Below are 114,615 nucleotides of genomic sequence, written 5' to 3' on the forward strand. Positions count from 1 at the left end.
ATACGGGCACCGTCCCGACGCCTTGCAGATCCCGCCGGGTGCGCCCATCACCTCCAGCCGGCCGGTGGCCCCTACCGCGCAGCGGCTCGTCGGTGTCCTGTTTGACGTACGCGCGGTCCCGGTATTCGAGGACCCACAGCCGATGCCGCTCAGGTGCAGCTGCCGGACCAAGGACAGGCGGACAGGTCCGGCGCCGACGACGCCACGGGGGTGCCGATCCAGGTGTGGCCTACCGGCATTCACCGCGTCACCGAGCGCTGGCCCCCGGCACCGTGGCCGGGCTTGCAGGCGAAGCTGTCGGCCTGCTCCGGATCCCCGCCGGTGTAGCGGGCGACCAGTGGATACGGGCAGAGTGGGCGCGTCCGGTCGGGTGCCCAGTCGGCCGGGACGTCGTTGTTGACGCCGCCGGGGTTGCCGGCACCGCGCGCGGAGGCGACGATCCGGTCGGGCGCGTGACCGTACTCGACCCAGCGAATCAGTGTCTCGAGGCCGGCGTACTGATCGGTGGCAGGGCCGCCTGACACGTGACCCATGCCGGGAACTTCGAAGTACCGCACGAAATCGTCGGCCCTGCCGCGATGGGCAGCATCGAGGTCCTCGTACCAGCGTGCTGTGTCATCGGCCGAGAACACGGCGTCGGAAGCGCCGTGGACGACGATCATCTTGGCGCCGCGATCGCGGAGTTCGTGGAGGCGTGTGGGGCTGGGCGGAGTCATGAAGGACATTGCACTCTCGCGATAGCGATCGTTGCTCGCGTAGATGTCGGATGCTCGGGAGTCGACGTCGTAGCCGAGCGCGTAGCCCCGCAGGTTCGTCAGGATCGCGGGATCGGCCGGTGGCGTTGAGAATATGAAACCGACTGCGCTCGGGTCTCGCGACACCGACGCATTGAACTCCCAGTTTGCCCAGCCGGGTTGTACAAGGCCCGGGTCGAACGGGAACGAGCTGTACAGGTCATCGCCCCCGGTGGTGCGGGCGCCGGCGAAGATGTGGTCCACCACTTGCTTCTGCTTGCGGCTAAGGCAGCTCCCGTCGCGCCCGTTCGTGCACGTCGCCACATGGCGGTCGAGGTCGAACACGTGCTGGCAGTGTGTGATGTCCTGGACCATCCCGTCGACCAGCCGATCGAGACCGTCGCAGCGGCTGAGGATAGCGTCAGCGATGACCTGGCGCTCTTGGACGGACAGTGCCGTCTCGAGGTCAGTAACATCCGTCGCTACTTTTGCGTACTGCTGGGCGCCCCACATCTGCGAGACAGCCGCCTTGGGCAGGTTGAACCCGGGGGCGACGGCAAGGAACCCGTCGTACGCGTCGGCGTAGCGAGAGGCGGCGACCATGGTGTGGCGCCCGCCGTTCGAACCCCCGGCCATGTATGAGCGGTCTGGGCCGCGGCCGTACGCAGCCCTGATAAGGCGCTTGGCCATCGGGGTCAGGGAGCCGACCGCTTGGTAGCCGTAGTCGAGACGCGCCTGCGGATCGAGCCCGAACAGCGGGTTCTGCGCCGCCGTGTGCCCGGCGTTGGAACTCAGAACCGCGAACCCCAACTGGAGCCCCGCACGCGGCTGGCCGGCGATCGTGCCGAGAGCTGGCGCGACGCTGCCATCAAGGCCACCGTTCGCCTGGTGAAGGAAGCGTCCGCTCCAGTCGGTCGGTAGCCGCATCTCGAACCCGATTGCGTAGGACTGGCCGTCGACCGGGCTGACACGTTGGTTCAACGTACCGGCGACGCGGCAGTGCTCCCCTATAGGGGCGCCCCCGTAGGTAACCGTTCCCGCCGGGATCGTCGCGGCACTGGTGATCGTGGAGCCAGGGAACGTAAAGCTGGTCAGCGATGCGCAGTTGACGATCTTCCCGGGGCGGGCCGGCTTCAGCGACACGCCCTCGACCGGTGCTCCTGTGGCCGACGATCCGCTGCTCATGCCGGTGATCGCGAGGCAGGCAGCGGCCGTAACAGCAAGCGCGCGGCGACTTCTACGAGGCCTTCTCATCGGGTGCCTCCACGTTTTTGGGCCGTCGATGCCCCAGGCCTTGTCGATCCACGCCTGCCTGTGCATCAACTCGCCGATCCAGATGCTCCGGCCGTTATATGGGCCGGTGCCGAAACCTTTCAGGCTTGAGCTTCGCGGCCCCAGCCGGGTTGTTCGGGTTCACCGGAGAGACTAGTGAGCAGCCATGTTGCGCACAACAGTAACTGTCGTATGAATTGTGCCTAATGAATACCCGGGCTTTGCGTTCTGGCGCAGCAGCCACTCATCGGTGTGGACGGGGGGCGCGGAAGCCGCGAGGTGCGCAGGGTGCGGGCTGGGAAGGGGGCTTTGCATGAGCCTTGCTGGCTCATGCCGTTGGCCGTGAGGAGTTCGCCGCCGTGGTGTTGAAGAAGATCGCCGTCCGTGCGGTCGTTCTGATCCGCGGTGGTGTGGAGCGGCAGGGGCACCCCGGTTTGTGTCCTCACGCTGAACTGTCCTTTTGCTGCCTGGGGAGACTGCGGCATGCTGCCTGATCCGGCGGCTGAGCAGGCGCCCACGCGTCCGCTGCTTCACTCGCCACCTCGACGAGGAGTACGAACGTGAACTTCAGACGGGGCCCAGGTCGGCCGTGACGAGGCCGCCGCTTCCCAGCCGACCTGGGTGCTGTCGCCGTGAAGGTGCAGACGGATATGGCGGCTTGACGCGCAGTACGGGGGGCCTGCCGACTCCTCCCTCGTGACCATTCACTCCCGGTGCCGTCAACGACAACTCCGTCGGGCCGTGTTACCTGACGTCGATACGTCGGCGGACAGTGCACAGTCCTGGCCCCACCGTCACGTCGTCACTCCCTGGTAGGACGACCGCTGCGGTGCAAGCGGGTGGGACGTCGACAGTGAGATGCAGGTCGTCGTCCTCCATGCGCCACTCGACGGTGATTGTGCCGCGTGGGCTCTCGAAGGTGCCCCGCGCCCAGGACACCGAGGAGTGGACGACCGGAGCGACGACGAAGCGATCCCAGGCCACTGAATCGTCGGCCTCGCGCAATCCCAGGGTGTGGGTGTGCAGGAAGTTGATCACCGCGCCCTTGCTGTAGTGGTTGAGTGATTCGTGCGCGTCCCCGTTCTCGTCGACGCCGTCCCACTCCTCCCAGATCGTGGTCGCTCCTCGGTCGAGCATGCCGAGCCACGACGGCGAAGTGCGTTGGAGCAGCACCTCGTAAGCGAGGTCGGCGTGGCCGGTGTCGGCGAGGACCGGGAGCAGGTCGGCGGTGGAGAGGAAGCCGGTGCCCAGGTGGGTGCCGGCCTTGAGGATCAGCTCCGTCAGGCGTGCGGACGCCGCGTCACGCAGGTCATCGGGTGCCAGGCCGTACGCGAGCGCGCGGACGTAGCTGGCCTGGGAGTCGACGGACGTGTGGCCGGTGTCGTCGAGGAACTCCGTGCGCCAGGCGTCCTTGATCCGTCCGGCGAGCCGACGGTAGCGGGTGGCCTCCTCGCCGTGCCTCAGAACGGCAGCGATCTCGGCGAGCTTGGCGGTGGAGCGGTACAGGAAGGCGGTGCCCACCTCGCCCTTGTCGGCCTTCATCCAGTCTTCCGGCGCTCCCGGCACCGTCTCGGTGACCGAGCCGTCCTCCGTTCGGGGCTTGGGCTCGCACCACTCCCCCCAGTGGAAGGAGCCGTCCCAGAGGAACTCCTCGTGTGGCAGGGGTTCGGCGGACCGGGTGATCCGGGACGGGTGTCGGGCCGAGCGGGCGGTGGTGAGGGCCCATTCCACCCAGCGGACCATCGCGTCCCAGTTCTCGGCGAGCACCTGCCGGTCGCCGTAGGTCCTGTACAGCAGCCACGGCACCAGGACGACGGCGTCGCCCCAGCCGGCCGAGCCGGTCATCATGTCAAGACGCTGGTCGGTGCCGAGCTTGATGCGCCGTCCGTCCGGAGAGAAGTTGGCGATCCGCCCGTCGTCGAGTTGGTCGTCGCGAACCGAGCGCAGCCACTTGCGGCTGAAGCCGTGGATGTCGTAGAGGCGTGCGGCGGTGGGCGCGAAGACCTGATAGTCGCCGGTCCAGCCGATACGTTCCCGGGTCGGACAGTCGGTGGGCACGTCGACGGCGTTGCCTCTGAAGCTCCAACGGGCCACGGCGTAAAGGCGGTTGAGATCCTCGTTGCTGCAGGCGAAGGCGCCCGTCGGTCGCAGGTCGGTGTGGACCACTCGCATGGCGAGGCTCGTCGCGTCCAGCGGGGCCTCGCCGCGCTGCAGACGGGCGTAGCGGAATCCGTGCACCGTGTGGCGGGGTTCGAAGACCTCGCCCGCGGCACCGGAGGACACGACCTCGTCGTGCTGTCTGAAGACGGTCACCGGGTCGCCGGGGCGCTGGCAGTCGAGGTGCGTGGTGGTCAGGTCGCCGGTGGCCGGGTCGAGATGCTCGCCGTAGTCGATCACCGTACGGGTGCCGGCCGGGCCGAGGTCGGTGAGCGTGACCCAACCGGAGGCGTTCTGGCCGAAGTCGGCGATCCAGGCGCCGCTTCGCAGCCGGGTCAGTGAGACGCAGGGAAGGTCTTCGATGCTGCGTACGGGCGGAGCGGGGGACCAGTCGACAGGCGGTGCGGTCACCGCGTCGACAAGGACGGGTCGCTGTTCGCTGTCCGGAGCGGCCGGGGTCCGGAAGTCGGTGATCTGGCCGTCCATCAGGTCGGCGCGGACGACAGAACAGGCCGAGGAGGTCCAGTGCTGGTCCGTACGTACGACCTGGTGCGTGCCGTCGGCGAGCTCCAGGTGCAACTCCATGCGGGCGGCGAGAAGTTCACCCCAGCCGGCCGGTTTGCGGAAAGCGCCGACCTGGCCGCGATACCAGCCGTCGGACAGCACGATCTCGATGGTGTTGGTGCCAGGACGGACGGACGAGGTGACGTCGGCGGCTTGCGCGTACAAGGTCAGGTCGTAGGAGGTCGATCCCGGCGTGAGTTCCGCACCGCCCGCTCGCTCGCCGTTCACGAAGACCTCGTAGACCCCGAGTGCCGTGGCGTACAGGCGGGCGCGGACGGCTCCCGGAGTGCGGAACGTGGTGCGCAGGGAGCGAGCCGGACGCGTGCCGGGCGGGAGCTGCGCGCTCTGCGGGTCCTCCTCCGGGGTAATCCAGGACGCGGTCCAGTCGGCGTCGAGGAGACCGGCCTCGAAGGTGTGCCAGTCGCTCCAGGCGGAGTCGTCGGCGCAGGCGCGGTTGCGGACGCGCCAGCGCACCCGTTCACCGCTGCCCAGTTCGCGCACCGGCCAGTCGACGAGGAGGTGGCCGACGGTCAGGACGCTGCGCACCGGCTGTTCGCCGATCCGCACCTGAAGCTCGTATGTGTCGTCCGCGGCCACGGCGCTGAGCGGCGGCTTCCAGGAGAGCCGGGGGCGGCTCCCGGACACCGGAAACCGGTCGCCGCCGAAGTCGATCGCGAGGTCGTAGGGAACGTCGGGAACGCGGGTGGTGGCGGTAGCGGCGGGGGTGTGAGCGGCCATCCGGTGGGTGTCCTTCGCTGTACGGGTCCGAGACCGGTGCACTGGCCCCGCCGCCCGCGCTCTACGCGGGCGACGGGAGTGTTCACAGGCCCGAGAGAACTCAGATCAGTGGCCGTTGGCCGGCTGTGTGTAGGTGGTTCCATCGATGGTCGTGGAGAGCGTGCCGACCGCCTGGAAGTCGTTCCGGAGCATGACCGACGGGCCGACGGTGAAGCCCTCGGGGCCGGTGCGCTTGGTGCCCGTATGCCGGCCGGACAGGGTCAGGTCCTCGGTCCAGGTGAGGCAGGCGAGGGCCAGGGGGGTGCCGGGCGAGCAGCCGAGGGCCGCGTTGGAGCCGCGCTCCACCTGCTCCGTGCCGTTGATGACGTTTGCGCCGTCGTCACTGTAGTCGCTGTACTGGACGGCGATGGTGAGGGTCTGGGTGTCCGCCTCGTTGTTGGTGACCCTCACGGTCGCCGAGCCCTGGTTCTTGCCGCGCAGCGTGTATGTGCCGGTCGGCACCGGCTTGATCGTCTGCTGCGCCGGCGCGTTCGGGTCGTAGGGCACGCCCCATGTCGTGTCGGAGACCGGAGCGAGGGCCACGGGAACGCTGGGCTTGAAGTCCGGGAAGCGGGCGATCATCAAACGGCTGTTGCGGCCGCCGGGTTCGATGGAGTCCGCGCAGCGGTGCGGTGCCGGGTTGGCTCCGCAGGCGAGGTTCTCGGTGTAGACGACGGCGGTGCTGTCGGCGAGCCATGCCGGGTCGGCGGCAGCGTTCCAGTCGGGGTCGGAGCCTGCGTTGATCTGGAAGCCCCGGCCGGTCGCGGGATTGACGAGCCAGGGCGAGAAGTAGCGGCGATTGCCTTCGTTTCGGATGCCCGCCACATAAGGGGCGGTGCCCGCCTGAGCGGTGAGCGGCGGGATGCCAGGCATACCGGAGAGGAAGTCGAGGCGCCCGGAGCCGTTGACCTCCTCGGCGAGCAACCACCTACCGTTGGGGGACATCGCCATGGGATCGGTGTAGTGCGCCTGCCGGGTCAGCGGCTTGGAGGCGCCAGTGGCCAGGTCGGTGGCCCAGGCGTCCATGCTGTCGGCGTTCAGGCTCTGGATGCCGAGGGTCGCCCGGCCGTCGGCGGTCCAGCCGCGCGGTTCGCCCACCATGCCGGCCTGGTTGAGGCGCAGTTGGTTATTGGGCTCGACGACCAGGGGCTGGAAGGCGGGATCCGGGTTTACCAACGCCGAGACCTTGGTGAGGTGGTAGCGCTGGTTCTGCTGGTCGTACTCGAGCCGCCCGACGTACGGGATGGCGGTGAGAGCCTGGAAGTCGACGACGTTCCAGGTCATGTGCACACCGTCGGGGCTCAGCCGCCACTCACGGCCGTTGTTCATGCCGTTGGGGCGGGTCTCGAACAGGGGCCTGTCGTTCCAGTAGATGGGGGTGATACGGGTTCTGGCCGGGGTACAGCGCGGGTCGGTGACCGCGTACTTGGTTCCGTCGACGCCGCATTCCAGGATGCCGTTGCCCACCAGGACGCGTCGGCGGTCGGGGAGTTCGTTGGCGGGCGGGTAGTCGAACTGGTCAGTCGCGATCTCCGAGCCGTACGACGCCCCGCAGGTGATGCACTTCCACGCCTCACCGTTGGGAAAGGTAGAGCCGTCGGTGCGGACCACCGCGATCTGCTCGCCGCGATAGATGCTGGCCGGGCCCGATTCTGGCGCACCGGCATAAGTGAGGCCGAGGAACACGTACTTCGGGTCCCGCGCCGAGCCGGGTGTTCCGATGCCACCCCAGTCGGCCGAGACGCAGCCGGTCGGATGGGTGCACACCCCGTCCTGCGGAACGGTCGGCGGGACTGGTAATTCCTTGATGTCGACGCGCGGTTGATTCACCTGGGCCGAGTCCGCGGCCGTCTGGGCGGCGGCCGGGACCTGAGCGCTGGACAGGGCCGCGGCGAGCGCCAGTACAGCGGCAGCGGCGCCTCTCGCGAGGGTGGGACGCACACTCCGGGCTCTCATGATCATTGCAGCTTCCTCACCGGTCGTTGCCTGGTCACTTGAGTGCTCCCGCCGAGAGACCGCTGATGATGTGGCGTTGCGCGATCGCGTAGAAGACGACGATCGGCAGCACCGCGATGAGCGAGGCGGCGAGCAGGATCTGCTGTTGCGGGGAGTCCGCGGAGACGAAGTTGGTGAGCCCGCGCTGTACGGGCATCAGTGAGCTGTCGTTGAACAGCACCAGGCCCATGAGGTACTCGTTCCAGACCCCCATGGCCTGGATGACGGCGACCGCGATCAGGCCCGGCTTGGCGAGGGGGAGGATGATCCGCCAGAAGGTGCCGAACAGGGAGGCGCCGTCGATCGCGGCGGCCTCCTCCAGCTCCTTGGGCTGGCTGGCGAAGAACCCTCGCATGATCAGGATGGAGATCGGCAGTCCGCCGGCGATGAGCACGAGGATGTAGCCGATGCGGGTGTTGGCGAGTCCGAGCGTGATCAGCAGCTTGTACTGGGCGATGAACGAGGCCGGCAGCGGAATGATCATGATGACGAGGATGGCCCCCACGACTGCGCCTCGGCCGGGGAACTCGATGCGAGCCAGGGCGTATCCGGCGAGGCTCGCGATGATCAGGATCCCGAGGACGGCGGCCGAGGTGTACAGGAGGCTGTTGGGCAGGTACTGGCTGAATCCGCCCTCGTTCCAGGCGGTGGCGAAATTGCCCCATTCGAACGGCTGCGGAATCGGGTTCGTCCCCTTGTACAACTGCTTCGCGCTCTGCAGGGATCCGCTCAGCACCCACAGCACCGGAACCAGAGCCTCGAGCGCGCCCGCGACCAGCAGGGCGTACAGGGCCACACGGGGCAGGCGGCTGCCGCGGCGTCGTGGGCTCGGTGCGGTTTTCGACACCGACGGCGTATCGGATCCCCGTGCCGGGTCGAGAAGCGTGTTCACGGTCAACGTCCCTTCTCCGTCCTGGAGTCGGTGCTTCCGCCGAGCTTGCGGGAGACCCACAGCTGGACGCAGGCGAGGGCTACCAGGCACAGTCCGAAGATGACGGACATCGCGGCCGCACGGCCGTACTCGTAGTACTGGAAGGCCTGTTGGTAGATGTGCAGAGTGGGCACCTCGGTATGCCCGGCGGGGCCGCCATTGGTCAGCACCTGGACCGTGCCGAAGATCTGCAGGCCGGCCAGCAGGGTCAGCACGCTGACGATGCCGGTGACATGCGACATACCGGGCCAGGTGACGTAGCGGAACTGGGCCCAGCCCCGGGCCCCGTCCAGTGACGAGGCCTCGTACAGCTCCTTGGGCACGTCCTGCCGGCCGGCCAGGAAGAGGATGAAGCCGAATCCCCAGTGGTACCAGACGAACACGGCGGCGACCGCGATGACGGCGGTCTTGGGGTCACCCAGCCAGTTGTGCTGAAGACCGTCGAGGCCGACGGCCTTCAGCGTCTGGTTGACGATCCCGATGTTCGGGTCGAGGAACCACGAGAACATCACACCCACCACCACCGTGGAGAACACGCCGGGCAGGTAGAAGACGGTGCGGAAGAACGCGGACCCGCGGCGGGCGCGGTGCACGGCCAGCGCCATGACCATCGACACCGCGTTGGCCACGACCAGGCCGATCGCGCCGTAGAAGACGGCGTTCTTCATCGAGCCCCAGAACCCGCTGTCGTGCAGCACATAGCGGTAGTTGTCGAGCCCGACGTACGGCGTGTCCAGGCTCACCCCGTCCCAGGACTGGAAGCTCAGCAGGATGCCCTGCACGAACGGAACCACCGTGAACAAGGCGATCATCGCCAGCGCGGGCGCCAGGAAGAGCCAGGCCGCCAGCGTCCGGTTGCGGCGCCTCACTACGCGCTCTTCTGCGCCGCGTCGAGGTCGCCGAGGACCTGGTCGACCGAGCGTTCCCTGAGCACGAGGGCCTGAGTGCCCTTCTGCAGCGCGGTGTTGACCTGCTCCAGAATCTGGTTCTGGACGAGCTGCATGTCGGAGATCTTCGCGGCGATGCCGGCGAGCTGCGCGGGGATGTTCTTGTCGGACACGGCACGCGCGGAGGGGATCAGCGGGACTCCCTCGGCCCAGGTCTGCTGCTGCTGCGCGGCGGTCAGCCACTGGAGGAACTTCAGTGCCTTGGCCGCGTTCTTGCTGCGGGGGTTGACCGCGGCACCCTTGGCGGCGCCGCCGACCAGGCGCGGGGTCTGGGTGCCGTCATCGGCCTTGGGGAGCGGGAAGGAGCGGAAGTCGGTGAAGTCCGGAGCGGTCGCACGGGCCACTCCGACGGCCGAGGTGCCGTCGAAGATGGCCGCGACGCCCTGGGTGTTGAAGAAGGCCTTCTCCACGGTGGGGTTGTCGGTGGCGCCGCTCGGCAGCGAGCCGGTGGCGATCACTCCGGCGTCCCGCAGGTCGACCACGAGCTGCAGAGTCTTGCGCCAGCCCTCGCTCTTCCAGCTGTTCTTGCCCAAGAAGGTGGCGTTCAGCTCGTCGTCGGACATGTAGTTGGACGCGTACGACTGGACCACCTGGTTGGACAGGCTCGTCGCGAACCAGAAGGGGCCCTTCCCGGACTTCTTGATCTTCCGCAGCTGATCTATGAACTCGCTCATGGCGGCGGGCGCCTTGTCCGGGTCGAGGCCGACCGCCTTGTACATCGCCGCGTTGACGAAGATCCCCAGGGCCGGGGTCTCCCAGTGGGCGCTGTAGATCCCCGGCTTCACGCCCTGCGGGTTGTCCGCCCCGAACGTCGTCGTCTTGAGCGTGGCGGGCCGGAAGCTGTCGCCCCAGCCGCCCTTCATCTCGTCGCTCAGGTCCATGGCCCAGCCGGCCTTGTAGTAGGGCGCCATGGAGTGGCCGTCCACCGCCGAGTACATGTCCGGCATGTCGCGGGACTGGGAGCTCGACTGGAGCTTGGTCAGGAAGTCGGTGGGGCCGACGTCGTCGATCCTGATCTTCACACCGGTCTGCTTCGTGTACTGCTCGGCCAGCTTCTTCAGCGTCGCGGCCTGGCCGCGGGACTGGTTCATGAACACGATCTCCGAGCCACCGCCCGAGGTGCCCGAGCCGCCGGAGCCGCAGGCCGCCAGCGTGGTGGCGGCGACCGTGGTCCCGACCGCTCCCAGGAGGAAGCCGCGTCGGGAAAGGCCTGTGGTGGCGGCCGAACCTGTCGAACCCGCCGTGTGGAATCGCGTCATCTCGGGGTCTGCCCCTTTGGGTCTGTAGCGAGGACGTGGCGCGAGGAGCCGCCGGTCGCAAGAAGACCGAAACATGGGCTCTCAGCGCTCGAAATTAGTTTCTGCTAGTCACGCTGGCGCTGAACGCTAAGTGGGCGAAACGCTGTCGTCAACCCTTCTTGCACGGTTGATTCGGCTGCACATCCAAGGTGATCGACCTGCCAGAGTTCCGAAAATAATTTCGGTGCTACTGTGCTGCACAGCGCGGGCCGCTGACCCGCCCGCCCTGCTTGGGAGAGCTATGGCATCCGATCCCCAACGCGTGACCCTTGCGAAGGTCGCCGAGTCCGCCGGCGTGTCGGTGGCTACCGTCTCCAAGGTCATCAACGGTCGCCCCGACGTGGCCCAGCAGACCCGCGACAAGGTCCTGGAGCTCTTGCGCCGCTACAACTACGGCGGCAACCGCGACGACCTGCGTGCGTACCCGACCGTGGAGCTCTTCTTCGGCTTCGAGCAGCTCAGCATCTACCACACCGAGATCATCCAGAGCGTGGCGGACGCCGGGGCGCGCGAGGGCGTCGCCGTGGTGGTCAGCAGACGCGGTGACCACGATCCGGCGGCCGACCCCGCCGCCTGGGCCCGCGGCCTGGTCGCCGCCGGCCGGCGCGCGGTCGTCACGGTCACGGCGAACACCCTGTCGCGCCCGATCCTGGAAGCACTGGACCGCGTCAAGCTGCCGGTGGTGCTGCTGGACCCGGAGGCACTGCCCGACGGCTCGATCGTCAGCGTCGGCGCGACCAACTTCGCCGGCGGCCACGCCGCCGCCACGCATCTGCTCTCTCTCGGCCACCGCAGGATCGCCTACCTCGGCGGCACCGAGCACGCCTGGTCCAACCAGGCCCGGCTGCACGGCTTCCGCAGCGCCATGGAGGCGGCCGGCGCATCGGTTCCGGGCGAACTCATCCGCCATGCGGGGACGTTCCATGCCGCCGAGGGCATCGAGCACGGGGGGCGACTCCTTGACGTGAGCGCGACGCCCACCGCGGTGTTCGCCTCCTCCGACGAACTGGCCGCCGGGGTCATCGAAGCTGCTCGGCGGTGCGGCCTTCGCGTACCGGAGGACCTGAGCGTCGTCGGCTTCGACAACACGCCGCTGGCCCGGATGACCTCCCCACCGCTGACCACGATCCACGGCCCGGTCCGCGAGATGGGGGCCGTCGCCCTGCGCACCGCACTTCAGCTGGCCGCCGGCGAGAAGATCGACTCTCACCACGTCGAACTGGCCACGCAGTTGGTCGTACGAGAATCCACCCGGCCCCCGCGCGACTGACACGGGGAACTCACCCACCTCGCGAGGCGCGGTGTCGTCGGCTGCCCGCACCCCGCTCGTCGCGCACCACAAGCACACCACCCGATCAGAAGGAAACCCATGTCCCAGCTGCCTCAGCGGGTCCTGTTCGGCGCCGCGTACTACCACGAGTACCGGCCCCCCTACGGCACCGAAGGGGCCGAAGAGCAGCTCAAGAACGACCTCGACCTGATGGACGAGGCGCACTTCACCGTCATACGGGTCGGTGAGTCGGTGTGGTCGACCTGGGAACCGGAGAACGACGTCTTCGATCTTGACTGGCTCCAGCCGGTTCTCGACGGCGCCCACGAACGGGGTATCTCCGTCGTCCTGGGCACGCCGACGTACGCCGTTCCACCATGGCTGGCCCGCCAGTACCCGGAGATCGCGGGCGAACGGCGCACCGGCGAGCGCATCTCATGGGGCGCTCGCCAGGAGGTCGACTACACCCACCCCGCCTTCCGCTTCCACGCCGAGCGGGTGATCCGCCGTATCCTCGCCCGCTACGCCCTACATCCGGCGGTGATCGGCTTTCAGGTGGACAACGAGCCCGGCCTGGAACTGTTCTACAACCACGGCGTCTTCCAGCGCTTCACCGACCACCTTCGCCACAAGTACGGCGACGTGGAGACCCTCAACCGCGAGTGGGGCCTGGTCTACTGGTCGCACCGCCTGTCCACCTGGGCCGACTTGTGGACCCCGGACGGCAACACCCAACCGCAGTACGACGTCGCCTGGCGCGAGTTCCAGGCCAGACAGACCACTGAGTTCGTCGCCTGGCAGGCCGGCATCGTCCGCGAGTTCTCCCGCCCCGAACAGTTCGTCACCACCTGTGTCTCGTATCCCCGCCCGGGGGTGGAGGACCACGAGCTGAACGAGTCGCTGGACATCGCGGCCGGCAACCCCTACTACGGCATGCAGGACGCCCTGCTGCTGCCCGGCGAGCGCGGCCGGGTGCCCGGTAGGGCGACCGGCGCCTGGGCCGTCTCCCAGATCGGGGACCGGATGTACTCCTCCCGCCAGGCGCCGTTCCTCGTCACGGAGACCAACGCCGGCAGTATCGGCGGCCCCGAGGAGAACTTCCCCGCTTACGACGGCCAGTGGCGGCAGGCGGCGTGGTCACTGGTCGCGCGTGGGGCGCGGATGATCGAGTACTGGCACTGGCACACCCTGCACTTCGGGGCCGAGACCTATGTGGGTGGCATCCTCCCGCACAGCGGCAGGCCCGGCCGTGCCTACGATGAACTGGCCCGTCTGGGAGCCGAGTTCGAAGCCGCCGGTCCCTTGGTCGCCGGTCTCGAACCGGACGCCGACCTCTCCCTGGTCTACTCCACGCCGAGCAAGTGGCTGATGCAGAAGTACCCGCCACTGGCCGATCGTGAGGGTGGCCCCGATGCGAATGCCTACCACGGGATCTTCGACCCCTTCTACCGTGGCGCCTTCGAGGCGGGCCGCCAGGTCCGGATCGTGCACGCCCGTCAGTTGCACGATCCGAGCGGCGCGCGCCCCGGCCCGAGCCCCGAGGAGGCGGCACGCCGCCACCCCGTCCTCGTCGTCCCGGCCCTGTACCTGGCGGCCGACACCACACTGGACTGGCTCGCGGCCTATGCGCAGGCGGGCGGCCACCTGGTGCTCGGGCCGCGTACCGGCTACGCCGACCACGAGGCCCGAGCACGCCGGGAACCCGCCCCGGGGCGGCTCGTCGAGGCCGCCGGAGCGAGCTACGAGGAGTTCAGCAACCTGACGGGCGACCTCCCGCTGCGAGCCGCACCGGGCAGCCCCCTGCACCTGCCGGAACAGGCGACGGCCACCCGATGGGTCGACGGGCTCACCGCACAGGACGCCGAGGTGCTCGCCACTTACGACCATCCGCACTTCGGCCGCTGGCCGGCCATCACCACTCGCCGCCACGGCGCGGGCCGAGTCACCTGCGTCGGCACGGTGCCCGGCGAGGGTCTCGCCCAGGCGTTGGCCCGCTGGCTTGCACCTGCGCCGCGCAGCGGCTGGCGGGATCTGCCGGTGTCGGTCACGGCCGCCACCGCGACCTCGCCGGACGGGCGCCGTGTCCACGTCATTCACAACTGGAGCTGGGATCCCGCGACCGTAACGGCGCCGGTCGCGCTCACCGACGTACTCGACGACACCGCCGCACCGGCGGGCACGCCCTTGTGCCTGGGCGCGTGGGACGTACGGGTTTTCGTCGGCGCCGACGAGGACTCCGCCCCGGCCTGAGGACACAGCACCACGTAACCAACCGTCCATCACCGCACCACGAAGGGTCCGCCCGCCTTGGCCACGACACTTTCCTCATCCTCCGCCCATCCCCGCCGCACTTCCCCGAACCCGCTGCTGAGGGTCTCCGGCACCCGGCTGGAGACGTACGACGGCACCCCGGTCCGGCTCCGGGGCGCCGGCCTCGGCGGCTGGATGAACATGGAGAACTTCATCACCGGCTACCCGGGCAATGAGGCCGCGATGCGCTCAGCGGTACGGGAGGTGCTCGGCGAGCGCCGCTACGAACTTTTCTTCGACCGGCTGCTGACAGTCTTCTTCGACGAGGCCGACGCCGCGCTGCTCGCCGCCAAGGGAGTCAACTGCCTGCGCCTGCCGGTGAACTACCGCCACTTCGAGGACGATTCCCGCCCCTTCGAGATCCGTGAGAAGGGCTTCGCACTGCTCGACCGCGTGGTCGATACGTGCGCACGCCACGGCATCTACACGATCATCGACCTGCACTCCCTGCCCGGTTACCAGAACCACCAGTGGCATTCGGACAACCCCACACACCTGGCGTTCTTCTGGGACCACCCGCACTTCCAGGACCGGGTGGTGCGGCTGTGGGAGGTCATCGCGGACCGCTACAAGGACAATCCGTGGGTGGCAGGCTACAACCCGATCAACGAACCCGCCGACGACTCCGGGCAGGTGCTGCCCGCCTTCTACGACCGCCTCGCGAGCGCGATCCGCGCGGTCGACCCGCATCACATCCTCTTCCTCGACGGCAACCACTACTCCACCGACTTCGACATATTCGGCGAGCCCATCCAGAACGCCGTCTACACCTGCCACGACTACGCACGCGCCGGCTTCGCCCGCAGCGGCGGCTACCCAGGCGAAACGGACGGCGTCTGGATCGGCAAGGAACAGGTCGAGGAGGCCTTCCTGCGCCGTACCGCGTACATGCGCAAGACCAACACCCCTATCTGGGTCGGCGAGTTCGGGCCCGTCTACACCGGGGACCCGGCGCGGGACGAGCAGTGCGCACAGTTGCTCGCCGACCAGTTGGAGATCTACCGGCGCCACGAGGTGAGCTGGTCCATCTGGACTTACAAGGACGTCGGTCTGCAAGGACTCGTCCACATCGGGCCGGACAGCGCTTACCAGCGGCACTTCGGCGAGTTCATGGCGAAGAAGCACCGTCTGGGCGCGGAGGCCTGGGGCTCCCCGCAGGGCGAGATCCGCGAGCTGGCCAAGCCGCTCGAACGCCTGGTGAACAGCGAGTTTCCCGGTTTCTCCCCCGAGCCCTTCGGCACCCGTCAGTGGTTGGACGTCCTCCTGCGACACGTCCTGCTGGGGCAGCCCCTGGTCCAGGAGTACGCCGAGCTCTTCCGCGGCCTTGGCGACGACGACGTGCTCGCCCTGGCTGACGCCTTCGCGCTGGAGCAGTGCACACGAAGGGACTGGCTACTCGATTCGCTAGCAAATGGGTGACAGGGAGCTCTCTGTGGGCCCGGTATCCGGGCTGGGCGCCGCCGAGGTTTCAAGAAGCCCTTTCCTTCGATGGTCTGTGCTTGGCTACCGCGAGGTAGCGGGTGCGGCGGAGTCGAGGGACGGTCGACCTGCCCGTTGCCGCGGAGTTGGCCACCGCCCGGAAGGTCATCGCCGAACTCGCACCGACCGGCGACGAAGGCGATCTTGATTCGCACGAGCAGGCCACTGCCTACCAGGCCATCGTCAACGCCTTCAAGCAGCACCCCGGCCGGGCGTTCCGGGTCCGTGAACTGCACGAATTCCTCGGCATGCTCACCGATGACCCGGCCATGTACGTCACCCGCAGCCGTCTCGGACGCCTCACCCGGCAAGGCTTCCTCGCCCAACCCGGCCGAGGCCGCTACCAGAAACAGACTTAATGCCCTTTTAGCGGCGCTCACCGAAGCAGTACGGACCGCGTCCATGAAGGCGTGTCTGATCCTGGACGGGACGCTGCTGTGCCGATCGACAGGATTGCCGCCGATCGTCCCTTCTGTTGAGTCGGCACGGAGCGCGATGCCGGTGTTGCCATCGGTCCGTTTCTCCGTGCCGCTGAGGCGCAGGCCCGCCGGGCGATGGAGCGCGGCGCGCGGTTCCTGGCCCACCACACCGTCACCGGCATCGAGTCCTCGGGTGACCGGGTCACCGGCGTCGTCACCGACCACGGCACCTTCGCGGCGGACATCGTCGTCTCCTGCGCCGGTTTCTGGGGGCCGAAGATCGGCCGGATGGCCGGCGTGAGCGTCCCGCTGGTCCCGGTGGCCCACCAGTACGTCAAGACCACGCCCGTGCCGGCGCTCGCCGGGCAGAACACGGAAGCGCTGGAGGCATCCCGGCCGATCCTGCGCCACCAGGACCGCGACCTCTACTTCCGCGAGCACGTGGACCGCATCGGCATCGGCTCCTACGCGCACCGGCCGATGCCGGTCCGCGTGGACGACGTCGAACACCCCCGCGACTCGGCGGAGATGCCCTCCAAACTCGCCTTCACCGAGGACGACTTCACCGCCGCCTGGGCCGACTGCCGTCAGCTGCTCCCCTCGCTGAACGAGGCAAAGGTGGAGGAGGGATTCAACGGCATCTTCTCCTTCACCACCGACGGCATGCCGCTCATGGGCGAGGCCCCGTCGCTGAAGGGCTTCTGGGTCGCCGAGGCGGTCTGGGTCACCCACTCCGCCGGCGTGGCCCGCGCGATGGCCGAGTGGCTGATCGAGGGCACTCCGCCAATTATGTACGCGGGCTTTGCGGGGGGCCTGCGCTGCGAGCAACTTCGTGACGGTGACCCCGGCGATCAGGACCTGAAACGCACTATCACATCCTGGATGTACGAGGCGATGAGAGGTCCGTCGGCGGTGAGTGCATGCCCCGGCCATGGGGGAGGCCATGGGTGAAGACCGCCTTCTGGCTGTGTCCGCACCGGGCTGTGCGCGGCCTCCGCGCCTGAGGAGTTCGAACTTGATGGGGACGGGCAGGGACACGCGAGGTCCGAGACTCTGCCTGCGTCCGAACTGGTCCTGGAAGTGGCCGAGTCGTGCCCGATCGAGGCCATCGGGATCAGGGAGGTGGCGAGCGGGAAGCTGGGTCTTCCCGCCAGCCGAGTATTCAGCGGTAATGGTGAAGGCTCACTGCAGTACTAGAAACCGGGGAAGACCCGACGCAGGTCGTCGAGGGTGAGGGAGGCGCTCGCCAGAGACACCTCGCTCGGAGTGTGCTCGGGCGCGTGGCGCCCGGTGGTGAGGCGTAGCCACCACTCGGCCGGCGCGTTCAGGACGGCGTCGGGTTGGTCGGGCTGGTCGGTGAGCGCGACCGCGTCCCCCACCTCCAGTCCGAAGGTGCGCTCGGGTCCGGTGGTGTGGACGGCTATGCGGACCGGGCGGGCGTCCAGGGCGTCGGCCTTGCCGAGGAAGTTCAGGAATGTGCCAGCCTGGTCGAGGAGCAGTCCAGTCACCACGGAGAGCAGTGACGCCTCGCGGTCGAAAGCGACCTCTACGTCCCAGGTGTGGTGGGCGAACTCCGTGAGCCGCACGCCGGCCACCGTGGCGACATCGACCGCCACAGGAAGGAAACCGAGGTCGACCTTCAGTTCCTTGCGCGTCCGCGTGTCGAGGCCTTCATAGCGGCTGACCAGCGCTTCGTTGGCCGCGATGAAGCCTTCGGCCCGCTGGGCGGGTGACATGTCGTCCCAGCGCGCCCATACGGTCTTGTTGAAGTCCTCGCCGGGCGCGCCGGTGGCGTGGAGCGCGCCCTCCAGGACCGCCAGGCTGATCTCGGCGCCGCTGCCCAGATGGCTGAGCACCTGTGACACGTCCCACCCGGACGCCCCAGAGGGCCGGGAGAGGTCGCTGGAGGTGAGGCCGTGCACAACGGCCGTCAGATGGTCGTGTCCGCGGCGCAGGGTGGCGATGGTCCGGTCGGCTTGGTCGGTCATGTGCGTTCTCCGTAGAGGTACGAGGATTGGAGGCGGAAGGGAAAGGAAGCGTGGGCGGGACGCGGGCGAATGCGCCTGCGGGTTTGCTCCAGCTCTCGGTCAGGGGATCAGGACGATCTTGCCGTGGGTGTGTCCCTGTTCCAGTTCCGCGTAGGCGTCGGTGACGCGGTCGAGCGGGTATGTGGCGGTGACCGGGATCTCGACGGCACCCGAGGCGACCAGTTCGACCAGCTCCACGAGGATCTCGCGGGCGGTCGCGTTGTGACGGCCGTCGGTCCGGGCGCCGATCTCGGCGGCGCGTTGCATGGCGACGGTGGTCTGGATGCGGTCCGGCTTGATGCCGAGGTCGATGGCGAGGTCGAGGTACTCGGGGCCGTGGAGGTCGATGAACGCGTCGATTCCGCCGACGCCCGCTGCCTGTTCGAGGCGCTCGCGAAGGCCGTCTCCGTAGGGCACAGGGATAACGCCGTGCTTGTCGAGCCATGCGCTGCTGGCCGGTGAGGCGATGCCGAGCACGCGCACGCCCTGGCTGGTGAGCAACTGCACGAGGAAGGAGCCGACCCCGCCCGTGGCGGCGGACACCGCGACCGTCTCTCCGGGCCGGGCGGCGACGGCGCGGGCGGCCGCGTAGGCCGTGGCGCCGACCATGTGCAGGGAGCCTGCTGCCTCCCAGCTCACCTGTGGCGGCTTGGCCACCAGTCGCTCCGCTGGGACGGCAAGGTGCGTCGCGTGCGCGCCCGCTGCCGGAGTCCAGCCCAACACCTCGTCACCTACGGCGAATTGGCCGACCTCGGCACCGACGGACACGACGATGCCGGCGAGGTCGCTGCCCTGGCCGGAGGGGAAGTCGACCGGGAACAGATCTCGGATCACCCCGGAGCGGAGCATCGTGTCGAAGGGGTTGATGCCGGCGGCCCGTATCTTGACGACGACTTCCCGCGGCCCGGGGTCGGGAGTCGGGACGTCGGTGATGTGCAGCACATCACGATCGCCGTACTGGTCGAAGCGAACGGCTCGTGCCTGGTCGTCCATGTCTCCTCCGTGATAATTCAAATTTGAACGCCTTGTGCGAAGGTATGCTGAAGTTCCAATTTGAACAACTGGCGGGGTGGTGACATGGATCACGTGCGGTGGCTGAATGATGAGGAGAAGCGCGCCTGGAGCGCCTTCACCAACGCGCACGCGCTGCTGTACCGGCGGCTGGAGCAGCGGCTCAAGAGGGACTTCGGCATGTCGGGCCTCCAGTACGAGATCCTCGCCCGGCTCAGTGAGGCTCCGAATCGGGAGTTGCGGATGGCCGAACTGGCCGGTGCGCTGGTCAACTCCAAGAGCGGGCTGACTTATCAGATCGGGCAGCTGGAGAAGTCCGGGCTGGTGCGCCGGCGGTCCTGCCCGAGCGACGAACGCGCGGTCTACGCGGTACTCGACGACGCGGGTATGGCACTGCTGGAGCGGGCGGCGCCCGGGCATGTGGAGATGGTGCGGGAGCTGCTCTTCGACGCGCTCAGCCCCGAGCAGGTGCGGGCGCTGGCCGACGGGCTCGGCGAGGCGAGCCGTCGCATGTCCGGGGCTGCGGGCGGAGTGGATCCTGCCGTGGCCTACGCGGGTGACTGTGCGGGCAATGCCGCCGAGGCAGCTGCTGGCGCCGGTTCGTGAATGCCGGTCGCGGCCGTCGCCGAACGCTGGGCGGACTCAGCGGGCTGTGGTCGCTCGGCTCGGTCCCCGTGTCGCCCCGTCAGATATGCGGCGAGGGCCAGGAGCGCGGCGATGGCGATGAGTCCGCACACGGCGCTCTAGCCCACGGCGGCATGGGCACGCGCGCCGACCCATGACCCTGCGCTGCCGCCAAGGAATGCGCAGGTCATGTAGCCGCTGCCGAAGGTGTTGGCCAGCAGGATGCCGCCGATCAGCCCGGCCTGCAGGGTACCGATCATGCTGCCACGACGGTCCGGCTCGACCATGCCCGAGGCCATGGGCAGTAGCAGTTGCGGGACCACGGTCGCCATGCCGACCACGCTGCCGGACGTGAGCAGGAGGCCGGGGCCAGACCCGCGGCCAGGAGGGCGATGCCTGTCACGGCGAGCAGCCCGGTGATCAGCGGGCGGTGAGGCAGCCGGTCACCGAGCGGTACCAGCAGGAAGAGCCCGACCGCGTAGCCGAGTTGTGTCACTGTCGCCACGACCGCCGCCGTGGCCGGGGCGATGTTGAAGCCCTGCGGGAAATAGACGTTCGCGACGCTGACGCCGCAGGCCAGGGCCATGAGCAGTGGCAGCCTGCGGCCCATGCCCATCGGCGCCGCCTCGCGGGGATCCTTCCGGGACATCAATCGCACATCTCCCACCGAACAACTGGATGGTTCTAACGGAACGACACCCATGGCGAGCCGTCGGGGACCAGTTCGGCGCTGATGCGCGGGCGGAGGCGCACGGTGATCGTGTCTTCCTCTCGCCATTGCCACTCAAGGGTGCGTGTGCGGGATTGCCGGTGGGATGCATCTGGAGTCAGGCCCTTCCTCCCGGCAAGGCAACTTCCCGCGCACATCACTCAGTTGAGTACCGATGGTTCCCTCGAAAGCCGCTGCGGTGCCCGGCTGTTCCCAGCCGGGCACCGCGAAGGCGTACGCATCGGGCGTTACGCCGACCCGGGCGTGGCGCGACAAGGGCCCGGGGTGTCTGAGTGCGGGTCAGGCTTTGGTCGGCAGCTGTGGAGCGACGTCGGCCGTCCGCTCTTGCTCGGGCTGGTGTTGGGGTTTTCCTGTGTGCAGGACCATGTTGACCTTGGCTATATCGAGGACGTTCTCCCAGCGGGCGACGACCAGGGTGGCGACCGCGTTGCCGGCGAGGTTGGTCAGGGCGCGGCACTCGGACATGAACTTGTCGATGCCGAAGATGAGCATGATGCCGGCGGCGGGCACTGTGCCGACGGTGGAGAGGGTGGCGGCGAGGGCGATGAACCCGGCGCCGGTGATGCCGCCCGATCCCTTGGAGGTGAGGATCATGACGGCGAGAAGGCCGAACTGCTGGCCGATGCTCAAAGGCGTGTCAGTGGCCTGGGCAATGTAGACGGCGGCCAGGGACAGGTAGATGGAGCTGCCGTCAAGGTTGAAGGAGTAGCCGGTGGGGACGGTCAGACCGACGATGTCGCGGCGGATTCCAAGCCTTTCGAGCTTTTCCATCAGACGGGGCAGGGCGCTTTCCGAGGACGAGGTGCCCAGGACGAGGACAAACTCCTCGCGGAGATAGCGCAGCAGCCGGAAGATGCTGATCCTGAGCACGGCGGTGACCGCGCCGAGGATGACGATCACGAAGAACGCGGATGTGCCGTAGAAGAGGCCTATGAGCCGGCCGAGGCTGGTCAGGGTGGAGATGCCGTACTTGCCGATGGTGAAGGCCATGGCGCCGAAGGCACCCACGGGCGCGGCCAGCATGACGTAGTGCAGGATCTTGAAGATGACGGCACTGAGACGCTGGATGCCGTCGACGAGAGGCTCGCCGACGGGGCCGACCGCCTTCAGGGCGATGCCGAACAGGACCGAGAAGAAGATGACCTGGAGGATGTTGCCCTCGGCGAAGGCGCCGACGGCGCTGGTGGGAACCAGGTCGGTCAGGAAGTGCCACCAGGACTGGTCCGCGCCGTCTTTGACGTACTGTCCGGCGTCTCCCTCCAGGTGGAGGTCACCGGGGTGGGCGTGGACGCCGGCGCCGGGCTGGAAGACGTTGACGGCGAGGAGGCCGAGGAGCAGGGCGACGAGCGTGCCGCCCTGGAAGTACAGCAGGGCTTTCAGACCGACTCGGCCGACCCGGCCGAGGCTGTCGACGCCGCCGATGCCAGCCACGATGGTCACGAAGACGATCGGCGTGATCAGCATCTTGATCGCGGCGACGAAGGTGGTGCCCACCGGTTCCAGAGCGACGCCGACCGAGGGCCACAGCCAGCCGGTGAGAATGCCGGTGACGATGGCGGTCAGGACCCAGAAATAGAGCTGCCGGTACCAGGGTTTTCTGGTTGCCTCGGGCCGGGGTGGTGCGGGGACTTCGGGTGCTGCCATGGCGTTACTCCTCGTTGAGAAACGGGGGGCGCAACCGGGACGCGGGTCGGTCCTCGACGTGGAGGAGAACCGGTGGGGACGCGGCTCGGGAGAGGGAGGGAGGCCGCATGCGGCCTGTGCCGAAGGGGGCAGCGTCGTCCACGCCGCCCCGACGTTATCGGCGGTGCCGATGGTTCAGAGCAATTCGAGGAGCTTGTCGGTGAACTCGGCGGTGGTAGCCGTGCCGCCCAGGTCGCGGGTGCGTACGTCGGTCTTGGCCAGCACCGCGGCGATTGCGTCGGTGATGTCCTTGGCAGCGTCCGGGTGGCCGAGATGGTCGAGCATCATGGCGGCCGACCAGATTGCGCCCAGCGGATTGGCGATGCCCTGCCCGGCGATGTCGGGAGCCGACCCGTGCACCGGCTCGAACATCGACGGGAACTCCCGTTCGGGGTTGAGATTGGCGGCCGGGGCGATACCGATGGAGCCGGCCACAGCGGCGGCGAGATCGCTGAGGATGTCACCGAAGAGGTTCGAGCCGACCACTACGTCGAGCCGCTCCGGTTCGAGGACGAACTTCGCCGCGAGCGCGTCGATGTGTTCCTGGTTCCAGTCGACCTGCGGGAAGGAGGCGGCTCGTTCTGTGACGAGCTCGTCCCAGAACGGCATGGTGTGCACGATGCCGTTCGACTTCGTCGCGGAGGTCAGTTTGCCCTTGCGCTGCGTGGCGAGCTGGAAGGCGTAGTCCAGCACACGTGTGACGCCGGCCCGAGTGAACACGGCCTCCTGTACGGCTATCTCCTCTGGGAACCCCCGGTTGAGACGGCCGCCGACCTCGCTGTACTCGCCTTCCACGTTCTCCCGGACCACGACGAAGTCGACTTCGCCGGGCCGCGCGCCGCGCACCGGGCTGTCGATGCCCTCAAAGACACGGATGGGCCGCAGATTCACGTACTGCCGGAAGCTGCGCCGGATCGGAATCAGCAGTCCCCACAGCGAGACATGGTCGGGCACGCCCGGGTAGCCCACCGCGCCCAGCAGGATGGCGTCCTTGTCGCGGAGCTGGTCGAGCCCGTCCTCCGGCATCATGGCGCCCTCGCGGAGATACCGCTCGCACGACCAGTCGTCGTAGGAGCTGTAGGAGAGGCTGAAGCCGTGCCGGCGGCCGAGAACGTCGAGTACCTGGCGTGCGGGGGGCAGAACCTCGGCGCCGATACCGTCCCCGGGGATGAGGGCGATGCGGTGGTTATTCATACCGTTGATTCCAGCAACGCCCTCGGGGAGACGTCCAAGACACAAACAGAATCTGCCTTATAAGCGACACCTATCAGTCGTCCGAGCCGGAGACGGCCATCGCCCAGAACGCCGCGGCCGCCGGAGACAGAACACCCCGGCGGCTGACCAGCGCGACCTGCAGCGCCGTCGCGGGTTCGATATCCAATACCTCGGCCCCCGTCTGCCGGGCGATCTCCCGCCAGGACTCCGTCACGACCGCGAGGCCGACGCCGGCCAGCACCAGAGGGAGCAGGGAGACCCGGTGCTCCGTCTCGGCGGCGACGGTGAAGTCGATGCCCTGATCGCGCAGCGAGTCGACGTACGCCCGCATCCCGGTCCCCGGCTGCCCCACGATCAGCCGTTGCCCCGCCAGTTCCTCGCATGTCACGGCCTGTCGGCCCGCGAACGGACTCCCGGGCGGGACCACCAGCACGAACCGCTGCTCACCCAGCACATGCGCAGAGACCTCAATGTCCGGAACACTCACGGCGGATGCCAGCAGGCCAAGTTCCGCAGCCCCGGTTCGCACCGCGTTGATGATGTCGCGGGCGGTGAAGACGGCCTTGACGGCCAACGTCACACCCGGATGGCGCTGAGCGAAGGATCTGATCAGCGTGGTCAGTGGCTCGACGGCCTGAGAGGGCATCGACGCCACATCCAGCCGCCCCTCCCGTAGTTCATGCACGGACGCCACGCTCGCCCGGGCGACCTCCAGACTGCGCACAGCCGCCCGAGCCGGTTCGATCAGCGCCCGACCCGCCTCCGTCAATACCGCCCTGCGCCCGATCCGGTGGAACAATTCCGTTCCCAGATCCCGCTCCAGTGCATGGACAGCCTGCGACAAGGACGGCTGGGACACATACAGCGCGGAGGCAGCCCGGTTGAACCCCCCGCGGTCGACGACGGCCAGGAAGTACGCCAACTGCCGGATATCCATGCTCCTCCTACCCGCGTGGCAAGCACCTTCTTGAGGTCTCACCGCGATTGCGTAGCCTCTCATGCAGTCCACGCTGGAAGGCGGTTTGCCCTGCACTTGAGAGCGTCTCGTCGAGGCAGAGGTACCGCCCGCCTTGACTGCGAAGGACAGCGGTCCGTCCGGCCCGGGGTCTGATGCTTTGACCGGGCGTGGTTGCCTCGCCGCTTCTCGATGAACAGGCACTCCGAGAGTTGCCGCTTGTGCAATACACGTCCGGCCTTACTTCGGTCGTCGTGAGGCATCTCCAGTTTGGTCAGGTGCGCACGGAGATCACGTCGCGGAGGTTTCGTCGGTGACAGCCAGAACCGCGCGGCCGAGGCTATGGCCCACCACGGCGGCACCCAGGACGGCCTGGGTGGCGTCGGCCGCGACGCCGATGGACCCGACGCCGTGCCTGGACGACGGGTTGGGGAGCTGGCGGGCGTCCTCGGGCCAGTCGAACCCGGTGTCGTCGCCGGCGCTCTCGGGTCGTTCCGTGACGGTCGAGGGGATGTCGGCGACCATCCGGGGCTCTAAAAAAGCGGAATGATCACAATGCGCGGTCCATGCCCCCATGGGGGACCTATGACCATCTCCTCCGCCTCAAGTCGTTGAAGGCCTACACCACTTGGAGATCGATCCGGGGCAAACAACCAGCCGTAGTACCCGCTATGACACTTCCGATGTCACTCCGGACTTTACCGGTGGCATGGGTGTAGATATCGAGTTCTGCCCCCTCGCGGGGCCCTCGCGCGGTCAAGCCGCAGTGCTCGTTGCCTTCGAGTGGACGGCGCTTAGCTGGCCCATGGCCCGGTCGATCGTGATCTCGATGACTACGCGCTCGGGGTCCGGAGCCGGAGTCCGGCCGTACCGGTCCGCGTAGCGGGCCACGGCGTCGTCGACCGCCGCCGGGTCGGTCAGCACTTCGGCCGTGCCCTCCAGGGTGGCCCAGCGGCCTCCGTCGACCTGACAGACGACGGCGCGAGCCTCGCTGGGGCGGGATGCCTGAATGTTGGCGACCTTCCTGCTTGATTTGCGTGTGATAACTCGGGCGACTCCTGCGTCGGCATCCAGCGTCACACCGACGGGCACTACGTGGGGAGTCCCGTTGGCGCGAAGCGTGGTCAGTGTGCACAAGTGGTACTCGCTCCAGAACGCTGAGTGGTCAGGTGTCTGGCTGAATATGTCGCTAGGCATGCTCGGGAGCGTAACGCGGATGACCGCACAGAATGGCGCAGAAGTGACCCCTTGCACACACCTATTCGGGCCCCTGGATGCGGTCGTTTCACTCCCTTAGTGAATAAATGCACGACTTATGCTCCCGTTAAATGTCTCAAAGAGATAACAGATGTGTCTGCTGGTGTTGCGGCAGTGGCCAATATGAACGCAAGTGAATCAGCAGTTCAGGGTCGTGATCGAAATCGGGATTAGTTGATTTGTCAGGTTTTGCTGTGACAGGTGATCTCTAGTTGTTGGACCTTCAAGGGTGACTTTCCGGCCTTGATCTCATGTGGGCCTCGCGTAAGGTCCCAAGCTGTTCCCGTAGAGGCTTCAACGGGTGGCTTGGCTGTTCGCGTTAGCGATCTAGAAGGCTCGGAGAGGCTCTCTCGCGTCCTCGTGGCTCGATCGCTGAGGTAGGCGTGGGCCCTTTTGCCCGGTGCTGGTCTCGGCGCCCGTGTTCGCCTCCGTGCGCTGTCCGGGGACCCGAACATCGTTGACCCGCGGTGGCTGGTGCCCGGCTCCGAGCAAGAGCCCGATCGGCCGGTAGGAAGGGATAGCTCACATGTCTCTGGGAGAGAGCCGTCGCGACGCTTCGCAACCTCCGGTGCCAAGGCAGGAGAGGGGGAGACGCCGGAGGCTGGGGCGCTGGCGAACCGCTGAGCGGCGGACCGTGGAGCGCGATCTTCACCGCCGACTGCGGCAAGAGCTGCGCGAGCTGGGCATCCACCCGCCTCTGGATGTGGAAGAGCTGGTCAAGGCGCTCAGCGAGAGGCGCGGACGTCCGATCGTCCTGCGGCCCTTCCCGCTGGAGAAGCCGGGGCCCTCAGGGCTGTGGGTCGATACGCCGCAGATGGACGTGATCCTCTACCAGCAGGAGACGACCCGGCTGCACCAGCGGCAGATCATCCTCCACGAGATCCTCCACATCCTCGTCGCCGAGTGGGAAGAGGACCAGGCCGAGGGGTCGCCGGAGGAATCCCCGGACGACTTCGTCGAGGGTTGGGCGACCCTCATTCCCGTACTCGATCCCAAACTGATCCGGCGGGTCGCCCGCCGCTGCTCGTACGAGGACCAGGAGGAGTGCTCGGTCGAGCTCGCGGCCACGATCATCCTGGAGTGGTCCTCGGTGCTCGACGAGCTCCCCCCTCTGTCGGAGGACCCGGAGGTACGTCGGGTCCAGTCGGCCCTGGGCGACCGGCGAGGGTGGCTGTAACCAGTGAGCGGGATACTCCTGCTGATCATCGCGGCTGCCGTCGTGTGGAGGCTTTACCTCTGGTCCCGAGCCCCGCATGACGCTCCCACGAGGTCGGTCGCTCTGTGCCTGTTGAGCGCGGGCCTTTCGTACCCCGTGGCCATGCCCGGCGGCACCACCGGTATCGACACCGTGGCCGGGCACGGCACGGCGAAGCTGATCCAGAACGTCCTGTTGCTGCTGACGGTCTACTTCCTGATGTGCTTCTACCTGTACTCGGCCGACGGGCCGGCGGCGCGACGTCGCGCGCGGTGGGAAGCCGTTGTCGTGTCCGCGGTCGCTGTGGCGATCATCCTGGCGGCCGTGACCGTGCCGCACGAGGACTTCGCCGGCTCGTTCAGCACGGCGGACATGACGATCCCGCAGATCGCCTTCTTCTACGCCGGCGCGGGCCTGTACCTGATGTACGCGCTCGGCGCCGCCGGACGGTGGACCGCACGCTATGCCCGCGTGTCGAGCCGACCGCACGCCACAGGGCTGTGGATGACGGCGATCGGCCTCGGCGCCATGGCGGTGGCGTGCGCCGTCCGCGCGGTCTTCGTCACCGTCCGCTGGAGCGGCGGAACCGTTCCGGACCGGCTCATGGCCGGCGTGGCGTTCTGGCTCGTAGCGTCGATCCTGCTCTTCGTCGCGGGCATCACCTATTCGGCGAGTCGCTCCAGGATCACGGCCATCCGGCTGTGGCTGCGGCGGCGCCGTGATCACCGTCGGCTGAGCGCCCTGTGGCAGCTGCTGACCGACGTCTACCCGGAGAACGAACTTCGCCCCGCCTCCCGCCGTCTGTGGGACCGGTGGCGGGCGCGTGGCGTGCACCGCCGCTACCACCGGCGGATAGTGGAATGCCGGGACGGCCTGGTCGACATCAGCCCCTACGTCGTCGACGAGGACGGTGACGCCGACCTGCTCAGCCTGGAGCCGGCGGAACTCGCGAGCCGACTGCGGCGTGCCGCCGACACGATCCGACAGGGCTCGCCGGCGCCGGGACAGGCAGTGCCGCTCGCGGTGCCGAAGGAGGACGACCGGGAGGCGGACGTCCGTCAGTTGATCGCGGTGTCGGAAGCGCTCCGGCTGACCGCGTGACCGTAGAAGTGAGAGGGAGACCTAACGAGATGCTGATCACCGCCAGCCGGGTCCTTACCGGCTCCGGGACGTACCTGGAGGACGGTGCCGTCCTCGTCGAGGGTGACTCGATCGCCGCGGTTGGGCCACGCGCCCAGCTCGCCGACCGGGCCGACGCGGACGGGAAGCACCTGGCGTTCCCCGATGCGACGGTGCTGCCCGGACTGATTGACGCCCACGTGCATCTCGCGTTCGACGGCGGCGGCGACCCGGTGGCCACCCTCGCCGAGTCGAGCGACGAGAAGCTGCTGGAGGACATGCGCCAGCGCGCGGAGCAGCTCCTGTCCAGTGGGGTCACGACGGTCAGGGACCTGGGAGACCGCAACGGCCTGGCACTCCGCCTGGACGAGGAGATCAGCCGGGGCGGCACGCCCGGCCCGCGCATCGTGTCCGCGGGCACACCGGCCACCCCTCCTGGCGGGCACTGCCACTTCCTCGGGGGCGAGGTCTCCGGCGTGGACCAGGTCCGCGATCTCGTACGGCGCAACCTCGCGGCAGGCGCGGGCGTGATCAAGGCCATGGTGACCGGAGGCGGCCTGACCAAGGACGGGCCGAAGAGCTGGCAGAGCCAGTTCACCCCGGAGGAGTTGCAGGCCCTGGTGGACGAGGCGCACAAGGCCGGCGCGCCAGTGGCCGCCCACGCACACGGCGCGGACGGCATCGCCGCCGCCGTGGAAGCGGGCGTGGACACGATCGAGCACTGCACCTGGATGACAGCTGACGGCTTCGACCTCCGGCAGGACGTCCTGAAGCGGATCGTCGAAGAAGGCATCGCCGTCTGTCCGGCCGTGAGCCCTCACTGGCAGATGCTCCCGCGCTTCTTCGGCGAGGAACGGGCGGCGGCCATGTTCGACCTGGTCCGCCAGATGGACGAGGCAGGCGTCAAGCTCGTGGCCGGAACCGACGCGGGAGTCCAGCGCGCCGGGTTCGACGGACTGGTGCCTGCTCTGTCGTTCTACGCGCACCTGGGCCTGCCGAACAGCAAGATCCTCGACATGGCCACTGCGGACGCGGCCGACGCGCTGGGACTGGGCGGGACGACGGGCCGGATCGCTGCGGGATTCCGTGCAGATCTGCTGGTGATCGAGGGGGACCCCCTCGAAGACCTCGACGCACTGCGCGCGATCCGCGGCGTGATCGCCGCTGGCCGACACCGCGAGCAGTAGAGAACGGCCCGAGAGCAGGAGCGGCCCTGCATGCTGTCCGAAGCCTCCAGTCGGGCTTCGGACCGGTGCTACTCGCTGGCGTCCGGCTCTCTCTCTTCCAGCTCCGTGACCAGGTCGTTGACGAACTCCATGACGTTCGTCGGCAGGCCCTGCGAGCCCATCCCGCGCCCCTTGACCCGGCCCACGGCCCCCTTCCGTGAGGCCGACAGGAGCTGGAGGCCCTCGTAGACCTGGCGGGCCACGGCGTCATCCGGCTGGAAGTACATCGGTGAGACGCCGAGGAACGTCGCCAGGCCCTCAAGGACGACAGGCGATGCCGTCTCCACGGCGCCGGTACGCAGATCGAGAACGCCTGCCGCGGAGACGACCTGCGCCCCGGCATGCGCGTTGATCGCGTCGGCGATCTCCTCGTCCGCTGGCGGGCCCTGCTCGCCGGGATACGAGCGCTCCAGGATCAGAGTGATTCTCTCCGCCAACGTGCCGGGCGGTCCCGTGGACGCGGGCGCGGTCCCGGTGGCCTCCGGTTCGGCTTCGCCACCCTGCGCCTTGGCGATGGATCGGTCCTCCGCGCGCCGCAACTCCTCCTCGCTCACCCCGTAGGCCACTGCCAAGGCGGGGACGTACTTGTCCTTGAGTCGCCGCTCACCACGTTCAGCTCCCGCCACGGGACCCGCGCTCTTCGTCCCGATCAGCTTCGCCGTCTCGTACTGGTAGTAGCCGGCGTCGCAACGTAGATCGGTCAGGTCCGGGAGACCCGTGCGAGGGAAGAGATCGTCCAGTGCCCGCCGGAGCGCCTTCGCCAGGGCCGGCAGCTTCTCCGGATCGGGCGTTGCCAACCCTGTCTCCCAGCCGGCGACCGTCGAGTCCGCTACGCCGACGGCCGTCGCCACGTCGGTCTGCGCGACCTCGGCGGCGCGTCGCACGGCGCGTACTCGACCTCTGTCGAAGTGGCGGGCGGGCATCGAACCTCGTTTTTCTGTAAACCGAAGTAACTTCGGCACGTTGAGTTTTTGTGCGAGTGGATGTAGCTTCAGCTTAGCGAAAAACGGGGAGCGTCGCACGCTCGCTCGGCCTTCGCTGTCGATCTTCAGCGGCGCAGTGGCCGAGGAGGTCGATCCGGGAGAGCTCTGTGCGGTACCGCGTGTGGAGCGCTCTCAAGGTGTAATCAGCGAAGGGGTCTTATTCCTCGATCGTCGGGCGTGCTCCTGCCTTTCGGTAGGGCGCCGAGATCACATCACGGCTGCTTCGCGTTCACGCGCGGTACTTACAAGGTGGCTGATACGCAAGGAGTTTCGCATGTCTCTGCTTCAAACGGCGGCTGGCTGTATGGCTGTTCGGGCAGGGCTTGCGATCAATGGAGAAGCTCCAGCCCGTATCGCCGTGCTGTTAGTCGCATCGGATCGCGCGTTCCTGAGTCGCACGTCTGCCGCGAATTAACCCATCCATGCGCGGGGGCTGGTGAGCCATGGAGTCGGAAGCGTAGTTCGGTAACGCGGCCAGCAAGGCAGCTGCCAGGAGTCTGCATCTCAAGGCCCTGCAGCGGCTTCGCGGCCACCAAGTAGAGCGCTCCCTGCCAGAGGGCGGGGACGCATCACCTCAGCAATATATGTCGAGTTGGCGTCGGGTCAGCCCACAGGCCGCAATCCACTGGAGTGTTGGAGGCGGTGTGCATATGTTGCTGGTCCCTCGGCGAAACTGCCGAACCAGGATCTCCTCAAGGGGGAAATGAGAGCCACATCAGACGCCAAATACGCGGTCTTCAGCGGGAGATGAGACCGGCGCCCAGAAGTTAGCAGCTTCCGGGCGCCAGGCCCGCCACCCCTGAGGGCGCGGATTCATAACCGGGGCGCGTCGGCTGACCTTTTCGACGAGAACGGCCGTCCCACCCCACCTACGAGTAAGGAATTGTCGCATGCCCGAGTCCTGGACCGGAAGGGCGCTCGCCGCCCAGCCCACCAAGACCGACGACCCCACCGCCGGCACCCGCCAGCACCGCCTGGCCGTTCTCCTCGCGGACATGGTGCCCGGTACCCGTATCGTCCGCGTCTCGCGGCATCAGCCCAGCCACACCTGGCCGAGCCCCTACACCCGCGCGTACGACGAGCGGGGACAGCCCATACCTCTCAACCGGACCCAGCGCGTGGCCGCCGCCCGCTGGGTGATCCGAGCCTTCCCCGAGGCGAATTGGGACGAGGCGCACGACCTCGATCTCGCCACTGGGACCCTGCGTCCCACGGCCGAGGCCCGTGCCCATTCGGACGGGGGCCACTGACCGTGGCCCGGATCCGAACGATCAAACCCGAAGCCTTCGCGTCCGAGTCGCTCGCCGCGGTCTCCCTCGCCGCGGAGCGGACCTTCTTCGGCCTCCTCACCCAGGCCGACGACCACGGTCGCTTCCGCGACCAGCCCGCCGTGATCACCGGACTGCTGTGGTCGCTGCGCCCGGAGCACGGCCCCGTGGACGTCGAGGACGACCTGACCCAGCTCGCCAGCGCCCACCTGATCTGCCGCTACGCAGGCGATGACGGCAAGCGGTACCTGCACATCGTCACCTGGCGCCAGCATCAGAAGGTCAACCGGCCCAGCGGCGTCCGCTTCCCCGCCTGCCCGCACCACGACGTCGAGCAGCCCGCACCGGACGCACCACGAACTCACGGAGACGGCACTGAGTCCTCCGTGAAGACTCACGGAGGACTCAGTGAGGGCTCACGCACCCCGCACGAGCTCCCCGCCCACCACAAAACCGCAGGTCATAAGGCATCTCAGGACGCTTCACGGAGCACTCATGGAGGACTCACTGAGCCCTCGATGAGCCCTCACGGTCCGGATCTAGGACCTAGGAACTTGGATCTAGGAACTACTTCTCCTTCGGGGAGCGCAGACGCCCCCGCACCGGAGACCGTCTCGACCCAGAAGCTCATGGCCGAGTACACCGCCGCCTGCGCTCACCGCCCGCCCAGCGGCGTGCTCGGTCACCTCGGACGGGAGACAGCCAAGCTCCTCGCGGAGGGCATCGACCCGGACCACATCCGGGCCGGGCTGGCCCGGCACCGGGCGAAGGGGCTGCACCCGAGCACCCTGCCGAGCCTGGTCCACGAGGCCATGAACGCCACGCCCGCCGGTTTGGTGCGGACGGAATCGCGGCCTAACGTGCCCGGTCACCGGGCCTGGGCCAACCCTGCCGACCCTGCCGCCGCCTACGCCGAGGAGCTGTAATGCGCGACCGTGACGCCCAGCCCATCGGCGGCATCGCCCGCCGCCTGGCGGGCATCCTCACCGCCCGGGGCATCGACCCAGCCGTCCAACTCGCCGACCCCGTCGAGCCGATCCCCGCCCTCCAGGCGGCACAGGCCCGCATCCCGGCCCGCTACCAGGCCGCCGTCGCCGACCACCCGGCGGTCGCCGCCTGGGTCCGCGCGATCGCCGAGGCCGGCCGCCCCGGACCCGAGGGTGCACCGGGCATCGCGCAGGGCCGCTCGCTGCTGATCGTCGGCACCACCGGCACCGGCAAGACCCACCAGGCGTACGGCGCGATCCGGTCGCTGCTCATCGCCGGAGTCAGGCTGCGCTGGAAGGCGACCACGGCCGCCGACCTGTACGCCGAACTGCGACCCCGCCCCGGACACGACGGCGAGCGGGAACTGATGGACCTCGCCCGCTGCCCACTGCTGATCATCGACGACCTCGGCGCGGCCAAGAACAGCGAGTGGACCGAGGAGATCACGATGCGGCTGATCAACCGCCGCTACAACGAGATGCTCCCGACCCTCATCACCACCAACCTCGGCATGGCCGACCTCCGTCAGCACATCGGCGACCGGGTCGCCTCCCGGCTGACCGAGATGAGCGACAAGGTCATCCTCGACGGCCCCGACCGCAGACGAGCCCTCGCAGCCGAGCGGCGCCGCATCGCCGCCGCCTGATCCCCGCCGCGACCGGCTGCCGCCGCCTCCTTCACGCACCAACCCCTGGGACGCGCCTGCCCAAAACGCGCCCGGGGCGACCGGAGACACCCACATGCACAGCACCGAGAACCAGACCCCGCGCACCCTCGGCGACCTCACCTGGCACGACAGCGCCGCCTGCCGCTCGACGCCCCACCACCAGGTCGACCCGGAGATCTTCTTCCCCGAGCCGGACGAGATGGACCGCATCCGCGCCGCCAAGGCCCTGTGCGCGCAGTGCCCCGTCCGCGCCACCTGCCTCGACGCCGCCCTCGAAAACGGCGACCGCGACGGCATCCGGGGCGGCATGACCGAAGAGGAACGCGACCCTCTGCACCGCAAGCTCCACCGCCGCTTCGACTACGCCCGCGTGAACGAGGTGTTGGCCGGCCGCGACATCCACCTCACCCAGGCCGAGCGCGACGCCGTCGTCATAGCCGCCTACCACGCCAAGGTGCCGGCCGAGCGGCTCGCCTGGCTGCTCAAGTTCACCGAGGAGCACGCCGAGAAGCTCTACCGCAACATCCGCCGGGAGATCCGCAACCGCGCCGTCGACCAGAAGAAGGCGAATAACAAGGGGAAGAAGAAGCCCAAGAGCACCACCAAGAAGCTCAAGACACCCGCAGCCGAGACCCCCGCACGCGACGACCTCGGGACCGCCGCGTGAGCCACAGCGCACCGACACCGGCCCCGATCACCGGCTGGGACCGAGCCGCGATCGTCGCGCTCGGCGGCGCAGGATGCGCGCTCTCGTACGACGCCCTGCAGCAGATGGCCACCGCCATCCACGTTCGCGGACCCCTCACGTTCCTCTTCCCCCTGGTGATCGACGGTTTCATCGCCTACGGGGTACGCGCCCTCCTGGTCCTGCGCACCGCCTCCTTCGCCGCCCGCCTGTACGTGTGGACGCTGTTCGGCACCGCGACGGCCGCCAGCATCTGGGCCAACGCCCTGCACGCCGTACGCCTCAACCAGCAGCACCCCGGAGGTGGCGGACTGCGGCTCGGCGACGTCACCGTCGGCGCCCTGTCCACCCTCGCCCCGCTCGCCCTGGCCGGAGCTGTCCACCTGTACATCCTCATCGCCCGCCGGGTCACCGAGGCCGGTCACCACGGACACTCGGACACCTTCACCGTCCGCACTGACCGGATCGCCGCTGACCGGCCGGAGACCGCGCTCGCGGCGGCCGGCCACCGGCCGGTCCCGGCCACCTCCGGCCACTCGGCCACGCTCGCCCGGCCGGAGAACGGCCGTCCGGCGGTCACTTCCGGCCCGAACGTGCCGGGAACGGCTGACCGGGAGGAGCCGTCCGGACACCCGGCGAGCGCTCCGGAGGCGGGGCTGGCGAACGGCGGAGAGGCCGATGACCTGGGCGGACAGTCGGTCAGTAGACCTGCCCCGGTCACCCGCCTGCGGCTTGCCGACCCTACGGTCACCGAGCCGGAGACCGGCCCGGAGGGCTCGGACAATGGCGGCTCGGACACCGCGGAGGCGGCGGACACCCTCCTGCCGATCGCCCGCCAGGCGGTCGCCGACGCGGGCAAGGTCACCCGCGAGGTCGTCGCCGACGCCATCCGCGGACAGGGCAAAACGCTGGCCAATGACCGGCTGACCGCCCTGATGCAACAACTCCGCGCCGAGACCGGCCAAAAGTCGGCCACCAGGACCGGCTGACCGACCGGCCCAGACAAGGGGGCGGCCAACGGCCACAGCCGGGCCGCCCGCACCCCACCAAACTCCCCTCCACGCACCGGAGACACCCCTATGCGCACCACCCCGGTAACTCCCGCCGAAGCCGACGCCTGGATCACCGTGCTCCTGCGATACGGCCACCTCCACCGCGCCGAACCCGGCCCGGACGGCACCTGGACCGTCCAGCGAACCCCCTCCAGCACGCCCCGCACCCTGCACCACCCGGTCCTCGCGCTCGACTTCGTCACCGAGGTCCTCCGCGACATGCGCCGCACGAAGGCCCAGACGCCCCGATGACGCCCTCCGAGTCGCCCGAAACAACCTCTGACCTGCTGCAAGGCGACTGCCCGGCACGAAGCCGAGCAAGCTGTACCTTCCGAAACTCCTCCGCAGCCACGGGCTGCGGAGGAGTTTCGGAAGGGCTTACCCCCGCCCCAGGAGCGACGGGGGAGGCCCGGCACCAGGGGGTGCCGGACTCGGAGGCTGCGACCGAGGGCGGATCGCAGCCAGGAGGGGAACCGACCCCGCACGCCGCACCGCGTACGCGACCTCGCCTGCGCCAGCGCGTACACCGTGACCAAGTCCGCAGCGTCCGCCTGACCTCCGACGAACTCGCGCTCGTGACGCGCGCCGCGGAAGCCGTCGGTCTGAAGACCGCCGGGTTTCTTGCCGACGCGGCGGTCGCGGTCGCCCAGGCTCAAGGAGGTCCCCAGCCTTGGCTGTTGGACCAGCGTGGCCGGGTTGAAGAACTGATGGCCGCCAGCGCACAGCTCGCCCGTGTCGGCGGCAACCTCAACCAGGTGGCCCGCATCCTCAACTCCGGCGGTCAAGTGGAGTACGTGGACGCTGCGGTCGCCCGTGTCCTGCGGGTCGCGGAGCGGGTCGAGGCCGCCGCGATCGAGATCGCGCGGCGCTGACGGTGGTCCCCGATATCTCCACCGGCAGCCGGACGTACGGACTCCTCAACTACCTCTACGGTCCCGGCCGCCGCGAAGAACACACCGATCCGCATCTCGTTGCAGCCTGGATGCCCGAACTCGCCGCCGACCCCGGACGCGACCCGTCCGCCACGCTCAAGCAGCTCACCGACCGACTTGACCTTCCCGTCCTCGCCCTTCCGAAGGGCCGGCGACCGGCCCGGCACGTGTGGCACTGCCCCGTCCGTACCGCCCCCGGCGACCGTCACCTCACCGACGCCGAGTGGGCCGAAGTCGCCCGTCGCATCGTCCACGCCACCGGCATCGCCGAATACGGCGACGACAAGGCCTGCCGGTGGATCGCCGTACGCCACGCCGACGACCACATCCACCTCGTCGCCACCCTCAAGCGCGAAGACGGACGCAGCCCCCGCCGCCACGAAGACGGCATCCGCGCCCAGGCCGAATGCCGCAAGATCGAGAAGGAGTTCGGCCTGCAGATCCTCAACGGCGGCGACCGTACCGCAGCCCAGCGCCCCACCAGCGCCGAACGCTCCAAGGCCGAACGAACCGGCCGGACCGAGACACCCCGCGAGGTCCTGCGGGAGAGCGTCCGCCACGCCCTGGCCGGCGCCGCTAGCGAGGAGGAGTTCTTCCACCGCCTCGCCGAGGCCGGCCTGCGGGTCGAACAGCGCATCGCTCCGTCCGGCGACACCCTCGGATACAAGGTCGCCCTCCCCGGCGACCGCAACCGCGACGGCGAACCCATCTGGTTCTCCGGCTCCAAACTCGCTCCGGACCTCTCCCTCCCCAGGATCCGCCAGCGCCTTCATGCTGGACGCCCCGACGACGAACCCGTCACCGACCATGGTGATGAACGAGTACTTCCCCCGGCACGCGCCCGGCGCCAGGCAGTCCCGGCCGCCGAACGAGCGGCATCGATCCTCCACGAGGACGACGACGAAGACTCTGCCGCCCAACTCGTCGGCGTCGGCGAACTCCTCGACGCCATCGCCCAGACCGCCCCGGCCTCCACCCGCAAGGAACTCGTCGAGGCCGCCCGCGCCTTCGAACGCGCTACCCGCTCCCACGTCCGCGCCGAGCGGGCCGACAACCGGGCTGTTCGCGCCGCCGCTCGCGGCATCATCCGCGCTGGCAACGCCCTCGGCAAAGGCGAAGACGGCGGCGCCACCGCGATGGTCCTGTCCACGATGGTCCTCGTCACCATCGCCGCCGCGCGCTGGCACTCCGCCCGTGGCCACGCCCAGCAGGCAGCCGCCGCCCAGCGAGCCGCACAACACTTGCGCAGCGCCTACCGATCGGCCGCCGCTGCCCCCATGAACAGGATGCGCGAGCACGGCCGACGCCTCCCCGATCCCGTGCGAGAGCGGTACGCCGGCACTCTCGAAACCGCCCTGCCCGACCAGGCCGAGGTGATACGCCACGAGCCCGGCTGGGACGCCCTCGCTGCCACCCTGGACCAGGCCGAGCGCGCAGGACACGACCCCGATGCCCTGCTTCAACAGGCCGTCGAATGGCGTGAACTGGAAACCGCCGACAGCGTTACCGACGTCCTCGTCTGGCGGCTACGACGCATCGCCAACCTGCCCGCCACCATGGCGCCACCGCGTGCACGCGCGGACATGCGGGCGGCGCAATCGCGCTCCCACTCATCTCTGCCACCGGCGCCCGAGGCACCGCCGGTGACCCACCGTGCGGACCCTCACCCCCGAGGACCAAGGCGCTGAGCAGCGCAAAGAGCTGGACATCGACGGTCGGCGCCTGTTAGGGCTGGTTGATATGGAGAAGGAGACAATGCAGGTACTCGACGAAGGCCTCCCCCCTCAGAGAACCGTTCTGCCGGAGACGCTCGGCGACGACCCCCTGCGGCGCCTCCAGAAGGAGATGCAACTCGGCGACGGCAGCAACGGCCTCCGCGCCACCACCCACCCCGAGGAAATCGTCATCACCGGGATCCCGGTGATGTGTCCACGGTGCGGCGCCCGGCGCGACTGGATGGTCATCTGCGACCGCAACGAGATCAGCATCCGCTGCCGCTGCGCACACCAGTGGGTCGAGCGCGAACTGACCCGAGCGGACTACGAGGCGATGATCGACGTCGGCGGCCAGGACTACCCGAGCTTGGAGGCCGCGGCCCAGGCCACGGGCTACGACGGCACGCTCGCCGGCATCTATCTGACCGAGCCCAGGCCCGAATAGGTTCGGCGGCCAAGCACCGTAGACGACGTCCGATGGTGCATGCGGCGGGCTCATAAGGTCCCTGCGAACGACCAGGTCTCGCTTCGGGGGCGCACCTCAAGTAGGCCTGGACGTAGGAAGAATGGGGCGATGGACGCTGGACTCGCCGCTCTGCTCGGTGCTGCCGTAGGCTCACTCGCCACCCTCGGCTCCGCGATGGTCACTGGACGCGCGGCGGCGCGCTCGCAGTTCCTCCAGTGGCGTCGGCAGCACCGCCGGGACGCCTACGCGAACTACCTGGGCGCGGTGTACGACCGCGATGTCGCCCTGGACGAAGTGCGCGACGCGCTACGCGCGGACCGGCCGGACCTGAGGAACGTCGACCAGAAGATGGAACGCTTCGTCGCCCAAGCCCGCGACGTCCACCGGGCCGCCGAACTCGTCATCCTGGAGGGGCCACCTTCCGTGGTGGAGGCGCTCTACGCCGTGGTCCGCGCGGCTGCCGACCTCGCCGAGGTCGTGCGGCGGATGGTGCGTGATGCTCACGCTGAAGACACCTCCCGCAAGGCCGAGGACACGGCGCTCGCCGCTGAGCGGGAGCACTTGCTCTACCAGGCGGTGAAGGGACTTCGCACGGTAGCCGCCGACGTCCTGGGTGACAGCGGGATACGCCTCTAACAGCTGCGCTCGTGGGCATACCAGCGGTTGGCATTAGGAAGGCACTCGGCCGTTCGGCACTAGGTTGCGATGGCCCAACGCCACGAGGGCTGCCCCCAATCGTGGGTCAGCCCTCGGAAGTTCGCGGCGAACGGCTTGTCAGCGGCTCGCCAGGTGGTTAGCGAGGTGCAGCGCGTCGGTAGCGACGGACAGCGCGGTGTGAAGCCCAATGACCTCGTGAAGGGTGGGGTGCACGACCGTGGTCCAGTCGCCGTGGAGGTCCGGCCATCTGGCGAGGAGGACCTCGGCTGAGGCCAGACGGAGGCGAGCGGTCACATCCATTCCGCCTCCGAGGCCGGGCTCCCAGCTGAGCAGGATGGAGCCGGGATGGAGACGCTCGGGCTTCAGGTTGCTTATCCACACCGTGTGGATCGGCTGGGCGGGATGAGGCGGCACGCAGCGGAGGAGAGCGCCGCGCACCGACCGTGGCATGGGGTGAAGGACCAGGTCGCTGAGGAGCAGGTGGTGCGAGGAGTCGGAGGAGTTGATCGGCGGCGCAGTGGGCCGTGTCCGCGGGTGGCACGTCATACGTCGGCCCAGTCCAGCTGGTTGCGGACGGCGGGCGGTAGCACGCCCTCCTGGCCGTTCTCAGCGATGTAGACGGCTCCGATCGCCCCGGTGATCTCCAGGGTGCGGCCGATGCGGTGGGCGTAGGGCCAGTCGGGATTGATGGCGAGGAACACGGGCAGGTCGGGGTCGAAGGTCTGGAGCTGGTGAACCAGTTGGCCAACGGTGATCTCGTAGGGCAAGACGGTCTCCTGGGCGATGAGAGTGCGGAGCGGGTGTCACACGCAGGTGCAGTAGCGGGTGGGGAAGGCGATCAGAGCGGCGAGGAATCCGGCGACGGCCCGTGCCGGCGTATCCGGTCCGAAGGTCTGGCGCCAGGCCCTGGTGCCGCTGTGGTCCGTGACGTGGATGTGCCACAGCTCGCCGCGTGCTGCCTCCCGGCTTTCGGGGAGAAAGCCCACGTACACGCGTCGGTCGGGGCTGGAGCAGTGGACGTTGTAGTCCAGATCGGCGACGACGTCCCATCCCTGGGCCTTGAGGAGGTCGGTCACAGGCCGGGCGCAGTGGCATTCGAGAAGCCACTCACGCTCATCGAGGGTGGGCGGAGGAAGCTCGGCGAGAGGTCGGAACATAGCTGTGGTGGTGAGCGTCACGAACAGAGAACCCTTCTTTGACCTGTGGTTTTTCCGGGCTCCCGTACGTTGACATGGTCTCGGACGAGGTCTCCAGTCGTTGCCCGCGGTGTGCGTCTGCCGTGGGCGAACTGGCCACGGATGCGGCGACTGATGTCCGTGCAACGCGGAATGAAACGGTCGTCCGCCCAGCTGGTGCGGGAGCGGCCGCTTGCGTGGCTGGATTGAGAGAAGGGGAGGAGCGGGCTTGAGCAGCAGGGAGATTCGCGAACACGACGAGGCTGTCGACGACGTCGAGGCGGCGTCGCTGGGCCGGTCCCGGATGGCTGATGGGCGGCGGATCGAGCTGAGCGTAGGGGAGCTGGCGCGGCTGGTGGACGCCGGGGCTGACGGGTCCCTGGGAGTGAGTCGGTGTCAGCGTGCCTCTCTCAGCGGAAAACCACGGGCGCACGCCAACAGCACGCGGGATCATGAGGCATGAGTCCGGATGGCTGGCACCTCACCGAAGACGTCGACGACTTTCTCGCTCGTGCCGGAGACTGCCTGCGCTCGCGTCCCGTCCTTCACACCGTCCCGCTGACGGTGACCGAGGCACTGAGTACGCGCGGGGCGGACGCGTACGGCGACGACGCCCCCGTCTTCGGCCTGCTGGAGCGGGCGGGCGAGGTCCGCGCGACCTTCTTCCGTACCCCGCCCCGCCGTTTGACCCTCACCCCGCTCACCCCCGAAGAGGCCCAAAGCCTCGCCGCCCACCTGGCTGACCTCGGCCAATCCCTCCCCGGCGTCAACGCGGACCACGACACCGCCACCTCCTTCGCCGAGGCTTGGCAGCGGCACACGGGCGCAACACCGGTGCTGCACGAGCGGGAGCGCCTGTACCGCCTGGGCACGCTCACGCCACCGGAGCCGTTCCCTGAGGGCCGCGGGCGAATCGCGGGTGAGGAAGACCGTGAGCGACTCATGCTCTGGCACCGAGAGTTCGTCGCCGACATCGGGGGAACTCCTTCTGCGGACAACGGCTCATGGGCGGACACGCGCATCGCCGACGAACGCGTCACGCTATGGGAAACCCCGGACGGCACCCCCGTCTCCATGGCGGGCAGGACACCCATGGTCGCGGGCCAGATCCGGGTGGCCCCCGTCTATACCCCAGCTCACCTGCGAGGCCGCGGTTACGCGGGCGCCGCGACAGTCGAGGTGAGCCGAGCCGCGCTCGCCGCAGGCGCAGCGGAGGTGCTGCTGTTCGCGGACCTGGCCAACCCCACCAGCAACGGCCTGTATCAGAGGATTGGGTACCGCCCGGTTGCCAACTTCGCGGTGTACGACTTCTAGCGCGCCGCTCCGGAGAGCTGGCGAATAACTCCGGAGGGCCAGGTAGCGGGCGGGCATTTGCGGACGGCGCTGATGGGACCATCGAGTGCATTACCGGTCACGTGCGATGAATCTTTTCCGGCCCAAGGGACAGTGAGCTGAGACACATTCTGTTTTGGTTGTCCCATCTCACTGGGCTTGAAAGAGTTTCAGACCCCCTTTCGGAAGATATTCCTCAGATCGGTCCCGATCATAGAATCCGGGACGTCCGGATCGGACACCCTGCCCGTCCGGGCTGCGAGTTCACGCAGATTGAGGTCGACGACGGACTCCATCTGGTGCGCAAGAAGTGTCGGTACCCGCCCAGTGCCAGGCCATGGGGCTCTTCCGGTCGTTCGGCGTACTCCGTGCATCCGGACGACCCCGCCAGCATGGTCCTACTGAGCGATACCCGTGGGTGAGGAAGCGTTGCAGCCCAATGAGCCGTTGCTGCCCTCAAGTTTGCCCTGGGCGGCCCTTCGGAAATGCTGAACTCGTGGCTATCGGATAGGCATCGATACGATGGATGCGATCATCCGCAGTGGCCAGAGTGTGCATGCTGCCCAGCGGGCTTCGCCCGCCCAACGCGGATCGCGTAGTGCGGCGTCGGGGGTCAGCGTTCGGGAGACCGCCGGCAGCCTCGGGGAAATCTGCCTCCGGGCCCGCCTGAACCTCGACCTGACGTCTGCTCAGGTCGGCAGGACGATGCGCAGCTCCTTCCACCTGGACAGCGGCCTGCTCCCCGCACCCCAGTAGACGCCGATGCAGGTGCGGCGCTCGGCTGGCTCGGGTTGTAGCGATAGCCGGGCGTTGCGGCAGTGAGAAGGACCAGTCGATTCGGCTGCGCCCGCAGTATGCTGCCTACGCCGGAACAGGCGTTTTCACCCACATTTTTGGGCACGGGGGCGGCATGTTGGATCAGGCGTTGATCGCTTTGGCTTCGGCGGCCGGGGTGGCAGTGGCTCAGGCGGCTGGTACGGATGCCTGGCAGGGCTTGCGGGAGCGGGTGGCCCGTGTCTTCGGGCGTGGCCCTGCGGCGGATGCCGCTGAGGAAGCGGCCCTGGACAGGCTGGACCGTACGGCAGCCGAATTGGAGAGCGCCGATTCCGGCGAGGTCGGGCAGGTGCGGGACGCCGCGGTGACCGCCTGGCGGACCCGTTTTCAGGATCTGCTGTACGAGTTGGACGAGGGCGGCCGTGAGCAGGTGGCTGCCCAGTTGCGTGAGCTGGTGGCCCTGGCTCAGCAGGCCGGCGGCGGTGTGTCGGCCGCGGATGACGGCATCGCCATCGGCGGCGATGTGCACATCGAGGCCCGGGACAACGCGGCAGCGGCTGTGAAGATGGGCGATGTGACCTTCGGAAACCCCTTGTCGCCGGGTTCGGACGGGAGCTGACCGCGCCCGGCGCTCGTCGCGCTCCGCACATCACCGCGCACCACCTGTCGATCCACGCGGAGTCGGGTGGGCTTGCCGCCGGGTACATCAGGCACCTCGACTATCACGCCCCGCCGCGTCCTCCGGTCGTCTGGCCGGTGGTGGTGGGTGATGTGCCGCCCTTGGCCTCCGCCTTCCAGCCGCGCCCCGGCCTGCGCGACCGGATCGACCGGGCCTGGGCCGGACGCACCTCTGTGGTGCTCTCCGGCGGCGGCGGTGTGGGCAAGTCCCAGCTGGCCGCCGCCCGCGCCCACCAGGTCCTGGCCGCCGGCACCGAGGTGGTGGTGTGGGTGAACGCCGCCGACATGGCGCAGGTCGTAACCGGCTATGCCGCCGCCGCGCTTGGCGTCCAGGCGGACGGCGCGCGGGGGGAGGACGCCGAGAGTGATGCGCGGGCCTTTAAGAGGTGGTTGGCCTCTACCTCCCGCTCGTGGCTGGTCGTGCTCGACGACGTCGCCGACAGGGAGAGCATCAAGCGGTGGTGGCCGCCGTCATCGTCCAACGGGGACGGCCGGGTGCTGGCCACGTCCCGGCGCCGCGATGCTCTGATGTCGGGCGGCGGCCGGGCGGTCGTCGATGTCGGTACCTACGCCCCGGACGAAGCCATCGCCTACCTGCGTCACCGGTTCACCGACACGGACATGTCCCGACTGCTGGACGCGCAGGCCACGGATCTGCTGCGCGAGTTGGGGCACCTGCCGCTGGCCCTGTCACACGCGGCCGCCTACATGATCAACGAGGATGTGCCCTGCGCGTCCTATCTTCAGCTGTTCACCGACCGGCGGTCCCGTCTGGAGGCGATGCTGCCTCCCGAGGCTGACACCGAGGGCTATGGCCGGCCGGTCGCGGCCGCTCTGCTGCTGGCGCTGGACGCCGTCCGGCGCCGCGACCCGGTGGGCGTGGCCGCGCCGGCCCTGTGCCTGACCGCTCACCTGGACCCGGTCGGTCACCCCTTGAGTCTGTGGGCCGATGCAGCGGTCACCGGCTACCTGAGCGCCCACCGCAGCATGCCCTCCGGCCCTGCGGACACCCTTGCGCCCGCACTGGTCACCGCCGAACAGGCCCGGTCCGTGCTGCAGCTGCTGCACCACTACAGCCTGATCACCTTCGGCTCCCGGGACGGCGCCCGCGCGGTGAGCATGCACGCGCTGACCGCCCGCGCCGCGCGCGAAAACGCCCCCGCGAACCTGGTCACCGCGGCCGTGCCTGCGGCAGCGGACGCCCTGGCGGCGATCTGGCCCGAGAGCGACCACACGGACTGGGACCTCGCTGCCGTGCTGCGGGCCAACACCGTCACCCTGGCAGCCGTGTCAGGTGACCTGCTGTGGCAGCGCGACGGCCACTCGGTCCTGGGCCGGGCCGGGGCGAGTCTGCTGGGCGCAGGCCTGTACTCCGCTGCGGTGAGTTACTTCGAGCGCCTGGCCGCCGATGCCGAGCGGCTGCTGGGCGGTGAGCACGCCGAGACCCTGGAGGCACGCAGCGCCCTGGCCACCGCGTACCGGATGGCGGGGCGCCTGGAGGAAGCGATCTCCGGTGGGGAATGGGCCGCCGCCGACGCCGAACGGCTGCTGGGCGACGATCACCCCACCACCGTGCGCGCGTACGCCAACCTGGCCAGCTCCTATGCGCTGGCGGGGCGCACCGTAGAGGCGATCGCCATAGGGTCCCGGGTCGTCACCGAACACGAGCGGCTCCGGGACCAGGACGCCCCGGCCACCGTCCTGGCCCGCAGTAACCTCGCTGGCTACTACTCACAGGCGGGGCGCACCGCGGAGGCGATCGCCATAGGGTCCCGGGTCGTCACCGACCGCGAACGGCTCGGGGACCAGGACGCCCTGGCCACCGTCCTGGCCCGCAGCAACCTGGCCGCCTACTACTTACAGGCGGGGCGCACCGCAGAAGCCATTGCCCTCGGGGAGCGCGTCGTCGCCGACCGCGAGCGGATCCTGGAACCGGATCACCCGGACACCCTGGCCTCCCGCAGCATCCTGGCCGGCTCCTACGCCGAGGCCGGGCGTGCCGCGGAGGCGATCGCCGTCGGGGAGCGGGTCGTGGCCGACCGGGAGCGGATCCTGGGCGAGGGCCATCCCACCACGCTGGAGAGTCGCGTGAACCTGGCCGGCTACTACCACCAGGCGGGGCGCACCGGGGAAGCGATCACTCTGACGGAGCTTGCCGTCGCCGACGCCGAGCGGCTGCTGGGCGACGACGATCCTGTCGCCGTCGTGGCCCGCGGCAACCTGGCCGCGATCCACTTCGAAGCGGGGCACGTCGACGAGGCAATCGTTCTCGGGGAGCGGGTTGTCGCCGACGCCGAGCAGGTCCTCGGTACCGGTCACCCGGACACGCGCAGGATTCGGGACTGCCTGGCCGACACCTACCGAGCGTCGGGGCGTGTGGACGACGCGATCGACGCGGCGCAGCTCAACGTCACCGAGACCGAACGGCTGCTGGGTGAAGACCATCCCGACACCGTCAGGGCCCGTATCGGGCTGGCCGCCTGCTACTGGGACGCGGGCCGTGCGGAGGAAGCGATGGTCCTGGCGCGGCGGCTCGTGGGAGAGGGCAACCCCGACGCCGAGGGCTTGTCGGCCTACGCCGGCCTGGTGCAGTTCTACGAGAAGACGGGGCAGGCCGAGGAAGCGAAGACCCTGCGGCGCGCGGTGGCCGACGTCGGGCAGGTGCTGGGCGAGGACCGGTCCGAAGACATCGGTGTGGACCAGAAGGTCGCGCTGCTGGAGCGGGCCGCAGCCGACCTCGGACGGATGCTGGGCGAGGACCATGCCCACACCCTCGTCATCCGCGGCGGCATGGGTGTCGCCCTCATGGAGGCGGGACGTCCAAAGGAAGGAATTCCCCTGCTGGAGCGGGTCGCGGCCGACACAGAGCGCCTGTTCGGCATCCAGGACGCCATCGAGGGCTTCATCAACCTGGGCGTCGCTTACTGCAGGATGGATCGCACGGGAGAAGCGATCACGCTACTGAAGAGAGTCGTCGCCGACGCCGACCGGATACTCGGTCCCCACCACCCCGGCACACAAGAGGCCCGCGCGGCCCTGGCCCGATGCTACGGCGCGGCGATTCGGGCGCGGTTGAGCAGGCTGCGCCCATGGCGCCGCACGCAGAAGCCGCGAGAGTGACGGCCGTCAAAGATGGGGCTCGCTATGCGCGGCTGCGGCGAGCGGCTCGCCTGTTGTCGTGTGAGGCGTGGGGCGCTGGGGGTGGGGTGGGTTGTGCGCCTGGTGGTGGGGGGTGCGTCGGTTATCGACGCCGGAAGGCGCGGGCCGGAAGAACGGCGCTGGGACCGGATGCTGTTGCCACCGCGGGGGCACGCACGACGGCCCGGGGAATGGTGGTGCGAGCGCGGGCGGCAGCGGCTCGGCGGACGTCCAGTGGAGTCGGTACCGGCGGTGTGACTGGAGTGATGTGGGCCGCTCCGCGGTTTCGGGACGGGACCTCGGGCGCGTACCGGAGCACGGGTGTGGGGTCGGCAAGGCGTGCGGTGGTCGCCGCGATCAGGTGGATGGGCGTGCGGGAGGTGAACGTGGCGTGCCAGCGTGAGTGGTAACCGTCCTTGCCGCCCCACAGCAGCCATCGGTGCGTGTCGGAGTGCAGCTCGGCCTGCGAGTTGGGGAGGCGGCGCGAGTAGGTGAGTCCGGCCAGTTGGTCAGGTGCGGTGCACGTGGTCGCGGCCCACGTGTCCGTGCGCTGCCACCCAGCTCGTGTCAGGGGCCGCAGGGCCTCGTCGATCGGATGGTCCATACCGGACAGGTAGGCGTCCGGCCCCTTCGTGTAACTGCTGGCGAGGGCAGTGGTGAAGGCGGTCACCAGCTCGGTGGGGGTGGGTGTGTCGAATGTGGCCATCCAGTGCGGAGGGCCGAAGGGATCAGCGTGGACGGCGACTTTCCACAGCGTGTCGTCCTCCCCCTCGGGCAGATAGCCCAGGCGTATGTGCCGTTGCGGGGAGGAGACGTACACGTTCGCCAGCTCGTCGTCGTGGAGGGCGAAGCCGTGATCGAGGAGGGGTGCGAGGGCGGGGTCGCCGGTGAAGGTGCAGCCGGCGAGGTAGAGCGGGGAGACGTACAGGTCCCCGTCGGGGGCGGTGATCGGCACGGTGGGACTCCGGGGCTGAGGGTGAGAGTTAGCGCTGCCGTCGGGAGCCGACGTGCGTGGCGAGCGCGGTCGGCGCGGCCAGAGGCGGAGGTACGTGTATCGCCTGGGCTTGGGTGTTGCGCGCGAGCGCCGCTGCGGCCCGTGGGCCGGGCCCGGCCGCGTTCGCGCGGGCGACCGAGACGAGTGAGCGGTGGCGGTCGGGGATCTGGTCCAGGGCGCGCGGCACGGGAGTGGGGTCCGTGAACACGGCGGTGGAGGCCGTGATGAGGTGCTGCGGGGTGTACCGGCTGAAGAAGGCCTGCCAGCTCGGTGTGTACACGGGGTCGGGGCCAGCGGACATGCGCCACGTCGACTTCGCGGGCGTGAGCAGTTCGTCGTACTCGTGCAGCCAGCCGACGCTCATCTGATATGTGGCGTAGCCGTCGGGGGAGACCGTACGGAACGGCCGGGTACCGTTTACCGGCTCCCACCGGTGGCGCGCGGTCAGGGACGCGGGGCTGATGCCCGTGTAGCGCCGGCCACCGCTGAGGAAGTCGGCGAAGTTGTTGTGCACTCCCTCGACGAGGGTCCCAGTGAAGGCGGCCACGATTTCGTGGGGTGTGTTCCGGTCGAACGTGGTGATCCAGTCGGGGACGCCGAGCGGGTCCTCGGCGTAGGAGATGGTCCACCCGCCGTAGAAGCTCTCCAGGGCGTTGGCGACACGTACGCGCTGGCACGGGCTCGTGTAATACGTGTCTGTGCCGAAGGCGACGGTCTTGATCCAACCGGGAGCGAGATCGAGGGAGTTGAAGATGCTGCGGTTGTCGCCAGGACCGGCGAGGTAGCCGGGGCTGACCAGGACATCCGCGTTCGGGTCGAGGGCGAGGGGATCCAGGCTGGGCATGAGAGGGCCTTCGGGCGGTGGGGCACGGGCGGCTGAGCGGCTCGTGTGAGGGCACGTGGGCGCGGTCGCGCGGCGGCATCTGGCTGTCGGCATTGGAATCACCTGGTCCGGGACGGGCGCGAGAGTGCGGTGACGTACGCCGGTAGGCGCGGCTGCGAGTTGGGGATGTGCGAGAACAGCTCGGATGAGGCCACTGGACTGCGGTGCACCGCCGCGCTCGCGCGTATGGCGTGCTGCGCTGTCGCACCGTGCTCGTCCGGGAGGGATGTCGCTGGGTTTGCCTCGCGGGCGAACTCCGCGAGTTCGGCGTACACCGGCGTGAGCCCACGGGCCGCGGACGTCAGGGTGTACTCGGCGCCCCGGCCGGAGAAGGGGCTCGTGCGGGTGATGAGCTGGTCGGTCTGGAGCTGCGTGATGCGGTAGTGGAAGGAACCGGTGGCGAGCCCGGCTTCGTCTCGCAGCGCGCCGTTGGGCAGGGGACCGTGCTGCGCGAGGGCGTGGAGGAGGGGGATCGTGCCCTTCCCGCGCAGTCGGCCGAGCGCGTCCTCTACGCGTTCTGCCTCAGCGAGTGACGCCGTGCGGTCGGTGAGGTGGGTACGGTGCCAGGCCGAGAGCGCACGGTGGACGTGTTGGGCGTCGCGGCCGACCGGTGTGAGGTCGTATACCCCGACCTGAGGACGGTCCAGGAGGTTGCTGGTCTGCATGCGGCGCACGATCTGTGCCATGGCGTGGACACCGACCCACGGCAACGCGGAGTTGATGTCGGCCAGGCGCATGGGGCCGTGCTGCTGGATGGTCTGCAGGGTCCAGGTGGTCCAACGCGGTGAGAGGCGGGCGACGGCTTGGTCGACGAGTTCGGTGTGACGGGTGGGCGTGGTGGAGAGGTCGGGCACGGTGGGGTTCTCCGAAGGTGGTTGAGTGCCGTCAGCGGGACCGTGTGGCGCGGTTCGTGGCGGAGGTCGTTGCTGCGGGTTGCTGGGTAGTGGCGACCGGCTGCCCGCCGCGGTGCTGAGGGGAGCGAGCCCTGGCGGCTTGGGCCCGCCGGTCGTGTGGGAACGTGGCGGTGGCCGCCCGTTCGCGCTCCAGCCGGAGGGCCGCGGTGCGGTAGGCAGCCTGGTCCTGGCGCTCGCCGACGGCCAGGAGGTAGATCTCCCGTTTGTGCTGGGAGGAGGCGGGAGCGTCCCGGTACTGGATGACCAGCCGCCAGCGGGTTTCCGGGTCGACGTAGACCTTGTGGCAGCCCGCCAGTTCGCGCTGGAGGGCAGCGCCCCGTTCGTTGCCGTGGACCAGGTGCTGCAGTTCGAGCAGGGCCAGGTCGCGGATGTTCTCCGGGACGGCGCGTAGGTCGGCGAGGGCCTCGGGATGGGCGGCGAAGGCGTACCGTGCCCGGCTCATCGCGCGCGTCCACGGGAGTGCGCTGGGGCAGGTCCTGTCGCTGACCGCGGTGGTGATACGGGTGCCGGAGCTACGGCGAGGCCGTTGCCCGTGACCGTGGAGCGAGCGCGGGCGGCTGCCGCCCTGCGGCCGGCGGAAACCGGTGGGGCAGGCGCCAGGGGGAGCGGCGAGTTCCGCTCCGTGATCCACGTATCGGCGTCTTCGGCGCTGGTGAAGGCGCCCTCCCGCACGGTGTAGGAGCGCAGGTCCTTGGTCGTCTCTTCGAGGAAGAGGCGATACGGCGCATCCGCGGAGTCGGGATGGCTGTCGTAGACGAGCGTGCGGACCTCGGCGCCGACGTCGAAGGAGCATGGGTTGTCGGTGTGGTGATCGAGGACCTCGTACCGGTTGTCGGAGTTGGCCCGGAGCAGGTCCTCAAGACGGGCCGTGAGTCCGTCGGCAGGGCGGGGCCCGTGAGGGTGGGTTCCCGTGACGGCTTCCGGCGGGCAGCCCCTGCGGAGCAGCCAGTTCTGCGCCAGCGGAACGACCGGGTGACGCTCGGAGGCGAAGTCGAACGTGCGCTGCTCGACGTCGCGGGTGATGTGCAGCGTGACGTACTCCGCCATCCCTGGGATGTCCCAGATCGCGGACCGGTCGTACAGCAGCAGATGGCTGTCGCGGCCGTCGGCGCTGTGGTGCTCGGAGAAGGGAACGAACAGGTCTTCCGAGAGCGTGACGGAGGAGAAGTCGTCCTCGATCTGCTCGGTGGCGGCCTGGAAGCCGTCGAGCCGGTAGTCCGGCGCTGAAGGTTCGTACGTGCGGGCCATCTCAGACTCCGGCGGGCTCGGGCGAGGCCAGCAGCCGGTGATGGGGACGGGCCGCACTGGTAGTGCAGGCGCCGAACGGGCCATCTGGGGTGCGGAGTTGGAGCAGTGCCGGGTCGAGGTGGTCGCGGTGCCAGGTGGAGGGACCGGTGAGGCTGGCCTGGACGTCGGTGAGTTGCTGCCAGGCGAGCCAGAGGGCGTGCAGCCGGGCCACCGCCTCGGGGTGCTCCTGCCACTGGTGGCACCACGGGCGGCCGGTGGTGATCTCCCGTCCGTAGACCGGCAGGAGCAGGTTGTGCACCCAGTTGGTCAGCGCGGCCAGCTCCACGGCGTACGCCTGGGCGCCGAGCGCCAGGATGAAGACCGAGGCCGGCCCGTCCTCCTTGGTGCCGTTGGTGTTGCCTCCGGCCGGGCCGGAAGCGGATGCCGGGTTTTCATGGTGCTCGGGACCGGCTGGTTCGACGTCCTGTGGGGCGGGCTGGTCGTCCGTGAGCCGGGCGAGCGTCTCGCCCTGCTTGCGGCTCTCGGCGACCAGCCGGGTGACCGTGGCAACGAGGTCGTCGAGGTCGTGGTCCGGTATGCGCACCGGCACGCTCTCGTGGGCGGGTTCGGACATGGCTACCCCTGGTGCAAGTTCTGGTGGGTGGGGTGACGAGGTTCCGGAGAAACGGGGGTTTGGCCCGGCCGGGAAAGTGGGTGTAGAAGGCCCAGATCAGCGCGGCGCGAGATGGCGGCACACGGTCCCGGGCGGGGCCAGGATCTGCAGGGCGCGGGCGGCCTGCTGGGGCACAACTCCGTTGCCCAGAGCGGTCAGTTGGGCGGGGCGTCCCAGCCCCGGGGTGCCGGTCACCCAGCCGGGCGCAAGGCCTTGCATCCACTCCACGAACCGCGGACTGAGGCGGCCGGCGTCATCGGTCGGTCGAGGCGCTGGACGGGTGGCCCGCTCCCAGCGGGTGATCGCGGCGGCGTACGGGCCCCAGATCTCGGCCCGTCCCCCGTGGCCGACGGGTCCCCGAACAGCGGCAGCGACTGCGTGAGCGGAGTACTGCCCATCGAGCTCTTCCGCTGCCTGGCCGTGCGTGTGGACGTGGCATCCGGGGCGGGCCGCAGGCGTGCCGCCGCCGAGGGCAGGGGCAAGTCCCCATTGCTGTGGCGCTGGTTGGGCGATCCCTTGGTTCCGTCCGAGGCCTTCGGGGTGGGCAGGAGCCACTCGACCTCGTCCGCCAGGTTCGGGCCGTGGCCGCCCTGCTTGCGCTTCGCCGGATGCTGACTTCCCCCGTTGGCCCCCAGGTTGCTGGTCGGGGTCTTGAGCAGCGGTGATCCGTCCGGAGGGCCAGGCGGCGAGGAAGATCCGCTCGCGGCGGTGCGGGGCTCCGACGTCAGCGGCGCGAAGCACACACCAGCGCGCATCGAACCGGATGTCGGCCAGGGAGCCGAGTACGGCACCGAGTGCGCGCACAGCAGGCTGGCCTGCGGCGTCTCCCAGACACCACGGGCAGAGTTCCACGTCGCCAGGGGAACCGGCGGGCGAGGTGAGGAGCCCCCGGACATTCTCGATCACCACCAGGCAGGGGTTGAGGGCTTCGATGGCGCGAACGACGTGGTGCCACAGACCGGACCGGGTGCCATCAGCCAGTCCGGCGCGACGGCCGGCGACCGAGACGTCTTTGACAGGGGAACCCGGCCGTCAGGACGCACACTTCCGGGACTTCGGCCCAGTTCACGGCCGTGATGTCGCCGAGGTTCGGCACGGCCGGCCAGTGCCGGGACAGGATCCGGGCCGCCCCCGGATCGATCTCGGCATGCCAGGCGACCGTTCCGCCGAGCACTGCCTGGACGCCGAGATCCAGACCGCCGTACCCGGAACACAGGCTCCCGATCGACGGCGGAGCCTCCGCCGAGTTCAGGTCAGCGGCCATGGCGGGGCGCCGGGGTGTAAGCGAGCCGGACCGGACCCGCGGCGGGCGGTTCCGCGGGCAGGCGGTAGATCGAGTTCGTCGGTCGTACGGAGCGGCTCAGCGCGGCGAGCACACGAGGTGGGGTGCCGTCGATCCGGTCGGCGGCGCGCCGCAGTTCGATAAAGGTTTCCTGCAGCGAGTCCACCGTGAGGTCCAGCCGGTCCTGCGTGACGTCGAACGCGGATTGGCGGGCGTCGCGCAGATTCGCCGAGGCCGGGGCTTCCGCGTACCTGCGCAGGAATCCGAGCTGTTCGAAGGCTTCGGTGTAGTTGTTCATGGCGCGTCCCGCCGGGGCGGACGCGCTGGTGTAGGCGTCGATGACCGGGCCGAAGTCGAGTCCCGGGTCGCTGTCGGTGGCGCGGAAGAGGACCTCGTCGGACAGGTCCTTCACGAGCCCTGTCAGTGCGCGGAGATGATGGGATGCGGTGACGAGGTCGGGCAGGGAGCTGTGCGTGTACGATCGGACCACTTCAGTTCGGAGCTGCTCGAACTCCAGGGCCAGCGCGTACAGTTCGTCCTTCTCCAGGCCCGCTCGGCCGGTGTGGTCGGTCATGACGGACTCCGATGGTTGTGCCGGTCGGGAAGCGCGGCGCACGAGGCCGCGACCGGCGCAGAGGGGGCTGGGGTAGCTGTCGGGCGGCTGCGGGCTCGGGCCGCCTCGATGCGGGCGGCAGGCGGCGACGCACCCGGCCGACTGGTCGGCCGCCGCGGCTCGGGGTCGGCTTCGTGCGTGCGGTGCAGGCGGCGGCGTACGTCGTCCAGGGGACCGAGAGCGTGCAGGGCGTAGCCGATCAGCCGTCCTGGGGCCAGGGCTTCGTCGTCGGCGAGCGCGCGCACCTGCCGGGCGACGGCGGCGGCTGTGCGGACGAGCGAGGCCTGGACGACCTGCTCGCCGAAGTGCTCGGCCACGCCGGAGAAGGACAGCGGGTCGCAGATCCTAAGGACGCGTTCGGCGTTGAGCGTCCCGTCGGACAGCGCGCCCCGGCGCTGGGTCTCCCACAGCACGGTCAGCTGGTCTATGGGCTCGTTGCGGTGATGCAGGGCGCCCAGGGCGCGGTAGATCTGTTGGTGGCCGATGTCCACGAAGTCGCCGGGACGCAGCCAGTCGACGACGTCGAGGAGTTGCTCGGGCCGGGCGCTGATGCAGCCGAGGAGGAACTCCTCGTCGGCGAGGACTTGTTCGTCGACAGCTTGCGGCTGCTGGGCGGGCGACGTGATCGGCTCCCGGGGCGGTACCGGGCGCGGCTCGGTTCCCCACCGGTGGGCGAGATCGGCGAGCACGTCGGACAGGACCTGGGCGTGGTGGACCGTCTCCGCGATTCCACCGCGGACGGCGTCGGCACGCGCGGCCTGGTGGAGGCGGATGGCGTGCTGGGTGACGCTGCGGTGGATGGCTCCCTCCAGGACCATCCGCCCGTAGACGGGCGCATGGGTGGGGCGCGGACATGCGGAGATCAAGGAGTGGGCGTACGACGCGGTCAGTCCACGGGTTCGGGTGCTGGCCTCTCGCACCGTGTCCGTCACCCAGGACAACGGGATCGGGTCTCCGCTCTCTGCCGCTGTGGCTGGGTGACCGTCGGCGTGGAGCTTGAGCATCGCGGCGTAGAGGGCCGCGTGGATCGGACGGTAGAAGTGATCGGGCCGCAGCCAGGGCGAGAGCTGGTCGATCTGGCTGGGATCCAGGAAGACCGAGCCCAGCACCGCCTGCTCGGCTTGCATGAGCGGAGTCACGGCTGGTCCTCGCGTACGTCCGCGCGCTCGGTGCGCAGTTTCGCGACTGCGCGGTCGGCGGCGGCCATGTCGGCGGCGAAGCGGTCCAGCTCGCTGGTGAGGCGGGGGTCCGAGGCGGGCATGGCGCCGGCCGGGGTGACCAGCCACCAGCGACCGTCTCGGCGTACGGCGGGAGTGTCGGCGAGTCGCTCGGAGGGGCGGACGGATGCCCAGGTTGGTACGGGGTGGGACACGGAAGCACCTCAAGAACAAGGGGGGTGGTCGAGCAGCGGCTCGGGGACGCGGCGGGGACGGGGAAAGCCCGTGCGTGCGTCTCGTGCGCGCGTTGTGCCGGGCCGGGGCGGTCATGCGGCCGGGCCGAAGTCGTCGAGGTGCAGCTGCTTGGCCAGGGCCCGCTCGGTGATGGCCGCGGTCGCCTGGGCGGAGGCGGCGCCGAGCCGGTCGGCGTCCGGTTCGCGGTACCAGGGCTTGAGGTCGAGGAGGGCGGGGCGGACTCCGGTGGCCAGCAGGAGGGCGGAGCCCTTGGGCAGGGCCCGGATCGCGTCGGCCGGCAGGACCCGCTCCTGACGCATCGACACCGACGTGGACTTGCCCGACTCGCTGGTGGACACCGAGACGGTGCGTACGTCGTGGTCACCGACGAGGCGGGAGAGCTTGTCCGCGAAGTCGGCGTCGTCGATGCCGGAGCCGACCAGCTTGATCGTCGCGGCGGACCACAGGGCATCCATGCCGGCCTCGCCCCACACCCGTACGCCCTGGCGGTAGGACTGCAGGATCGTGATCGGGATGACGCCCCGAGACCCGAGGTGGGAGTAGAGGTCCGGCAGATCGGAGATCTTGCAGACGTTGGCGGCCTCGTCGAGGATCGCGAGCAACGGGGCGTCGAGGCGCCCGCCGTCGCGTTCGGCCTGGATGACGGCCGCGCGCATCACCGCGTCGGCGGCTGCGGCGATGATCGCCGAGGCGGAGCCGCCGCCGTCCTTCGACAGCAGGAACAGGGTGTCCTTGCTGGTCGCGAACGCCTCCGGCTTGAACTCCCGCACCTTCTCAAGGTCGTTGGGAGGGGTGACCCAGGCGGCGATACCCGGGTCGAGGAGGCAGCTGGCGTACTGCCGGGCGGTCTCGAAGATGCCGTCGCGGGTCTCGACGGCTCCGGCCACGGTGCCCTGGAGCTGGGCGGCGACGCCGTCGAGGCCGGCGTCCTGGAGGAGGTCGATGGGGGTGCGGTCGGCGGGGGAGGCGAGCCAGGCCAGTACGTCGGTGATCGGCCGGTGGTCGCGGGCCGCGGCGAGGAACAGCGCGGTGAGGGTGTTGGCGGCGGCGGTGGACCAGAAGTCGCCCGCGTTGGACTCGTCCACGGAGGCGGTCACGAAGTGTCCGGCCAGCCGCCGGGCACCGGCGAGATCGTGGGCGTCGGCCAGGATGTCCCACCACATGGTCTGTGGGGCGTGGGCGATCTGCTGCGGGTCCAGCGTCCACACCGTGCCCACCCGGGCACGCTCGTCGAGGGTCGCCGTGAAGGCGTCGCGGGCCGCCTTGTTCGAGGTCAGCAGCACCGGGCCGGGGGCGCGCAGGATCGCGGGGATGGCCAGTCCCGAGGTCTTCCCCGAGCGGGGCGCCATGATCGCGAGGAGCACGTCTTCCCAGGACGAGCGGACCTCGGTGACCCCCGGCTTCAGCGTGCCCAGCAGTACGCCGCGGTCGTCCGGGGCGACGGCCTTGGGCTTGGTGCCCTTCAGGCTGGGCCGCAGGTCGATGGCCTTCGCGGCGATCTTCATGGGCAGCAGGTCGGCCAGGTCCCGCTGACCGGCCAGCCCGTTGGGGTTTCGGTGAAAGCGCAGCCACAGGCGGGCGCCGAGGACGGCTGCCGCGATGAGGGTGGCGGCGGGCAGCAGGTAGCAGCCGGTGAGGACGGCGGGCCGGGCGAGATGCGGCCAGAGGAGTTCGGGGTGCAGGAGCGCGTTGGTCGGCTGGAAGGCGGCCCACGGGTCGGAGCCGACCACGGCGTTGGCGAGATTGCCGAACAGCCAGGCCAACGAGCCTCCCGCCGTGCCGAGAGCGGCAATGCCGATCAGGAGGTAGAGGAGGAAGTCGGTGCCGGTGGTGGTCGAGGGCGTGCTGGTACGCGGAGATGGCAAGGCGGGATCCAGAGGGGTGCGGACCTACGGGTGGCGGCGGGGCGGCGAATGGCTCTGGTGATCACGAGCGGGCTCCTAGCGGCTGTGGCGGTGAGCAGAGGAGTTGGAGGGAGCGGAGGGGGAGCGGTCAGCGAGACCGGCCCGGCCGGGGCGTGTTGGGCGGCGTGACGGAGGGCTCTTCGGCGGCGGGCGTGGCTCCGGTGCGGGGGCTCGGGGCCGTCGCGTAGTAGGTGGCGACGCTTTCCTGCCAGCTCCGCTTCCGGGGCGGTCCGAGCCTCTGCATCTGGTGGCCGGCGTCGCGCACGTCCTCGGCGAGAGAAGTGAGCGTGGCAGCGGCGTCCTCGCAAAGGTGGGACAGGTACCAGCCGTCATCAGTGTCGGCGACGTTGGCCTGCACGGCCGCGGCCTCGAAGAACTCGCCGAGGCGGACGAGGACGCCGTCGTCCGGGTCCACGACGTGCTTGACGAGGGCGGCCGCCCCCGCGTACGTCTCGGCTGCGTTGAGCTGGTCGGTCAGGGACAGGATCTGCTGCCCGTACACGCGCGTGCCGAGGGGGTCGGTGGGCGTGGTGATCCGCGTGACGTCGAGGCCGGGATCGAGTTCGACCTGGTAACCGACTGCGGTGAGCATCCGGGCGGCGTGGCTGGCCATCCGGTTCTCGCGCTCCTCGCCCAGATCCCAGGGCAGGCGGTACCAGAAGGAGAGCGGGGTGGTTTCGATGACGAAGCCCGCGCGCTTGAGGAGGGTGACGGCCAGCTCGTCCCCGCCTTCGGCGATGACGTTGCCGGTCGGCTCGCGGGTGATGACGACATGGGGCGTGGTGGACATGGAAGCCTCCGCGGGCGGGTCAGAAGTGAGGGTTCTCGGTGGGCCGGTCGCCCGCGGTGGCGGCTGCCAGCAGCTCGGGCAGGTCGGTGGGATCGGCGTCGCGCTGGTCCAGCCACCAACCGGCACGCGTCAGGGGCCGGGCGGCGTCCTCGATGGCGGCCCACTCCTCCTCGCTGGTGGTGCCTTCGGCGACGAGGGCGGTGTACGCGGCGGCCATGAGCTGATGGCGGCAGCGGGTGCCCCAGGCGATGGCCCGGTCGGTGCCCTCCAGCGGGGGCATCTGATACTGCGTCGACCACTCCTCGGCCTCGGCCTGCTCGGCGGCACGTTTCTTCGCCAGCCACTCGGCCTTGGACTCGCTGTCCTCGCCCTGGGTGGCGCGCCAGCAGTCGGTGCAGTCGCGCTCGGCGAGCCAGCGGGCGTAGCCGGCCCGACGGTCGGCCGGACGGTCGGAGAGATCGACCTGCGTGGTGTCTCCGCAGGTGTGGTTGATGGTCCAGATCTTCTTGACGGCCATGAGCCGGGCTCCTTCGTGGGATCGAGAGGAAGGTCAGCGCGTACGACGGGGGCTGGACGGGGCAGCCGGTGCACGGGCTGCTTCGTCCGGCGAAGTGGACGGTGTGGTCGGGCGGTTCGGGGAGGAGGCGAGAGCGGCGCGGGCGCGGGCGGTGTGCGTGACCGACGGGAGCTCGTACCGGGGCAGCAGCGGTACGTCGGCCAGTGCCGGGGCGCCTTCCGGGGTCACGTCCGGCATGACCGCCAGGTCGAGCTGGGCGGTGACGAGTTGATCACCGAGGAACGCGACGTGGTGGGCGATGGTGCGCAGGTGCTGGCCCAGCTCGCGGCCGTTGGCGGTGCCCAGCCGGTCGCACCAGGCGGCGGCCGTGTCGATGAATTCCTCCAAGTCCCCGACAACGCCGTGGTGTTCGTCGAGGATCTGGTCCAGGACGTCGGCGACATCGGCCGAGCGGCGCAGTTCGTGCAGTTCCCCGGTCAGCGCGGTCAGTGACTGCCCTGGCAGCGCCTGACGTGCGGGCGCCCCGTCCGACGTCGGGATCGGCGGCGGCAGCATGATGCGCGGATCGGCGGCGACCGAGAGGCCGACGTCCTGGAACTCGCGGCTGGCACGAGCCACGGCCCGCACCGTCGTGTTGTGCGGGGTGTCATCGGCCAGCGTGTAGAGATCGAGGGTGCTGTTGTGGCGGAAGTGGTGCTTGCGCAGCACCTCGTCGAGGAACGGGTGATCGTCCGATACGGCGGCGACCACACCGAACTCCGGGTGGACACCGAAGGCGACGTCGGGCTCGAGTTGCAGTTTCATGCTGAAGGATTCCTTTGGGTTCGGATGACCTAGCGGGCGCGGGCCGGCTGCCGGGGGGCCTGGGCCGGGTGGAAGGCGACGGTGACGTCGGGCCGCTGCGGCAGCGAAGTGCTCGCGCGGGCCGGGGAGATGGCGGTGGCGGCCTGGACCCGGCGCTGCGAGGTCGCGGGAGTCGGATCGGGACGTCCGTTGCCGCGGATGTAGGAGAGCGCGTCGAACGCGAGGGCCGTGCTGTCCAGCCGCGTCTCGACGTAGCGCAGATCGCCCTCGCCGTGCAGCAGTACGCCTTCGCCGGTGCGGACGTCGGTGCCGACCGCGCGCAACGTGCCGTCGGGATCGCGGACCTGGTCGTGCACGACGATCCGGGCGGCCCGGATGTCGGCGTCGAGCGCGCGGGCGGAGGCGGAGACCGCCTCCCCAGCGCCGAGGAACTCCGGGACGGGGGTGTTCGCCTGCCCGTCGAAGAGACCTCGGCCAGGGTTGGGACGGGTGACGGGCTTGAGGTCGTACACGGCGTCGGAGGTGACGCTGTACCGCGCGGCGCGCAACGACTGAACGGCCTGCTGTCCGCGCCGCGTCAGATCACGGTCCGGCTCGGTCAGCGCGTACAGGCGGCTGCCGGGCAGCCGCTCGAAGCCGACCCGCCGCAGCATGTGATCGGCGACGTGGTTGTCGTGCGACATCGCGGCCACGACGCCGTACTGGGCGTGGTGGGCGACGGTGATGTGCGGGCGTATTTCCGCCACGAGAGGTGCACCTCGCAGAGGTCGGGGCCATGCGGAGGACGAGGATGTGGCCCGAAGACGGATTTGGCGGGGCCGGAGATTTGCGCTAGTGCAGTCGGAGGCAGGCGGTCGGGCCGGGGACGCCGAGCAGTTGAGCAACTGGGGCAGATGGCGTGTTCGTGGGAGGTCTGCCAGAGGGAGCCTGCCGAAAACGAGACAGTCGGGTACTCACGACCGAGCGATGCTCGGACAGCGAAAGCCAGAACTCCGCAGCTCAAAACCGTGGGTTTGACCGACCGGGGGTGGGACGCGATCCCTACAGTCCGACTCAGGAAACCGGGCTTTGGGTTCAGGCTGCGGCAGCATCACGGGACAAGGCAGACGTCGAAATCCAGGCCAGCAAGCTGTGTGTTTCCTGTGCCCTTGTCGGCTCCCTTTGCTTTCCTTTGTGTTTTCTTTCTCTTTCCGGGGGGCGCATATCGGCCACGGCTGGCCGGGAGTGAGTGCCGGTGTGGGTGCGGCTCGCTGTGATGGTTCGAAGGAGTGCGGAGGTGAGGCGGTGGCGAGGCCGAAAGGGGGCGCCCTTGCCGCCCTCGATGGCCGGTTTCCGAAAACCGGGGTTCCCCAAGTTCGCTGGAGTCAATAACCCGCTATCGCGTGAAAGTCAGCTTGGTGACGTCAGAGTGATGGTGCTTTGTCCATCAATCACACGAGAATGCGTCTTCATTGCATCCTGGTGGGTCAAGTGGCATTCGGTCATTCAATTTACTGAAGCAACTCGATGCGTGGTTGCTTGGTCGCCAGACTCCAGCCCTGTGGGCGGCTGTGTCTGATCGCGGTCGGGTGTTGATGGCGCAGTACGCATAAGCCCGCTAGGTCCAAGTTCCCCCTGGTTCTTCTTTATCCTGTTCGGTCCCTTTCCAGCCTTGGCCAGATCTAGTGCATCTTCTCTGTGCATGCCATTGACCAGCGGTGATGAGGACGGCTGTCATGAGGCGGCCACATGGGAGGGGTAAGAACTCCGTGAACGTTTGGGGTGGGTATGGGGTTTGCTTGGCGTGCGCGCTCGGCGGTTGGCGCGCGTAGACGTGCCGTCGCACTTGCGGCGGCGGTCGCTGTGACGGCGGCCTTGCCGACTCTTGTCCTGCCGCCGACAGGAGCCCGCGCGGACGACACGACGACGACCGGCCAGGCGACGCCAGAGGCTCGCGCGGATGCCGAGAAGGCGGCGGAGACCGGTGAGCAGGTCGAGGTCGTGGGTGAGCGCACGCCCTACACCACGACGTTCGCCAATCCGGACGGTGTGACGTTCACGCTCAAGGACTCTGCCGTTCCGGTGCGGGTGAAACAGGCCGACGGCTCCTGGGCGCAGCCGGACGCGACGTTGGAGGAGCGGTCGGACGGCTCCGTCGGGCCGATGGCGGCGGTTGCCAAGATCTCCTTCTCGGATGGCGGCGCCGGCGCAGACCTGGTGAAGCTGTCGCTCAACGGGCGTTCGCTGACCGTGGGTTGGCCAGGCACCCTGCCGAAGCCGACCCTGGATGGTGACTCCGCGGTGTACGCGGACGTCCTGCCGGGCGTGGACCTGCGGATGACCGCCACCACCGAGGGCTACCGCGAGGTGCTCGTCGTCAACTCAGCCTCTGCCGGGGCGAATCCGGAACTGAAGAAACTGTCCTTCCCGGTGAAGGCCCAGGGGCTGACTCTCCAGGACGGAGGCGACGGCGGCGTGTCCGCGGTCGACGACGACGGCAACGCCGTCTTCCGTTCTCCCGCCGCCCAGCAGTGGGACTCGGCAGGCGACGCCACCGCGACCGCCTCCGCCACGCCCGAGGACTCGTCCGGTTCGGCGTCCCAGGCGTCGTTCACGACAACGGCGCAGGACACCGCCACGGCCGAGACCGCGGGTGACGACGGTGAGGCGACGCCGGATCCGGCCGAGGGGCCCAGCGACGGGGACTCCTCCACGCGTCTGCCGGTCGCCGCGGAGCAGACCACGATCACGGTGACACCGGACGCGGCGATGCTGGCCGACGACTCCGCGGTGTTCCCCCAGTACATCGACCCGGATGTCGGCATGACGGCCTCCGAGCGGACCCTGCTGTCCTCGGACGGGGACACGTTCTACAACTTCTCCGGGGGCGACAGCGGAAAGGGCGTCGGCTACTGCGGCACCTACGTCACCGGGGGCGTCTCGTACTACTGCGGCTCCGGCTACAAGAACCGCATGTACTTCGAGTTCTCGCCGGCGAAGCTGGCGGGCAAGCACGTCCTGGACGCCACCTTCGCCATCACGGAGAAATGGTCGATGTCCTGCACGGCGTCGTGGGTGGACCTGGTGCGCACGGGCAACATCTCGTCCTCGACGAACTGGCCCGGCCCGACGGCGAACTGGGACCTGATGGTGGACCGGGACGTGTCCGCGGGGCGCGGGTCGGCCTGCGATCCCAGCCAGCCCGCTGCCCCGATCGAGTTCAACGACAATCCCGACGAGACCAACGAGAACCTGACCTCGACCGTGACGAAGTTCGCCGCCGGCGACTTCTCCCGGCTGACGCTGATGCTCAAGGCGCACGACGAGACCGATCCGAACAGCTGGAAGCGGTTCGACGACGACGCCGAACTCGATGTGAAGTACGTCGGTATACCCGCCAAGCCCACGAAGATCGGTCTGGTCGTCGGGACGAGTGTCGTCTGCGAGACCGACCAGTCGGATCCGCTGGTGGTGTCCAGCCCGACACCCTCGCTCGCCGCGACACCGCAGACCGCGGCCGGCGGTGAGTCTGGGGCCTCGCTTCGGATCGCCTACGACGTCGACAAGTACAGCACCAGCACCAGCACTTGGTCGGACGCCTACGAGGCGGAGCGGCCGACCAGCGGCTATGTCGGAGACAACGTGTCGCCCGGCACCGTGCCGACGTCGACGCTGACCGAGGGCACGCTGTACCGCTACCGGGCGTGGACGCGCTCGTACTACAACAGCGGGGCCGACTGGCTGTCGGGGCCGTCGAACGCGTCGACGACGGGCTGGTGCTACTTCAAGGTCGACCCGACCCGTCCCAAGGCCCCGGGGATCGCCCTGTCGAGCCCGTACTCGGTGTGCGACAGCTCCTGCACGGCGGCGGGCGGACCGGGCACCGATGTGACGTTCACGTTCAGCGCCGCCTCCGGGGACGCGGCCACCGTCACCGGCTACCAGTACAAGATGTCGTCCTCGGCCGCCTGGTCCCCGGTGATCCCGGCCTCGAAGCCGACCACCGTGTTCACACCACCTGCCTCGGGCACCTTCACCGTCTTCGTACGGGCCGAGGACTCGCTGGGCTGGGGTGCCACGAACTCGGTGGACTTCCTGGTCGCGGAGGGCAGCGGCCCGATCGGTCAGTGGCACTTCGACGAGGCGAGCGGTGCCGCGCTCGACACGTCCACGACGGTGGCGGCGGAGCAGGACGACGCGACACTCTCCGCGACCGGCGCCTCCCGTGATGGCCGTGGCCGTCGCGGTGTGCTGACACGGGACGCGACGGGAGCGGAGCTGGCGACGCCGGTGACGGACACCGGTCTGACCCTCGACGGTTCCGCTGGTTACGCGGCCACGTCGGGTGCGGTGGTGGAGGCCAGGTCGTCGTACACGGTCGAGGCCTGGGCCCGGATGGGTGCCACCCCGACCCACAACTACGTGGTGCTCTCCCAGACCGGCACCGGAAGCACGCAGCCCGGTTTCGCGATCTACTACTCCACCGCCTACAGCAAGTGGATCTTCAACTGGCACTGGGTCGACTCCTCCGGCACCTGGCACTACGTGCGCTCGTTCGCGGACGCCACCTCGCCGCCGGTAAAGGTGTGGACGCACCTGGCCGGGGTGTACGACGCCAAGGCAGGAACGATCCAGCTGTACGTCAACGGCAAAGCCCAGGGCAGCCCGCAGACCGTGCCCAGCGGAGAACCCGAAGCGGACACCGGCGCGCTGGAGTTCGGTCGCGGAAACGCCGCCACGGCAGGCGCCTTCACGGACTACTTCGGCGGACAGATCGACGAGGCCACCGTCTGGCAGCGCGCCCTGTCGCCGGATGAACTGTCCACCGAGGCACAGTTGAAGACCAACGACAGCTTCGCGGCTGCGGAGCTGGTTGCCGCCTGGGATCCGTCCACGGCGACCGGCACCACCGTGACCGACACCACCTCCGGCTACGGCTCGGCCCTGACCCTGTCCGGTGGCGCGTCGCTGGACGGAACCGGGATCGTCCTGGACGGCACCGACGACGCGGCGACCGCACCGGGACCGCTGGTGGACGACACCGGATCCTTCACCGCGACCACCGCGGTACAGCTGGACAACGCCACGCTCGCGGCGAAGCCGGTGGGCTACGTGGGGCAGGTCCTCGGCCAACGCAGCTCGGACGGATCCGGCTGGGGCCTGTGGTACCAGCTGACCGGAACCGACACCGACCCCGAGACCGACGCGACCATCCCGGTCGGCTTCTGGCACTTCGGCCGGCTGAACGCCGACGGCAGCTTCACCGGAGTGGTCTCCGACACGGTGGCCGACCTGGGCAGCGCGGTGCGCCTGACCGGCGTGTTCGACGCCCAGGCCGGGACCGTCAGCCTCTATGTGGGCGAGGCGCAGAACGGCGACGCCACCGCCTACACGGCGACGGCGGGGACCGGCGACTTCGCCGTCGGCAAGGCGTATGTGAGCGCGGCGTGGGGTCACTATCTGCCCGCCACGGTCAGCGACATCCGGGTCTGGGCCGGCGCCATGGCCGGCCAGGAGCAGATCGCCGAAACGGTCGGGGACTGACCTCCCCGGCATCCCGGCGGGGCGGCCCCATGCTGCCGCCCCGCCCCATCGCCAGTCCCGAACTCCCTTTGTTGATGCCTTTTCGATGTGTGAGGGGTTTGTTGTCGTGAGTGCCGGTATACGGGCCCGATGGCTGCGGGCGACTTTCGGTCCCGCCTTCCTGCTCCCCGCGAGAGGCTCCCATCACAGAAGTGTGGGGCGCCGCAGACACAGAGCGGTCACCGTCGCTGTCTCGCTCGCACTGACCCTGGCAGGTCTGAGCCCCGCGGCCGCCGAGGCCGCGTCCGGCACCAAGCAACTCGTGCCCGGCGTACCGGCGCAGCGCTCCGACACGGTCAGGACGGTCACAAGCCTGGGCGCGCAGAAGGCCCGCAGACAGGTGGCGGCGCAGAAGGCCGCCAACAAGAAGCAGATCAACGCCGCGCTCGCGGAGCAGAAGGCCACCTGGCCCAACGCGGCCACCGGCACCGCCGAACTGCCCTCGTCCGGCACCGCCGGGCTGTCTGCCGGAGGACTGCCCATCACCGTCCGTCGCGACAAGGGCACCAAGGCGGCGGCAGGGTCGGTCAGTGTCACAGTGCTCAGCCGTAAGGCGGCGGAAGCCGCGGGCATCAAGGGCGTGCTGCTGACGGCGAGCGCCGAAAGCGGCGGCAGCGCCCAGGTCGACGTCGACTACAGTGCCTTCGCCTCGGCGTACGGCGGCGACTGGGCGGGCCGTCTGCACCTGGTGCGACTGCCGAGCTGCGCGCTGACCAGCCCGGCGAAGGCCGCCTGCCGTGTCCTGACCTCCCTGGACTCGCGCAACGACGTCACCGGCCAGAACGTGTCGGCCACCGTGCCGCTGGGGCAGACCTCCCTGCCACGGACCGATGAACGCGCATCCCGCTCCGGCTTCCGTTCGTCCGCGCTGACACAGGAAACGGCCTCCTCCGCGACCGTGCTCGCGCTGACGGCCACTTCGGGGGAGTCCGCGTCGGGATCGGGCAACTACTCCGCCACGCCTCTGTCCCCGTCGTCGAGTTGGCAGGCGGGAGGCTCCTCCGGGGCGTTCACCTGGAACTACCCGTTGTCCACACCCCCCGCGGCGGCGGGTCCCTCGCCGACCCTCTCCCTGGACTACGACTCGGGCAGCACGGACGGCAAGACGGCATCCACCAACAACCAGTCCACCCAGGTCGGCGAGGGCTTCGACCTGACCGCAGCGTCGTACGTCGAGCGCTCGTACGCGTCCTGCGACGACGACGGGCAGACCGACAAGCACGACCTGTGCTGGAAGTACGACAACGCCTCGCTCGTGCTCAACGGCAAGGCCACCGAACTGGTCAAGGACGACACCACCGGAGCCTGGCACCTCAAGGACGACGACGCGTCCACCGTCACCCACGCCACGGGAGGCGACAACGGCGACAACGACGGCGAGTACTGGACCGTCACCACCTCGGACGGCACCAAGTACGTCTTCGGCCTCGACAAACTACCCGGCGCCGACACCCAGCGCACCAACTCCGTCTGGACCGTCCCGGTCTTCGGCGACGACTCCGGCGAGCCCGGCTACGACCAGGGCTCCAGCTTCGCCGACCGTTCCCTCACCCAGGCGTGGCGCTGGAACCTCGATTACGTCGTCGACCTGCACGGCAACGCCATGTCGTACTGGTACACGGCCGAAGCGAACTACTACCCCAAGAACGGCGCCTCGACCGCCAACGCCGCCTACACGCGCGGTGGCTACCTCACCAAGATCCTCTACGGGCAGCGGGCCAGCACCCTGTTCACTGGCACGGCCTCGGATGAGGTGACGTTCTCCTACGACGAGCGGTGCACCGCCTCGGACTGCTCCTCGCTGACCGCCTCCACCTCCGACAACTGGCCGGACGTGCCGTACGACTCCATCTGCGCGAGTGGCGACGACGACTGCGACACCTCCAGCCCCACCTTCTTCACCCGTAAGCGCCTCACCGGCATCGACACCCTCGCCTACTCGACCGCCACCTCCGCCTACACCACTGTCGACTCCTGGACGCTGACCCAGAAGTTCCTGGACGGCCAGGACATCGACAACACCTCCGACCAGACCCTGGCGCTCTCCTCGATCCGGCACACCGGCAAGAACGGCACCGACATCGCCCTGCCGCCGGTCACCTTCACCTACCAACTGCGGCCGAACCGGGTGGACTCCACCTCCGACGACATCCTGCCGCTGAGCATGCCGCGCATCGCCTCCATCACGTCCGAGACCGGCGCCATCACCACCGTGACCCTGTCCGACCCGGAGTGCGTGCGCGGCTCGAACATGCCGACGTCCGAGGACAAGGACACCCTGAGCTGCTATCCGCAGTACTGGCACATCAACGGCGCCACCGAAGCCTCCCTCGACTGGTTCAACAAGTACCGCGTCACCGCCGTGCTCAGCTCCGACCCGACCGGCCTCGGCCAGGGCGTCCAGACCTCCTACAGTTACGCCGACCCGGCCTGGCACTACAACTACGACCCCCTCGTCCCCTCCGACGAGCGAACCTGGTCGCAGTGGCGCGGCTACGGCAAGGTCACCACGACCACCGGCGCAGCCGACACCACCCAGTCCAAGACCGTCAGCATCTACATGCAGGGCATGGATGGTGACAGACAGTCCGACGGCAGCACCGCCTCCGCCACCCGGACCGGCCTCGACGTCTCAGGACTGGACGTCCCCGACCTCGCTGACAGCGACCAGGACGCAGGCTTCCTGCGCGAACAGGTCACCTACGACGGCGACACGCCGGTCACGGTGACGGTCGACACCCCCTGGTCCCAGCAGACCGCCAGCCAGCAGAAGTCGTACGCCGCCATCAAGGCGTACTACCTCCGCACCGGCCAGAGCTCGACCTCCACCTACCTCACCGCCTCGGCGACCTGGCGCACTCGCGCCACCAGCACCAGCTACGACGACTACGGCATGGCAATCCAGGTCAACGACACCGGCCAGACGGGCGTCAGCGGCGACAACACCTGCACCCGCACCTGGTACGCCCGCAACACCGGCATCGGCCTGACCGGCCTCGTCTCCCGCACGCGCGTCGTGGCCCAGGACTGCTCCGTGGCCGAAAGCAGCCTGGCGCTGCCGACCTCCTCGGCCTCCCGCGGTGACGTGCTGTCCGACACCGCCACGGTGTACGACAACACCTCCGCCACCGCCTGGTCCGCCACCCAGACCCCGACCTTGGGCGAGGCCACCTGGACCGGGCGGGCCTCCGCCTACCCGGCGTCGACCACCAACGGCGAGCGCTATCCGACGACTTGGCAGACGGTCGTCACCACCGCCTACGACGACAGCGGAAGCACTGCCGGCCTCGGCCGGCCGCTGACCGTCACCGACGCGGCAGGCAACACCACGACGACCACCTACACCCCCACCGACGCCGGCCCACTGACCAAGACCAAGGTCACCAACGCCAAGTCGCAGAACACCTACGTCTACACGGACTACGCATCGGGGCTGCCCACCAAGGTCTACGACGTCAACAACAAGATCACCGAGACGACTTACGACGCGCTCGGCCGACAGACCGCGACCTGGCTGCCCAACCGTTCCCACTCGGCGAGCCAGACCCCGAACTACACCTACGCCTACAGCGTCACCAACGATGCCCCTTCCTGGGCGTCGACCGCCGCGATCAAGGCCGACGGGACCACCTACAACACCACCTACACGATCTACGACTCCCTGCTGCGAACCCTCCAGACCCAGACCCCCACCCCCGACGGCGGTCGCCTGCTCACCGACACCCGCTACGACAGCCGGGGCCTGGCCTACGAGACCTACGCGGATGTCTTCGACTCCGCGAACCTGCCCGGCGGCACCTACACGCGGGCCGAGTACGGGGGCGCGCCCAAGCAGACCGAGACCGTCTACGACGGCGCGGGCCGGGCCACCAGCAACAGCCTGTACGTGTACGGCGTCAAGAAGTGGACCACCGCCACCAGCTACACCGGCGACTCCACCGCGACGACCGCACCGAACGGCGGCTCGGCGACCCGCGCCATCACCGACGTCTTCGGCCGTACCGTCGAGAAGCGCTCCTACTCGGGCGCCGATCCGGCCGACACGTCCTACGGTGCCGGGACCGGAGCCGCCTACACGTCCACCAGGTACACCTACACCCTGGACGGCAGTCCCTCCACGGTCACAGGGCCGGACGGTGCCCAGTGGTCCTACGGATACGACCTCTTCGGCCGCCAGACCTCGGCAACCGACCCCGACCTGGGCACCACGACCACCACCTACACGAACCTCGACCAGACGGCCACCACCACCGACGCCCGTGGCACCGAACTGCTCTACGGCTACGACGTGCTGGGGCGCAAGACCGACCAGTGGCAGACCGCGAAGACGGACGCGGACAAACTCGCCCACTGGGACTACGACACCCTCGACAAGGGGCAGCTCGACGACTCGATCAGCTACGTCGGCGGCACCACGGGCAGCGCCTACACCCGCAAGGTCACCGGCTACGACAGCCTCTACCACGCCACCGGAACCCAGTTGGTCCTGCCGTCCGGCGACCCGCTCGTCACCTCCGGCGCGGTCACGGCGACTCTGGCCTTCAGCGCGTACTACAACATCGACGGCACCCGGCAGTACTACGGCGAACCCGCCGCCGGCGGCCTGAGCGGCGAGACCGTCGACTACGAGTACGACGGCCTGGGGCTCCCCACCGACGTCGGTGGAGCCACCGGCTACCTCCTCGCCGCCGACTACAACGCCCTCGGCCAGGCCAACCAGTACCAGCTGGGCACCTCCACGGCCTCCACGGCCAAGAAGGCGTACATCACCAACACCTACGAGGAAGGAACCGACCGCCTCACCCGCAGCCTTACCACGGACGCCACCCGCAGCGTCCAGGACCTGAACTACACGTACGACGACGCCGGCGACGTCACCTCCCTCTTCGACAACGCCAACCTCTCCGGCACCGGTGCCACCGACTACCAGTGCTTCAGCTACGACGGCTACCAGCGCCTCACCGAGGCATGGACCCCGTCCAGCAGCTCCTGCGCCACCAGCGGTCGCACCACCGCCAACCTCGGCGGAGCCTCCCCGTACTGGACCTCGTACACCTACACCAGCAGCGGCCTGCGCACGACGGACACCACGCACGCGACCAGCGGAGACTCCACCCGTACCTACTGCTACAGCGCCACCAAGCCTCATCGCCTCACCGCGACCACGACCGCGTCCTCCTGCGATGGAGTGAGCGCCACCTACGGCTACGACCAGATCGGTGACACGACCACCCGTCCCAACGGCACCGACACCCAGTCGCTGACCTGGAACGCCACCGGAAAACTCGACACGGTCACCGAGAAGTCGAGTAGCGGCACCACCAAGAGCACCACCAGCCACGTCTACGACGCCGACGGCAATCTCCTCATCCGCCGCAACACCGCCGACGAAACCGTCCTGTACCTCGGGACGACCGAGGTTCACCTCGACACATCGACCTCGACCGCCAAGTACTGGGCGCAGCGCTACTACAGCGCCGGCGACACGACGATCGCTCTGCGCACGAACAAGGGCGGAACCGAGAGCCTCTCGTATCTCTCCGGAGATCAGCACGGCACGTCAACCGTCAGCCTCGACGCCACCACCCAAGCCGTCACCAAGCGTTACCTGACGGCGTTCGGCGGGGCACGCTCCGGCGGCACCGGGACCTGGTCGGACGACAAGAGCTTCCTGGGCAAGAGCACGGACCTCACCAGCGGGCTCAGCTATATCGGCGCACGCGCCTATGACTTCGTGCTCGGCCGCTTCCTCAGCGTCGACCCCGTCCTCGACGCCGGCGACGCGCAATCCCTCAACGGCTACTCCTACGCCGACAACAACCCCGAGACGCTCGCCGATCCCACGGGTCTGGAAATCGGGTCCAGGCCGAACTCGTGCCGCTACGACCTGAGCAATTGCTCCAAGAAGGTGCAGAAGGAGGTCGGTTACGACCCGAAGACCGGGACCGCCGACCCGAGCCGGGGGACGGCCACCGCCAGCAGCAGAGGAACCGTCGAGAAGCTCAACCACCCGAAGCTGCCCACCGCACATCTGTCCACGACCGGGGCCGCCGCGATAGGTGCCGGTCTGTACCGGGAGGCCATGAAGGCGGTCGCGACCTATCTCGGGAAGAACTCGTGGGCGTACAGCAGGTTCACACTCGTGCTCTCACGCGTCTACGTGGACACCGTGGACGGGGTCGTGCCACGCATCATCGGATTCGTCAGCAAGGGCGGGATCGACGACAAACTCCTCGACATCCTCACGGAGATGGAAGTCACCGTGTACAAGGCGGCACCCGACTCGGGCAAGGGGCATGCCGAGGACTCCGCGCGTGACTTCAAGAAGGACGCGGCCAGGCAGGTGGAGGACCTGGGCGGTGAGATCACGGAGGTCGACAACGCCTACGTGACCAACCGGGTCTGCTCGGAACACTGCGGGAGAAGCCTCACCGAGTACCTCGGAAAACCCGGAGTGGAGGTCACGGAGGGAAGCCACGGATTCCTTGAGGGAAGGGTCGTCGACGAGGGGACACTTGAGGAATTCAGGGACACCTACGGGGCAGGACGGGCCATAGATGTCATGACAAGGGCGATGGAGGCCGGGTTCCTCTCTGAGGGAGCCGGAATGGAAGACGAAGAGAAGTGAACACCGAAGGCCAGCTTGACGGAGACATGGGAAGGCCAGACCATGAGCGCCATGACCGACGATGAGATCATCGCCGCCGTGCGTGCGGATCTCGCAGCAAAGGAACCGACGCCCCCGGCAGCACCGGAAGCGGTGGCCGAAGCGGAACAAGTGATCGGATATCCGCTTCCCCCGCTGCTGCGGCGCCTTTACCTGGAGGTGGCGAATGGTGGGTTCGGCCCCCGTGGAGGCGTCCTAGGAGTGCCCGGCGGTAAATGGCGCGGAGACTGGGCGGACATCGTGGACGCCTACCAGACGTTCTCCGGAGCCCCCGACAATCCGGTTCCGGCCGGATTGGTCTGGCTGTTCGACTGGGGCGATGCCATCTGGTCCCTCGTGGACTGCCGTGATCCCGCAGGGCCGATGTGGGGATGGGACCCCGACGACGGCCTTGAGCGTGCACTTTTCCCCCAGGGAAAGAATCTCGCGGAATGGCTTGCTGGTGCACTCGCCGGAACGGAGGAAATTCCGACCAGGTAGAGCATCTATGGACTGTGTCCAGGATGAGTTCGGCGCGGGTCTGGAAGTCGGTTCCCCAGACCCGTCCGTACCGAACGTCGGCCGCCCTCGGGTCATGGGATCCCACAAAGGGCCTGAAGGCACTCGGTGGTTGACGAGCGCCGTGGCCACGAGAGCGTCGAGGCCGCGCTCAGACAGAGCCCCTGGGCGACATTCGCGCGTCCGTGTCGAACAACTCACGTTCATGCGGATGAAGGAGGTGTTGGGTAATGAACGATCGGCCCGCCACCTTCCACAGGCCACGCCCCTTGGTGAGGGCGGAGACCGCCTGGGTCTCGACGCCGGTGAGCCCCAACAGGGAAGCTGCGGAGGCGAGTTGGTCGGCTTCCTGGCGGTAGATGATCCGGGTGGAGCAGTCGGTGAGCAGGCCCTCGGCCAAGGCCCGACCCCGGGAGCCGGCATCACCGGCGGCCAGCAGGTCACTGAGGCGGTGGATGACCATCAGGTTCGCGATGCCCAGGCCGCGGGAGAGCTTCCATTGGCTCTGCATCCGCTCCAGCAGCGCGACGTGCCGCATGACGCGCCAGGCCTCGTCGTAGATCACCCAGCGCCGTCCTCCGGCGGGGTCGGCGAGGGCAGACTCCATCCAGGCGGAGGCGCAGGTCATGGCCAGGACGAGCGCGGTGTCGTCGCCAGCGCCGCCGAGGCGGGACAGGTCGATGGACAGCATCGGCGCGCTTGGGTCGAAGGCCACGGTGCTCGGCGCGTCGAACATCCCGGCCAGGTCGCCGTGCACGAGTCGGCGCAGGGCGTGGGCGAGGTCCTCGGCGGCGTGCCCGAGGCGGCCGGACAGCTCGCCGAGTGCGGCGTCGAGGCGCTCGGGGGAGCCGAGGACGTAGGCGACCTCGCCCAGCAGGGGTGTGGTGCCGTTGGCCTTGGCGTAGGCGACGACCTGGTCGAGCGCCACGTCAAGGGCGGTGTGCTCCATGGGATGCAGCTCGCGCCCCAGGACCGTCTTCGCGAGCGAGCCGAGCAGCAGCAGGCGCCGCTTGCGGACCTCGGTGATCCAGTCTTCCTCGCTGACGCCGTACGGCCGGGCGGGCGCGTCCAGGGGGTTCAGGCGGCCCGGCAGGCCGGGCCCGAGCGCGATGGTCTGACCGCCGAGCTCCTGGGCGACGACGGTCCACTCGCCCTTCGGGTCGCACGGCACGTAGATCCGGTACCCGAAGGCCACGGCACGCACCGCGAGGGACTTGGCCAGGGCGGACTTGCCCATGCCGATGATCCCGGCCAACAGGATGTTGGGGTTGGTGAACCCGTCGAGGCGCCCATACAGGGCGAACGGGTCGTACGTGAAGGCCGCCTCCGCGTGCACGTCGCGGCCAATGTAGATGCCCTGAGCGCCCAGGCCGCCCTCCGCGAGAAAGGGGTAGGCCCCGGAGGCGGTGGCCGTCGTCATCCGGTGGGCGGGCAGCTTGAGACGGCCGCCGCGGGCCGAGGCCGGCCCGGGACGGCCGGCGGCAGGGTAGGTGGCCCGCAACTCGGGGTCAAGCCCGGGCGCGGTCGGGCGGGCTGCGGGGCGTGCGGCGTGCCGGGCCTGGTCCCGGGCGGCGGCGAAGTGATGACGGGCGGCGCGCGCCGTGCGGCGGTCGCTCTTGCGCGGGACGAAGAGCGGGCTGGCGCTGGCGCGGGTGGTGCGAGAGGACATGGGGGTGGTGCTCCTGGCAGTCAGTGGCGGGTCAGGCCGGTGAAGGGGTCGCGCAGGTCGGCCGGGGTGTGGTCACGGCGGACGCGGGCGGCAGTGGCCAGGTGGCGCTGGCACACGGTGAGTTCGGGCGCTCCCTCGGGCCGCCGGGCCCGGCACGCCTCCCGGGTGGGCAGGCGGCCGGTGCCGGGGCGCGGGGCGGCGTGGAAGGCGGCGTGGAGGTGCTCGGCTGCCTGCCACAGCCGGATCCGGCACGCCCGCAGGTGGTCGCCCTCCGCCCTGGCCACCGGGGTGGTGCGGGCGGTGTGGGCGTCGAGCAGCCCGTAGAGCGCGACGACGTGGGCGTGCAGGGAGTCGAGTTCGGCACGGCCGGCGGCGATGGGGGCGACTGGCATGTTGATCGCCTGGTGGAAGTCGAGTGCGGCGGTGGCGAACGGGACGAAGTCCGGAGCCAGTTCGGGCAGGGGCTCGGTCGGCATGGGGGTGCCCTTCGGTAGAGCGCGAGACGGTGGTGCGGGTGCGCTACGGGCGGGCGAGGGGCAGGGCGGCGTTGGTGAAGGCCTCGGCCTGCTGCCAGGTCAGAAGGCGCAGGTCGACGAGGGCGGCGACGGCGGCCGTCTCGATCGCGGCGCAGGCGGCGTTGAGCTGCTCGTCGGTGTCGGCGCTCACGGTGAGCAGGCCGGTGAGGGCGACGTCGGCGTGTCCGGCGATCAGCTGGCGCTCGCGCTGCTTGATGTCGGCGTACTCGACCGAGTCCTCCTCGGAGTCGACCTGCCCCTTGCGCTGCCGCTCGGCGGCGTCCGCGATCACGGTGGCCTTGCGGCGCTGCACGTCCTTGAGCGCCGAGTCCAGGCCCTTGGGCTCGTAGGTCAGCGACAGCGTGCGGCGCACACCGGAGGTGAACAGCAGCTGGTGCAGGAAGCCGGGTGAGGTCTCGATGCGCGGCCAGTTCTCGATCCAGAACGTCGCGTGGTGGGCCGAGTCGGTCTGGATCCGGTCGGCCTTCTCGACCAGGACGACGGGGCCGGCGGCAGCGGGCTCGGCCTGCGCTCGGCCCGAGGCCGACCACTGCTCCAGCGCGGCCGACGCCTTCGGGTCGTACGCGGTACGGATCACGGCGGCGAACTCGGCCGCGTCCAGCCAGCCGCTGGGCGTGAGACCGGAGTTGCGGGCGGCCTGGTCGAAGGTGGCGGTGAGCTGGGCCAGGACCGCGAAGCCGCCGGTGAGCCCGCCGCCGGCCTGGTTGATCAGTCGGCGGGCGGCCTTGAGGTCGAGGGCGAGCGCAACGTACGCCTCGTGCGGGGCTGCGGCCGGGCCGGCGGCGGCCAGTAGGTCGCGGTAGATCGGTCCCGCGAGGTGGGTCTCGGCGTTGCCGTGCTCGTGCCAGTAGCGGTTGAGCGCGTCGCCGGAGTCGGGCACCGTGCGCTCCAGGACCTGGACGCGGGCGATGTGCCCGGTGCGCGACAGCGCCGCCAGCGTGCGACCCCAGCCCGCGACATTGCTGGCCTGGGTGGCCGGGTCGAGCAGAGCGAAGGCACGCGAGGAGACCTTGACGACCGCGGTGAGCGTGCCGTGGTGCGGATCGTGCACGGCACCGAAGCGACCGTGCGGGGCGGTGGCCACCCACAGGGACGCCGCCGTGCCCGGGAGATGCAGCAGGCCTTCGCGGCGCGGACGAGTGGACGGCCGGGCGAGCCAGACCAGCTGGCCCCGGAAGCGGCGCAGCGCGTATCCCATGGCGATGGGCGCCCAGTCGGCAAGCGACCGTCCGCGATGGTGGACGAACACCGCCACCAGAATGACCGCCCACACAGGGATGAGCTTGAGCGCGCCGGTGACGCCATAGGTGAGCAGCACCGCGAGCAGCAGCAGCCCGGTCACGGTGACGACCATCAGCTGAGGAGCCGACAGGCCGAGCAGGATGCCGCGCCGCGAGCGATGCGGGAACTTCACGGTGGCCGGGCCGTCGGGCTGAGAGGTGTCGGAGAGCATGGCGAAGCCGTCCTTGGAACGTGGAGAGCAAGAAGAAGATGGGGAGCCGACGGGGCGGGCGGCGCCGGAGGCGACCGGTGCCGCCCGCCCGTCAGGCGAGGGCTACGAGCCCGATCCGCCCGGCGGCTCGGGATAGACCCACCGCTGCGGCGTCGCACCGCCCTGCGGAGACGGCCCAGCCGTCGGCCCGGGGCGCCGGGGCGCCGGCGGATCCAGGTGCGTGACGCGCGGCGGTGCCACCGCAGCGCCCTGGGGCATCGGCCCGGATGAGACCGGTGCCGCTTCGGCCGCCGCCTCCTGACCGGGACGCTGGATCAGCGGCTGACCGCGGTCACCATCAGTAGGAGGCCGACGGATCAGCGCCCGGCCCTTGTCGCCGGTGGCGTTGGGGTCCTCACCGAAGCGGAAGTGGGTCTGCTTCGGCTCCTCGCCGTTGCCCGATCCGCCGGTCGGATCGATGCCTGAGGCGACACCGCCCCAGCCCTGGCCCGGAACCTGCGACGGGCCCTGCGGAGCCCGCATGCCAGTGCCCGCCTGCAACGCGAGCTGGCCCGCGGTCTTCGCCGCACCGGCAGCCACCGCGACACCAGCGACGCCCGTACGGTGCAGGTCGTCCTGGCCGCCGCCGTCGGCCGCCCAGTGCACGAACTTGTACGTGGCGTAGGGGCACAGCATCACCAGGACCATGACGACGATGCCCGCCATCGCGTCGGACAGGGCGGCGAGCCCGTCGGAGGCGTCGCTCTTGCCCATGGCCGAGACGCCCAGCAGGAACACGATCGTCATCAGCAGCTTGCTGACGATCAAGGTCGCGGTCGCCTCGATCCACCCGCGCCGCCAGCGGCGCGCGACTTCCCAGCCGCCACCTGCCCCGGCGAACACCGCCAGCGTCACCAGGACCAGGATGCCGACCTTGCGGGCGACCATCACCGCCCAGTACAGGAATGCGCCGATGGCGCACCCGAGGCCGACCATGGCCGGGATGGTCCAGCCCAACGCGTACATCGGGCCCAGGTTGTTGACCTCGATGATGCGGCGGATGGCGTCGTCGACCGATGTGTTCGCCGCCTTGAACAGTCCGGCGGACAGCGCGTCGACGACGGTCAGCGCGACGGAGGTGCAGGCGATCGCGGCGAACGCGAACAGGACGCCGGCCACCGTCCCGGTCACCGCCTGCGCGAGGGCGCGCTCGTCACGGCGCCAGGCGGCCCGCATCAACTGCAGACAGAACGTGCCGACGGTCAGGACGAGACCGATGGGCAGCAGCAGCTCGTAGTTGTCGCGGAACCACTCGGCGTTGAGATCGACAGCCGTGGTCTTGTCGACCGCAGTCGAGGCGAGGTCCGCGGCAGACTGGGCCAGTTCGCCCATCGACTTGGCGATCCAGGCACCGATGCCATCGGTGATCGCTTCGCCGGTCGAACCGACGACCCCGCCGACGGTGTCGCACACCGCGCTCATCAGGGGAAGGTCACAAGCCCCCATGGGGGCACCTCCTTTCGGGAATTGGGGGCGTCAGGGCGCGACGTTCGGCAGCACGCCGACCAGGGCACAGGCCGTGTCGGGGCGGCACTGGACGGCGAGCGTGGTGGAGCGGGACTCGGCTCCGGACCCGGAGCCCTTCCAGGCGATGGACTGCTTGCCGGTCACCGTGACGGCATAGACGTACGCCTCGGTGATCGCGCCGGGGTCCTGCGCCAGGGCGGTCTTGAACGCCTGCGGGAAGTGGCCCTCGCCGACCTTGGCGGTCGCGCGCTGCTGGTTGTCGTGCATCCGCGACCACAACACCGGGCTGGGAATCTGGTCGGAGACGGAGTCCCAGTCGGCGTACTTCTTCTCGCCGGTCATCCACCGCTTGAGGCCGGCGACGTGCTCGGCACGCGAGAAGGACCGGGTGTCGTACGTCCACAGGACCTTGGTGGCCGCCTTGGCGAAGACGATCGGATCGCTCGTCCTGGGCGGCGATGCGACAACCTCGCCCTCATCGGCGGTCGCCTCCGGCGAAGCGGCCGACGGCGTGGATGTCGGGCTTGGGGAGGGCTGCGCGGAGGCGGGGCTCTCCGCGCGGGTCAGATACGCGACCAACCCGGCGACGGCCAGCAGCACGACGAGCACGAGACCGCCCATCAGGGCACGCCGCAGGACCGAGGAAGGCGCCCCGTAGGTGCGCTCCTGCGCGGTGAGAAAACGTTTCTTCGACATCAGTGAACCTGCGTCCCCATCGCCGAGAAGAACGCGACGATCCCGTTGGCCGCGCCCAGCAACAGCGCGCACCCAGCGGCGATGACCGTGCCCTTCTTCCCGTTCGCCTCGGCCTGGTGGCCACCGCTGTGGTGACCCCACGCCCAGACCATGGCGGAGATGGCCAGGGCGCCGACCACCGCGATGATCCCGAAGAGGTTGATCGAGGAGATGACGTTCTTCAGCACGCTGAGGCCGGGGAGACCGCCCTCCTTCGGTGTGATGCCGGGGTTGTACGCCAGATACTGGGCGTGCTGCATGAGCTTCACTTGGAACTCCAGTGCGATTTTGGGCGCGCGAGGGCCCGAGAGGAGATGGAGCAGGGAGAGGGGGAGAAAGAGGCCGGTCAGACGACCCGGCGGGCGGCGACGATGTCAGCGCGCCAGTCGGCGAGGGTCGAGATCTTGACCACGTCGCCGGTCTTGGGGGCCTGCAGAATCAAGCCCTGGCCAATGAACATCCCGACGTGTTCGGGCACCTTGGCTGTGCCGCGGGTGAACAGGAGGTCCCCCGGCTTGAGGGCGTCGACGCTGACCGCCTTGCCCTCCCTGACCTGCGTGTACGTGGTCCGGGAGATCGAGACACCACCGGCCTTGTACGACGCCTGCATCAGGGACGAACAGTCGCACCGGCCCATCGGGTCCTGACCGTGCGGAGCGGAACACGAACCGCCCCACTGATACGGCGTACCGAGCTGACCAAGACCCCAACGGATCGCCGTACGCACCGACTTGGGTGCACTGGCCGGGATCTCGTAACCCTCGGGTATCGACCCCTCGGGAATCGCGCCGAAGGAGGACCCGTCCTCGCCGGTGCCGCATCCGGCAGTCGTTGAGGTGGCCGTCTGCTCCGCCTCACTGCCGGTGTCGCTGTCCTTGCCGGAACTTCCGCTCTGGCTCAGCGACTTGGCGATGGCCTTCTGCAGGGCCGTGGCCAGCGGCTCCGACTTCGCGTACGCGTCGGGGAAGCCGCTCTTCTGAACCGCCTGCGCGGCCTGGGCGACGGTCATCGACTGCCAGCCCGAGACCTTGAGCAGGCCCTCGTAGAACTTGGTCGAGGCATGCACCGGATCGCGAACCTCGGCAGCCGTACCCCAACCCTGGCTGGGGCGTTGCTGGAAGAGGCCGAGCGAATCTCGATCCCCGTAATCCAGGTTCCGCAGCCCCGACTCCTGCAGAGCCGTGGCCAGGGCAACGATCTGCCCGCGCGCCGGCACCTTCATAGCGATGCCGGTGGCCTGGATCGTCTCGGCGTTCGGTATCTGTTCTTCGGGGTCGTCCAGACCCGAAACGGACACGGATCCCTTGCTGCCGTCCTCGAGGATCGACTTCACCAGCTTCGCGACCGCCGCGCTGTCCACAGCCTGTGTACCGCCTGCGGAACAGGCGGCCTGAGCACTGCTGGAACCAGCGAGAGCGACAGCGACCGGCGCTATCAAAAACGTGGGGCCGAGCGCCACGGCCCCTGCTATGGCGATGGCCTTCTTCACGGACGCGTGCCGAACGCCGAGCGGCAGGGCAGGGAATCTGGCACCGGGGCGGGGCGCGTCTGGGCATGCTGCATCGGCAGCTCCTTGCTCGTAGGCAGCGCGGCGCAGGCGTTCTCGTCGAAAAGGCCACCGGCACCACGCCGGTTATGAATTCGCAATCCCTGAGGGAGTCAGGGAAACCAGGGCCGGGAGCTGCTAACTCCCGGCCGCTGGCGCCCTATTGGAAAGCGGCAGCCAGCCGCGCTCGTAATCTCACTCGCCACATGGGGAGTCCCCTTCGCCGATTAGGAAGCCGGTCGGTGGAGTGTCAGGCACGCTGTCCTTTGGACGGAACGGCACGCATCGACACAGCTCAGCAGGAGTGGAACCAGGTCCCGTCCTGCGAACACGGCGAGACTGTAGGGACGAAATACGGCCCCACCAAACGGCCTGTTCCTCGGGCGGTTTCGGGGAGCCCGGCCGAGGTCGACCTCATTGGGTGCGGCCGGAATTCGGGGTTAACCTCCAGCGCATTGATCGCCACGGCGACTGCTCTCGCAGTTCCACGGAGCGACCCATGCCGACGTGCGCATCCCTCCGCGAGCGGAGAAGTAGGCGCACGACCCCCTCCCCGAAAGAGAGAACCGTGCAATGCCGTACACCCTCCACCGAGGCGACGCGCTGACCGCCCTCGCCGGCATCCCCGACAACAGCGTCGATGCCGTCATCACCGACCCGCCCTACAACAGCGGCGGCCGAACGAGCAGCGAGCGCACCGGCCGCTCCGCGCGCGCGAAGTACACCTCGGCGGACGCCGAGCACGACCTCGCCAACTTCCCCGGCGAGAACCGAGACCAGCGCTCGTACGGCTTCTGGCTCACCCTCCTGCTCACCGAGTCCTATCGCGCGACCGTCGAGTCCGGCACCGCGCTCGTCTTCACCGACTGGCGGCAGCTGCCGACGACGACGGACGCGCTCCAGGCCGCTGGGTGGACCTGGCGCGGGATCGCCTCGTGGCACAAGCCGGTATCTCGGCCGCAGAAGGGCCGACTCAAGCAGTCGTGCGAGTACATCGTGTGGGGAACCAAGGGACCCGTTGACGCCAACCGCAATCCTGTCTACCTCCCGGGTCTCTACACGGCGAGTCAGCCCCGGAAGGACCGCGTGCACATCACGCAGAAGCCTGTGGAAGTGATGCAGGAGCTGGTGAAGGTCTGCCCACCGGGCGGAACGGTTCTCGACCCGTTCGTTGGCTCCGGGACGACCGGCGTGGCCGCGTTGCGCGAAGGTCGCCAGTTCATAGGCGTTGAGCTGTCCGAGCACTACGCCGACATCGCCGAAGCTCGTCTGCGCAATGCACTCACCCAGGACGACTTCGAACTCGCCGGGCCCGAGGAGTGAGAGCGAGAGGCGCCGGGGCGGGGGCACAGAAGAGGGCGGTTGCATCACCGTAAACCGGCTATGCAACCGCCCTTGTGCGTGAGGGGAGTCAGGAAGCCTCGACGCTCTGTTGGATCAGGGCAACTGACCGTGCGAGGTCCACACGCGATCCGATCCGTAGCTCGACGCCGTCCCGGATACCGAGACATCCCAGCCCCCGAATGTCTCGCGAGAAGCCGTCGTGCAGTTCGACCGAGTCCGGATCGAGTCTCAGGTTCACCACAAGCACTCGGTTGCGCGGCTGAACGCGTACGGTGGCAACGTTCTTGATCCGTCGGTACGCGATGTAGTGGACCTGGGTCTCCTTCCGCACGTCGCTGTGGGACAGAAGCACTTCGTCCAGATCCCGACAGAGGTCCCTCAGATCCTGCGGCGCCTCGTCGAGGTACTGCTGCACCGACTTGGGAGCAGGCGAGCCCGAAGATCGAGAGGCGTCGAGCAGCGTCCGCCCTGACGAAGAGGCGACGCCGGCCCTCGCGGCAACGAGCTGCAGCGTGAGGACGTCGTCGAAGATTCGGTACGTCACCAGGTCGATCCTGCGACCGATCATCTCGATCGCCACGATGTCATGGCGAGTGAAGGCCCCGGCGACGCAGACGATCCGGGGATTGCTCCAGTCGATCTCGGCAGCGGCCTCAACGCCGACTTTGTTCTTGACCACACTCTCGAACTCATGGTGGTGGTCATGGAGCCACGACAGGTAGGAGAGCCCCTGGTTGATGACGTTCTGGTCGCGGGAGCGCTTGTACTCCACGATGACCGGTGTCCCGCTCTCGTCCAAGCCGAGGGAGTCGATCCGGCCGCGGTGACGCCCGGTGCGGTACTCGGTCACCAGGAAGCGGATGCCGAGCATGGCCTCCATGTTGGCCTCGATCAGCGTCTGCAGTTCGCGTTCGACCCCCACGGACGCCCCGGGTATCTCCGTGGCTCGCCCGCCTCGCAGCCTGAAGACCTTCAGGTTGCTCATGTCTCTCCCCAACTCCACCTTGATCACTGAGTACGGACAATCGCTGTGAAGAGCGGGTTATTCCCCGGACTCCGATTCAGCCGTACGGGCTGAATCGGTCAAGGTTGAACCTTCGACCCGTGGGATCGAGTGGCAGCAGCCGGGCCGGCTACTCCCGCTGCCGACAAGACGTGAACGGTAGGTCTGGCCGTCTTTGCTATCTGTCCTTGGTGAACTCGACGAAGACGGCCCAAGCTGCGGGCTGGATGGCCAGGATTCCGCGGCCGCGGGCCTTGGTGTCCCGAACCATCACCAATTCCGGTTCGCTGTCGGCTACTTCAACGCAGTTCTCTGTGCCCGTGTAGGAGCTGGTACGCCAATTCGGGGTCACGGGGGACATGGTGCTCTCCTAGTCGTTCGGCATCTGATCAAAATTTCGGTTGGCGGTGAGGACGAGGTCGCGGAGGGCGGTGCCATAGACCGCGGACTGCTTCAACAGGGCGAAGGCCTTGGCATAAAGGTCGATCTCTCGTGGCTGGGTGACGGAGAACTCCGCCGAGTAGGTCTCCACCAGAACGAGCTTGTCGTCGAACATGGAGAAGCCGTGACCGAGCCAGATCTCGGTGGCTGCGGCACGGGGGACGATGCCGAGGCTCACGCGGGGCAGTCCCATCAGGGCTAGGAGGCGGTCGAGTTGGGCCTTCATGACCTCTGGTCCGCCTACGTTTGAGTACAGGGCCTGTTCGCCGAGGAGCACGTTGTAGATCCGGTTGCCCTCGTAGAGGTACTGCTGCCGTTCGAGACGCTTGCCGACGGCGGCCTCTGTGTCGTTGGGGTACTCCAGGAAACTGACGGCCTGCTGGAAGATCTCGGCGGCGTAGTCCGCCGTCTGGAAGGTCCCCCAGATCATGGTGGGGTGCCAGATGCGGAAGACCTTGGTCTTGGCATAGACCGGTAGGGACTTCTTCTGCCTGGTCTCGGCGCCAGTCTGGACCTGCCTGCGCCACTCAAGCCACAACTCGTCAATGTGGCGAACCGTGGCGATCAGGTCGTCGATGTGTTGCTCTTGCCGGGTCGCCGTGCACCAGGCCCGGATGTCCTGCTCGCTGGCGTTCTGCTTGCCGTGCTCAAGGCGAGAGACCTTGGACTCTTGCCAGTTGAGGGCACGCGCCAGGGCCCGGCCGCTGGTGAATCCGGCATCCTTCCGGAAGCCGCGCAACCGGGCGCCCAGTGCCTCGCGCGTATCTTGTGCTTGGTTGCTCACGGATGGTTCAGGGCTTGTACTCGCGGTGCGGGATGGCCAGGTCCCACAGCAGATCTCGGACGCGGACGCACTCAGCAACGGCCTCGGTAGCATCGACCAGCTCCGAGCCAAGCACGCGGCCGTCGCTGTCGAAGTGCCCCACGGCCAGGAGGCGGCCGTCGAACAACCACCAGTCGTTGCCGCCGACGGGGAAGACCAGTTCCTCGGGAAGCCGGTGACGCGGCAGCCATCGGATCTCCTCGCCGGCCTCCTCGTTGTGGGGAGTAGCGGCGTACTCCCACTGGATGTAGGGCGAGTGGGGCTCGGTGACAACGCGCACGCGCCGGACGGTCTTGCCCTCTCCGGTGGCGCGCTTGATGAGCTGCATCCACGCCTCCATGTACGAGTAGTCGACCGGCGCTCCCCGAAGCCAGCACTCAAACGGCCCGTCCTCATCCGGGACGGAGTAGTCGTCCCTCAGCTCCAGATGGAAGGCGTCCTTCGTGAAGGTCTCAAAGAGCCGGTTGCGCTTGGCGCTGGAGATCAACTCCACGCGGTTCCTCCAGTAGGGCGGTGATCGAGGCCTTCGGGACCTCGACCACGGTCTCGTAGTCCGGGATCTCCATCTGGGACAGCGCCTCGGGGTCAGTGACCTCCAGGCCCTGGACGACGTACGTGCCGCCGGGCGTGAGGACCATGACCGGGTCCTCGATCCGCCTGAACTCACCGGCTGTCAGTCCGTCCTCCTTCAGGAACTCGAACAGCTCCGTCGGTACTTCGACTGCCGTCTGCCCCTCGGGAATGTCGAGTTGCATTAGCAGTTCGTTAGCGAAGATCTTCCAGCCTTGGACGAGGTACGTATCCCGGTCCGTGACGTACAAGGTCGGGCAGTCTCCCACGGTGGAGTTCTTACCAAGGAACCGTAGCTGCATGGCGCTCTCCTGTCTGCTGCCTTGCGCTGATTTGCGTGACACCTCGATGGTCGAGGGCCTGTTCGGGGCCGTCAATCGACTTGCTGCAAACTCGCGCAATCTTCTTGGGAGTTGAAACACGGCAGTCCTACGGTCGTTCTCGAACCTGAGCAACCAAGGAAGCCGCGCCATGCGGCACCGAGGGGAGATGCGTGGTGGCCACCGTGACCAACGAGCCCGAGGCTTCAACCGTCGACGCGGAGTCGATCGCGGACAGCACCGACGCCGCCCTTCGGATGCAGCTCGGAACCTCGACCCGCGAGGACATCGATGCCAGAACGACGGTCGTCATCAGGCACCTGAACCACCTCCTCGTCCAGGATCTCGGCGCCGACGGAGATTCCGATGTCAGAGACCTGTTCAGACAGGCTTACCGGCTACTGGAGCTGACGGGCCGCCCGACGAAGGAAACCGCGGCCTTCAACGCCTTCTTCTATATGCGCGACGTGGCCAACGTGGCCCGGCGTCTGCTGTGGATCTACACCGAGCCGAGCCGCCATGCGACCTGATCACCCGATGCTCCTTCACCGTTCGTCCGGGGTCATGAGCACCGTCGGTAAGCCCCATCCGGGCTTCTGGTGCGAGTGGCGTCACATCGACGGAGAGCGGATCCGGTCTGCATCGCAGCCATCTCCTGAGTCGGCCGTGCGATGGGCCCGCCTTACTGTCCGCATCCTCGCCTCGGCCGTCGGGCCGTACCTCGTTGACCGTCTGGTCGACCGGAGCGATCCGTGGTGGGAAGACGCCGTGTCGGCCCTTGAAAGGGGCGCCGAATTCACGCTGCCTCTGGTGGCGGAGCCGTTCTCCTTTGCGTGGCACGCCCGCCCCGTGCTGTTCGTGCCTGTCGCCGGCGGCAAGCCGCTGCCACACCGGACAACCGGAGGCATGCCATGGGGCTGAGACCGGAGGAATTGTGGGGGCGCTTCGCCTGGCAGGACGGCAGCTGCTTCAAGTGCGAGCAGACCGGTGTCCCGGTAGCCGAAGTCGGCGACATCGCGGTGGCCGACGTGGTCTTCCCGCTGTTCGCCTGCCGGCGGTGTGTGTTCCGGCTCGAACAGCTCCACTGGACGATGAGTGAACGAGCCGTCCGTCGCCGAGGCGCCGTCACATCCGGGGATGAGCTGCGTCCCCCTGGCCAGTGGTCGGCTCCAATGCCGTTCCCGAGACCGCCCGCCCATGTCGCGTAGAGGACGGCCAGGCCCTGAAGCGCCATATGCCCCCGCCCCTGCTGCTCGAACTGGAGGTTCCCCCACCTCAGAAGGACAGGTCGCAGCAGGGGCGGGATCCAGTCTCAAGAGAAGAGGTAAAGGATGCACCGGCTGATCGTTAGCCCGTTCCTGGACGGCTACCTGGCTGTTCGTCCGGGGAGTACCGTGTGCGTGCGCCTGCCAGCCTCGCATTACGAGGACCTACGGCAATATGCCCGAGTCGACGACCGCGTGCCCGATTGGCTGGCGGCCACCGCGACCGAGGCCTGGGACCTCGACCTGGACGGCCAGAACTGCCAGGAGGCACTCCTGGTGCGCGAACCGACCGAGCTCGCCTTCGCCCGGGCGAGTTGGGAGATCAATCTCTACTGCAACTTCGGTTGCAAGCACTGCTATCTCGGCGAACGCCCTCTCGCCAGCCTGGGGTGGGACGACAAGGTCAAGCTGATCGACATCTTCCGCGACTCCGGGGTGCTCTGGCTCCAGATCACGGGCGGGGAACCGACAGTCGATCCCGACTTCGAGGGCATCTACCGGTACGCGTACCGCCAGGGCATGATGCTCACGGTCTCGACGAACGCCTCGCGCCTGTGGAAACCCGAGCTGCTGCGGCTGTTCCGCGACTGCCCGCCATACCGCGTCGTTGTCAGCATGTACGGCGCCACGGAGGACTCCTTCGACGAGCTCACCCAGCGCAAGGGTGCCTGGAAGAACTTCCGAAAGGGCATGGCAGCAGCCCGCAACGCCGACCTACCCCTGCGAGTGTCCGTCGTAGTCACAGAGGACAATGCCCACGAGGTCGACGCTATGGCGGCCCTGGTTGAGAGCTGGGGCCTCGACTACCACGTCTACACCAACATGCAGCCGACCTTCTCCGGCACGGGCGAGCCGCTGCTCGTCCAATCCACCGAGCACCTGCGCAAGCGCCCGGTCTTCCAGGGCTGCAACGCGGGCGTGACCTTCTTCCACGCTGACCCGCACGCCAGGGTCTCGATCTGCAAGATCGGACGCGATGACCAGATCGACCTCATGGCTGAAGGCATCGATGGCCTTCGCCGACTCGGAGCGATCTCCGATCGGCTCATGCTTCGCACCGGTGGCTGTTCGGGCTGCTCGCTCTCCGGTACCTGCCGGGTGTGCCGACCGCTCGCCAAGGTCTACCAGGAGGCGAAGGCACCACTGAACACTTACTGCCAGCACGGAGACACCAAGGAGATGGTGCCCTCATGAGTCCTGTTCCCGTCGAGATCCTGACCCGCCGACCGCCGGCCATTCGCCCGGTCCTTGCCACCGGCCTCGTTGCCACTACCGCCGTTGTCATCGAGGTCGACGCCGACGCCCTGATGGAGGGCAGCGCCTGCTCGTGCGCAGCCGGCGACGACAACCCGAACTGACCCCCTTCGGTCACCTGCCCTCAGGCCCTGGCGCATCCGCGTCGGGGTCTGAGACCTGAGCACGAGATGAGTACCCTGAAGCAATGCGATTCCGCTGGGACTGGCTACGTCCAGTGGTGCTGACGCCCTACGTGCCGACGATCGGGCCGGTCCATCCGTCCGTACTGACCGAGGATCTGTTCACGGACACCCTGACCGCGGCTTCCACCGATCGTTGGTTCCTGCGCTACGACAAGGACATCCGTTGGTCCGACCGTAAGGACGAAACCGTCCTCGTGGACAGCATCGTGCATCGGGCCGGCGAGACGTTGATCCCCACGCTGTCCCGGCGCGCTGGTGGCATGATCAAGGTCCACCTCTATGGCATGGAGCCAAGCAGCGTGCTTGCCGCCACCGAACTCGCACAGAAGCTAGCCGCCGACCACGGTGCCAGCCAGTTGCGCATCGTACGGTTCCTCGGTCCCGAGTCTCCGAGCGGCCGCGGTACGCGCATCCAACTGATGGACTTCAGGACGAGACTCTGCATCCCTCCGGACGGCCCAGTGCGCTCCAACGATGATTGGCCAGCGGGCGTGCGAGATACCTTCTCCGACTTCGCCGAACAGATGGCATCCGACGGCTTCGTCTTCCTCTCTGGGCAGATGCGGGCCGGAACGGTCGGCCCAGTCCTGACCGCCGTCTCGGACGGCAGAGTGGCCGGCGCTATCGGCCCAATGGAGATCCGTCGCGACGCGATTGGCACCCCGCAACTGATGCCGCAGTACTTCGGTGTCCTCCCAGAGCACCGCGGTGAAGGCCTGGGAAGGCTGCTGTGGCGGGCGGCTATGCACTGGGGCCAGACCAATGGGGCCGCATATCAGCTCCTCCAAACGGAGGTCGGTGGCCCGTCGGATCGCCTCTGTCGGTCCGAAGGACTGACCTCGCTCGGCTTCATCCACTGGCAGTCCGCTTGAACTCACTGCTGTGCAACCGAGCCCCGGGCGTCGTCGACCGGGCCCGGTCATCGTCGGTGGAGATCCGAGCGTGACGCGGCCGCTTTCGTTGGGTGCGGCCGGTAAAATTGTGTATACCTCCCGTGAGTGTGACGAGGAGGAATGGATGGATCGCCAGTACGTGGGAGTCGCTGATGCGGCTACATATCTCGACATGACCGAGCGCTGGATGTATCGAAGAGTCCCAACGGCATGGCATCCCCAGGTACTACTTCGGCGGTAAGTTGAAGTTCAAGATCGCGGATCTTGATCGATGGGCACAGCAACAGAAGGTTGCGTAAAGGGCCGGGCGCAAGCCCGGCCCTTTCGTGTTCACAGGCCGTCGTTGAGGATCCGAGCGGCTCGGCCGATCGACGCCGGCATGAGGTGGCGGTAGATCTTGAAGGTCATGTTGATGTTCTTGTGCCCCATCCACTCCGCAACGTCCGTGATGGGTATGCCCCTGGAGAGACAGTTGGACGCGAAGTAGTGGCGCAGAGAGTAGGTCGTCAGCTTCCTCGTGATGCCGGCCCTCTTCTTCGCAACGTTCCACTGGTATTCGAGCGTGGTGTGTGCCCAATGGGCAGACCGCTGGGTTCGGAGAAGGTACCCGTCCGCAGACACGCCGTGGTCCTTCTCGTACCGCAGGAGTGACTCGCGCACCGTCCAGGGCATCGGAGTTTCGCGAAATTCTCCAGGCTTGCGGTGCTTGAGGCGTGACCGCTCGCGCGTCTTTCCCTCGATCTGCTCGGTGATTCGGTAGACGTCGTCCGCGACCATCCGCTCCGTGTGGGCTGCGTAGGCTTCTCCGTTGCGGAGACCGCAACCGGACATCAGGTCCATGATGACGACGAGGCCGTCGTTGGCGACAGCCTTGAGGGCATGGATCTCGTCCAGCGCCGGAATGGTGATCTTCCGAGGGATGTACTCGGGCGGCATAACCCCGTCGAAAGGGTCCTCGGTGATGCCTCCCCGGCGACGCGCGTCGAGAAGGATCTTCTTGAGCGTGTCGAAGGAGTTCTGCTGCGCGGCCAGGCCGACGGAACGTTCCTCCATCGACATGATGAAGTCTTCGACGACGGTCGACGTGAAGGTATTCATCCGGCGGGATTCCAGAACCGGAAGAATATGGCTGTTCAGGACCTGATTGACCGTGCGGACACTGCCGGAAGCGTAGTGTCGCTGTCGGGTGAGCCACGTGGACGCGTACGGCCCGAAGCGTTGCTTTCCGATCTCGCGTTTGAGGTCAGCCTGCTGGCGCGGGGTGTTGATCTTCTCGTTGTAGACCTTGGTGAGTCGCTCGATCGCAGATTGCTGCGTCGAGTACCCCGTCTCCTCGCGCTGGCGGCCCGTTGCATCGCGGTAGCGAATGGCGTAAGGGTGGGGGCATCGGGTCTGGCGGGAACAGGCGCAGAGCTTGAAGCAGCTGCCCATCCCACGGATGAGTTGGGTCGCCAACGTGCACGTCTCCTGACTCATGCTGGGAGTTTGCTGACCAACGAGCCCTCAGCATGGTCGTGACCTGCGGCCGCACCAAATTACGAGACGTTGATGAGCATCCTCATGGGTACCTCCTGGCGAGAGTGGCGGAGCCCTGTAGTCGGCAGTATCGACCTTGCGGCGCTGAAGGTCACGTGTGCGGCGACGTCCCGGTCCGCGCGTCTAGGCGGTCCGGGTGTGCGTGGTCAGGCCGGTGAGGACCAGGGTGAGCCAGCGGTCGCGGGTGGCGGCCGGCTGGTCGGTGGGGGCGGTATTGAAGAGCAGGTAGATGTCGTCGACGGTGACGTCCTGATGGATGTCGCCGTCGGCCTGTCCCGCCTGGATCAGGGCGGCCAGCGCGGTGGTCGCGCGGACTTCGATGTCGCCGAGGGCCAGGTCCGCGCCGAGCGTGTGGGCGGCGGCCTTGACGGCGCGGTTGGTGGCGGTGGCCTCGATGACGTGGGCGAGGAACGCGGTGATCTCGTCCATGGCGCGCGCGCCGGAGGCGAGACGTTCGCGGGCGGCCTCCGCGACCTCGGCGACATGGCCGAGGTACTCCTGGATGACCGCGCTGACCAGGTCGTTCTTGGTGGGGAAGTGCCGGTAGAGGGTGCCCACGGCCACGCCCGCCGCGGCGGCGATCTGGTCCATCCCGGCATCGGGTCCGTGCAGGGTGATCTGCTCGCGGGCGGCTTCGAGGATCTTCTTGCGGTTGCGGACGGCGTCGGCGCGGGGCGCTCGGGACTGTGCCATGGCTCTCCTGCGGGTGGACTTGCAATAACGTGAACCGGGGTTCAGGATAAATAGTGAACCCAAGTTCATCTTACTCTCGCAAGGACCGGCCATGACCACCAAGACCGCTCTCGTCACCGGCGCCTCGTCCGGCATCGGTGAGGCCACCGCCCTGAAGCTCCAGTCCCTCGGCTACACCGTCTACGGCGCCGCCCGCCGCACCGACCGCCTCCAGACCCTGGCCGGCCAGGGCGTCCGCCCGCTGGCCATGGACGTCACCGACGACGACTCCATGCGGGCCGGCATCGACCGGATCGTCGCCGAGACCGGCCGCATCGACGTCCTCGTCAACAACGCCGGGTACGGTTCCTACGGCGCCATCGAGGACGTACCGATGGACGAGGCCCGCCGCCAGTTCGAGGTCAACGTCTTCGGCGCCATGCGCCTGGCCCAGCTGGCCCTGCCGCACATGCGCGCCCAGCGCTCCGGCACCATCGTCAACATCACGTCCATGGGCGGCAAGATCTACACCCCGCTCGGCGGCTGGTACCACGGCACCAAGTTCGCCCTCGAAGCCCTCAGCGACTGCCTGCGCCTGGAGGCCAGGCCGTTCGGCATCGACGTCGTCGTCATCGAGCCCGGCGGCATCGCCACCGAGTGGGGCGGCATCGCCGCCGACCAGCTGGAGAAGTCCTCCACCGCCGGCGCCTACGCCCGGCAGGCCGACGCCGTGGCCTCCTCGCTGCGCTCCGAGGCCAACGCCAAGCGCAACTCCCCGCCCCAGGTGATCGCCGACGCGATCGGCAAGGCCGTCACCGCCCGCCGTCCCAGGACCCGCTACGCCACCGGCTTCGGCGCCCGCCCGCTCATCGCCCTGCGGCGCCTCGTGTCCGACCGAGCCTTCGACACCGTCATCACCCGGGCCGTGGGCATGCCGAAGTGACCACCCGTGACCGGAGCCGGCACCGCCGGCCTCGCGCCACCTCACAGCCGGGACCGCCCTGAGCGGGGGCCGTCCCACCGCGCCGGATCCGTGGGGACGGGACCGGCGCACCACCCCGGCCCGGCGGCCGGACCCCACCCCCTACGGTCCGCCGCCGGGCCCGGGAGCCTCCCCCTCACCACATCTCTCTCCGTCCTGAAGTCCTGAAGTCCCGAAGTGGGTACCCCCATGTCTGAAACAGCCCGGAAGACCCCCGGCGTCCCGGACGCCAACCGCTGGAAGGCCCTGGCCTTCATCGCGCTGGCCCAGCTGATGGTCGTCCTCGACGCGACCATCGTGAACATCGCCCTGCCCTCCGCCCAGACCGACCTGGGCATCTCCGACGGCAACCGGCAGTGGATCGTCACCGCCTATGCCCTCGCCTTCGGCGGCCTGCTGCTCTTCGGCGGACGGATCGCCGACCTGTGGGGCCGCAAGCGCGCCTTCGTCACCGGCCTGACCGGCTTCGCCGCGGCTTCCGCGCTCGGCGGCGCGGCCACCAACGAGGCGATGATGTTCGGCGCCCGCGCCCTCCAGGGCGTCTTCGGCGCCCTGCTCGCGCCCGCCGCGCTCTCCCTGCTCGCCGTGATGTTCACGGACGCCAAGGAGAGGGCCAGGGCGTTCGGCATCTACGGCGCGATCGCCGGTGGCGGCGGTGCCGTAGGTCTGATCCTCGGCGGTGTGCTGACCGAGTACCTGGACTGGCGCTGGACGTTCTTCGTCAACATCCCCTTCGCGATCGTCGCCGCCCTCGGCGCGTACTTCGTCATCCGTGAGCCGGAGGGCGGCCGCAATCGCTCCGCGCTCGACATCCCGGGCGTCGTCCTGTCCACGCTGGGCCTGGTCGCGCTGGTCTACGGCTTCACCCGCGCCGAATCCAGCGGCTGGGGCGACTCCCTGACGATCGGCATATTCGTCGCGTCGGCGGTGCTGCTGCTCGCGTTCGTGGTGACCGAGGCCAGGGTGAAGGCCCCGCTGCTGCCGCTGCGCGTGGTGACCGACCGCAACCGCGGTGGCATCTATCTCTCGCTCGGTATCGCGATCATCGCGATGTTCGGCACGTTCCTGTTCCTGACCTATTACCTCCAGATCGTGAAGGGCTACTCGCCGATCGAGACCGGGTTCGCCTTCCTGCCGATGATCGTCGGCATGATGATCGGCTCGACCCAGATCGGTGCCCGCCTCATGACCCGGGTCCCCGCGCGGACGCTGATGGGCCCCGGCTTCCTGGTCGCCGCCGTCGGCATGTTCCTGCTGACCCGGCTGGAGATCGGCTCGTCGTACACGGGGCTGATCCTGCCGTCGATGCTGCTGCTCGGTCTCGGCATGGGTACGGCGTTCATGCCGGCCATGTCCCTGGCCACGCTCGGCGTCGAGCCGCGGGACGCCGGTGTCGCCTCCGCGATGGTCAACACCTCGCAGCAGGTGGGCGGCGCGATCGGCACCGCCCTGCTGAACACGATCGCCGCGTCGGCCACGACCAGCTACATCGCCGATCACATCGGCTCCGCGAACTCCCGCTCCCAGCAGCAGCTGGTCCAGCTGGAGGGCATGGTGCACGGCTACACCAACGCCGTCTGGTTCGCCGTCGGCATGCTGGTCCTCGCCGCGGGCATCGTCGTGACCCTGGTCAACGCCGGCTCACCGGGCACGGGTTCGGTGGCGGCCTCCGGCGACGGCGCGGAGGACGAGGTGCCGGTCCCGGTCATCACGCACTGACCACCGCCGATGGCCTCGCGCGATGCCGTGTCACGCGGCGCGCAGGGTGGCGATGATCCGTGGGTGGCCGTCGATCGTCGTCATCGTGGTGTCGCCGGTCTCGGTCAGCCGGGCCCACTCGGCGAGCCGGGCGAGCGTCCGGGGGCCGAAACCCCAGTAGTGCACGTCGTCGCCGGGGTTGGCCTCGCCGGCCGAGAGGACCTGGATGGCCGGGGTGTCCTCGTGGCCCTCCGGCACGCCGTAGGTCTCCAGCAGGATCCGGCCCTCGGGGCGCAGCAGATTGCGCAGCACCTGGAGCATGCCCAGGGGGTTCGGCACCCGGTGCAGCATCCCGCAGCAGTAGATGAAGTCGAACCGCTCCTTCGGGGTGACCACCAGGTCGAGGGCGTTGGCGCGCAGATAGTCGACGGAGGAGCCCAACAGCCCCTTCATCGCCCGGAATCCGGCGCCGCCGGCGATCTCGATGCCCCACCGGCCGCGGACCATGTGGCAGTACTGCTCGTTGTCCACGGCCAGCACCCGGGCCGCGCCGCGGGCCTCGGCGAGGAAGGCGTAGAAGCCGTCGCAGGTGCCGACGTCCAGGACGTCCAGACCGGTGAAGTCGGCCGGCAGGAACGGGATGCGGTAGCGGTGGTCGCGGGCGAGACCCGGGGTGTAGAGCCCGGCCCGCTTGTTGAGGGCGAAGGTGTGGAACCAGATCGGGACGGTGTCCAGCACTTCATGACAGGCCGTCACCGGCGCCTCGACCGGCAGGAGATCGGCGACCTCCCGTTCCGCCTCGGTGACTTCGAAGGTGACTTGAGTGGTCATGAGATCTCGGCCTCCAGTACGAGCAGGCTGGAGTCGCCGAGCCGCTCGCCGTCGTCGGGGACGGCGTACATGCGCAGTCGGTCGTCCACCACCTCGATGTGCGTGGCGTTGAAGGTGACGACACGTCCGGCGGGGGACAGGACCGTCACCGGAACCTCGTGCTTGATGTCGCCCGTGGCCATGTCCAGCAGGGCGATCCCGCCGAGCTGGAAGACACCGCCGGAACCGTCCGGGTACTCGGCGATCCCCGTCCAGGACGCGAGGCCGTCAGCCATCTCCACGCAGTCCTGGAAGTCGACGTAATGGCTGCGCACGGGGACCTCGCGGTGCAGCGCGCCGTCCGAGGTCAGTTCGAGGATGCGCCGGCCGCCCCAGGTGATGCCGTACAGCTGCCCGGTGCCGGGATCGCGGGAGACGCCGCCGAGATGGTCGGGGTAGCGGAAGTCCTCCGTGACGTCACCGGTCACCGGGTCGATCCGGTACATGATCGACCGCGAGTCGGGGCGGTACTCGGCCGTCGGCACCCACACGTGCTCGCCGTCGAAGGTCAGGCCGCTGGGGTGGTAGATCGTGTCCTCGCCGAGCGTCCACTCGCGCAGCATCCGCCCTGTCGGGTCCATCTCGTAGAGGTGGCCGACGCCTTTGCCGGCGGTGCGGTCCGGGCCGCCGGGTTCGGGATGCTCGTGGCGGACGGTGGCTTCCAGGATCTCCGCGCTGCTGAGGAAGAAGTTCTCGCCGACGCGGTCGAGCCCCTGCGGGTGATGGCAGGCGAAGTCGAGGGGGATCCGGTCCACGGTGACCCATGGGGTGGCTCTGGTGAGCCGGGTGATCGCTTCATTGACGGTCAGCTGCACGCCCATGGGCCGCTCCTCGGACACCGTGCGGGCGTGGACGGCTCGCGTGGGCGGCCCTTCACCCGGTCGTGTGCGGTTCCCCCGGAGCAACGATCACAGCATGGACCGTGCCTGATCGCCACCGCGCCCGTGCCGCCGCGGCTACGTACGGTCACCCTTCGGCTTGCCGCGCTGGTCGGGTGTGCCGTGCGGCGGCGGGCTGAACGGCTGCGGCGAGGTCACCGGCGACACGGGCGAGCCCGCCCGGCCCGCCCGCTGCTCGGGGCGCAGCGCCCGCGGATCACCGTCGGTCGGTTCCGCACCGGCGTCCAGCTGCTCCAGCCGGGCCGTGAGCACCTCGGTCACGGGGAGACGGTCGCCGTGCGTGCGCTCGTAGGCGAGCAGGGTCTGTACGTCCTCCGAGCCGAGCGACCGTACGCGGCTCTCCAGGCCGCCGATGGGGAGGTGGTCGTAGTCGGGCAGAGGCAGGGTGTCGCGACCGGAGTCGGTCATGGAGCTCGCTCCCCTCTGTGCGATGCGTACGAGGTCCCAAACGTGCCCGGTGCGTACGCCGTGCGATCCGTGCACGCCCAGGTCGGTCAGCGGCCGCCGGGGCCGCCGCTGCCGAAGGAACCGCTGCTGCCCTCGGTCCACCGGGGCCGTTCCTTCTCCGGGCCCGTGCGGGTGGGGGAGTTGCCGAACGCGGGCGACTCGTGCGGGAGCACCCTGCGGTCGCCGCGGGGCACCTCGTCGGGCTCCCGGTTCTCCCGGATCTCACGGACCGGACCGCCCTCGGGCAGCCGCGGCTGCTCCTCGGGGGTCGGCGGCGGTGGCTCACGCCGGCGTATGCGAGCGCCCATCCAGAAGGCGCCGATCAGCATCGCCACGACCACGAGACCCGCGACGAGCAGCCCGATGCCGAGGGCGCCCCGGCCCGCGGCCACGTCCATCCATGCGGTAGTCATGGCACGCGAGTACCCCTGGCGTCCCGTGCGAACCAAACCGGAGAAACAGGCCGAAACCCTTGGGAGCGCGGGGTTTGACACGATCCACCACGGCTACCCGCCCGGTGTGACGACGACAACCCAGCAGGAGCTCTTCCGGTACCTGGAGGACCGCTTCGTCTGCGCACAGGCGTGCACCGAGTGCGCCCGGGCGTGTGCCCTGCGCGCGAGCCTCGTGGATCCGGACGGGACCGAGGAACAGGAACTCGTACGACGCAAGGGCATCATGTGCGCGGAGGTCTGCGACGCGACGTGCCGGGTGCTGTCCGAGCAGAACCGGCTGGACGAGAACGCCATCCGCGTCCAGCTGGAATGGTGCCGGACGGTGTGCCTGGAGTGCGCCCACGCCTTCGACGGCCGCCCCGGCGCCGAGGAGGGCGCGAAGGCCTGCCGCGACTGCGCCCAGGCCTGCACGGACTTCATGGCGACGCTGCGCTGAGCGCAGAACTGAGCGGCGTACGGCGTACTGAGCGGCGCACTGAGCGCTGAACTGAGCCCGGCGGAGGGGCCGATCGCCCTGAACCAGCCCTCGACACCGCGCCGAGCCCACCTCAGCCCAGCGCACGCCCCAGGCGTACGTTCCAGCGCCCCAGTCGGCCGCTGAGCTCGACGACCGTCAGTGGCGGGACGTCCGTGCGCCAGAACGCCGACTCCGGTGCGCCGAGGGCCCGTACGACCACCGCGCGCGCGAGTTCGGGCTCGGCCACGGCGATGACGCGCCCCGCGCCGTCGGCGACCGTGTCCAGCCACCGTCCGACTCGGTCGCACACCGCGCGCACCGACTCGCCGTCGTGCGGCGCCGACTCGGGGTCCGCGAGCCAACGGGCCAGTGACTCCGGCTCCTTGGCGCTCACGTCGGCCAAGGTCGAACCGCGCCAGCGCCCGGCGTCCAGGGCCGCCAGCGGTGCCGCGTCCTCGGCGCGCAGCCCGAGCGCGGCGGCCGTCTCCCGGCAGCGCACGGTGGGGGAGCAGACGACCAGGTCAGCTGCCGGGAGGGTGCCCGCGGCGGCCTCGGCGAGGCGGCGCCCGGAGGCGTCGAGAGAGCAGCCGTCGTCGAACCTGGCCTCCCGCAGCGCCTCCGTGATCGCGGGTGAGATCAACATCACTCGGCTGGTCATACGTCCCTTCCCCCGCTCAACAACCCCTCCAAGATCGGCATTTGACGGGCCGAACAGCCCTCCGGGAGCGCCCGGGGTGCTCCCATGCGCTCTTGGCCGCACCTCTCCCACGCGGTACCTTCTCGTGGATATCGACGACGGTTCGGTGGAAGCCGGTGGGATTCCGGCACGGTCGCGCCACTGTATGCCGGGAACGCCCTTCGGGTGCGGGCCGGGTGAGTCAGACCCGCCCCGTCGTCCTGTGCACCACCGAAACGGGACGCGAGTTCCCCCAGGAGGCTCCTGCCATGGCGCAGACCGTCGCCCAGCCGACCACCAGCTCCACCGCCGTACCCGCAAAGCTGCCGATCGGCGCCATCGCCCCCTGGGCGGTCTTCTTCGGCGTGCTGATGCTGGTCCTGCTCTACTTCGTCGGCGCCGAACAGGGCGCCACCTCCCTCATCTCCGGTGAGGGGGTCCACGAGTGGGTGCACGACGCCCGCCACCTGCTCGGCTTCCCCTGCCACTGACAGCGACGAGGAAGCACTTCCGCTCATGAACTCCGCAACTGTCAGAAACCTGTTGGTCCGCGGCATGCTCGCGGGCCTCGCCGCGGGTCTGGCCGCGCTCGTGGTCGCGTACTTCCTGGGTGAACCGAAGGTCGATCAGGCGATCGCCTTCGAGGAGTCCCACGCCCACGAGCACGGCGGCGAGGAACTCGTCAGCCGCACCCTGCAGTCCACCGCCGGCCTGTCCACCGGCGTCCTCGTCTACGGGGTCGCCTTCGGCGGTATCGCGGCGCTCGCGTACTGCTTCGCGCTCGGCCGGATCGGCCGCTTCGGGCCGCGCGCGAGCGCGCTGCTCCTGGCGGCCGCCGGACTGGGCTCCGTCTACGTCGTCCCGTTCCTGAAGTACCCGGCCAACCCGCCGGCCGTGGGCGACCCCGACACCCTCAACCAGCGCACCGCGCTGTTCTTCCTGATGATCGTGCTCAGCGTGCTGCTCACGGTCGGCGCGGTCATCCTGGGCAAGCGCCTCGCGCCCCGCCTGGGCAACTGGAACGCCACCCTCGCGGCGGGCGCGTTCTTCGTCCTCGTCGTCGGTCTGGCGTACGCCTTCCTGCCGTCGTTCAACGAGGTGCCGGAGCACTTCCCGGCCGCGCTGCTGTGGCAGTACCGGCTCGCCGCCCTCGCCGTCCAGGTGACCCTGTGGACCTCCTTCGGGCTGCTCTTCGGGCTGCTGGCGGAGCGGCTGCTGGTCCCCAGGGCGGCCAAGGAGACGGCGGGCGCGGCGCGGCCGACTCCCGTCGCCCACTGAGCGGTTCGCGCGTCACCTCACCACGAAAGGGCCCCTGGTACGCCAGGGGCCCTTTCGCGTGCCCTCGCCCGGTCTCTTCGTACGCCCTCACCATTCCCAATTTCTGAAACACGTTCTACCGTGTGCGCCGACAGGACCGGTCCCGGGGAGCCTGGAGGCGCCGTGCATCTCGAATACACGCCCGAGCAGCAGCGGCTGCGCACCGAACTGCGCGCCTACTTCGCCCAGTTGGTCCCGGAGGACGCGCACGCCCGGCACGGCGACAAACGGGAGCAGAAGCGCTTCTACCGCGACATCATCCGACGGCTCGGCGCGGACCGCTGGCTCGGCGTGGGCTGGCCCGAGGAGTACGGCGGCCGGGGCCTGAGCGCGATCGAGCAGTTCATCTTCTTCGACGAGGCCGCCCAGGCCGGAGTGCCGCTGCCGCTCATGGCGCTGAACACCGTCGGCCCGACGATCATGCAGTACGGCACGGACGAGCAGAAGGCGTACTTCCTGCCGAAGATCCTCTCCGGCGAGATCGACTTCGCGATCGGCTACAGCGAGCCCGACGCGGGCACCGACCTCGCCTCCCTGAAGACGCGCGCGGTACGGGACGGCGACGAGTACGTCGTCAACGGCCAGAAGATCTGGACGACCAACGGCGACACCGCGGACTGGGTGTGGCTCGCGACCCGCACCGACCCGGACGCCCCGCCCCACAAGGGCATCACCATGCTCCTGGTGCCGACCACCGACCCCGGCTACTCCTGCACCGTCATCAACACCCTCGCCGGACACGACACCACGGCCAGCTACTACGAGGACATCCGCGTCCCCGTCACCCGCCGCGTCGGCGCCGAGAACCAGGGCTGGCGCCTGATCACCAACCAGCTCAACCACGAACGCGTCACCCTCGCCGCCCACGGCACCATGGCGATCCGCGCCCTCCACGACGTCCAGCGCTGGGCCACCGAGACCAAACTCACCGACGGCCGCCGCGTCGTCGACCTCCCCTGGGTACGCCGCCGCCTCGCCCGCACCCACACCCGCCTCGAAGCCCTCAAACTCCTCAACTGGCAGATGGTCAGCGCCGTCCAGGACGGCACCCTCACCCCGCAGGACGCCTCCGCGGTCAAGGTGTACGGCTCCGAGGCCCGCCGCGACGCCTACGCCTGGCTCATGGAGATCGTGGGAGCTGCGGGCGCCCTCAAGGAGGGCTCGGCGGGCACCGTCCTCCACGGCGAGCTGGAGCGAGGCTACCGCTCGGCCGTCATCTTCACCTTCGGCGGCGGCAACAACGAGATCCAGCGCGAGATCATCTCGTGGATCGGTCTGGGGATGCCGCGGGTACGGCGTTAGCCTGCGGATGTGGCAGGCTTCGAACCGGACTTCTACAACAATGTCGTGACCGTGGCGGTCGTACTGCTCTTCACCAAACTGGTGACGCACCGGTCGGGGAAGAAGCGCGCCACGTATGGCGGTCCCTGGCTCTGGTGGGTGCTGCACGCGGTGAGCACGGCCAGCGCCGCGGCGGCCGTGGTCGTCGGCCTCGTCGCCGTCCACTACCGCGACGACTCGTTCGGCCAGCGCTACGCGGCCTGGACCCTGCTGGGCGTCTCGTTCGCGATTCTGGTCATCGACGTCCTGGTCGAGGACCTTCCGCTGGGACAGGGCGGAGGTGGCACGAATGGCTGACGCCGACCCGGGGCTGTTCACGCCGAAGTCGGTCACCTGGCAGATGCACGGCGACCCCATGATGTGGGTCGCCGGCGTCCGCGCGCTCTATCTCCAGGCCCTGCACCCGCGAGCGGTGCGCGGCGTCATGCAGAACTCGGACTTCCGCCAGGACGCCTGGGGCCGCCTCCTGCGCACCGCGAACTTCGTCGGCACCATCACGTACGGCACCACCGAGGCGGCGGAGAAGGCGGGCGCGCGGGTCCGGAAGATCCACACCATGCTGTCGGCCGTCGACCCGGACACGGGGGAGCGGTACGGCGTCGACGAACCCGAGCTGCTGCTGTGGGTGCACTGCGCCGAGATCGACTCCTATCTGCACGTCGCGCGCCGCTCCGGATTCCACCTCACCGACGCGCTGGCCGACCGCTACATCGCCGAACACCGCGTCAGCGCCCGTCTGGTGGGCCTCGACCCGGACGCCGTACCCGCCGACCAGGCCGAGATGGCCGCCTACTTCGAGAAGGTGCGTCCCGAACTCGCCGTCGGACCCGAGGCACGCGCGGTGGACGACTTCCTGCTCCGCCCGCCGACGCACCCCCTGCTCATCCCGGCGCGCGAGGTGCTGTGGCGGCGCGTGGCACAACTGGCGTACGCCGCTCTGCCGCCGTACGCCCACGAGCTGTACGGCAGACCGGCCCCGAAACCCGCCACCGTCACCCGCCAGTTGCGTGCCACGGGCACCCTGTTGCGCTGTGTTCCCGCACGTCTTCGCTGGCAACTCCCGCCCAAACACATCATCCGGGCCATGTCACGGCTCGGCCCCGGCTCGCGGCCCGCACCATACAAAGTGGGTAGATAGCTCGCCATACTGGACGGGCCAGGGGCGGGGCGAGACCATCGGGGGCGATCGCAGCAGATGGGGGACAGCAAGCTGATCCAGGGCCGGTACCGGCTGCTCGACCTGATCGGGCGCGGCGGCATGGGCGAGGTGTGGCGGGCACGCGACGAGTCGCTGGGCCGTCATGTAGCCGTGAAGTGCCTCAAGCCGCTGGGCCCGTCCCACGACCAGTCCTTCACCCGGGTGCTGCGCGAGAGGTTCCGCAGAGAGGCCCGGGTGGCCGCCGCCCTCCAGCACCGCGGAGTCACCGTCGTCCATGACTTCGGGGAGTCCGACGGAATCCTGTATCTCGTCATGGAGTTGCTGGAGGGCCGCAACCTCAGCCAGCTCCTGGAGGACAACAAACACCATCCGCTGCCCGTCGCGGACGTCGTCGAGATCGCCGACCAGGTCTCCGCCGCCCTCGCCTACACCCACCAACAGGGCATCGTGCACCGCGACCTGAAGCCCGCGAACATCATGCGGCTCACCGACGGCACAGTGAAGATCTGCGACTTCGGCATCGCCCGGCTCGGCCACGACATCGGCTTCACCTCCCGGCTCACCGGCACCGGCATCGCCATGGGCACCCCGCACTACATGTCGCCGGAGCAGATCGGCGGCTCCGAGGTGGACCAGCGCAGCGACCTCTACTCGCTGGGGTGCGTGCTGTACGAGATCGCCACCGGGGTACCGCCGTTCGACCTGGAGGACGCGTGGGCGATCCTCGTCGGCCACCGGGACACCCCGCCCCGGCCGCCGCGCAGCCACCGCGCCGAGGTGCCCGAGTACTTCGAGAAGATCATCCTGGACCTGCTGGCCAAGACGCCCGAGCAACGTCCGCGCGACGCCCGAGAGTTGGGGCGCCGGATCAGCATGGGGCGGACGACACCGACGTACGTGCCCACCGTGGTGACCCCTCAGCCGACGTTCCGGCCCGAGCCGACCGCGCGCGAGGCCCGGCTGCCGTCCTGGACCCGCGGGATGACCACCGGTCACAAGGCCACCGGCGCCGGTCTCGGCGGCACGCCGCCGGACGCCGGGGCCGGGCTCACCGGCGAGTGGATCCCCCGGGACGCGACCGGCCGGCAGATGGGCGAGCCCGCCCCGGACGGACCGGCCGCCCCCGACCCGGAGTCGCTCACCGCCCTGGCCGGACGGCACAACGCCGGCCTCAGCCTGGGACGCCTTGGCCGCTGGGCGGAGGCCGGCGAGGTGCACCGGGCCGTCGCCGCCGAGCGCGAGCACCTCCTCGGCCCCGACCACCCGGACACCCTCGCAAGCCGCTACGAGGTCGCCTTCACCCTCAGCCGCACCGGCCGCGCCGCCGACGCCCTGCGCGAGTACAAGCACGTCGCCCGCAGCCGCAGCCTCTCGCTCGGCCCGGACCACGCCGACACCCTCGCCGCCCGCCAGGAAATGGCGTACGTACTCGGCCAGTTGGGCCGCCACTTCGACGCCCACCAGGTCTATACGTCCGTCCTCGCCGCCCGCGCGCGCACCATGGGCCCCGACCACCCCGACACCCTGCGCTGCCGCCACAACCTCGCCTTCAACCTCAGCCGCCTCGGACGCCTGGAGGACTCGTACCGCATGGCCCACGACGTGGCGGCGGCCCGCGCCCGGGTCCTCGGCGCCGGCCACCCCGACACGCTGGTCACCCGCTACGAAGTCGCCTACGCATTGGGCCAGTTGGGCCGCTGGCCGGAGGCGTTGCAGACCTACCACGAGGTCGCAGAGGCCCGCGCCCAGGCCCTCGGCCCCGATCACCCCGACACCCTCGCCGCCCGCTACGAGGTCGGCATCAGCCTCGGCCGGCTCGGCCGCAGCGCGGAGGCGCTCCAGCTCTACCGCGACCTCATCGACGACCGCACCCGTGTCCACGGCCCCGCCCACCCCGAGACGCTCCGCGCCCGCCACGGCCTCGGCGTGAACCTCGGCCGCCTCGGCCGCTGGGAGGAGGCCCTCGCCGAGTCCCGGGACGTCTGCGCCATCCGCGAGCGCGTCCTGGGGCCCGAGCACCCCGACACCCTGGTCAGCCGCCGCGAGGTCGCCGTCGGCCTCGGCTGGCTGGGCCGCTGGGCCGACGCCCTCACCGAGTACCGCAGGGTCGCCACCGCCCGCGAACGCGTCCTCGGCGCCGGCCACCCCGACACCCTCGCCAGCCGCAACGACGAGGCCCACTGCCTGGAGCAGCTGGGGCGGGGCGCCGAGGCGGTGGAGCTGTACCGGAGGGTGGCGGTGCTGCGCCAGCAGCGGGCGTCGGGCGGCCCCTGACAGAGCCCGCGCGCCCCCTGGGTCCGCTGACCCCGTCGCCGTACACCCCTGGCCGCTGACGATCATCACGTGTTACGAAGAGGCATGCCTGCACTCGTTGGACACACGTACGACGCCGTCATCGTCGGTGGCGGTCACAACGGCCTCGTCGCCGCCGCCTACCTGGCCCGGGCCGGACGCTCCGTCCTGGTCCTGGAGCGCCTGGACCACACTGGCGGCGCCGCGATCTCCACCCGGCCCTTCGCCGGTGTCGACGCACGGCTGTCGCGCTACTCGTACCTGGTCAGCCTGCTGCCGAAGAAGATCGTCCGGGATCTCGGCCTGACCTTCCGGGTCCGCAAGCGCACCATCTCGTCGTACACCCCCGTCGACCGCGACGGGCACTCCACCGGGCTCCTCGTGGGCGGCGGCGAGCGACGCACCCGCGAGGCCTTCGCGCGGCTGACGGGCGGCGAGCGCGAGTACGAGGCCTGGCAGCGGTTCTACGGCATGACGGGCCGGATCGCCGAACGGATCTTCCCGACCCTCACCGAACCCCTGCCCACCCGCGACGAGCTGCGCCGCCGGGTGGACGACGAGGAAGCCTGGCGGGCGCTGTTCGAGGAACCGATCGGCGTCACCGTGGAGGACCGTTTCGCCGACGACCTGGTGCGCGGTGTGGTCCTCACGGACGCCCTGATCGGCACCTTCGCCGACGCCCACGACCCCTCGCTCAAGCAGAACCGCTGCTTCCTCTACCACGTCATCGGCGGCGGCACCGGCGACTGGGACGTCCCCGTCGGCGGCATGGGCGCCCTCACCGACGCCCTCGCCGCCGCCGCGCGCGACGCCGGAGCCGTCATCGCCACCGGGCACGAGGCGGTACGGATCGCCACGGACGGCCGTACGGCGGAGGTCGCCTATCGCACCGCCGAGGGCGAGGGCGTCGTCGCCGCCGCGCACGTCCTCGTCAACGCCTCCCCACAGGCCCTGGCCGACCTGACCGGCGACGCGCATCCGGCCCCCGCCGAGGGCGCCCAGCTCAAGGTGAACATGCTGCTCAAGCGGCTGCCCAAGCTCCGGGACAGCGCCGTCGATCCGCGCGAGGCGTTCTCCGGAACCTTCCACATCGCCGAGGGCTACGAGCAGCTCGCCGTCGCCCACGCCCAGGCCGCGGCGGGGTCCCTGCCCTCCGCGCCCCCGTCCGAGATCTACTGTCACTCACTGACCGACCCCACGATCCTGGGAGAGGACCTCGTCGAGCAGGGCTACCAGACCCTGACCCTGTTCGGACTCCACACCCCGGCCCGGCTCTTCGACCGGGACAACGACTCCGTACGGGACGAGCTGCTGAAGGCGACCCTCGCCCAACTCGACGCCCACCTCGACGAGCCGATCGCCGACTGCCTGGCCGTCGACGCCGACGGCTCGCCCTGCATCGAGGCGAAGACACCGCTCGACCTGGAGCGGGATCTGCGGCTGCCCGGGGGGAACATCTTCCATCGGGATCTGTCCTGGCCCTACGCCCAGGAGGGGACCGGGCGTTGGGGTGTGGAGACGCGGCACGGGAACGTGCTGTTGTGCGGGGCGGGTGCGGTGCGGGGTGGTGGGGTGAGCGGGGTGCCGGGGCACAATGCGGCGATGGCGGTGTTGGGAGAGCGCGCCTAGAGAGGAACCGCCCCTTCAGTCGGCTGAGCTCGTCCAGCCCACCGCCGTCAGCCGCGCGGCGTCCGCTGGGCGGGCCTCGTCGAACAGGACGTCGGCGGCCGTCACCACGCGCAGGCCGTCCACATACGCCCCTCGGCCCACGTACAGGCGGTCCGTCGCGTAGCGCCAGCGCAGGGTCAGCTGCCGGTGTGCCGGAAGGTCGGCCCTGAGCCGGTGCCACACCCGGCCCGACCAGCCGGTGAGCGTGCCCGACGGATGGTCCTCGTCCGGGCGTGTGGTCGTGAACGGGACCGGCTGCCACGTCGCCCCGCCGTCCGAGGTGGCCTCCAACGCCAGGACATCCGCCTGCGGTTCGGTGTCCCACCACAGGGAGCATCGCAGCTCGGCGGTGCCGGAGGACGTGTCCAGGGCCGGGAGTGCGAGGGTGGCCGTCGTGGCGCTCGCCATGCCCGAGAACCACGCCGTACGGCCGCGCGCCGGGCGGACCGGGACCGCGCGGGCAAGGTTGTTCGCGGCGGCCACCCGGGGCGCGGAGCCGGAGCGCCAACTTCGCACCGGATGCACCGAGTTGCCGAGCACGATCAGGAAGGAGTCGGTCGTCGGGTCGAGGACCAGGGAGGTGCCGGTGAAGCCGGTGTGGCCCGCGGTGTGGGGTGTGGCCATCGCGCCCATGTACCAGTGCTGGTAGAGCTCGAAGCCGAGGCCGTGTTCGTCGCCGGGGAAGGCGGTGTTGAAGTCCGTGAACATGAGGTCCACCGACTCCCGGGTGAGGATGCGGGCCCGGCCGTAGGAGCCGCCGTTGAGGAGTGTCCGGCCGAGGATCGCCAGGTCCCAGGCGCGGGAGAAGATGCCCGCGTGGCCCGCGACCCCGCCGAGGCTGAAGGCGTTCTCGTCGTGCACCTCGCCCCGGACGAGGCCCCGGTCGAGGCCGGACCACGGCTTCCGGGCGTCCTCTGTCGCCGCGATCACCGGTTTCCAGGACGCGGGTGGGTTGTAGCGGGTGCGGCGCATGCCGAGCGGGTCCGTGATCTCCTCGCGGAGGAGCGTGTCCAGTGTGCGGCCGGTGATTCTCTCCAGGACCAGCTGGAGGGATATCAAGTTCAGGTCGGAGTACAGGTATTTGGTGCCCGGTGCGTTGAGCGGTGCCTCGTTCCAGATGAGGTGGAGCTTCTCCTCGTACGTCGGTGCGTTGTACAGCGGGATCCAGGCGCGGAACCCCGAGGTGTGGGTGAGGAGTTGGCGGATGGTGATGTCCTGCTTGCCCGCCGCGCCGAACTCCGGGAGGTACGAGGCGACCGTGCCCTCCAGCGCCAGCGCGCCGCGTTCGAGCTGCTGCACGGCCAGGATCGAGGTGAACAGTTTGGAGACCGAGGCCAGGTCGAAGACGGTGTCCTCGGTCATGGGTATCCGGTCGGCGGCCGGGAGTTCGACACCGGTGTCGGTCTTCTCGTCGTACGCCGAGTAGCGCACCGCCATGCCGATCGGCTGGTGCAGGGCCACGGTGCCGCCGCGTCCGGCGAGGAGCACGGCGCCCGCGTACCAGGGGTGTCTGGGGGAGGGGCCGAGGAAGGCCTCGGCGTCGGTGACGAGTTGGCGGAGGTGGGCGGGGAGGAGGCCTGCCTGCTCCGGGGTGCCGTGGTGCAGCGGCGCCCTGCTGCCGCCGGTGTTGGAGGCGGCGGCCGGCCCTGCGGGGAACGGGGCGATGGCGAGTGCGCCCCCCAGTGCGAGGGCTCTTCGGGTGAGCTGACGGCGGGTCATGGGGGCGGACACCTCATCAGTCATCGTCGAACTCTAACCCTGACAACAGATCTGACGGAGCATCAGAAAACCCCTTCCGTCCTCCGGGGGACTGCGGCATCCTGCGGCCATGCAGACGGAGTTGAGCAGGAAACTGGGAATCGAGCACGCCATCTTCGGCTTCACGCCGTTCCCCGCCGTCGCCGCGGCCATCAGCCGGGCCGGCGGTTTCGGAGTGCTCGGCGCGGTCCGCTACACAGCCCCCGACGACCTCAAGCGCGACCTCGACTGGATCGAGGCGCATGTCGAGGGCCGGCCCTACGGCCTGGACGTCGTCATGCCCGCGAAGAAGGTCGAGGGGGTGACCGAGGCCGACGTAGAGGCGATGATCCCCGAAGGGCACCGGCAGTTCGTCCAGGACACCCTCGCCAAGTACGGGGTGCCCGAGCTGGCCGAGGGGGAGGCGTCCGGCTGGCGGATCACCGGCTGGATGGAGCAGGTCGCGCGCACCCAGCTCGACGTCGCCTTCGACTATCCGATCCGGCTGCTCGCCAACGCCCTCGGCTCACCGCCCGCGGACGTCGTCGAACGCGCCCATGAGAACGGCGTGCTCGTCGCCGCCCTCGCGGGCAGCGCCCGGCACGCCGTCAAGCACCAGGAGGGCGGCATCGACATCGTGGTCGCCCAGGGGTACGAGGCCGGCGGCCACACCGGTGAGATCGCCTCCATGGTGCTGACCCCCGAAGTCGTGGACGCGGTGGACCCGTTGCCGGTCCTCGCGGCGGGCGGGATCGGCAGCGGACAGCAGGTGGCGGCCGCGTTCGCGCTGGGCGCCCAGGGGGTGTGGCTGGGCTCGCTGTGGCTCACCTGCACCGAGGCCGAGCTGACCTCGTCCGCGGTGACCCGGAAACTGCTCGCCGCCGGGTCCGGCGACACCGTCCGCTCCCGCGCCCTGACCGGGAAACCCGCACGCCAGCTGCGCACCGAGTGGACGGACGCCTGGGACGACCCCGACGGCCCCGGCACCCTCCCCATGCCGCTCCAGGGCCTGCTCGTCGCCGAGGCCCTCACCCGCATCCAGAAGTACGAGGTCCAGCCCCTGCTCGGCACCCCCGTCGGACAGGTCGTGGGCCGGATGAACAGCGAACGCAGCGTCCAGGCGGTCTTCGACGACCTCACCCGCGGCTTCGAGCGGGCCGTCGACCGCGTCAACCGCATCGCCGGAAGGAGCGGCCAGTGACGAGCACACCCCCCACGGGCTTCTGGGCCCAGGCCACCGCGGACCCCGACCGCACCGTCCTCATCGCCCCCGACGGCGAGGAATGGACCGCGGGCCGCCTGCACACCGCCGCCAACCGCCTCGTCCACGGACTGCGCGCGGCCGGCCTGGAACGCGGCGACGCCTTCGCTGTCGTCCTGCCCAACGGCGTCGAGTTCTTCACCGCCCATCTCGCCGCCACCCAGGCCGGGTTCTACCTCGTCCCCGTCAACCACCACTTCGTCGGCCCGGAGATCGCCTGGATCGTCGCCGACTCCGGCGCCAAGGTGTTCCTCGCCCACGAACGCTTCGCCGGACCCGCCCGCCAGGCCGCCGACGAGGCCGGCCTCCCCGCCGGCCACCGGTACGCGATCGGCGAGATCGAGGGCTTTCGCCCGTACGCCGAACTCCTCGACGGACAACCGGAGTCGGCGCCCGCGGACCGAGAACTCGGCTGGGTCATGAACTACACCTCCGGCACCACGGGCCGCCCCCGGGGCATCCGCCGCCCGCTGCCCGGCAAGCTCCCCGAGGAGGCCTACCTCGGCGGCTTCCTCGGCATCTTCGGCATCAAGCCGTACGACGACAACGTCCACCTGGTCTGCTCACCGCTGTACCACACGGCGGTGCTCCAGTTCGCGAGCGCGTCCCTGCACATCGGCCACCGGCTGGTGCTGATGGACAAGTGGACCCCCGAGGAGATGCTCCGGCTGATCGACCGGGAGAAGTGCACCCACACGCACATGGTCCCGACCCAGTTCCACCGTCTGCTGGCCCTGCCGGAGGACGTCAAGGCGCGCTACGACGTCTCCGCCATGCGGCACGCCATCCACGGCGCCGCCCCCTGCCCCGACCATGTGAAGCGGGCGATGCTCGACTGGTGGGGACCGTGCGTCGAGGAGTACTACGCGGCCAGCGAGGGCGGCGGCGCCTTCGCCACCGCGGAGGACTGGCTGAAGAAGCCGGGAACCGTCGGAAAGGCCTGGCCGATCAGCGAGTTGGCCATATTCGACGACGACGGCAACCGGCTCCCGCCCGGAGAACTCGGCACGGTCTACCTGAAGATGAACACCGGCGGCTTCGCCTACCACAAGGACGAGACCAAGACGAGGAAGAACCGCATCGGCGACTTCTTCACCGTCGGCGACCTCGGCTACCTCGACGAGGACGGCTACCTCTTCCTCCGCGACCGCAAGATCGACATGATCATCTCGGGCGGGGTCAACATCTACCCCGCCGAGATCGAGTCCGTCCTGCTCCAGCACCCCGCCGTCGCCGACGCCGCCGCCTTCGGCATCCCCCACGACGACTGGGGCGAGGAGGTCAAGGCCGTCATCGAACCGGCCCCGGGCCACACCCCCGGACCGGCCCTGGCCACCGACCTCCTCACCCACTGCGCCGAACAGCTCGCCGGCTACAAATGCCCCAAGAGCGTCGACTTCATCACCGAGATGCCCCGGGACCCCAACGGCAAGCTGTACAAGCGGCGGTTGCGGGATCCGTACTGGGAAGGACGTACGCGTCCCCTTTGACCCATGCGCTGACTCATGTGACCCATGAGCCGGCCTATGAGCGCACCCGCACCACCTTCAGGCCCGGCGCCGACAGGATGTCCCTCTCGCAGAACCGGGACGTCACCCACCGCTCCTGGGAGTACAGCCGCGTCTGGTCGCTGTAATGGGGCGAGTTGGGGTTCGAGGACTGGGAGTACGTCAGGAGGGTGCGGGCCACCGGGCAGCGGCTGCCGTCCCAGCTCACGGCCTGGATGTAGCTGGAGCCGGTGGTCACCTCCGTGTAGCCCCCGTGGGCCGGGTCCCACACCGGCTCGACCTTGTTCCAGACGCCGAGGGACTCGGTGCCGCCGGAGACGGGGATGCGCTGACCGTTGCGTACGACGAACTGGGCGGCGCCGAGCGGGGAGTCGAGCGGGATGCCCGCCGTCCGCAACTCCGACACCGCGTCCGCCAGAGCCGTGGTGAAGGCGGGCGAGCCCGTGTTGAGGGTGTTCGGCGTGTGCACCGGATCGGCGGCCGAGAACGGCACCTTCCACAGCTGGGCCGAGGGGATCTTGCGCCACACGCGGTCGAAGAGGAGCGCCCCTCGGCTGTCGGTGTCGACCCTACGGTCCCACCCCGCGAGCACCGCACAGGCCTCGCTCACGTCAACGGCCTTGCCGTCACTGCCCGTTGCCGTACCGCCCGGAAGCGCCGCGCACGCCTTCGCCGCGTCGGACGCCGTCAGGTCGCCCGCGGGCACCCGGTTGGCGAACTGCTGCGCCTGGAGGTCCCGTACGGTCAGGCCGCCGCGCCGGGCCATCGCTGACACGTCCTCGACCGCGCCCCGGGTGCGGAGCGAGCGCTGTGTGCCGACGGTGCCGAAGATCCGCTCGTACCCCGTCAACGGCCGGTCGGCGTTGGCGAGCCAGGCGCTGTCGTTGGAGTTCTCGGCGTAGGGGGCGTCGGTCAGGGTCGGCATCTTCGCCGGGCCGAAGGTGCCCGGCTGTACGGCGTCCGGGTCGTCGCCGAGCGCGCAGTCGCCGCGGGAACCGTCGAGGACCGCCAGGCCCGCCGACGGGTAGCTCACCTTGCCGAGCGGGGTCGAGCAGCGCTGGGCCAGTTCGTCGGTGATCCGGGGGAGCACCTGGGACTGGGTGAACAGGGTGTGCCCGGCCGAGTCGGCGGCGACGGTGTTCACCCACGGCAGCCCCTGCGTCCGCTGGAGCGCGTCGAGGACGTCCGCCGTGCCGCGGGCCTTGCTGAAGCCGAGGGCGGTGTCGGAGGCGCGCAGGTTGGCGGCGTTGGGGTCGTTGAGGGCGTACGCCGTGGTGGTCGTCCACGGGAGGGGGACCGAGGCGCCGAACGAGGTGACGACCGGGCCGTACCGCGTCCACCACTGGGTCCGGGTCACCGGGGCGCCGTCCTTCACCTCGACCGTCACCGTGCGCCGGGTCATCCGCTCCGGCTGGCCGTCCACGAGGTAGGTGGTCGGGTCGGCCGGATCCAGCGTCAGCTGATGGAGGTTGAGGGGGACTCCGGTCGCGACGGTGTGGCTCCAGGCCACCTTCGCGTTGTGGCCTATGGAGATGGTCGCGGTACCGAGCAACGAGCCGCCGGACACGTCGAGTTCACCGGGGATGGTCTGCTGCGACTGCCAGAAGCGGCGGCCCCCCTGCCAGGGGTAGTGGGGGTTGCCGAGCAGCAGGCCGCGGCCGTTCGCAGTGGTCGCGCCGCTGAAGGCGACCGCGTTGGAGCCCATGTCGGCGTTGTCGGCGGCGAGGAGGTCGCGGGCCGCACGGGCGGAGTCCTGTACGTTGGGCGCCGCCGCGGTGGCCGTAGCCGCGGTGCTGGCTGTGGCGGTCGTCGTGGGCGGCTGGGCGGCGGTGATGCCGTCCACGCCGCGCCCCTGTCCGCCGAGCACGGCGATCGCGAAGCCGCGCGCGGCCACGTCGAGGGTCGTGATCGGCCGGACCCAGGCGGCGCCCTTGCAGGCGGGGTCGGTGACGCGGTTCTGCTTGAGCCAGGCGTTGTAGCCGGCCGCGTAGCCCCGCATGAGGTCCTTCGCCTGGCGGCTCGGTCCCAGCGGCGCGGGTTCGGCGAGCAGCTTCTCGACCGTGCCCGCCTCCCGGACGCCCCGGAAGTAGAGGTCGCTGGAGAGGTTCTTGGTGGCCGAGGAGAGCGAGAGGTCGGTGGCGGCGTCGGGCCCGAACCAGCGGGACCGTTCGCCGCGCACGGTCAGGAAGCCGTCGGCGAGCGTGCACACCTGGTCGGCGGCCTGCGCCCAGCCGGTGCCGAAACCGAGGTTCGCGTAGTCCTTGGCGAGGATGTGCGGAATGCCGTACTCGGTGTAGCGGATCGTGGCGGACAGACCGCCGTGCGAGGGATGTTGCTGTGTCTGGCTCTGGTTCTGGGCTTCGACCGCGGCCGCCGGCAGGGCGGTGGCGGCGGTGAAGAGGGCGACGGCCGCGACGACGGCGCGTCTGAGGCGGGTGCGCATGGTGCCTCCCAACGTCATTGAGGGAAGGGGCGGTTGAGCGTACCAACGGGTATGTGTCCCTGGCCCGGTGCTTGACCTCCCGCTGTGTCGGACCGAGGATCATGTGTCATGACGCCTGGACACGGCAGCACGGTTGACGGCGTACTGCGCCGCAGCGCCCGGCGCACCCCGGCGCGGGTCGCGGTGGAGTACGGCGAGCGCTCATGGACGTACGAGGAACTCGACGAGGCCGTCTCCCGCGCGGCGAGCGTCCTGCTCGGTGAAGGGCTCTCGCCGGGCGACCGGGTCGGCGCCTACGGCCACAACTCGGACGCCTACCTCATCGCCTTCCTCGCCTGCGCCCGCGCGGGCCTTGTGCATGTGCCGGTGAACCACAACCTGACCGGCGAGGACCTGGCGTACATCGTCGGCCAGTCGGGCAGCGCGCTGGTCCTCGCCGACCCGGACCTGACCGGCCGACTCGCCGACGACGTACGGACGTTGGCCCTGCGCGACACGGACGACTCACTGCTGGCACGACTGGACGCGACACCTGCCTACGACGGTCCCGAGCCCCGCACCGAGGACCTCGTCCAGCTGCTCTACACCTCCGGTACGACCGCCCTCCCCAAGGGCGCGATGATGACGCACCGCGCCCTGGTGCACGAGTACCTGAGCGCGATCACGGCCCTCGACCTGAGCGCCGGGGACCGCCCCGTGCACTCGCTCCCGCTCTACCACTCGGCCCAGATGCATGTGTTCCTGCTGCCGTACCTGGCGGTCGGGGCGACGAACATCATCCTCGACGCCCCGGACGGGGACCGGATCTTCGACCTGATCGAGACGGGCCGCGCGGACAGCCTCTTCGCGCCGCCCACGGTGTGGATCGGCCTGTCCAACCGCCCCGACTTCGCCACCCGCGACCTCGGCGGACTCCGCAAGGCGTACTACGGGGCGTCGATCATGCCGGTGCCCGTCCTGGAGCGCCTGCGCGAACGCCTCCCGAAGCTCGCCTTCTACAACTGCTTCGGCCAGAGCGAGATCGGCCCGCTCGCGACCGTCCTCGCCCCCGACGAGCACAAGGGGCGGATGGACTCCTGCGGCCGCCCGGTTCTCTTCGTCGACGCGCGGGTCGTGGACGAGGACGGCAAGGACGTCCCCGACGGCACCCCGGGTGAAATCGTCTACAAATCCCCGCAGTTGTGCGAGGGCTACTGGGACAAGCCCGACGAGACCGCCGACGCCTTCCGCGACGGCTGGTTCCACTCCGGGGACCTCGCGGTCCGGGACGCGCACGGCTACTTCACGATCGTCGACCGCGTGAAGGACGTCATCAACTCCGGTGGCGTCTTGGTCGCTTCCCGGCAGGTCGAGGACGCGCTGTACACGCACGAGGCCGTCGCCGAGGTCGCCGTGATCGGTCTCCCCGACGACCGCTGGATCGAAGCGGTCACGGCGGTCGTCGTGCCCCGGGGCGAGGTGACGGAGGAGACCCTGATCGCCCACGCCCGCGACAAGCTCGCCCACTTCAAGGCACCGAAGCGGGTGGTCTTCGTGGACGAGCTGCCGCGGAACGCGAGCGGGAAGATCCTCAAGCGGGAGCTCAGGGACCGGTTCGCCTAACGGGGCCGCAGGTCGACGATCCGCCGGATCTTGCCCACCGACCGTTCCAGGGACTCGGGTTCGACGATCTCGACGGTCACGGACACCCCGATACCGTCCTTCACGGCCGCGGTGATCGCCCGTGCCGCCGCGTCCCGGTCCTCCGGGGTCGCGTCGGGGCGGGCCTCCGCCCGCACGGTCAGGGCGTCGAGGCGGCCCTCGCGGGTCAGCCGGAGCTGGAAATGGGGAGCGACGCCCGGGGTGCGCAGGACGATCTCCTCGATCTGGGTGGGGAAGAGGTTCACGCCCCGCAGGATCACCATGTCGTCACTGCGTCCGGTGACCTTCTCCATGCGCCGGAACACGCGGGCCGTGCCCGGCAGCAGCCGGGTCAAGTCCCGTGTGCGGTACCGGATGACAGGCATCGCCTCTTTGGTGAGCGAGGTGAAGACCAGCTCGCCCCGCTCCCCGTCGGGCAGCACCTCGCCGGTGATCGGGTCGACGACTTCCGGGAAGAAGTGGTCCTCCCACACGTGCAGTCCGTCCTTGGTCTCCACGCACTCCTGCGCCACCCCCGGACCGATCACCTCCGACAGCCCGTATATGTCGACCGCGTCGATCGCGAACCGCTCCTCGATCTCCCGGCGCATCTGCTCCGTCCAGGGCTCGGCACCGAAGACACCCACCCGCAGCGAGGTGCCGCGCGGGTCGACGCCCTGGCGCTCGAACTCGTCGAGGATCGTCAGCATGTACGACGGGGTCACCATGATGATGCCGGGCTTCAGGTCCTGGATCAGCTGGACTTGACGGGCCGTCATGCCGCCGGACGCGGGGACGACCGTACAGCCGAGCCGTTCGGCACCGTAGTGTGCGCCGAGGCCGCCGGTGAACAGCCCGTATCCGTACGCCACATGGACGATGTCGCCGGGCCGCGCGCCGGCGGCGCGCAGCGAGCGGGCGACCATGTCGGACCAGAGGGAGAGGTCGCCGTCGGTGTAACCGACCACCGTGGGGAGGCCGGTGGTGCCGCTCGACGCGTGGATCCGGCGGACGCGGTCCCGGGGCACGGCGAACATCCCGTACGGGTAGTTCTCGCGCAGGTCCGCCTTGGTGGTGAAGGGGAAGCGGGCGAGATCGTCGAGGGAACGGCAGTCGTCCGGACGGACACCGGCCTTGTCGAAGGACTCCCGGTAGAAGGGCACGTTGTCGTAGGCGTGCCGCAGCGAGCTCCGCAGCCGCTCCAGCTGCAACGCCCGCAGCCCCTCCGCGTCGAGTCGTTCCCCCGCGTCCAGCAGCTCCGTCGCATCCGCCATCGGGGACGCCTCCCTCACCAACCACAGCAATACGGGCGACCGATCATTCGGTCGAGGTGTTCGGGATCAGTAATCCAGGCCGCCGGTGATCGAGCAAGGGGGCGGCCCGTACTTTCTCGACGCGTCGGAACTCCGTTGCGGCGCACGCCGGGCACCGCGAGGATCGGCGGCATGTCGACCTTCACCGCCCCCGACGGGACCGAACTGGCCTGCCACCTCCGGGGCGAGGGCGAACCCGTCGTCGTCCTCCCCGGTGGACCCATGCGCGCCTCCGCCTACCTCGGGGACCTGGGCGGCCTGAGCGCCCACCGCGGGCTCGCGCTGCTCGATCTGCGCGGCACCGGGGACTCCGCGACCCCGGCGGACCCGGCGACGTACCGCTGCGACCGGCTCGTGGACGACGTGGAGGCGCTGCGGATCCACCTCGGCCTGGAGCGGATGGACCTGCTCGCGCACTCGGCCGGCGGCAGCCTCGCCATGCTCTACGCCGCCCGCCACCCCGAACGGATAAGGCGGCTGGCGCTGATCACCGTCATCCCCTGGGCGCTGGGCATGCCGGTGACGGCCGAGGACCGGCTGGCGGCGGCCCCGCTGCGCAAGGACGAGCCGTGGTTCGCGGAGGCGTTCCCCGCGTTCGAGGCCTCGCTCAACGGCACCGGCGACTACGACCCCGTATACGCGCCCTTCTTCTACGGCCGCTGGGACGAGACCGCCGCGGCTCATGACGCGCGCGGCGACGAGGAGACCAACGACGAGGCCGGGGACGCGTACGGATCGGCCGGAGCCTACGACCCGCCGGCGACCCGGGCGGCGCTCGCCCGGCTGGACCGGCCGGTCCTCGTGCTCGCGGGCGAACGCGACAACGGCCCCCGCCCCGAACTCGCCCGCCGGAACGCCGACGTGTTCCCGAACGCCGAGCTCGCGGTGCAGCCCGGCGCCGGGCACTATCCGTGGCTGGACGACCCGGAGTGGTTCGTACGACGGGTCGCCGCGTTCCTAGAAGGGCCTCTGCCCTCGGCAGAGTAGGACGCGGGCCGCGGCGGCGACGGATACGTTCCCCGGCATGGACACCGTCGAGGTCAACGGCATCACGCTCGCCTACCGCACCTGGGGACCCCGGGACGCGCCGCCCGTGCTGCTCCTGCACTCCCGCGGTACCGACGGCGCGGACTGGACGCCGATCGCCGAACGCCTCGCCACGGTTCCGCGCCGCGTGTACGCCCCCGACCTGCGCGGCCACGGACACAGCGACCGGCCCGGCACCTACGGGCTCGACGAGATGCGTGACGACGTACGGGACTTCCTGACCGCCCTCGACATCGCACCGATCGACGTGGTCGCCCACTCCCTCGGCGGCATGGTCGCCTGTCTCCTCGCCCAGGAGACGCCCGATCTCGTACGACGCCTCGTCCTGGAGGACGTACCGGCACCCCTCCCGCTCGACCCGCCCCGCCCGCCCGCCGAACGCCCCGACGGGGACCTGCCGTTCGACTGGGCCATGGTCCTGGCCACGGACGCCCAGCGGAACGCCCCCGATCCCGCCTGGTGGGACCGCCTGGGGCGGATCACCGCGCCCACCCTGGTCATCGGGGGCGGGCCCGGCAGCCCCATCCCTCAGGACCAGATCGCCGCACTCGCCGGACGCCTCCCCGACGCCCGGCTCGTGACCGTCGACGCCGGGCATCTGGTGCACGAGATGAGGCCCGGGGAGTTCCTGGCGGAGGTGGAGCCGTTCCTCGCCGGGCGCGCGCTCACTTCGCGTACGCCGTCATGAACCGGTCCCGGAAGGTGTCCATGCCCCACACCGGCGCGTTCCCGGCCGGCTTGAGGCCGTCCGTCCAGCCCCAGTCGCTGACGCGGTCGAGGACCTTCGGGTCGCGGGCGACGATGGTGATGGGGACGTCCTTGTTGGTGTCGCCGCCGGTGACGGTGGGGACGGGCTGGTGGTCGCCGAGGAAGACGAGGACGGTGTTGTCGTCGCCGTAGCGCTGGACCCATTCGGTGAGGCTCTGGAGGGAGTACTCGATGGCCTTGCGGTACTCGGTGCGGACGCTCTTCGCGCTCTTCCAGACCTCCTTGGGGTCCGTGCCCTCCTTCTTGATCTGCTCGAAGACCGACCCGTCGCCGAGCTGGTCCCAGTCGACCATGCGGGCGATGGGGGACCAGGGGTTGTGGCTGGAGGCGAGGATGATCTCCGCCATGATCGGGTCGCGGTTCTTCTTGCCGTGCTCCAGGCGCTCGAAGGCCTCCAGGCTGAACTGGTCGGGGACCGGCGTCCAGCTGAAGTAGGGGCCGGTGTAGCCGAGGTGCGTGGAG

Annotated in this window: 104 protein-coding genes, 4 pseudogenes and 1 riboswitch (1 of these 109 running past the window's edge); of the genes and pseudogenes, 49 read left to right on the forward strand and 59 right to left on the reverse strand. The window is 69.3% G+C overall.

Translation table 11 applies throughout. The annotated features are described in order from the left end of the window. Positions 1-239: 239 nt before the first annotated feature. From ABZ928_RS22270 to ABZ928_RS22295, 6 genes are all read right to left on the reverse strand, one after another. Positions 240-1,919, reverse strand: coding sequence for a tannase/feruloyl esterase family alpha/beta hydrolase (locus ABZ928_RS22270; RefSeq protein ID WP_361521540.1), 1,680 nt, complete (start codon positions 1,917-1,919; stop codon positions 240-242). An 831-nt stretch (positions 1,920-2,750) separates the two neighbouring features. Continuing rightward, entirely contained in the window at positions 2,751-5,465 is a 2,715-nt protein-coding gene (locus ABZ928_RS22275; RefSeq protein ID WP_361521542.1) for a family 78 glycoside hydrolase catalytic domain, read from the reverse strand. Positions 5,466-5,570: 105 nt separating this feature from the next. Next, positions 5,571-7,460 (reverse strand): hypothetical protein, encoded by a 1,890-nt coding sequence (locus ABZ928_RS22280; RefSeq protein WP_361521544.1) that lies wholly within the window; start codon positions 7,458-7,460, stop codon positions 5,571-5,573. Between the two features lie 34 nt (positions 7,461-7,494). Then, positions 7,495-8,391, reverse strand: a complete 897-nt coding sequence (locus ABZ928_RS22285; RefSeq protein WP_361521546.1) for a carbohydrate ABC transporter permease — start codon at positions 8,389-8,391, stop codon at positions 7,495-7,497. Positions 8,392-8,393: 2 nt separating this feature from the next. Then, the gene (locus tag ABZ928_RS22290) at positions 8,394-9,299 is read right to left on the reverse strand and encodes a sugar ABC transporter permease (RefSeq protein ID WP_361521549.1); all 906 of its coding nucleotides are present in this window, start codon (positions 9,297-9,299) and stop codon (positions 8,394-8,396) included. Then, on the reverse strand, positions 9,299-10,636 hold the full coding sequence (locus ABZ928_RS22295; protein WP_361521552.1) for an extracellular solute-binding protein: 1,338 nt from the start codon (positions 10,634-10,636) through the stop codon (positions 9,299-9,301). Before ABZ928_RS22295 ends, ABZ928_RS22290 begins: the two co-directional genes overlap by 1 nt. 280 nt (positions 10,637-10,916) lie before the next feature. Here ABZ928_RS22295 and ABZ928_RS22300 point away from each other — a divergent pair, with 280 nt between their 5' ends. From ABZ928_RS22300 to ABZ928_RS22325, 6 genes and pseudogenes are all read left to right on the forward strand, one after another. Next, positions 10,917-11,945: a substrate-binding domain-containing protein gene (locus ABZ928_RS22300; RefSeq protein WP_361521555.1), complete on the forward strand. Its 1,029-nt coding sequence runs from the start codon at positions 10,917-10,919 to the stop codon at positions 11,943-11,945. 99 nt (positions 11,946-12,044) lie between these two features. Then, a complete protein-coding gene (locus ABZ928_RS22305; RefSeq protein ID WP_361521557.1) occupies positions 12,045-14,195 on the forward strand; it encodes a beta-galactosidase in 2,151 nt (716 codons plus the stop codon). Between the two features lie 57 nt (positions 14,196-14,252). Beyond that, complete coding sequence (locus ABZ928_RS22310) at positions 14,253-15,674, forward strand: cellulase family glycosylhydrolase (RefSeq protein ID WP_361521560.1); 1,422 nt, start codon at positions 14,253-14,255, stop codon at positions 15,672-15,674. A gap of 101 nt (positions 15,675-15,775) precedes the next feature. Further along, positions 15,776-16,093, forward strand: a complete 318-nt coding sequence (locus tag ABZ928_RS22315; protein WP_361521562.1) for a hypothetical protein — start codon at positions 15,776-15,778, stop codon at positions 16,091-16,093. A gap of 150 nt (positions 16,094-16,243) precedes the next feature. Further along, positions 16,244-16,930 (forward strand): annotated as a pseudogene (locus ABZ928_RS22320) (FAD-binding oxidoreductase); the annotation flags it as partial. Positions 16,931-17,134: 204 nt separating this feature from the next. Continuing rightward, complete coding sequence (locus tag ABZ928_RS22325; protein WP_361522246.1) at positions 17,135-17,350, forward strand: ferredoxin; 216 nt, start codon at positions 17,135-17,137, stop codon at positions 17,348-17,350. Here ABZ928_RS22325 and ABZ928_RS22330 read toward each other — a convergent pair. Next, positions 17,347-18,141: a maleylpyruvate isomerase family mycothiol-dependent enzyme gene (locus ABZ928_RS22330; RefSeq protein ID WP_361521565.1), complete on the reverse strand. Its 795-nt coding sequence runs from the start codon at positions 18,139-18,141 to the stop codon at positions 17,347-17,349. The genes ABZ928_RS22325 and ABZ928_RS22330 overlap by 4 nt on opposite strands. Positions 18,142-18,240: 99 nt before the next feature. Next, entirely contained in the window at positions 18,241-19,173 is a 933-nt protein-coding gene (locus ABZ928_RS22335) for an NADP-dependent oxidoreductase (RefSeq protein ID WP_361521568.1), read from the reverse strand. A gap of 84 nt (positions 19,174-19,257) precedes the next feature. Here ABZ928_RS22335 and ABZ928_RS22340 point away from each other — a divergent pair, with 84 nt between their 5' ends. After that, a complete protein-coding gene (locus tag ABZ928_RS22340) occupies positions 19,258-19,797 on the forward strand; it encodes a MarR family transcriptional regulator (protein ID WP_361521571.1) in 540 nt (179 codons plus the stop codon). Between the two features lie 137 nt (positions 19,798-19,934). Here ABZ928_RS22340 and ABZ928_RS22345 read toward each other — a convergent pair whose 3' ends face one another. The 7 genes and pseudogenes from ABZ928_RS22345 to ABZ928_RS22375 all read right to left on the reverse strand — a co-directional run bounded on the left by ABZ928_RS22345 (position 19,935) and on the right by ABZ928_RS22375 (position 25,595). Then, positions 19,935-20,075 (reverse strand): hypothetical protein, encoded by a 141-nt coding sequence (locus tag ABZ928_RS22345; protein ID WP_361521574.1) that lies wholly within the window; start codon positions 20,073-20,075, stop codon positions 19,935-19,937. Then, complete coding sequence (locus ABZ928_RS22350; RefSeq protein ID WP_361521577.1) at positions 20,072-20,464, reverse strand: hypothetical protein; 393 nt, start codon at positions 20,462-20,464, stop codon at positions 20,072-20,074. The genes ABZ928_RS22345 and ABZ928_RS22350 overlap by 4 nt, the downstream gene beginning before the upstream one ends. A gap of 360 nt (positions 20,465-20,824) precedes the next feature. Further along, a complete protein-coding gene (gene dctA, locus ABZ928_RS22355) occupies positions 20,825-22,189 on the reverse strand; it encodes a C4-dicarboxylate transporter DctA (RefSeq protein ID WP_361521580.1) in 1,365 nt (454 codons plus the stop codon). Positions 22,190-22,363: 174 nt separating this feature from the next. Continuing rightward, the gene (locus ABZ928_RS22360; protein ID WP_361521582.1) at positions 22,364-23,422 is read right to left on the reverse strand and encodes a tartrate dehydrogenase; all 1,059 of its coding nucleotides are present in this window, start codon (positions 23,420-23,422) and stop codon (positions 22,364-22,366) included. A gap of 73 nt (positions 23,423-23,495) precedes the next feature. Further along, complete coding sequence (locus ABZ928_RS22365; protein ID WP_361521585.1) at positions 23,496-24,380, reverse strand: LysR substrate-binding domain-containing protein; 885 nt, start codon at positions 24,378-24,380, stop codon at positions 23,496-23,498. Positions 24,381-24,689: 309 nt separating this feature from the next. Next, a pseudogene (locus tag ABZ928_RS22370) lies at positions 24,690-24,920 on the reverse strand (YbhB/YbcL family Raf kinase inhibitor-like protein); the annotation flags it as partial. A gap of 234 nt (positions 24,921-25,154) precedes the next feature. Continuing rightward, positions 25,155-25,595 (reverse strand): PPOX class F420-dependent oxidoreductase, encoded by a 441-nt coding sequence (locus tag ABZ928_RS22375; protein WP_361521588.1) that lies wholly within the window; start codon positions 25,593-25,595, stop codon positions 25,155-25,157. A gap of 694 nt (positions 25,596-26,289) precedes the next feature. On the opposite strand from ABZ928_RS22375, the gene ABZ928_RS22380 reads away from it, so the two are divergent. The 3 genes from ABZ928_RS22380 to ABZ928_RS22390 are packed head-to-tail and all read left to right on the forward strand — an operon-like array spanning position 26,290 to position 29,156. After that, on the forward strand, positions 26,290-26,832 hold the full coding sequence (locus ABZ928_RS22380; protein WP_361521591.1) for a hypothetical protein: 543 nt from the start codon (positions 26,290-26,292) through the stop codon (positions 26,830-26,832). A 3-nt stretch (positions 26,833-26,835) separates the two neighbouring features. Continuing rightward, positions 26,836-27,951, forward strand: a complete 1,116-nt coding sequence (locus ABZ928_RS22385; protein WP_361521594.1) for an MAB_1171c family putative transporter — start codon at positions 26,836-26,838, stop codon at positions 27,949-27,951. A 29-nt stretch (positions 27,952-27,980) separates the two neighbouring features. After that, positions 27,981-29,156 (forward strand): amidohydrolase family protein, encoded by a 1,176-nt coding sequence (locus tag ABZ928_RS22390; protein ID WP_361521597.1) that lies wholly within the window; start codon positions 27,981-27,983, stop codon positions 29,154-29,156. Positions 29,157-29,224: 68 nt separating this feature from the next. Here ABZ928_RS22390 and ABZ928_RS22395 read toward each other — a convergent pair whose 3' ends face one another. Beyond that, positions 29,225-30,079, reverse strand: coding sequence for a helix-turn-helix transcriptional regulator (locus ABZ928_RS22395; RefSeq protein WP_361521600.1), 855 nt, complete (start codon positions 30,077-30,079; stop codon positions 29,225-29,227). A gap of 989 nt (positions 30,080-31,068) precedes the next feature. Between ABZ928_RS22395 and ABZ928_RS22400 the strand changes: the two genes are divergently transcribed. The 10 genes from ABZ928_RS22400 to ABZ928_RS22445 all read left to right on the forward strand — a co-directional run bounded on the left by ABZ928_RS22400 (position 31,069) and on the right by ABZ928_RS22445 (position 38,586). Beyond that, the gene (locus ABZ928_RS22400; protein ID WP_361521603.1) at positions 31,069-31,428 is read left to right on the forward strand and encodes a hypothetical protein; all 360 of its coding nucleotides are present in this window, start codon (positions 31,069-31,071) and stop codon (positions 31,426-31,428) included. A 2-nt stretch (positions 31,429-31,430) separates the two neighbouring features. Then, positions 31,431-32,372, forward strand: coding sequence for a hypothetical protein (locus tag ABZ928_RS22405; RefSeq protein ID WP_361521605.1), 942 nt, complete (start codon positions 31,431-31,433; stop codon positions 32,370-32,372). Continuing rightward, positions 32,372-33,079 (forward strand): ATP-binding protein, encoded by a 708-nt coding sequence (locus ABZ928_RS22410; protein WP_361521607.1) that lies wholly within the window; start codon positions 32,372-32,374, stop codon positions 33,077-33,079. The genes ABZ928_RS22405 and ABZ928_RS22410 overlap by 1 nt, the downstream gene beginning before the upstream one ends. A 94-nt stretch (positions 33,080-33,173) precedes the next feature. Continuing rightward, the gene (locus ABZ928_RS22415; protein WP_361521610.1) at positions 33,174-33,767 is read left to right on the forward strand and encodes a WhiB family transcriptional regulator; all 594 of its coding nucleotides are present in this window, start codon (positions 33,174-33,176) and stop codon (positions 33,765-33,767) included. Then, complete coding sequence (locus ABZ928_RS22420; protein WP_361521613.1) at positions 33,764-34,774, forward strand: DUF2637 domain-containing protein; 1,011 nt, start codon at positions 33,764-33,766, stop codon at positions 34,772-34,774. Before ABZ928_RS22415 ends, ABZ928_RS22420 begins: the two co-directional genes overlap by 4 nt. Before the next feature lie 90 nt (positions 34,775-34,864). Beyond that, positions 34,865-35,089: a hypothetical protein gene (locus tag ABZ928_RS22425; RefSeq protein WP_361521616.1), complete on the forward strand. Its 225-nt coding sequence runs from the start codon at positions 34,865-34,867 to the stop codon at positions 35,087-35,089. A gap of 323 nt (positions 35,090-35,412) precedes the next feature. Next, positions 35,413-35,709, forward strand: coding sequence for a plasmid mobilization relaxosome protein MobC (gene mobC / locus ABZ928_RS22430; protein WP_361521619.1), 297 nt, complete (start codon positions 35,413-35,415; stop codon positions 35,707-35,709). Between the two features lie 2 nt (positions 35,710-35,711). Continuing rightward, positions 35,712-37,457 carry a relaxase/mobilization nuclease domain-containing protein gene (locus tag ABZ928_RS22435; RefSeq protein WP_361521622.1) on the forward strand — a complete coding sequence of 582 codons (1,746 nt, stop codon included), beginning with the start codon at positions 35,712-35,714 and terminating at the stop codon, positions 37,455-37,457. A 67-nt stretch (positions 37,458-37,524) separates the two neighbouring features. Then, on the forward strand, positions 37,525-37,929 hold the full coding sequence (locus ABZ928_RS22440) for a hypothetical protein (RefSeq protein ID WP_361521624.1): 405 nt from the start codon (positions 37,525-37,527) through the stop codon (positions 37,927-37,929). 129 nt (positions 37,930-38,058) lie between these two features. Next, entirely contained in the window at positions 38,059-38,586 is a 528-nt protein-coding gene (locus ABZ928_RS22445; protein WP_361521627.1) for a proline dehydrogenase, read from the forward strand. 138 nt (positions 38,587-38,724) lie between these two features. Here ABZ928_RS22445 and ABZ928_RS22450 read toward each other — a convergent pair whose 3' ends face one another. The 3 genes from ABZ928_RS22450 to ABZ928_RS22460 form a co-directional block, all read right to left on the reverse strand. Continuing rightward, positions 38,725-39,021, reverse strand: coding sequence for an esterase (locus ABZ928_RS22450; RefSeq protein ID WP_361521630.1), 297 nt, complete (start codon positions 39,019-39,021; stop codon positions 38,725-38,727). Positions 39,022-39,149: 128 nt separating this feature from the next. Further along, positions 39,150-39,374 (reverse strand): hypothetical protein, encoded by a 225-nt coding sequence (locus tag ABZ928_RS22455; protein WP_361521633.1) that lies wholly within the window; start codon positions 39,372-39,374, stop codon positions 39,150-39,152. Positions 39,375-39,410: 36 nt separating this feature from the next. Next, positions 39,411-39,764 (reverse strand): DUF317 domain-containing protein, encoded by a 354-nt coding sequence (locus ABZ928_RS22460; RefSeq protein WP_361521636.1) that lies wholly within the window; start codon positions 39,762-39,764, stop codon positions 39,411-39,413. A gap of 247 nt (positions 39,765-40,011) precedes the next feature. Between ABZ928_RS22460 and ABZ928_RS22465 the strand changes: the two genes are divergently transcribed. The 4 genes from ABZ928_RS22465 to ABZ928_RS22480 all read left to right on the forward strand — a co-directional run bounded on the left by ABZ928_RS22465 (position 40,012) and on the right by ABZ928_RS22480 (position 45,686). Then, positions 40,012-40,245 (forward strand): hypothetical protein, encoded by a 234-nt coding sequence (locus ABZ928_RS22465; RefSeq protein ID WP_361521639.1) that lies wholly within the window; start codon positions 40,012-40,014, stop codon positions 40,243-40,245. Next, a complete protein-coding gene (locus ABZ928_RS22470) occupies positions 40,242-41,096 on the forward strand; it encodes a GNAT family N-acetyltransferase (protein ID WP_361521642.1) in 855 nt (284 codons plus the stop codon). Before ABZ928_RS22465 ends, ABZ928_RS22470 begins: the two co-directional genes overlap by 4 nt. Before the next feature lie 928 nt (positions 41,097-42,024). Continuing rightward, positions 42,025-42,507 (forward strand): hypothetical protein, encoded by a 483-nt coding sequence (locus ABZ928_RS22475; RefSeq protein ID WP_361521644.1) that lies wholly within the window; start codon positions 42,025-42,027, stop codon positions 42,505-42,507. Between the two features lie 161 nt (positions 42,508-42,668). Then, positions 42,669-45,686 (forward strand): tetratricopeptide repeat protein, encoded by a 3,018-nt coding sequence (locus ABZ928_RS22480; protein WP_361521647.1) that lies wholly within the window; start codon positions 42,669-42,671, stop codon positions 45,684-45,686. Between the two features lie 121 nt (positions 45,687-45,807). Here the strand turns inward: ABZ928_RS22480 and ABZ928_RS22485 are convergent, their stop codons facing one another. The 17 genes and pseudogenes from ABZ928_RS22485 to ABZ928_RS22565 form a co-directional block, all read right to left on the reverse strand. After that, positions 45,808-46,659, reverse strand: coding sequence for a DUF317 domain-containing protein (locus ABZ928_RS22485; RefSeq protein ID WP_361521650.1), 852 nt, complete (start codon positions 46,657-46,659; stop codon positions 45,808-45,810). Between the two features lie 28 nt (positions 46,660-46,687). After that, positions 46,688-47,542 (reverse strand): DUF317 domain-containing protein, encoded by an 855-nt coding sequence (locus ABZ928_RS22490; RefSeq protein WP_361521652.1) that lies wholly within the window; start codon positions 47,540-47,542, stop codon positions 46,688-46,690. Between the two features lie 98 nt (positions 47,543-47,640). Beyond that, entirely contained in the window at positions 47,641-48,435 is a 795-nt protein-coding gene (locus ABZ928_RS22495) for a winged helix-turn-helix transcriptional regulator (RefSeq protein WP_361521655.1), read from the reverse strand. A 31-nt stretch (positions 48,436-48,466) separates the two neighbouring features. Beyond that, complete coding sequence (locus tag ABZ928_RS22500; protein WP_361521658.1) at positions 48,467-48,937, reverse strand: hypothetical protein; 471 nt, start codon at positions 48,935-48,937, stop codon at positions 48,467-48,469. Next, a complete protein-coding gene (locus tag ABZ928_RS22505) occupies positions 48,934-49,743 on the reverse strand; it encodes a hypothetical protein (protein WP_361521660.1) in 810 nt (269 codons plus the stop codon). The genes ABZ928_RS22500 and ABZ928_RS22505 overlap by 4 nt, the downstream gene beginning before the upstream one ends. Position 49,744: 1 nt before the next feature. Further along, positions 49,745-50,356 carry a DUF4913 domain-containing protein gene (locus tag ABZ928_RS22510; protein WP_361521662.1) on the reverse strand — a complete coding sequence of 204 codons (612 nt, stop codon included), beginning with the start codon at positions 50,354-50,356 and terminating at the stop codon, positions 49,745-49,747. 96 nt (positions 50,357-50,452) lie between these two features. Then, positions 50,453-50,614, reverse strand: coding sequence for a hypothetical protein (locus ABZ928_RS22515; protein ID WP_361521665.1), 162 nt, complete (start codon positions 50,612-50,614; stop codon positions 50,453-50,455). A 513-nt stretch (positions 50,615-51,127) separates the two neighbouring features. After that, positions 51,128-51,376 (reverse strand): annotated as a pseudogene (locus tag ABZ928_RS22520) (DNA cytosine methyltransferase); the annotation flags it as partial. After that, positions 51,369-51,659: a DNA cytosine methyltransferase gene (locus tag ABZ928_RS22525; RefSeq protein ID WP_361521668.1), complete on the reverse strand. Its 291-nt coding sequence runs from the start codon at positions 51,657-51,659 to the stop codon at positions 51,369-51,371. The gene ABZ928_RS22525 and the pseudogene ABZ928_RS22520, both read right to left, overlap by 8 nt. Then, positions 51,649-52,251, reverse strand: coding sequence for a hypothetical protein (locus ABZ928_RS22530; protein WP_361521671.1), 603 nt, complete (start codon positions 52,249-52,251; stop codon positions 51,649-51,651). The genes ABZ928_RS22525 and ABZ928_RS22530 overlap by 11 nt, the downstream gene beginning before the upstream one ends. Next, positions 52,248-53,429, reverse strand: coding sequence for a DnaB-like helicase N-terminal domain-containing protein (locus ABZ928_RS22535; RefSeq protein ID WP_361521673.1), 1,182 nt, complete (start codon positions 53,427-53,429; stop codon positions 52,248-52,250). Before ABZ928_RS22535 ends, ABZ928_RS22530 begins: the two co-directional genes overlap by 4 nt. Further along, positions 53,426-53,662: a hypothetical protein gene (locus ABZ928_RS22540; RefSeq protein ID WP_361521676.1), complete on the reverse strand. Its 237-nt coding sequence runs from the start codon at positions 53,660-53,662 to the stop codon at positions 53,426-53,428. The genes ABZ928_RS22535 and ABZ928_RS22540 overlap by 4 nt, the downstream gene beginning before the upstream one ends. A 111-nt stretch (positions 53,663-53,773) precedes the next feature. Further along, the gene (locus ABZ928_RS22545) at positions 53,774-55,567 is read right to left on the reverse strand and encodes a TraM recognition domain-containing protein (RefSeq protein ID WP_361521679.1); all 1,794 of its coding nucleotides are present in this window, start codon (positions 55,565-55,567) and stop codon (positions 53,774-53,776) included. A gap of 127 nt (positions 55,568-55,694) precedes the next feature. Continuing rightward, positions 55,695-56,396, reverse strand: a complete 702-nt coding sequence (locus tag ABZ928_RS22550) for a hypothetical protein (protein WP_361521682.1) — start codon at positions 56,394-56,396, stop codon at positions 55,695-55,697. A gap of 19 nt (positions 56,397-56,415) precedes the next feature. Next, positions 56,416-56,913: a hypothetical protein gene (locus tag ABZ928_RS22555; RefSeq protein WP_361521685.1), complete on the reverse strand. Its 498-nt coding sequence runs from the start codon at positions 56,911-56,913 to the stop codon at positions 56,416-56,418. Between the two features lie 33 nt (positions 56,914-56,946). Continuing rightward, complete coding sequence (locus tag ABZ928_RS22560; protein ID WP_361521687.1) at positions 56,947-57,717, reverse strand: hypothetical protein; 771 nt, start codon at positions 57,715-57,717, stop codon at positions 56,947-56,949. Positions 57,718-57,746: 29 nt separating this feature from the next. Beyond that, positions 57,747-58,463 (reverse strand): hypothetical protein, encoded by a 717-nt coding sequence (locus tag ABZ928_RS22565; protein WP_361521690.1) that lies wholly within the window; start codon positions 58,461-58,463, stop codon positions 57,747-57,749. Positions 58,464-59,571: 1,108 nt separating this feature from the next. On the opposite strand from ABZ928_RS22565, the gene ABZ928_RS22570 reads away from it, so the two are divergent. From ABZ928_RS22570 to ABZ928_RS22580, 3 genes are all read left to right on the forward strand, one after another. Next, a complete protein-coding gene (locus ABZ928_RS22570; RefSeq protein ID WP_361521692.1) occupies positions 59,572-63,240 on the forward strand; it encodes a LamG domain-containing protein in 3,669 nt (1,222 codons plus the stop codon). A gap of 193 nt (positions 63,241-63,433) precedes the next feature. Beyond that, positions 63,434-69,907 (forward strand): RHS repeat-associated core domain-containing protein, encoded by a 6,474-nt coding sequence (locus tag ABZ928_RS22575; protein ID WP_361521695.1) that lies wholly within the window; start codon positions 63,434-63,436, stop codon positions 69,905-69,907. A gap of 51 nt (positions 69,908-69,958) precedes the next feature. Beyond that, entirely contained in the window at positions 69,959-70,426 is a 468-nt protein-coding gene (locus ABZ928_RS22580) for an SMI1/KNR4 family protein (protein WP_361521698.1), read from the forward strand. Positions 70,427-70,595: 169 nt separating this feature from the next. Here ABZ928_RS22580 and ABZ928_RS22585 read toward each other — a convergent pair whose 3' ends face one another. From ABZ928_RS22585 to ABZ928_RS22615, 7 genes are all read right to left on the reverse strand, one after another. Next, positions 70,596-72,113 carry an ATP-binding protein gene (locus ABZ928_RS22585; RefSeq protein ID WP_361521700.1) on the reverse strand — a complete coding sequence of 506 codons (1,518 nt, stop codon included), beginning with the start codon at positions 72,111-72,113 and terminating at the stop codon, positions 70,596-70,598. A gap of 20 nt (positions 72,114-72,133) precedes the next feature. Continuing rightward, entirely contained in the window at positions 72,134-72,589 is a 456-nt protein-coding gene (locus ABZ928_RS22590) for a DUF6238 family protein (RefSeq protein ID WP_361521703.1), read from the reverse strand. 43 nt (positions 72,590-72,632) lie between these two features. Then, positions 72,633-74,102: an SCO6880 family protein gene (locus ABZ928_RS22595; RefSeq protein WP_361521706.1), complete on the reverse strand. Its 1,470-nt coding sequence runs from the start codon at positions 74,100-74,102 to the stop codon at positions 72,633-72,635. 102 nt (positions 74,103-74,204) lie between these two features. Next, the gene (locus tag ABZ928_RS22600; protein ID WP_361521708.1) at positions 74,205-75,587 is read right to left on the reverse strand and encodes an ATP-binding protein; all 1,383 of its coding nucleotides are present in this window, start codon (positions 75,585-75,587) and stop codon (positions 74,205-74,207) included. Positions 75,588-75,617: 30 nt separating this feature from the next. Next, positions 75,618-76,304, reverse strand: coding sequence for a hypothetical protein (locus ABZ928_RS22605; RefSeq protein ID WP_361521711.1), 687 nt, complete (start codon positions 76,302-76,304; stop codon positions 75,618-75,620). Beyond that, positions 76,304-76,603: a DUF6112 family protein gene (locus ABZ928_RS22610; RefSeq protein ID WP_361522249.1), complete on the reverse strand. Its 300-nt coding sequence runs from the start codon at positions 76,601-76,603 to the stop codon at positions 76,304-76,306. Before ABZ928_RS22610 ends, ABZ928_RS22605 begins: the two co-directional genes overlap by 1 nt. Before the next feature lie 86 nt (positions 76,604-76,689). Next, positions 76,690-77,802, reverse strand: coding sequence for a C40 family peptidase (locus ABZ928_RS22615; RefSeq protein ID WP_361522252.1), 1,113 nt, complete (start codon positions 77,800-77,802; stop codon positions 76,690-76,692). A 660-nt stretch (positions 77,803-78,462) separates the two neighbouring features. On the opposite strand from ABZ928_RS22615, the gene ABZ928_RS22620 reads away from it, so the two are divergent. Continuing rightward, positions 78,463-79,212 carry a site-specific DNA-methyltransferase gene (locus ABZ928_RS22620; RefSeq protein WP_361521714.1) on the forward strand — a complete coding sequence of 250 codons (750 nt, stop codon included), beginning with the start codon at positions 78,463-78,465 and terminating at the stop codon, positions 79,210-79,212. A gap of 88 nt (positions 79,213-79,300) precedes the next feature. Here the strand turns inward: ABZ928_RS22620 and ABZ928_RS22625 are convergent, their stop codons facing one another. The 5 genes from ABZ928_RS22625 to ABZ928_RS22645 all read right to left on the reverse strand — a co-directional run bounded on the left by ABZ928_RS22625 (position 79,301) and on the right by ABZ928_RS22645 (position 82,372). Beyond that, positions 79,301-80,245: a transporter gene (locus ABZ928_RS22625; RefSeq protein WP_361521717.1), complete on the reverse strand. Its 945-nt coding sequence runs from the start codon at positions 80,243-80,245 to the stop codon at positions 79,301-79,303. Between the two features lie 169 nt (positions 80,246-80,414). Then, complete coding sequence (locus ABZ928_RS22630) at positions 80,415-80,597, reverse strand: DUF397 domain-containing protein (protein WP_361521720.1); 183 nt, start codon at positions 80,595-80,597, stop codon at positions 80,415-80,417. A 9-nt stretch (positions 80,598-80,606) separates the two neighbouring features. Beyond that, a complete protein-coding gene (locus tag ABZ928_RS22635; protein WP_361521723.1) occupies positions 80,607-81,461 on the reverse strand; it encodes a helix-turn-helix transcriptional regulator in 855 nt (284 codons plus the stop codon). Positions 81,462-81,468: 7 nt separating this feature from the next. Then, positions 81,469-81,993, reverse strand: a complete 525-nt coding sequence (locus ABZ928_RS22640; protein ID WP_361521725.1) for a DUF6879 family protein — start codon at positions 81,991-81,993, stop codon at positions 81,469-81,471. After that, entirely contained in the window at positions 81,953-82,372 is a 420-nt protein-coding gene (locus tag ABZ928_RS22645) for a hypothetical protein (RefSeq protein WP_361521728.1), read from the reverse strand. The genes ABZ928_RS22640 and ABZ928_RS22645 overlap by 41 nt, the downstream gene beginning before the upstream one ends. 194 nt (positions 82,373-82,566) lie before the next feature. On the opposite strand from ABZ928_RS22645, the gene ABZ928_RS22650 reads away from it, so the two are divergent. The 6 genes from ABZ928_RS22650 (at position 82,567) to ABZ928_RS22675 (ending at position 85,966) form a co-directional block, all read left to right on the forward strand. Beyond that, on the forward strand, positions 82,567-82,920 hold the full coding sequence (locus ABZ928_RS22650) for a hypothetical protein (protein WP_361521731.1): 354 nt from the start codon (positions 82,567-82,569) through the stop codon (positions 82,918-82,920). A gap of 34 nt (positions 82,921-82,954) precedes the next feature. Then, positions 82,955-83,311, forward strand: a complete 357-nt coding sequence (locus ABZ928_RS22655) for a hypothetical protein (protein ID WP_361521734.1) — start codon at positions 82,955-82,957, stop codon at positions 83,309-83,311. Beyond that, on the forward strand, positions 83,302-83,598 hold the full coding sequence (locus ABZ928_RS22660; protein WP_361521737.1) for a hypothetical protein: 297 nt from the start codon (positions 83,302-83,304) through the stop codon (positions 83,596-83,598). The genes ABZ928_RS22655 and ABZ928_RS22660 overlap by 10 nt, the downstream gene beginning before the upstream one ends. A 123-nt stretch (positions 83,599-83,721) precedes the next feature. Continuing rightward, complete coding sequence (locus ABZ928_RS22665) at positions 83,722-84,849, forward strand: radical SAM protein (RefSeq protein WP_361521740.1); 1,128 nt, start codon at positions 83,722-83,724, stop codon at positions 84,847-84,849. Next, positions 84,846-85,013, forward strand: coding sequence for a hypothetical protein (locus ABZ928_RS22670; protein ID WP_188291026.1), 168 nt, complete (start codon positions 84,846-84,848; stop codon positions 85,011-85,013). The genes ABZ928_RS22665 and ABZ928_RS22670 overlap by 4 nt, the downstream gene beginning before the upstream one ends. An 83-nt stretch (positions 85,014-85,096) precedes the next feature. Next, positions 85,097-85,966, forward strand: a complete 870-nt coding sequence (locus tag ABZ928_RS22675) for a GNAT family N-acetyltransferase (RefSeq protein WP_361521743.1) — start codon at positions 85,097-85,099, stop codon at positions 85,964-85,966. A 351-nt stretch (positions 85,967-86,317) separates the two neighbouring features. Here the strand turns inward: ABZ928_RS22675 and ABZ928_RS22680 are convergent, their stop codons facing one another. Together ABZ928_RS22680 and ABZ928_RS22685 are read right to left on the reverse strand one after the other, a co-directional pair. Continuing rightward, the gene (locus ABZ928_RS22680; RefSeq protein WP_361521745.1) at positions 86,318-87,463 is read right to left on the reverse strand and encodes a tyrosine-type recombinase/integrase; all 1,146 of its coding nucleotides are present in this window, start codon (positions 87,461-87,463) and stop codon (positions 86,318-86,320) included. Positions 87,464-87,646: 183 nt separating this feature from the next. After that, positions 87,647-88,216, reverse strand: a complete 570-nt coding sequence (locus ABZ928_RS22685) for a helix-turn-helix domain-containing protein (protein WP_361521748.1) — start codon at positions 88,214-88,216, stop codon at positions 87,647-87,649. A gap of 91 nt (positions 88,217-88,307) precedes the next feature. Here ABZ928_RS22685 and ABZ928_RS22690 point away from each other — a divergent pair, with 91 nt between their 5' ends. Together ABZ928_RS22690 and ABZ928_RS22695 are read left to right on the forward strand one after the other, a co-directional pair. Continuing rightward, complete coding sequence (locus ABZ928_RS22690) at positions 88,308-89,138, forward strand: oxidoreductase (RefSeq protein ID WP_361521751.1); 831 nt, start codon at positions 88,308-88,310, stop codon at positions 89,136-89,138. Between the two features lie 228 nt (positions 89,139-89,366). Then, positions 89,367-90,896, forward strand: a complete 1,530-nt coding sequence (locus tag ABZ928_RS22695; protein ID WP_361521754.1) for an MFS transporter — start codon at positions 89,367-89,369, stop codon at positions 90,894-90,896. 30 nt (positions 90,897-90,926) lie between these two features. Here the strand turns inward: ABZ928_RS22695 and ABZ928_RS22700 are convergent, their stop codons facing one another. The 4 genes from ABZ928_RS22700 to ABZ928_RS22715 form a co-directional block, all read right to left on the reverse strand. Beyond that, entirely contained in the window at positions 90,927-91,706 is a 780-nt protein-coding gene (locus ABZ928_RS22700) for a methyltransferase domain-containing protein (protein WP_361521757.1), read from the reverse strand. Then, on the reverse strand, positions 91,703-92,566 hold the full coding sequence (locus tag ABZ928_RS22705; RefSeq protein ID WP_361521760.1) for a DUF6454 family protein: 864 nt from the start codon (positions 92,564-92,566) through the stop codon (positions 91,703-91,705). The genes ABZ928_RS22700 and ABZ928_RS22705 overlap by 4 nt, the downstream gene beginning before the upstream one ends. 135 nt (positions 92,567-92,701) lie before the next feature. Then, positions 92,702-93,052 carry a hypothetical protein gene (locus ABZ928_RS22710; protein WP_361521763.1) on the reverse strand — a complete coding sequence of 117 codons (351 nt, stop codon included), beginning with the start codon at positions 93,050-93,052 and terminating at the stop codon, positions 92,702-92,704. An 86-nt stretch (positions 93,053-93,138) separates the two neighbouring features. Beyond that, positions 93,139-93,504, reverse strand: coding sequence for a DUF6479 family protein (locus ABZ928_RS22715; protein WP_361521766.1), 366 nt, complete (start codon positions 93,502-93,504; stop codon positions 93,139-93,141). A gap of 106 nt (positions 93,505-93,610) precedes the next feature. On the opposite strand from ABZ928_RS22715, the gene ABZ928_RS22720 reads away from it, so the two are divergent. Next, positions 93,611-93,982, forward strand: coding sequence for a ferredoxin (locus tag ABZ928_RS22720; protein WP_361521769.1), 372 nt, complete (start codon positions 93,611-93,613; stop codon positions 93,980-93,982). Positions 93,983-94,094: 112 nt separating this feature from the next. On the opposite strand, the gene ABZ928_RS22725 is transcribed toward ABZ928_RS22720, so the two are convergent. After that, positions 94,095-94,661, reverse strand: coding sequence for a histidine phosphatase family protein (locus tag ABZ928_RS22725; RefSeq protein WP_361521772.1), 567 nt, complete (start codon positions 94,659-94,661; stop codon positions 94,095-94,097). A gap of 95 nt (positions 94,662-94,756) precedes the next feature. Continuing rightward, positions 94,757-94,910: riboswitch (cobalamin riboswitch) on the forward strand. Between the two features lie 38 nt (positions 94,911-94,948). Between ABZ928_RS22725 and ABZ928_RS22730 the strand changes: the two genes are divergently transcribed. From ABZ928_RS22730 to ABZ928_RS22760, 7 genes are all read left to right on the forward strand, one after another. Then, the gene (locus ABZ928_RS22730; RefSeq protein ID WP_361521775.1) at positions 94,949-95,170 is read left to right on the forward strand and encodes a CbtB-domain containing protein; all 222 of its coding nucleotides are present in this window, start codon (positions 94,949-94,951) and stop codon (positions 95,168-95,170) included. 25 nt (positions 95,171-95,195) lie between these two features. After that, a complete protein-coding gene (locus ABZ928_RS22735) occupies positions 95,196-95,957 on the forward strand; it encodes a CbtA family protein (RefSeq protein WP_361521778.1) in 762 nt (253 codons plus the stop codon). Between the two features lie 162 nt (positions 95,958-96,119). Continuing rightward, positions 96,120-97,298 carry an acyl-CoA dehydrogenase family protein gene (locus tag ABZ928_RS22740; RefSeq protein ID WP_361521781.1) on the forward strand — a complete coding sequence of 393 codons (1,179 nt, stop codon included), beginning with the start codon at positions 96,120-96,122 and terminating at the stop codon, positions 97,296-97,298. Between the two features lie 9 nt (positions 97,299-97,307). Then, positions 97,308-97,634 carry a hypothetical protein gene (locus tag ABZ928_RS22745; protein WP_361521784.1) on the forward strand — a complete coding sequence of 109 codons (327 nt, stop codon included), beginning with the start codon at positions 97,308-97,310 and terminating at the stop codon, positions 97,632-97,634. Next, entirely contained in the window at positions 97,627-98,475 is an 849-nt protein-coding gene (locus ABZ928_RS22750) for an oxygenase MpaB family protein (RefSeq protein WP_361521787.1), read from the forward strand. Before ABZ928_RS22745 ends, ABZ928_RS22750 begins: the two co-directional genes overlap by 8 nt. Before the next feature lie 57 nt (positions 98,476-98,532). Then, positions 98,533-100,770, forward strand: a complete 2,238-nt coding sequence (locus ABZ928_RS22755; protein ID WP_361521790.1) for a serine/threonine-protein kinase — start codon at positions 98,533-98,535, stop codon at positions 100,768-100,770. Between the two features lie 84 nt (positions 100,771-100,854). Beyond that, positions 100,855-102,417 carry an NAD(P)/FAD-dependent oxidoreductase gene (locus ABZ928_RS22760; protein WP_361521793.1) on the forward strand — a complete coding sequence of 521 codons (1,563 nt, stop codon included), beginning with the start codon at positions 100,855-100,857 and terminating at the stop codon, positions 102,415-102,417. Positions 102,418-102,432: 15 nt separating this feature from the next. On the opposite strand, the gene ABZ928_RS22765 is transcribed toward ABZ928_RS22760, so the two are convergent. Further along, positions 102,433-104,199 (reverse strand): serine hydrolase, encoded by a 1,767-nt coding sequence (locus ABZ928_RS22765; RefSeq protein WP_361521796.1) that lies wholly within the window; start codon positions 104,197-104,199, stop codon positions 102,433-102,435. An 85-nt stretch (positions 104,200-104,284) separates the two neighbouring features. Here ABZ928_RS22765 and ABZ928_RS22770 point away from each other — a divergent pair, with 85 nt between their 5' ends. Both ABZ928_RS22770 and ABZ928_RS22775 read left to right on the forward strand, forming a co-directional pair. Continuing rightward, positions 104,285-105,394 carry a nitronate monooxygenase family protein gene (locus ABZ928_RS22770; RefSeq protein ID WP_361521799.1) on the forward strand — a complete coding sequence of 370 codons (1,110 nt, stop codon included), beginning with the start codon at positions 104,285-104,287 and terminating at the stop codon, positions 105,392-105,394. After that, positions 105,391-106,944, forward strand: a complete 1,554-nt coding sequence (locus tag ABZ928_RS22775; RefSeq protein WP_361521802.1) for an acyl-CoA synthetase — start codon at positions 105,391-105,393, stop codon at positions 106,942-106,944. Before ABZ928_RS22770 ends, ABZ928_RS22775 begins: the two co-directional genes overlap by 4 nt. Positions 106,945-106,978: 34 nt before the next feature. Here ABZ928_RS22775 and ABZ928_RS22780 read toward each other — a convergent pair whose 3' ends face one another. Next, complete coding sequence (locus ABZ928_RS22780) at positions 106,979-109,405, reverse strand: penicillin acylase family protein (RefSeq protein WP_361521804.1); 2,427 nt, start codon at positions 109,403-109,405, stop codon at positions 106,979-106,981. A 108-nt stretch (positions 109,406-109,513) separates the two neighbouring features. Between ABZ928_RS22780 and ABZ928_RS22785 the strand changes: the two genes are divergently transcribed. Further along, complete coding sequence (locus tag ABZ928_RS22785; RefSeq protein WP_361521807.1) at positions 109,514-111,007, forward strand: acyl-CoA synthetase; 1,494 nt, start codon at positions 109,514-109,516, stop codon at positions 111,005-111,007. On the opposite strand, the gene paaK is transcribed toward ABZ928_RS22785, so the two are convergent. Next, the gene (gene paaK, locus ABZ928_RS22790) at positions 111,004-112,299 is read right to left on the reverse strand and encodes a phenylacetate--CoA ligase PaaK (protein WP_361521810.1); all 1,296 of its coding nucleotides are present in this window, start codon (positions 112,297-112,299) and stop codon (positions 111,004-111,006) included. The genes ABZ928_RS22785 and paaK overlap by 4 nt on opposite strands. 171 nt (positions 112,300-112,470) lie before the next feature. Between paaK and ABZ928_RS22795 the strand changes: the two genes are divergently transcribed. Next, entirely contained in the window at positions 112,471-113,325 is an 855-nt protein-coding gene (locus ABZ928_RS22795; protein ID WP_361521813.1) for an alpha/beta hydrolase, read from the forward strand. 37 nt (positions 113,326-113,362) lie between these two features. After that, positions 113,363-114,073 (forward strand): annotated as a pseudogene (locus tag ABZ928_RS22800) (alpha/beta hydrolase); the annotation flags it as partial. Here the strand turns inward: ABZ928_RS22800 and ABZ928_RS22805 are convergent. Next, positions 114,051-114,615: the 3' portion of a sulfatase gene (locus ABZ928_RS22805; RefSeq protein WP_361521816.1), read on the reverse strand. 1,181 nt of this gene lie beyond the right edge of the window; only the last 565 of its 1,746 coding nucleotides appear in the window; the start codon falls outside the window, past its right edge — the gene reads right to left on this strand; the stop codon is at positions 114,051-114,053. The pseudogene ABZ928_RS22800 and the gene ABZ928_RS22805 sit on opposite strands and share 23 nt — an antisense overlap.

Origin of the sequence: Streptomyces sp. NPDC046909 (assembly GCF_040644695.1) — a bacterium.
Lineage (GTDB): Bacteria > Actinomycetota > Actinomycetes > Streptomycetales > Streptomycetaceae > Streptomyces.

Coding starts and splice junctions, on each gene's coding strand:
- ABZ928_RS22270 (WP_361521540.1), bottom strand. CDS start 1,919: ATGAGCAGCGGATCGTCGGCCACAGGAGCACCGGTCGAGGGCGTGTCG.
- ABZ928_RS22275 (WP_361521542.1), bottom strand. CDS start 5,465: ATGGCCGCTCACACCCCCGCCGCTACCGCCACCACCCGCGTTCCCGAC.
- ABZ928_RS22280 (WP_361521544.1), bottom strand. CDS start 7,460: ATGAGAGCCCGGAGTGTGCGTCCCACCCTCGCGAGAGGCGCCGCTGCC.
- ABZ928_RS22295 (WP_361521552.1), bottom strand. CDS start 10,636: ATGACGCGATTCCACACGGCGGGTTCGACAGGTTCGGCCGCCACCACA.
- ABZ928_RS22300 (WP_361521555.1), top strand. CDS start 10,917: ATGGCATCCGATCCCCAACGCGTGACCCTTGCGAAGGTCGCCGAGTCC.
- ABZ928_RS22305 (WP_361521557.1), top strand. CDS start 12,045: ATGTCCCAGCTGCCTCAGCGGGTCCTGTTCGGCGCCGCGTACTACCAC.
- ABZ928_RS22330 (WP_361521565.1), bottom strand. CDS start 18,141: ATGACCGACCAAGCCGACCGGACCATCGCCACCCTGCGCCGCGGACAC.
- ABZ928_RS22335 (WP_361521568.1), bottom strand. CDS start 19,173: ATGGACGACCAGGCACGAGCCGTTCGCTTCGACCAGTACGGCGATCGT.
- ABZ928_RS22340 (WP_361521571.1), top strand. CDS start 19,258: ATGGATCACGTGCGGTGGCTGAATGATGAGGAGAAGCGCGCCTGGAGC.
- ABZ928_RS22345 (WP_361521574.1), bottom strand. CDS start 20,075: ATGATCGGTACCCTGCAGGCCGGGCTGATCGGCGGCATCCTGCTGGCC.
- ABZ928_RS22350 (WP_361521577.1), bottom strand. CDS start 20,464: ATGTCCCGGAAGGATCCCCGCGAGGCGGCGCCGATGGGCATGGGCCGC.
- dctA (WP_361521580.1), bottom strand. CDS start 22,189: ATGGCAGCACCCGAAGTCCCCGCACCACCCCGGCCCGAGGCAACCAGA.
- ABZ928_RS22360 (WP_361521582.1), bottom strand. CDS start 23,422: ATGAATAACCACCGCATCGCCCTCATCCCCGGGGACGGTATCGGCGCC.
- ABZ928_RS22365 (WP_361521585.1), bottom strand. CDS start 24,380: ATGGATATCCGGCAGTTGGCGTACTTCCTGGCCGTCGTCGACCGCGGG.
- ABZ928_RS22375 (WP_361521588.1), bottom strand. CDS start 25,595: ATGCCTAGCGACATATTCAGCCAGACACCTGACCACTCAGCGTTCTGG.
- ABZ928_RS22390 (WP_361521597.1), top strand. CDS start 27,981: ATGCTGATCACCGCCAGCCGGGTCCTTACCGGCTCCGGGACGTACCTG.
- ABZ928_RS22400 (WP_361521603.1), top strand. CDS start 31,069: ATGCCCGAGTCCTGGACCGGAAGGGCGCTCGCCGCCCAGCCCACCAAG.
- ABZ928_RS22410 (WP_361521607.1), top strand. CDS start 32,372: ATGCGCGACCGTGACGCCCAGCCCATCGGCGGCATCGCCCGCCGCCTG.
- ABZ928_RS22415 (WP_361521610.1), top strand. CDS start 33,174: ATGCACAGCACCGAGAACCAGACCCCGCGCACCCTCGGCGACCTCACC.
- ABZ928_RS22425 (WP_361521616.1), top strand. CDS start 34,865: ATGCGCACCACCCCGGTAACTCCCGCCGAAGCCGACGCCTGGATCACC.
- ABZ928_RS22440 (WP_361521624.1), top strand. CDS start 37,525: ATGCAGGTACTCGACGAAGGCCTCCCCCCTCAGAGAACCGTTCTGCCG.
- ABZ928_RS22445 (WP_361521627.1), top strand. CDS start 38,059: ATGGACGCTGGACTCGCCGCTCTGCTCGGTGCTGCCGTAGGCTCACTC.
- ABZ928_RS22460 (WP_361521636.1), bottom strand. CDS start 39,764: ATGTTCCGACCTCTCGCCGAGCTTCCTCCGCCCACCCTCGATGAGCGT.
- ABZ928_RS22470 (WP_361521642.1), top strand. CDS start 40,242: ATGAGTCCGGATGGCTGGCACCTCACCGAAGACGTCGACGACTTTCTC.
- ABZ928_RS22475 (WP_361521644.1), top strand. CDS start 42,025: ATGTTGGATCAGGCGTTGATCGCTTTGGCTTCGGCGGCCGGGGTGGCA.
- ABZ928_RS22490 (WP_361521652.1), bottom strand. CDS start 47,542: ATGCCCAGCCTGGATCCCCTCGCCCTCGACCCGAACGCGGATGTCCTG.
- ABZ928_RS22500 (WP_361521658.1), bottom strand. CDS start 48,937: ATGAGCCGGGCACGGTACGCCTTCGCCGCCCATCCCGAGGCCCTCGCC.
- ABZ928_RS22505 (WP_361521660.1), bottom strand. CDS start 49,743: ATGGCCCGCACGTACGAACCTTCAGCGCCGGACTACCGGCTCGACGGC.
- ABZ928_RS22510 (WP_361521662.1), bottom strand. CDS start 50,356: ATGTCCGAACCCGCCCACGAGAGCGTGCCGGTGCGCATACCGGACCAC.
- ABZ928_RS22515 (WP_361521665.1), bottom strand. CDS start 50,614: ATGCAAGGCCTTGCGCCCGGCTGGGTGACCGGCACCCCGGGGCTGGGA.
- ABZ928_RS22525 (WP_361521668.1), bottom strand. CDS start 51,659: ATGGCCGCTGACCTGAACTCGGCGGAGGCTCCGCCGTCGATCGGGAGC.
- ABZ928_RS22530 (WP_361521671.1), bottom strand. CDS start 52,251: ATGACCGACCACACCGGCCGAGCGGGCCTGGAGAAGGACGAACTGTAC.
- ABZ928_RS22550 (WP_361521682.1), bottom strand. CDS start 56,396: ATGTCCACCACGCCCCATGTCGTCATCACCCGCGAGCCGACCGGCAAC.
- ABZ928_RS22555 (WP_361521685.1), bottom strand. CDS start 56,913: ATGGCCGTCAAGAAGATCTGGACCATCAACCACACCTGCGGAGACACC.
- ABZ928_RS22560 (WP_361521687.1), bottom strand. CDS start 57,717: ATGAAACTGCAACTCGAGCCCGACGTCGCCTTCGGTGTCCACCCGGAG.
- ABZ928_RS22580 (WP_361521698.1), top strand. CDS start 69,959: ATGACCGACGATGAGATCATCGCCGCCGTGCGTGCGGATCTCGCAGCA.
- ABZ928_RS22585 (WP_361521700.1), bottom strand. CDS start 72,113: ATGTCCTCTCGCACCACCCGCGCCAGCGCCAGCCCGCTCTTCGTCCCG.
- ABZ928_RS22590 (WP_361521703.1), bottom strand. CDS start 72,589: ATGCCGACCGAGCCCCTGCCCGAACTGGCTCCGGACTTCGTCCCGTTC.
- ABZ928_RS22595 (WP_361521706.1), bottom strand. CDS start 74,102: ATGCTCTCCGACACCTCTCAGCCCGACGGCCCGGCCACCGTGAAGTTC.
- ABZ928_RS22600 (WP_361521708.1), bottom strand. CDS start 75,587: ATGGGGGCTTGTGACCTTCCCCTGATGAGCGCGGTGTGCGACACCGTC.
- ABZ928_RS22605 (WP_361521711.1), bottom strand. CDS start 76,304: ATGTCGAAGAAACGTTTTCTCACCGCGCAGGAGCGCACCTACGGGGCG.
- ABZ928_RS22610 (WP_361522249.1), bottom strand. CDS start 76,603: ATGCAGCACGCCCAGTATCTGGCGTACAACCCCGGCATCACACCGAAG.
- ABZ928_RS22620 (WP_361521714.1), top strand. CDS start 78,463: ATGCCGTACACCCTCCACCGAGGCGACGCGCTGACCGCCCTCGCCGGC.
- ABZ928_RS22630 (WP_361521720.1), bottom strand. CDS start 80,597: ATGTCCCCCGTGACCCCGAATTGGCGTACCAGCTCCTACACGGGCACA.
- ABZ928_RS22645 (WP_361521728.1), bottom strand. CDS start 82,372: ATGCAGCTACGGTTCCTTGGTAAGAACTCCACCGTGGGAGACTGCCCG.
- ABZ928_RS22655 (WP_361521734.1), top strand. CDS start 82,955: ATGAGCACCGTCGGTAAGCCCCATCCGGGCTTCTGGTGCGAGTGGCGT.
- ABZ928_RS22660 (WP_361521737.1), top strand. CDS start 83,302: ATGGGGCTGAGACCGGAGGAATTGTGGGGGCGCTTCGCCTGGCAGGAC.
- ABZ928_RS22665 (WP_361521740.1), top strand. CDS start 83,722: ATGCACCGGCTGATCGTTAGCCCGTTCCTGGACGGCTACCTGGCTGTT.
- ABZ928_RS22670 (WP_188291026.1), top strand. CDS start 84,846: ATGAGTCCTGTTCCCGTCGAGATCCTGACCCGCCGACCGCCGGCCATT.
- ABZ928_RS22675 (WP_361521743.1), top strand. CDS start 85,097: ATGCGATTCCGCTGGGACTGGCTACGTCCAGTGGTGCTGACGCCCTAC.
- ABZ928_RS22680 (WP_361521745.1), bottom strand. CDS start 87,463: ATGAGTCAGGAGACGTGCACGTTGGCGACCCAACTCATCCGTGGGATG.
- ABZ928_RS22685 (WP_361521748.1), bottom strand. CDS start 88,216: ATGGCACAGTCCCGAGCGCCCCGCGCCGACGCCGTCCGCAACCGCAAG.
- ABZ928_RS22690 (WP_361521751.1), top strand. CDS start 88,308: ATGACCACCAAGACCGCTCTCGTCACCGGCGCCTCGTCCGGCATCGGT.
- ABZ928_RS22695 (WP_361521754.1), top strand. CDS start 89,367: ATGTCTGAAACAGCCCGGAAGACCCCCGGCGTCCCGGACGCCAACCGC.
- ABZ928_RS22700 (WP_361521757.1), bottom strand. CDS start 91,706: ATGACCACTCAAGTCACCTTCGAAGTCACCGAGGCGGAACGGGAGGTC.
- ABZ928_RS22705 (WP_361521760.1), bottom strand. CDS start 92,566: ATGGGCGTGCAGCTGACCGTCAATGAAGCGATCACCCGGCTCACCAGA.
- ABZ928_RS22710 (WP_361521763.1), bottom strand. CDS start 93,052: ATGACCGACTCCGGTCGCGACACCCTGCCTCTGCCCGACTACGACCAC.
- ABZ928_RS22715 (WP_361521766.1), bottom strand. CDS start 93,504: ATGACTACCGCATGGATGGACGTGGCCGCGGGCCGGGGCGCCCTCGGC.
- ABZ928_RS22725 (WP_361521772.1), bottom strand. CDS start 94,661: ATGACCAGCCGAGTGATGTTGATCTCACCCGCGATCACGGAGGCGCTG.
- ABZ928_RS22730 (WP_361521775.1), top strand. CDS start 94,949: ATGGCGCAGACCGTCGCCCAGCCGACCACCAGCTCCACCGCCGTACCC.
- ABZ928_RS22735 (WP_361521778.1), top strand. CDS start 95,196: ATGAACTCCGCAACTGTCAGAAACCTGTTGGTCCGCGGCATGCTCGCG.
- ABZ928_RS22750 (WP_361521787.1), top strand. CDS start 97,627: ATGGCTGACGCCGACCCGGGGCTGTTCACGCCGAAGTCGGTCACCTGG.
- ABZ928_RS22755 (WP_361521790.1), top strand. CDS start 98,533: ATGGGGGACAGCAAGCTGATCCAGGGCCGGTACCGGCTGCTCGACCTG.
- ABZ928_RS22760 (WP_361521793.1), top strand. CDS start 100,855: ATGCCTGCACTCGTTGGACACACGTACGACGCCGTCATCGTCGGTGGC.
- ABZ928_RS22765 (WP_361521796.1), bottom strand. CDS start 104,199: ATGACTGATGAGGTGTCCGCCCCCATGACCCGCCGTCAGCTCACCCGA.
- ABZ928_RS22770 (WP_361521799.1), top strand. CDS start 104,285: ATGCAGACGGAGTTGAGCAGGAAACTGGGAATCGAGCACGCCATCTTC.
- ABZ928_RS22780 (WP_361521804.1), bottom strand. CDS start 109,405: ATGCGCACCCGCCTCAGACGCGCCGTCGTCGCGGCCGTCGCCCTCTTC.
- ABZ928_RS22785 (WP_361521807.1), top strand. CDS start 109,514: ATGACGCCTGGACACGGCAGCACGGTTGACGGCGTACTGCGCCGCAGC.
- paaK (WP_361521810.1), bottom strand. CDS start 112,299: ATGGCGGATGCGACGGAGCTGCTGGACGCGGGGGAACGACTCGACGCG.
- ABZ928_RS22795 (WP_361521813.1), top strand. CDS start 112,471: ATGTCGACCTTCACCGCCCCCGACGGGACCGAACTGGCCTGCCACCTC.